At 74.6% G+C, this 111,377-nt stretch carries 109 protein-coding genes (2 of these 109 running past the window's edge); 39 read left to right on the forward strand and 70 right to left on the reverse strand.

Annotated features, from left to right (window positions below):
• The 4 genes from IEW90_RS10625 to IEW90_RS10640 form a co-directional block, all read right to left on the reverse strand.
• Positions 1-195: the beginning of a VOC family protein gene (locus tag IEW90_RS10625; protein WP_188718267.1), read on the reverse strand. The gene continues 213 nt to the left of window position 1, outside the view; the window shows 195 of its 408 coding nt (coding positions 1-195); its start codon is at positions 193-195; the stop codon falls past the left edge of the window.
• A 62-nt stretch (positions 196-257) separates the two neighbouring features.
• On the reverse strand, positions 258-659 hold the full coding sequence (locus IEW90_RS10630; protein ID WP_188718268.1) for a helix-turn-helix transcriptional regulator: 402 nt from the start codon (positions 657-659) through the stop codon (positions 258-260).
• Between the two features lie 9 nt (positions 660-668).
• On the reverse strand, positions 669-1,295 hold the full coding sequence (locus tag IEW90_RS10635; protein WP_188718269.1) for an arsenate reductase/protein-tyrosine-phosphatase family protein: 627 nt from the start codon (positions 1,293-1,295) through the stop codon (positions 669-671).
• Between the two features lie 177 nt (positions 1,296-1,472).
• Positions 1,473-2,903 (reverse strand): helix-turn-helix domain-containing protein, encoded by a 1,431-nt coding sequence (locus IEW90_RS10640; protein ID WP_188718270.1) that lies wholly within the window; start codon positions 2,901-2,903, stop codon positions 1,473-1,475.
• Between the two features lie 258 nt (positions 2,904-3,161).
• On the opposite strand from IEW90_RS10640, the gene IEW90_RS10645 reads away from it, so the two are divergent.
• From IEW90_RS10645 to IEW90_RS10675, 7 genes are all read left to right on the forward strand, one after another.
• A complete protein-coding gene (locus IEW90_RS10645; protein WP_188718271.1) occupies positions 3,162-5,036 on the forward strand; it encodes a phosphoenolpyruvate carboxykinase (GTP) in 1,875 nt (624 codons plus the stop codon).
• Positions 5,037-5,180: 144 nt separating this feature from the next.
• Positions 5,181-5,801 (forward strand): FMN-binding negative transcriptional regulator, encoded by a 621-nt coding sequence (locus IEW90_RS10650; RefSeq protein WP_229679635.1) that lies wholly within the window; start codon positions 5,181-5,183, stop codon positions 5,799-5,801.
• A gap of 51 nt (positions 5,802-5,852) precedes the next feature.
• Positions 5,853-6,401: a sigma-70 family RNA polymerase sigma factor gene (locus tag IEW90_RS10655; RefSeq protein ID WP_188718273.1), complete on the forward strand. Its 549-nt coding sequence runs from the start codon at positions 5,853-5,855 to the stop codon at positions 6,399-6,401.
• The gene (locus tag IEW90_RS10660; RefSeq protein ID WP_188718274.1) at positions 6,398-7,132 is read left to right on the forward strand and encodes a hypothetical protein; all 735 of its coding nucleotides are present in this window, start codon (positions 6,398-6,400) and stop codon (positions 7,130-7,132) included. Before IEW90_RS10655 ends, IEW90_RS10660 begins: the two co-directional genes overlap by 4 nt.
• Before the next feature lie 136 nt (positions 7,133-7,268).
• Complete coding sequence (locus IEW90_RS13920; RefSeq protein ID WP_188718275.1) at positions 7,269-9,428, forward strand: TPM domain-containing protein; 2,160 nt, start codon at positions 7,269-7,271, stop codon at positions 9,426-9,428.
• A 101-nt stretch (positions 9,429-9,529) separates the two neighbouring features.
• Positions 9,530-10,348, forward strand: a complete 819-nt coding sequence (locus IEW90_RS10670) for a PspA/IM30 family protein (RefSeq protein ID WP_188718276.1) — start codon at positions 9,530-9,532, stop codon at positions 10,346-10,348.
• Positions 10,349-10,445: 97 nt separating this feature from the next.
• A complete protein-coding gene (locus tag IEW90_RS10675; RefSeq protein WP_188718277.1) occupies positions 10,446-11,234 on the forward strand; it encodes a crotonase/enoyl-CoA hydratase family protein in 789 nt (262 codons plus the stop codon).
• 106 nt (positions 11,235-11,340) lie between these two features.
• Here the strand turns inward: IEW90_RS10675 and IEW90_RS10680 are convergent, their stop codons facing one another.
• A complete protein-coding gene (locus IEW90_RS10680) occupies positions 11,341-12,594 on the reverse strand; it encodes a glycosyltransferase (protein WP_188718278.1) in 1,254 nt (417 codons plus the stop codon).
• A 34-nt stretch (positions 12,595-12,628) separates the two neighbouring features.
• Here IEW90_RS10680 and IEW90_RS10685 point away from each other — a divergent pair, with 34 nt between their 5' ends.
• The gene (locus tag IEW90_RS10685) at positions 12,629-13,084 is read left to right on the forward strand and encodes a hypothetical protein (RefSeq protein ID WP_229679636.1); all 456 of its coding nucleotides are present in this window, start codon (positions 12,629-12,631) and stop codon (positions 13,082-13,084) included.
• 31 nt (positions 13,085-13,115) lie between these two features.
• Here IEW90_RS10685 and IEW90_RS10690 read toward each other — a convergent pair whose 3' ends face one another.
• The 7 genes from IEW90_RS10690 to IEW90_RS10720 form a co-directional block, all read right to left on the reverse strand.
• Positions 13,116-13,991, reverse strand: coding sequence for a GNAT family N-acetyltransferase (locus tag IEW90_RS10690; RefSeq protein WP_188718279.1), 876 nt, complete (start codon positions 13,989-13,991; stop codon positions 13,116-13,118).
• A 189-nt stretch (positions 13,992-14,180) separates the two neighbouring features.
• Entirely contained in the window at positions 14,181-15,614 is a 1,434-nt protein-coding gene (locus IEW90_RS10695; RefSeq protein ID WP_188718280.1) for an amidase, read from the reverse strand.
• 25 nt (positions 15,615-15,639) lie between these two features.
• Entirely contained in the window at positions 15,640-16,041 is a 402-nt protein-coding gene (locus IEW90_RS10700; protein WP_188718281.1) for a hypothetical protein, read from the reverse strand.
• 68 nt (positions 16,042-16,109) lie between these two features.
• Positions 16,110-16,709: a hypothetical protein gene (locus IEW90_RS10705; protein WP_188718282.1), complete on the reverse strand. Its 600-nt coding sequence runs from the start codon at positions 16,707-16,709 to the stop codon at positions 16,110-16,112.
• Between the two features lie 146 nt (positions 16,710-16,855).
• Entirely contained in the window at positions 16,856-17,443 is a 588-nt protein-coding gene (locus IEW90_RS10710; protein WP_188718283.1) for a GNAT family N-acetyltransferase, read from the reverse strand.
• Between the two features lie 4 nt (positions 17,444-17,447).
• A complete protein-coding gene (locus IEW90_RS10715) occupies positions 17,448-18,200 on the reverse strand; it encodes a uracil-DNA glycosylase (RefSeq protein ID WP_188718284.1) in 753 nt (250 codons plus the stop codon).
• Between the two features lie 16 nt (positions 18,201-18,216).
• Positions 18,217-18,960 (reverse strand): Type 1 glutamine amidotransferase-like domain-containing protein, encoded by a 744-nt coding sequence (locus IEW90_RS10720; RefSeq protein WP_188718285.1) that lies wholly within the window; start codon positions 18,958-18,960, stop codon positions 18,217-18,219.
• Between the two features lie 81 nt (positions 18,961-19,041).
• Here IEW90_RS10720 and denD point away from each other — a divergent pair, with 81 nt between their 5' ends.
• The 6 genes from denD to IEW90_RS10750 all read left to right on the forward strand — a co-directional run bounded on the left by denD (position 19,042) and on the right by IEW90_RS10750 (position 24,969).
• On the forward strand, positions 19,042-20,022 hold the full coding sequence (denD, locus tag IEW90_RS10725) for a D-erythronate dehydrogenase (protein ID WP_188718286.1): 981 nt from the start codon (positions 19,042-19,044) through the stop codon (positions 20,020-20,022).
• Positions 20,023-20,264: 242 nt separating this feature from the next.
• Positions 20,265-21,230: an ABC transporter substrate-binding protein gene (locus IEW90_RS10730; protein ID WP_188718287.1), complete on the forward strand. Its 966-nt coding sequence runs from the start codon at positions 20,265-20,267 to the stop codon at positions 21,228-21,230.
• 16 nt (positions 21,231-21,246) lie between these two features.
• Complete coding sequence (locus IEW90_RS10735; RefSeq protein ID WP_188718288.1) at positions 21,247-22,299, forward strand: iron chelate uptake ABC transporter family permease subunit; 1,053 nt, start codon at positions 21,247-21,249, stop codon at positions 22,297-22,299.
• Complete coding sequence (locus IEW90_RS10740) at positions 22,296-23,102, forward strand: ABC transporter ATP-binding protein (protein ID WP_229679637.1); 807 nt, start codon at positions 22,296-22,298, stop codon at positions 23,100-23,102. Before IEW90_RS10735 ends, IEW90_RS10740 begins: the two co-directional genes overlap by 4 nt.
• A complete protein-coding gene (gene cofD / locus IEW90_RS10745) occupies positions 23,099-24,118 on the forward strand; it encodes a 2-phospho-L-lactate transferase (protein WP_188718290.1) in 1,020 nt (339 codons plus the stop codon). Before IEW90_RS10740 ends, cofD begins: the two co-directional genes overlap by 4 nt.
• Positions 24,119-24,261: 143 nt before the next feature.
• Positions 24,262-24,969, forward strand: a complete 708-nt coding sequence (locus IEW90_RS10750; RefSeq protein WP_188718291.1) for a hypothetical protein — start codon at positions 24,262-24,264, stop codon at positions 24,967-24,969.
• Positions 24,970-25,017: 48 nt separating this feature from the next.
• Here the strand turns inward: IEW90_RS10750 and cofC are convergent, their stop codons facing one another.
• The 7 genes from cofC to IEW90_RS10785 form a co-directional block, all read right to left on the reverse strand.
• Complete coding sequence (gene cofC, locus IEW90_RS10755) at positions 25,018-25,626, reverse strand: 2-phospho-L-lactate guanylyltransferase (RefSeq protein ID WP_188718292.1); 609 nt, start codon at positions 25,624-25,626, stop codon at positions 25,018-25,020.
• Positions 25,627-25,786: 160 nt separating this feature from the next.
• Complete coding sequence (locus IEW90_RS10760; RefSeq protein WP_188718293.1) at positions 25,787-28,081, reverse strand: transglutaminase-like domain-containing protein; 2,295 nt, start codon at positions 28,079-28,081, stop codon at positions 25,787-25,789.
• On the reverse strand, positions 28,078-29,196 hold the full coding sequence (locus IEW90_RS10765; RefSeq protein WP_188718294.1) for a DUF58 domain-containing protein: 1,119 nt from the start codon (positions 29,194-29,196) through the stop codon (positions 28,078-28,080). The genes IEW90_RS10760 and IEW90_RS10765 overlap by 4 nt, the downstream gene beginning before the upstream one ends.
• Complete coding sequence (locus IEW90_RS10770; RefSeq protein ID WP_188718295.1) at positions 29,196-30,170, reverse strand: AAA family ATPase; 975 nt, start codon at positions 30,168-30,170, stop codon at positions 29,196-29,198. Before IEW90_RS10770 ends, IEW90_RS10765 begins: the two co-directional genes overlap by 1 nt.
• Complete coding sequence (cofE, locus tag IEW90_RS10775; RefSeq protein ID WP_188718296.1) at positions 30,160-30,951, reverse strand: coenzyme F420-0:L-glutamate ligase; 792 nt, start codon at positions 30,949-30,951, stop codon at positions 30,160-30,162. The genes IEW90_RS10770 and cofE overlap by 11 nt, the downstream gene beginning before the upstream one ends.
• Positions 30,948-31,433, reverse strand: a complete 486-nt coding sequence (coaD, locus tag IEW90_RS10780) for a pantetheine-phosphate adenylyltransferase (RefSeq protein WP_188718297.1) — start codon at positions 31,431-31,433, stop codon at positions 30,948-30,950. Before coaD ends, cofE begins: the two co-directional genes overlap by 4 nt.
• Before the next feature lie 54 nt (positions 31,434-31,487).
• Entirely contained in the window at positions 31,488-33,674 is a 2,187-nt protein-coding gene (locus tag IEW90_RS10785) for an ATP-dependent DNA helicase RecG (RefSeq protein ID WP_308421878.1), read from the reverse strand.
• A gap of 81 nt (positions 33,675-33,755) precedes the next feature.
• Here IEW90_RS10785 and rsmD point away from each other — a divergent pair, with 81 nt between their 5' ends.
• Together rsmD and IEW90_RS10795 are read left to right on the forward strand one after the other, a co-directional pair.
• Positions 33,756-34,379, forward strand: coding sequence for a 16S rRNA (guanine(966)-N(2))-methyltransferase RsmD (gene rsmD / locus IEW90_RS10790; protein WP_188718298.1), 624 nt, complete (start codon positions 33,756-33,758; stop codon positions 34,377-34,379).
• The gene (locus IEW90_RS10795; RefSeq protein ID WP_229679638.1) at positions 34,376-34,876 is read left to right on the forward strand and encodes a GNAT family N-acetyltransferase; all 501 of its coding nucleotides are present in this window, start codon (positions 34,376-34,378) and stop codon (positions 34,874-34,876) included. Before rsmD ends, IEW90_RS10795 begins: the two co-directional genes overlap by 4 nt.
• Here IEW90_RS10795 and thiL read toward each other — a convergent pair.
• Positions 34,873-35,868, reverse strand: a complete 996-nt coding sequence (gene thiL, locus IEW90_RS10800; RefSeq protein WP_188718299.1) for a thiamine-phosphate kinase — start codon at positions 35,866-35,868, stop codon at positions 34,873-34,875. The two genes, IEW90_RS10795 and thiL, sit on opposite strands and share 4 nt — an antisense overlap.
• 44 nt (positions 35,869-35,912) lie before the next feature.
• Complete coding sequence (locus tag IEW90_RS10805; RefSeq protein ID WP_188718300.1) at positions 35,913-36,242, reverse strand: hypothetical protein; 330 nt, start codon at positions 36,240-36,242, stop codon at positions 35,913-35,915.
• A gap of 84 nt (positions 36,243-36,326) precedes the next feature.
• Between IEW90_RS10805 and IEW90_RS10810 the strand changes: the two genes are divergently transcribed.
• A complete protein-coding gene (locus IEW90_RS10810) occupies positions 36,327-36,785 on the forward strand; it encodes a DUF3515 family protein (RefSeq protein WP_188718301.1) in 459 nt (152 codons plus the stop codon).
• A gap of 18 nt (positions 36,786-36,803) precedes the next feature.
• On the opposite strand, the gene IEW90_RS10815 is transcribed toward IEW90_RS10810, so the two are convergent.
• Positions 36,804-37,145 carry an SseB family protein gene (locus IEW90_RS10815; protein ID WP_188718302.1) on the reverse strand — a complete coding sequence of 114 codons (342 nt, stop codon included), beginning with the start codon at positions 37,143-37,145 and terminating at the stop codon, positions 36,804-36,806.
• A gap of 99 nt (positions 37,146-37,244) precedes the next feature.
• Between IEW90_RS10815 and IEW90_RS10820 the strand changes: the two genes are divergently transcribed.
• Positions 37,245-37,883: an exonuclease domain-containing protein gene (locus tag IEW90_RS10820; protein ID WP_188718303.1), complete on the forward strand. Its 639-nt coding sequence runs from the start codon at positions 37,245-37,247 to the stop codon at positions 37,881-37,883.
• A gap of 178 nt (positions 37,884-38,061) precedes the next feature.
• On the opposite strand, the gene IEW90_RS10825 is transcribed toward IEW90_RS10820, so the two are convergent.
• The 3 genes from IEW90_RS10825 to IEW90_RS10835 are packed head-to-tail and all read right to left on the reverse strand — an operon-like array spanning position 38,062 to position 41,126.
• On the reverse strand, positions 38,062-38,928 hold the full coding sequence (locus tag IEW90_RS10825; protein ID WP_188718304.1) for a phosphogluconate dehydrogenase C-terminal domain-containing protein: 867 nt from the start codon (positions 38,926-38,928) through the stop codon (positions 38,062-38,064).
• A gap of 30 nt (positions 38,929-38,958) precedes the next feature.
• Positions 38,959-39,741 carry a sugar phosphate isomerase/epimerase family protein gene (locus IEW90_RS10830; protein ID WP_188718305.1) on the reverse strand — a complete coding sequence of 261 codons (783 nt, stop codon included), beginning with the start codon at positions 39,739-39,741 and terminating at the stop codon, positions 38,959-38,961.
• Positions 39,738-41,126, reverse strand: a complete 1,389-nt coding sequence (locus IEW90_RS10835; RefSeq protein WP_229679639.1) for an MFS transporter — start codon at positions 41,124-41,126, stop codon at positions 39,738-39,740. Before IEW90_RS10835 ends, IEW90_RS10830 begins: the two co-directional genes overlap by 4 nt.
• Positions 41,127-41,257: 131 nt before the next feature.
• On the opposite strand from IEW90_RS10835, the gene IEW90_RS10840 reads away from it, so the two are divergent.
• From IEW90_RS10840 to IEW90_RS10860, 5 genes are all read left to right on the forward strand, one after another.
• Positions 41,258-42,001, forward strand: a complete 744-nt coding sequence (locus IEW90_RS10840) for a FadR/GntR family transcriptional regulator (protein WP_229679640.1) — start codon at positions 41,258-41,260, stop codon at positions 41,999-42,001.
• Between the two features lie 361 nt (positions 42,002-42,362).
• The gene (locus tag IEW90_RS10845; RefSeq protein WP_188718307.1) at positions 42,363-43,685 is read left to right on the forward strand and encodes a quaternary amine ABC transporter ATP-binding protein; all 1,323 of its coding nucleotides are present in this window, start codon (positions 42,363-42,365) and stop codon (positions 43,683-43,685) included.
• The gene (locus IEW90_RS10850; RefSeq protein ID WP_188718308.1) at positions 43,675-44,655 is read left to right on the forward strand and encodes an ABC transporter permease; all 981 of its coding nucleotides are present in this window, start codon (positions 43,675-43,677) and stop codon (positions 44,653-44,655) included. Before IEW90_RS10845 ends, IEW90_RS10850 begins: the two co-directional genes overlap by 11 nt.
• On the forward strand, positions 44,652-45,566 hold the full coding sequence (locus IEW90_RS10855; RefSeq protein WP_188718309.1) for a glycine betaine ABC transporter substrate-binding protein: 915 nt from the start codon (positions 44,652-44,654) through the stop codon (positions 45,564-45,566). The genes IEW90_RS10850 and IEW90_RS10855 overlap by 4 nt, the downstream gene beginning before the upstream one ends.
• Before the next feature lie 298 nt (positions 45,567-45,864).
• On the forward strand, positions 45,865-46,188 hold the full coding sequence (locus tag IEW90_RS10860; protein ID WP_188718310.1) for a GIY-YIG nuclease family protein: 324 nt from the start codon (positions 45,865-45,867) through the stop codon (positions 46,186-46,188).
• A 215-nt stretch (positions 46,189-46,403) separates the two neighbouring features.
• On the opposite strand, the gene IEW90_RS10865 is transcribed toward IEW90_RS10860, so the two are convergent.
• The 12 genes from IEW90_RS10865 to IEW90_RS10920 are packed head-to-tail and all read right to left on the reverse strand — an operon-like array spanning position 46,404 to position 57,377.
• Positions 46,404-47,462 carry an alpha/beta fold hydrolase gene (locus IEW90_RS10865; protein WP_188718311.1) on the reverse strand — a complete coding sequence of 353 codons (1,059 nt, stop codon included), beginning with the start codon at positions 47,460-47,462 and terminating at the stop codon, positions 46,404-46,406.
• The gene (locus IEW90_RS10870; protein ID WP_188718312.1) at positions 47,459-48,088 is read right to left on the reverse strand and encodes a CoA transferase subunit B; all 630 of its coding nucleotides are present in this window, start codon (positions 48,086-48,088) and stop codon (positions 47,459-47,461) included. The genes IEW90_RS10865 and IEW90_RS10870 overlap by 4 nt, the downstream gene beginning before the upstream one ends.
• A gap of 2 nt (positions 48,089-48,090) precedes the next feature.
• The gene (locus IEW90_RS10875) at positions 48,091-48,864 is read right to left on the reverse strand and encodes a CoA transferase subunit A (protein ID WP_188718313.1); all 774 of its coding nucleotides are present in this window, start codon (positions 48,862-48,864) and stop codon (positions 48,091-48,093) included.
• On the reverse strand, positions 48,864-49,778 hold the full coding sequence (locus IEW90_RS10880; protein ID WP_229679641.1) for an alpha/beta fold hydrolase: 915 nt from the start codon (positions 49,776-49,778) through the stop codon (positions 48,864-48,866). Before IEW90_RS10880 ends, IEW90_RS10875 begins: the two co-directional genes overlap by 1 nt.
• Complete coding sequence (locus tag IEW90_RS10885) at positions 49,775-50,521, reverse strand: 3-hydroxybutyrate dehydrogenase (RefSeq protein WP_188718315.1); 747 nt, start codon at positions 50,519-50,521, stop codon at positions 49,775-49,777. The genes IEW90_RS10880 and IEW90_RS10885 overlap by 4 nt, the downstream gene beginning before the upstream one ends.
• Positions 50,518-51,213, reverse strand: a complete 696-nt coding sequence (locus IEW90_RS10890) for a TetR/AcrR family transcriptional regulator (protein ID WP_188718316.1) — start codon at positions 51,211-51,213, stop codon at positions 50,518-50,520. Before IEW90_RS10890 ends, IEW90_RS10885 begins: the two co-directional genes overlap by 4 nt.
• On the reverse strand, positions 51,210-52,718 hold the full coding sequence (locus IEW90_RS10895) for a class I adenylate-forming enzyme family protein (RefSeq protein WP_188718317.1): 1,509 nt from the start codon (positions 52,716-52,718) through the stop codon (positions 51,210-51,212). The genes IEW90_RS10890 and IEW90_RS10895 overlap by 4 nt, the downstream gene beginning before the upstream one ends.
• A complete protein-coding gene (locus tag IEW90_RS10900; RefSeq protein ID WP_188718318.1) occupies positions 52,708-53,853 on the reverse strand; it encodes a branched-chain amino acid ABC transporter permease in 1,146 nt (381 codons plus the stop codon). Before IEW90_RS10900 ends, IEW90_RS10895 begins: the two co-directional genes overlap by 11 nt.
• Positions 53,850-54,731, reverse strand: coding sequence for a branched-chain amino acid ABC transporter permease (locus IEW90_RS10905; protein WP_188718319.1), 882 nt, complete (start codon positions 54,729-54,731; stop codon positions 53,850-53,852). The genes IEW90_RS10900 and IEW90_RS10905 overlap by 4 nt, the downstream gene beginning before the upstream one ends.
• Positions 54,728-55,432, reverse strand: a complete 705-nt coding sequence (locus IEW90_RS10910) for an ABC transporter ATP-binding protein (RefSeq protein WP_188718320.1) — start codon at positions 55,430-55,432, stop codon at positions 54,728-54,730. The genes IEW90_RS10905 and IEW90_RS10910 overlap by 4 nt, the downstream gene beginning before the upstream one ends.
• Complete coding sequence (locus IEW90_RS10915) at positions 55,429-56,187, reverse strand: ABC transporter ATP-binding protein (RefSeq protein WP_188718321.1); 759 nt, start codon at positions 56,185-56,187, stop codon at positions 55,429-55,431. The genes IEW90_RS10910 and IEW90_RS10915 overlap by 4 nt, the downstream gene beginning before the upstream one ends.
• Entirely contained in the window at positions 56,184-57,377 is a 1,194-nt protein-coding gene (locus IEW90_RS10920; protein WP_188718322.1) for a substrate-binding domain-containing protein, read from the reverse strand. Before IEW90_RS10920 ends, IEW90_RS10915 begins: the two co-directional genes overlap by 4 nt.
• Before the next feature lie 285 nt (positions 57,378-57,662).
• Between IEW90_RS10920 and IEW90_RS10925 the strand changes: the two genes are divergently transcribed.
• Both IEW90_RS10925 and IEW90_RS10930 read left to right on the forward strand, forming a co-directional pair.
• Positions 57,663-58,787 (forward strand): DUF1611 domain-containing protein, encoded by a 1,125-nt coding sequence (locus IEW90_RS10925; protein WP_229679642.1) that lies wholly within the window; start codon positions 57,663-57,665, stop codon positions 58,785-58,787.
• Positions 58,784-60,484, forward strand: coding sequence for an ABC transporter ATP-binding protein (locus tag IEW90_RS10930; protein ID WP_188718323.1), 1,701 nt, complete (start codon positions 58,784-58,786; stop codon positions 60,482-60,484). The genes IEW90_RS10925 and IEW90_RS10930 overlap by 4 nt, the downstream gene beginning before the upstream one ends.
• Positions 60,485-60,488: 4 nt before the next feature.
• On the opposite strand, the gene IEW90_RS10935 is transcribed toward IEW90_RS10930, so the two are convergent.
• From IEW90_RS10935 to IEW90_RS10980, 10 genes are all read right to left on the reverse strand, one after another.
• On the reverse strand, positions 60,489-62,129 hold the full coding sequence (locus IEW90_RS10935) for an SRPBCC family protein (RefSeq protein ID WP_188718324.1): 1,641 nt from the start codon (positions 62,127-62,129) through the stop codon (positions 60,489-60,491).
• Positions 62,130-62,213: 84 nt separating this feature from the next.
• Entirely contained in the window at positions 62,214-63,167 is a 954-nt protein-coding gene (gene glpX, locus IEW90_RS10940) for a class II fructose-bisphosphatase (RefSeq protein WP_188718835.1), read from the reverse strand.
• A 244-nt stretch (positions 63,168-63,411) separates the two neighbouring features.
• Entirely contained in the window at positions 63,412-64,782 is a 1,371-nt protein-coding gene (locus IEW90_RS10945) for an MFS transporter (protein WP_188718325.1), read from the reverse strand.
• A gap of 139 nt (positions 64,783-64,921) precedes the next feature.
• Complete coding sequence (locus tag IEW90_RS10950) at positions 64,922-65,692, reverse strand: SDR family NAD(P)-dependent oxidoreductase (protein WP_188718326.1); 771 nt, start codon at positions 65,690-65,692, stop codon at positions 64,922-64,924.
• Between the two features lie 29 nt (positions 65,693-65,721).
• Positions 65,722-66,705 (reverse strand): 3-hydroxyacyl-CoA dehydrogenase family protein, encoded by a 984-nt coding sequence (locus tag IEW90_RS10955; RefSeq protein ID WP_188718327.1) that lies wholly within the window; start codon positions 66,703-66,705, stop codon positions 65,722-65,724.
• Positions 66,706-66,708: 3 nt separating this feature from the next.
• Positions 66,709-67,644 (reverse strand): sugar phosphate isomerase/epimerase family protein, encoded by a 936-nt coding sequence (locus IEW90_RS10960; RefSeq protein ID WP_229679643.1) that lies wholly within the window; start codon positions 67,642-67,644, stop codon positions 66,709-66,711.
• 109 nt (positions 67,645-67,753) lie between these two features.
• Positions 67,754-68,473 (reverse strand): GntR family transcriptional regulator, encoded by a 720-nt coding sequence (locus IEW90_RS10965; RefSeq protein ID WP_188718329.1) that lies wholly within the window; start codon positions 68,471-68,473, stop codon positions 67,754-67,756.
• Positions 68,470-69,243 carry a triose-phosphate isomerase family protein gene (locus IEW90_RS10970; RefSeq protein ID WP_188718330.1) on the reverse strand — a complete coding sequence of 258 codons (774 nt, stop codon included), beginning with the start codon at positions 69,241-69,243 and terminating at the stop codon, positions 68,470-68,472. Before IEW90_RS10970 ends, IEW90_RS10965 begins: the two co-directional genes overlap by 4 nt.
• 1 nt (position 69,244) lies before the next feature.
• A complete protein-coding gene (locus IEW90_RS10975; RefSeq protein WP_188718331.1) occupies positions 69,245-69,700 on the reverse strand; it encodes a ribose-5-phosphate isomerase in 456 nt (151 codons plus the stop codon).
• 2 nt (positions 69,701-69,702) lie between these two features.
• On the reverse strand, positions 69,703-71,430 hold the full coding sequence (locus IEW90_RS10980; RefSeq protein WP_188718332.1) for a dihydroxyacetone kinase family protein: 1,728 nt from the start codon (positions 71,428-71,430) through the stop codon (positions 69,703-69,705).
• Positions 71,431-71,614: 184 nt separating this feature from the next.
• On the opposite strand from IEW90_RS10980, the gene fbaA reads away from it, so the two are divergent.
• The gene (gene fbaA / locus IEW90_RS10985; RefSeq protein WP_188718333.1) at positions 71,615-72,643 is read left to right on the forward strand and encodes a class II fructose-bisphosphate aldolase; all 1,029 of its coding nucleotides are present in this window, start codon (positions 71,615-71,617) and stop codon (positions 72,641-72,643) included.
• Between the two features lie 82 nt (positions 72,644-72,725).
• Here the strand turns inward: fbaA and IEW90_RS10990 are convergent, their stop codons facing one another.
• Positions 72,726-73,169, reverse strand: coding sequence for a hypothetical protein (locus IEW90_RS10990; protein ID WP_188718334.1), 444 nt, complete (start codon positions 73,167-73,169; stop codon positions 72,726-72,728).
• A gap of 50 nt (positions 73,170-73,219) precedes the next feature.
• Positions 73,220-74,248 (reverse strand): 4-hydroxy-3-methylbut-2-enyl diphosphate reductase, encoded by a 1,029-nt coding sequence (locus IEW90_RS10995; protein ID WP_373284761.1) that lies wholly within the window; start codon positions 74,246-74,248, stop codon positions 73,220-73,222.
• Positions 74,249-74,356: 108 nt separating this feature from the next.
• Between IEW90_RS10995 and xseA the strand changes: the two genes are divergently transcribed.
• Positions 74,357-75,580, forward strand: coding sequence for an exodeoxyribonuclease VII large subunit (gene xseA, locus IEW90_RS11000; protein WP_188718335.1), 1,224 nt, complete (start codon positions 74,357-74,359; stop codon positions 75,578-75,580).
• A 30-nt stretch (positions 75,581-75,610) separates the two neighbouring features.
• On the opposite strand, the gene IEW90_RS11005 is transcribed toward xseA, so the two are convergent.
• Together IEW90_RS11005 and argE are read right to left on the reverse strand one after the other, a co-directional pair.
• Positions 75,611-76,900, reverse strand: coding sequence for an MFS transporter (locus tag IEW90_RS11005; protein ID WP_188718336.1), 1,290 nt, complete (start codon positions 76,898-76,900; stop codon positions 75,611-75,613).
• Entirely contained in the window at positions 76,897-78,084 is a 1,188-nt protein-coding gene (gene argE / locus IEW90_RS11010) for an acetylornithine deacetylase (RefSeq protein ID WP_229679644.1), read from the reverse strand. The genes IEW90_RS11005 and argE overlap by 4 nt, the downstream gene beginning before the upstream one ends.
• A 165-nt stretch (positions 78,085-78,249) precedes the next feature.
• On the opposite strand from argE, the gene IEW90_RS11015 reads away from it, so the two are divergent.
• The 3 genes from IEW90_RS11015 to IEW90_RS11025 are packed head-to-tail and all read left to right on the forward strand — an operon-like array spanning position 78,250 to position 80,610.
• Complete coding sequence (locus IEW90_RS11015; protein ID WP_188718337.1) at positions 78,250-78,489, forward strand: exodeoxyribonuclease VII small subunit; 240 nt, start codon at positions 78,250-78,252, stop codon at positions 78,487-78,489.
• Positions 78,486-79,145: a DUF4245 family protein gene (locus IEW90_RS11020; RefSeq protein WP_188718338.1), complete on the forward strand. Its 660-nt coding sequence runs from the start codon at positions 78,486-78,488 to the stop codon at positions 79,143-79,145. The genes IEW90_RS11015 and IEW90_RS11020 overlap by 4 nt, the downstream gene beginning before the upstream one ends.
• Before the next feature lie 58 nt (positions 79,146-79,203).
• Positions 79,204-80,610, forward strand: a complete 1,407-nt coding sequence (locus tag IEW90_RS11025; RefSeq protein WP_188718339.1) for a class II fumarate hydratase — start codon at positions 79,204-79,206, stop codon at positions 80,608-80,610.
• 124 nt (positions 80,611-80,734) lie between these two features.
• Here the strand turns inward: IEW90_RS11025 and IEW90_RS11030 are convergent, their stop codons facing one another.
• The gene (locus tag IEW90_RS11030) at positions 80,735-81,658 is read right to left on the reverse strand and encodes an endonuclease domain-containing protein (RefSeq protein ID WP_188718340.1); all 924 of its coding nucleotides are present in this window, start codon (positions 81,656-81,658) and stop codon (positions 80,735-80,737) included.
• A gap of 235 nt (positions 81,659-81,893) precedes the next feature.
• Between IEW90_RS11030 and IEW90_RS11035 the strand changes: the two genes are divergently transcribed.
• On the forward strand, positions 81,894-83,960 hold the full coding sequence (locus tag IEW90_RS11035) for a prolyl oligopeptidase family serine peptidase (RefSeq protein WP_188718341.1): 2,067 nt from the start codon (positions 81,894-81,896) through the stop codon (positions 83,958-83,960).
• Positions 83,957-84,463 carry a tetratricopeptide repeat protein gene (locus IEW90_RS11040; RefSeq protein WP_188718342.1) on the forward strand — a complete coding sequence of 169 codons (507 nt, stop codon included), beginning with the start codon at positions 83,957-83,959 and terminating at the stop codon, positions 84,461-84,463. The genes IEW90_RS11035 and IEW90_RS11040 overlap by 4 nt, the downstream gene beginning before the upstream one ends.
• A gap of 95 nt (positions 84,464-84,558) precedes the next feature.
• Here IEW90_RS11040 and IEW90_RS11045 read toward each other — a convergent pair whose 3' ends face one another.
• From IEW90_RS11045 to IEW90_RS11075, 7 genes are all read right to left on the reverse strand, one after another.
• On the reverse strand, positions 84,559-84,786 hold the full coding sequence (locus IEW90_RS11045; RefSeq protein WP_188718343.1) for a YbdD/YjiX family protein: 228 nt from the start codon (positions 84,784-84,786) through the stop codon (positions 84,559-84,561).
• Positions 84,787-84,794: 8 nt separating this feature from the next.
• Positions 84,795-87,029 (reverse strand): carbon starvation CstA family protein, encoded by a 2,235-nt coding sequence (locus tag IEW90_RS11050; RefSeq protein WP_188718344.1) that lies wholly within the window; start codon positions 87,027-87,029, stop codon positions 84,795-84,797.
• A 115-nt stretch (positions 87,030-87,144) separates the two neighbouring features.
• On the reverse strand, positions 87,145-87,486 hold the full coding sequence (locus IEW90_RS11055; RefSeq protein WP_188718345.1) for a DUF3140 domain-containing protein: 342 nt from the start codon (positions 87,484-87,486) through the stop codon (positions 87,145-87,147).
• Between the two features lie 96 nt (positions 87,487-87,582).
• On the reverse strand, positions 87,583-88,242 hold the full coding sequence (locus IEW90_RS11060) for a methionine ABC transporter permease (protein ID WP_188718346.1): 660 nt from the start codon (positions 88,240-88,242) through the stop codon (positions 87,583-87,585).
• Complete coding sequence (locus IEW90_RS11065; RefSeq protein ID WP_188718347.1) at positions 88,239-89,270, reverse strand: methionine ABC transporter ATP-binding protein; 1,032 nt, start codon at positions 89,268-89,270, stop codon at positions 88,239-88,241. The genes IEW90_RS11060 and IEW90_RS11065 overlap by 4 nt, the downstream gene beginning before the upstream one ends.
• 82 nt (positions 89,271-89,352) lie before the next feature.
• Positions 89,353-90,270, reverse strand: coding sequence for a MetQ/NlpA family ABC transporter substrate-binding protein (locus IEW90_RS11070; RefSeq protein ID WP_188718348.1), 918 nt, complete (start codon positions 90,268-90,270; stop codon positions 89,353-89,355).
• 112 nt (positions 90,271-90,382) lie between these two features.
• Positions 90,383-90,940, reverse strand: coding sequence for a prepilin peptidase (locus IEW90_RS11075; protein WP_188718349.1), 558 nt, complete (start codon positions 90,938-90,940; stop codon positions 90,383-90,385).
• A gap of 205 nt (positions 90,941-91,145) precedes the next feature.
• On the opposite strand from IEW90_RS11075, the gene IEW90_RS11080 reads away from it, so the two are divergent.
• From IEW90_RS11080 to IEW90_RS11095, 4 genes are all read left to right on the forward strand, one after another.
• Positions 91,146-91,970, forward strand: coding sequence for a DUF4397 domain-containing protein (locus IEW90_RS11080; protein ID WP_188718350.1), 825 nt, complete (start codon positions 91,146-91,148; stop codon positions 91,968-91,970).
• Positions 91,971-92,053: 83 nt separating this feature from the next.
• Positions 92,054-92,728, forward strand: a complete 675-nt coding sequence (locus IEW90_RS11085) for a class F sortase (RefSeq protein ID WP_188718351.1) — start codon at positions 92,054-92,056, stop codon at positions 92,726-92,728.
• Positions 92,728-93,315 (forward strand): RNA polymerase sigma factor, encoded by a 588-nt coding sequence (locus IEW90_RS11090; RefSeq protein WP_188718352.1) that lies wholly within the window; start codon positions 92,728-92,730, stop codon positions 93,313-93,315. Before IEW90_RS11085 ends, IEW90_RS11090 begins: the two co-directional genes overlap by 1 nt.
• The gene (locus tag IEW90_RS11095; RefSeq protein WP_188718353.1) at positions 93,296-94,075 is read left to right on the forward strand and encodes an anti-sigma factor; all 780 of its coding nucleotides are present in this window, start codon (positions 93,296-93,298) and stop codon (positions 94,073-94,075) included. Before IEW90_RS11090 ends, IEW90_RS11095 begins: the two co-directional genes overlap by 20 nt.
• Positions 94,076-94,079: 4 nt before the next feature.
• Here the strand turns inward: IEW90_RS11095 and IEW90_RS11100 are convergent, their stop codons facing one another.
• The 3 genes from IEW90_RS11100 to uppS form a co-directional block, all read right to left on the reverse strand.
• Complete coding sequence (locus IEW90_RS11100) at positions 94,080-95,126, reverse strand: DNA glycosylase AlkZ-like family protein (protein ID WP_188718354.1); 1,047 nt, start codon at positions 95,124-95,126, stop codon at positions 94,080-94,082.
• A gap of 102 nt (positions 95,127-95,228) precedes the next feature.
• A complete protein-coding gene (gene phoH2, locus IEW90_RS11105; protein WP_188718355.1) occupies positions 95,229-96,560 on the reverse strand; it encodes an RNA 5'-3' helicase PhoH2 in 1,332 nt (443 codons plus the stop codon).
• Between the two features lie 199 nt (positions 96,561-96,759).
• Positions 96,760-97,536 carry a polyprenyl diphosphate synthase gene (gene uppS, locus IEW90_RS11110; protein WP_188718356.1) on the reverse strand — a complete coding sequence of 259 codons (777 nt, stop codon included), beginning with the start codon at positions 97,534-97,536 and terminating at the stop codon, positions 96,760-96,762.
• A gap of 85 nt (positions 97,537-97,621) precedes the next feature.
• On the opposite strand from uppS, the gene trhA reads away from it, so the two are divergent.
• A complete protein-coding gene (trhA, locus tag IEW90_RS11115; RefSeq protein WP_188718357.1) occupies positions 97,622-98,416 on the forward strand; it encodes a PAQR family membrane homeostasis protein TrhA in 795 nt (264 codons plus the stop codon).
• 92 nt (positions 98,417-98,508) lie between these two features.
• Entirely contained in the window at positions 98,509-99,597 is a 1,089-nt protein-coding gene (locus IEW90_RS11120) for a trypsin-like serine peptidase (RefSeq protein ID WP_229679645.1), read from the forward strand.
• Positions 99,598-99,673: 76 nt separating this feature from the next.
• Here IEW90_RS11120 and secA read toward each other — a convergent pair whose 3' ends face one another.
• The 7 genes from secA to IEW90_RS11155 all read right to left on the reverse strand — a co-directional run bounded on the left by secA (position 99,674) and on the right by IEW90_RS11155 (position 109,604).
• Complete coding sequence (gene secA, locus IEW90_RS11125) at positions 99,674-102,481, reverse strand: preprotein translocase subunit SecA (RefSeq protein ID WP_188718359.1); 2,808 nt, start codon at positions 102,479-102,481, stop codon at positions 99,674-99,676.
• A 124-nt stretch (positions 102,482-102,605) separates the two neighbouring features.
• Positions 102,606-103,292, reverse strand: a complete 687-nt coding sequence (hpf, locus tag IEW90_RS11130; RefSeq protein ID WP_188718360.1) for a ribosome hibernation-promoting factor, HPF/YfiA family — start codon at positions 103,290-103,292, stop codon at positions 102,606-102,608.
• A gap of 60 nt (positions 103,293-103,352) precedes the next feature.
• Positions 103,353-104,057 carry a phosphoribosyltransferase family protein gene (locus tag IEW90_RS11135; protein WP_188718361.1) on the reverse strand — a complete coding sequence of 235 codons (705 nt, stop codon included), beginning with the start codon at positions 104,055-104,057 and terminating at the stop codon, positions 103,353-103,355.
• Between the two features lie 61 nt (positions 104,058-104,118).
• Entirely contained in the window at positions 104,119-105,768 is a 1,650-nt protein-coding gene (locus tag IEW90_RS11140; RefSeq protein ID WP_188718362.1) for an LpqB family beta-propeller domain-containing protein, read from the reverse strand.
• Positions 105,765-107,417 (reverse strand): MtrAB system histidine kinase MtrB, encoded by a 1,653-nt coding sequence (gene mtrB, locus IEW90_RS11145; protein ID WP_188718363.1) that lies wholly within the window; start codon positions 107,415-107,417, stop codon positions 105,765-105,767. The genes IEW90_RS11140 and mtrB overlap by 4 nt, the downstream gene beginning before the upstream one ends.
• Positions 107,418-107,459: 42 nt before the next feature.
• A complete protein-coding gene (gene mtrA, locus IEW90_RS11150; protein ID WP_188718364.1) occupies positions 107,460-108,146 on the reverse strand; it encodes an MtrAB system response regulator MtrA in 687 nt (228 codons plus the stop codon).
• 153 nt (positions 108,147-108,299) lie between these two features.
• Positions 108,300-109,604, reverse strand: a complete 1,305-nt coding sequence (locus tag IEW90_RS11155) for an MFS transporter (protein ID WP_188718365.1) — start codon at positions 109,602-109,604, stop codon at positions 108,300-108,302.
• 79 nt (positions 109,605-109,683) lie between these two features.
• On the opposite strand from IEW90_RS11155, the gene IEW90_RS11160 reads away from it, so the two are divergent.
• Positions 109,684-110,211: an ArsR/SmtB family transcription factor gene (locus IEW90_RS11160; protein ID WP_188718366.1), complete on the forward strand. Its 528-nt coding sequence runs from the start codon at positions 109,684-109,686 to the stop codon at positions 110,209-110,211.
• Between the two features lie 3 nt (positions 110,212-110,214).
• Here the strand turns inward: IEW90_RS11160 and IEW90_RS11165 are convergent, their stop codons facing one another.
• Positions 110,215-111,377, reverse strand: the 3' portion of a protein-coding gene (locus IEW90_RS11165; protein ID WP_188718367.1) for an ABC-F family ATP-binding cassette domain-containing protein. 631 nt of this gene lie beyond the right edge of the window; the window shows 1,163 of its 1,794 coding nt (coding positions 632-1,794); the start codon falls outside the window, past its right edge; its stop codon occupies positions 110,215-110,217.

The raw sequence follows: 111,377 nt of genomic DNA on the forward strand, positions 1-111,377 counted from the left end.
CTCCGACCGGCCGGCGCGCGGGTGCGAGAGCACGAGCTGGATGCCCGGCTGCCCGGGCGGCGAGAGGGTGACCCAGCGGAAGCCGCCCTGGTCGACCTGGTTCTCGACGGCCATGCCGAGGACGTCGCGGTAGAAGGCGACGGCGGCATCCGGGTCGTCGACGACGACGTGGACCGCGCTGATGGAGACGCTCATGCGACGAGGCTACGTCGCGGCGTCGCGCGACGCTGCTCCGATCCTGCTCGGATCCGCGCCGCTCAGCGCGCGGCGGCGCGCGGCCGCGTGAGCACCATGGCCTGGCAGCCCGGCACGCCCTCGAGCTCGCCGTGGTCGCGGGCGCGGTACGCGCTCGGCGTCTCGCCCAGGAGCTCGGTGAAGCTCGACGAGAACGAGCCGAGGCTCGTGCAGCCGACGGCGACGCACGCGTCGGTGACGCTCACGTCGCCGCGCCGCAGCATCGCCGCCGCGCGCTCGACGCGGCGCGTCATCAGGTACCGGTAGGGCGTCTCGCCGTACGCCTCGCGGAAGCGGCGCGAGAAGTGCGCGCTCGACATGAGCGCCGTGCGGGCGAGCGCGGCGACGTCGAGCGGCTCGGCGAACTCGCGGTCCATCCGCGAGCGCGCCACGCGCAGCCGCCGCAGCTCGTCGAGGTCGGCCATCCGCCCGCCTCAGGCCGGCAGCGTCTCGAGGAACTCGACGACGCGGCGCCGCACGCGGTCGCGGATGCGCCGCACCTCGTCGGTGCCGAGGCCGGCCGGGTCGTCGAAGTCCCAGGTCTCGAGCCGCTGCCCGCGCACGAGGTCGAGGGGATGCTCCACGAGCATCGCGACCACGACGTCGGCGTCGTGCGCGATCTCCTCCGCGACGGGCTTCGGGTAGGCGCCGTCGATCGGGACGCCGTCCTCCGCCATCACGTCGACCACGGTGCGGAGCGCCTCCGCGGCCGGGTTGAGCCCCGCGGAGCGCGCCGCGACCCGACCGCCGCCGAGCGCATCGAGGTAGGCCGCGGCCATGAGCGAGATGCCGTCGTTGCGGATCGACTCGACGAGCACGCGCAGCGGCTCGCCGGGCACCCGGTCGCGGCCGGCCCGCGCGACGGCGTCGAGCCGGTCGGCCGCGAAGGCGAGCGCCTGCTCGACCCTGCGCTCCTCGGCCGCGCGCGGGAGCCGCTCGTGCGACTCGAAGGCGATCCGCTCGACGACCTGCGGGTCGAGGTCCGGGTGGCGCGCCGCGAGCGCCTGCGCGCCGCGGCGCAGCTCGTCGAGCGCGTCGGCGACGGGATCGGTGCTGGCCATGCCGTCTCCTCCGCTCCCGCCGGACGGCTCCGGCGTCGACGGCACCAGGCTACGGAGGCCGCGGCGGCCGGCGCCAGAGCCTCTGCGGCCGAGCCAGGGCCAGCGCCGCATCACGACCCTGCCGTCACGGGCCGGCTCGCCGCGGCGACCGCGCGGCGCGGGCCCGCCGCCGGGCCGTCACAGCGCCGGCGCATGGCGCTCGAGGAAGGCGTAGAGCTCGCTGTCGTCGACGCCCGGGTAGGTGCCCGACGGCAGCGGGGCGAGCGTGTGCTGGTGCATGCGCGCCGAGGCCCAGGAGTGCTGCCGCCAGCGGTCGACGAGCGCGGAGTCGGGGCTCGCGCAGCAGCGGACGTCGGGGCAGGTCGAGTGCTCGCGGAACGCGGTCTGCGCGCCGCGGAACCACTTCGCGTCGTCGAAGCGCACGCCGAACGAGATCGAGAACTCGCCGTCGGTGCCCGAGCCCGTCTGCGTCGAGCACCAGAAGGTGCCCTCGGGCGTGTCGGTGTACTGGTAGAACTCCGTCGTCCGCGAGGTCCGCTCGAACGCGGTGCGGGCGGCGAAGCGCCGGCACACGAGCTGGCCCTCCGCGTGGCCGGAGGCGTCGACCGGCACGGGCAGGCCGTCGTTCTCGTAGACGCGCGAGAGCGCGCCGTCCTCGCCCACGCGCAGGAAGTGCACCTGCAGGTCGAGGTCGGTGGCGAGGTTCGTGAACCGCATCGCCGCCGTCTCGTGCGTCACGCCGAACGCGTCGCGGAAGTCCTCGACGGCGAGGTTCCGCTCCCGCTTCGCGCGGCGCAGGTGCTCCACCGCGCGCGAGCGGGGCATGAGCGCCGCGGCCGCGAAGTAGTTGATCTCGAGCCGCTGCTGCAGGAACTCGCGGTAGTCGGCGGGCTCGCGGTGCTGGAGCAGGCGGTGCGCGATCGCCTGGAGCGCCATGGAGCGGAGGCCGTGGCCGCCGGGGATCGACGCGGGCGGCAGGTAGATGCGGCCGTTCTCGAGGTCGGTGACCGAGCGCGCGGAGTGCGGCATGTCGGTGACGTAGACGAGCTCGAAGCCCAGCCGCGCCGCCATCTCGCTCACCGTGCGGTGCGTGACGCTGCCGCCCTCGTAGCCGACGGCGTCGAGCTGCCGCTCGGCGAGCTCGTCGAGCTCGGGCAGCGCGTTCGCGCGCTCGCGCATCTCGTGCCGGAGCGTGGTCGCGTCGCGGCGGGCCTGCTCGGGCGTCGCGATCGCCTCGCGGCTGCGGCGGTCGAGCTCGCGGTGGAGGCCGACGAGGGCCCCGAGCACGTCGTCGCCCATCGCGCGGCTCGGTCGCACGGCCGGCAGGCCCAGGCGCCGGTAGCTCGCGCCCTCCTGCAGCCGCTGCAGGTCGAGCTCGAGGCGGGAGCGCGGGCTGGGCGGCTCCGGGTCGAGCAGCTCCGCCGTGCTCACGCCGAGCACCTCGGCGATCGCCTGCAGGTGGCTCAGCTTGGGCTCGCGGCGGCCGTTCTCGATGAGCGAGAGCTGGCTGCCGGCGAGGCCGATGCGCTCGCCGAGCGCGTCGAGCGTCAGCTCCGACTGCGTCCGGAAGTGGCGGATTCGGTGCCCGAGGACTGCGGCGTCGACCATGGAGCCATCATACGAAAGATCGCATGTTCCTCGCACCCACCGCTCGTCGGCAGCGCCGTCGACCCGGCGCGCGCAGGGCCGCCGCGCACGCCCGCCAGGACTCCGTCTTCGCATGCACCCGCGCCACGACAGGGCGCACCCGACGTCGCCGAGGCCGGGCGGCCGTCCGGGCGCGCGACTTTCCGCAGATGAAGGAACGCGCCATCCTTCTGGCGACGGAGCCTCCTGCGGCGTGTCGCGCGCGAGCAGACTCGATGCATGACGATCCTCCCCGCCGCCCCCAGCCGCGCCGCGAAGGCAGCCCCCTCCCCCGCGGCCCGCCGTTCGGTCAGCGCGCCCGAGGGCGCCGACCCGGCGATCGTCGCCTGGGTGCAGTCGGTCGCCGACCTCACCGAGCCGGCCCGCGTGCAGTGGTGCGACGGCACCGACGCCGAGTGGGCCTCGCTCGTGCAGACGATGCTCGACGCCGGCACGATCGTCCCGGTCCCGAAGCGCCCCGGCAGCTACCTGGCCCGCTCGAACCCCGACGACGTCGCCCGCATGGAGGACCGCACCTTCATCTGCGCGGAGGACGCCGACGACGCCGGCCCCACGAACAACTGGCGCGACCCGCAGTCGATGCGCCAGGTGCTCGGCGGGCTCTTCGACGGCGCGATGCGCGGCCGTACGATGTACGTCATCCCGTTCTCGATGGGCCCCGTCGGCGGCCCCATCTCGAAGCTCGGCGTCGAGATCACCGACTCCCCCTACGTCGTCGCCTCGATGCACGTCATGACGCGCGTCGGCACGCCGGCGCTCGAGGCGATGCGGGGCACGAGCGACTGGGTGCCCGCCGTGCACTCGGTGGGCGCGCCGCTCGCCGAGGGCGAGGCCGACGTCGCCTGGCCCTGCAACCCCACGCGCTACATCTCGCACTTCCCGGAGACGCGCGAGATCTGGTCGTTCGGCTCTGCCTACGGCGGCAACGCGCTGCTCGCGAAGAAGTGCTTCGCGCTCCGCATCGCCTCGGTGCAGGCGCGCGACGAGGGCTGGCTCGCCGAGCACATGCTGCTGCTCCGCATGACGCACGACGACGGCCGCACGCTGCACCTCGCGGGCGCCTTCCCGAGCGCGTGCGGCAAGACGAACCTCGCGATGCTGCAGCCGACGATCCCGGGCTGGACGGTCGAGACGCTCGGCGACGACATCGTCTGGATGCGCCCCGGCCCCGACGGCCGCCTGTGGGCCATCAACCCCGAGAACGGCTTCTTCGGCGTCGCGCCCGGCACGAGCGAGTCGTCGAACCCGACCGCGATGGCCATGCTCGACAAGGACACGATCTTCACGAACGTCGCGATGACCGCCGACGGCGACGTCTGGTGGGAGGGCATGTCGAAGGAAGCCCCGGAGGGCCTCATCGACTGGCAGGGCCGCCCGCACGACCCCGCCCGCGGCCCGGCCGCGCACCCCAACGCCCGCTTCACGGTGCGCGCCGACCAGTGCCCGTCGATCGCACCGGACTGGGAGGCGCCGGAGGGCGTGCCGATCGACGCGATCGTGTTCGGCGGCCGCCGCCCCACGCAGGTGCCGCTCGTGCTGCAGGCGCGCGACTGGGAGCACGGCGTCTACGTCGGCGCGACCATCTCGAGCCAGCAGACGGCCGCCGCGGAGGGCCCGGTGGGCGAGATCCGTCGCGACCCGTTCGCGATGCTGCCCTTCTGCGGCTACAACATGGGCGACTACTTCGCGCACTGGGTCGACATGGGCCACCGCCTCGGCCGCGGCGCGCCGAAGATCTTCTCGGTGAACTGGTTCCGCCGCGACGACGAGGGCGGCTTCCTGTGGCCCGGGTTCGGCGAGAACGCCCGCGTGCTCGAGTGGATCGCCGGCCGCGTCGCCGGCACCGCGGCGGGCATCGACACCGCGATCGGCGTGCTGCCGGCCGAGGGCGCCCTCGACCTCGCCGGCCTCGACCTGGACCCCGCCGTCGTCGACGAGCTGTTCGAGGTCGACGCGAAGGCGTGGCTCGCCGAGCTCGTCGACGTCGAAGCCTTCTTCGGCCAGTTCGGCCGCTCCCTGCCCACCGGCCTCGTGCGCCAGCTGAACCACGTGCGCTGGCGCCTCGAGCAGGTGCACTCGGCCGTCGCCGCCTGAGCGGCCCGAGCGGCGCCCTTGCCGCGCATCCGTCGAACTTCCCCGAATCCCCGCTGTTCAGGCCGAAAGCGGGGACTCGGGGAAGTTCGGCGTTTCCGGATGGCGGGAGTGGGTGGCGGGGCCGGGCGGTGGGATGCTCGGAGGGTGCAGCCCAACCCGCTCTACCGCATCGACGAGCACGAGGTGCGCGCGCTCATCCGCCGCGCGCCGTGGATGACGCTCGTCTCGCACCCGGCCGGCGGCCCCGTGGCATCCCCCTCCCCCGTGCTGCTCGACGTCGAGGCCGCGCCCGACGACGGCATCGTGCTCGTCACGCACCTCGGCCGCGCCGACGCCCGCCTCCACGGCCTGCTCGCCGAGGCGCCCGAGGGCGGGCACCGGATGCTCGTGGTCGTCCAGGGCGAGCACGGCTACGTCTCGCCCTCCTGGTACCTCGGCGCTGACGCCGGCCAGGTGCCCACCTGGAACTTCGAGATGGCGACGCTGCAGTGCGCGGTCGAGGTGGTCGACGCCGACGAGAACCTGCGCGTGCTGCGCCGCCTCGTCGCGCACTTCGAGGGACCGGACGGCGTCGCGCTCGACATCTCCGACGACGACAACCGCGGCCTCGCGATGGGCACGATCGGCCTCCGCCTGCGCGTCACGGCCTTCGACGCGAAGTCGAAGATGAGCCAGAACAAGAGCGCCGAGACGCGCGCCTCCGTCATCGCCCACCTCGAGCCCACGCATCCGCGACTCGCCGCGCGCATGCGCGACGCGATCTGACCCCAACCCTCCGATGCGCTCGTTCGTCCTAGGGAGCAGAGGAGGCATCGCGTGAGCGCCCGGTGGGAGCTGGTCGTCGCCGAGCTGGTCGCCGAGCGCGGCGAGGCGCTCGTGCGGTACGCGACCCTCCTCACCGGAGACGAGGAGGAGGCCCGCGACATGGTGCAGGACGCCCTGGCCGCGACGTTCGGCCGACTGCGGAACGGCTTCGCGGTGGAGCAGGCGGAGGCGTACGTGCGGCGCGCGATCGCGAACCGCTTCCTCGACGGCGCGCGCCGGCGGCAGCGCTGGCGCCGCATCTCGCCGCTCGTCGTCGACCGCGAGCGCCTCGACTCCGGCTCGACCCTCACGGGCGAGCGGCTCGACATGGCGGCGCGGCTCCAGCGGCTCACGCCGCGCGAACGGGCGTGCATCGTGCTCCGCTACGACGAGGACCGCACCGTCGACCAGGTGGCTGCCGAGCTCGGCATCTCGGCCGGCGCCGTGAAGCGCTACCTGTCGGATGCGCTGGCGAAGCTGCGCGGGATGCTGGAGCGCGAGCGGGAGCGCGGCGAGCGCCTCGACGGCCGCCCGCGCGACGGACGGGAGGAGGTGCGATGACCGACGAGCAGGAGCTGCGGCGGCGGCTGCGGGAGATCCCCGGGCCCCCTGCCGGCGGGCTCGACGTGGACGCCGCGGTCGCGGATGCGCGGCGCAGGCGCCGCCCGAAGACGGCCGCCCTCGCGGGCGCGACGGGCCTCGCCGCGGTGCTCGCGATCGCGCCGTTCGCGGCGCCGGCGCTGCTGCCGAGCAGCACGTCGACGATGGCGGAGCGGCCGGAGAGCGACGCGGGCGCCCCGGCGCCGGAGGTGGCCGGGCAGGAGTCGGCTGGCCAGCCCGAGGAGGGCTCGGGCGCCGGTGACGCCGGCACCGGCGCCGACGGCGGCTCCGTCGCGGGAGCGTGCGCGTACCGCGCGCTCCGCGCGGACACCGGCATCGGGCTGCGCTTCCTCGACGATCCCGCCGACGGCCTCGCCTCGATCGAGATCGACTTCCCTGCGGCGGGCGGCGACCTGGTCGTCGAGGCGCTCGGCATCGCGCAGGTGGAGGCCGGCGGGGGCCCGCTCCGCATCGTGTCGGCCCCCGACGCGTCGCAGCTCGCGCCGGCGGTGTCGGTGCGAGAGGCGAGCACGGGCGCGGGCGGTGGCACGGTCGTGCTCGACGACGTGCCCGTCGCGACCGACCCCGGCGTCGGCTGCGGGATCGAGGCCGCCGCCGTCCCGGCGCCGCTCGTGCTCGGTACCTCCGACGGCAGGCCCGTGACCGCGGTCGGCGATCCCTGGGCGCCGTGATCGGCGCTGCCCCACCGCCGCCGACCGTTCGCCGAGAGCGTCCGAGCGATGCTCGATTCCCAGGCGAGGGGCGAGGTTCGCTGGCTAGGCTCGGCCGCGAGCCGACAGCCTGATCCGTCGGCCGAGGGAGTGGAAGATGCAGGTCCGGATCCGCGCGCTCGCGGTGCTCGCCATCGGCTCGGCGGGGCTGCTCGGCCTCAGCGCCGGAGCGCTCGCGACGGAGGACCCGGTCGACCTGGGCGGCGACGCCTTCGTCGACACCACGGGCGACTACGCCGACGACGCCGCCGAGATCGCGACGACCCTCGAGGAGCGGAACGCCGACTCCGACGCCGACGTCTACGCGGTCGTGGTCGACTCCTTCGACGGGCTCGACCGCGGCGACTGGGCCGTGCAGACCGCCGAGGCCTCGGGCCTGCCGAGCACCGCGCTGCTCGTCGCGGTCGCGATGGGCGACCAGCAGTGGGGCTACGCGCGCGGCGGCGGCTTCCCGCTCAGCGACGCCGAGGTGAACCAGCTCGGCCAGTCGTCGCTCGTGCCGGGGCTCGACAACGGCGACGTCCCCGGCGCCATCACCGGCTTCAGCGCCGCGGTCGTCGAGGCCGCCGCGGGCGGCGGCGGCTCGGGCGGCACCGGCTCCGGGGGCTCGGGCGGCACCGAGGTGAACGTCGACGGCTCGGCCGTCTGGCCGATCGTCGCGCTCGTCGGCGGCGGCGCCGTCGTCGGCGTCGGCGCGTGGGGCATCGCCCGCGGCGTGCGCGCGAACCGCCGCCGCAAGGGCGAGCGCGAGGCCGCCCAGCAGCAGCAGCTGAGCCTCGACGAGCTGAAGCAGCGCGCCGACATCGCGCTCGTGCAGCTCGACGACACGGTCCAGCAGAGCGAGCAGGAGCTCGCCTTCGCCGGCGCCCAGTTCGGCGACGACGCCGTGCGGCCCTACCAGGAGGCGCTGCAGAAGGCCCGCGACGGCCTGCGCGAGGCCTTCCAGCTGCAGCAGCAGCTCGACGACGCCTTCCCCGACACCGACCAGGAGCGGCACGACTGGTCGAGCCGCATCCTGCAGATCGCCGACGGCGCCGGGCGCGAGCTCGCCGGCCACGCCGCCTCGTTCGACCAGCTCCGCGACCTCGAGCACACCGCGCCGCAGGCGATCGAGCACGCCGCGCAGCTGCGCACGCAGCTCGGCGAGCGCATCGGCGGCTCGCGGCGCACGCTCGAGCAGCTCGCGCGCCAGCACACGGGCTCGTCGATCGCGCCCATCCAGCAGAACATCGCGGGCGCCGAGCGGCTGCTCCCCGCCGTCGACGAAGCCATCGCGGTCGGCCGCCAGGCGGTCGCGGCGGGCGACGGCTCGAAGGCCGCGGTCGCCGTGCGCACCGCCGAGGCCGAGCTCGCGCAGGCCTCCGGGCTGCTCGCGGGCGTCGAGCGCGCCGAGGACGACCTCGCCACCGCGTCCCAGCAGCTCGCGGCGCTCGTCGAGGACTCCGTCGGCGACATCGCCACCGCGCGCTCGCTGCCGCGCGGCCCCGTCGACCTGCGCCCCCTCATCGACCTCGTCGAGCAGGGCGTCGCGCAGGCGCGCGCCGTGCCCGTCGACACGCTGCAGGTGCTCTCGACCCTCCAGCGCGCCAACCAGCGCCTCGACGAGGCCACCGGCCAGGTGCGCGCCGAGGGCGAGCGCCAGCAGCGCGCGGCGGGCGACCTGCAGCGCTGGATCGCCTCAGCGCGCTCGAACATCGACATGGCCGACCAGTACATCCGCTCGCGCCGCATCGGCATCGGCTCGCGCGCCCGGCAGCACCTCGCCGGCGCGCAGGACGCCCTCGCCCAAGCGATCCGCTTCGAGCGGCAGGACCCGGCGCAGGCGATCGCGCTCGCGCAGCAGGCCTCGCAGCTCGCCGAGCAGGCTCAGCGCGAGGCGAACGACGACGTCGACCACTGGAGCGGGCCCGGTGGGGTCCGCAACCCCTACTACCGGCGCGGCGGCTACGGCGGTGGCCGAGGGGACGGCTGGGGCGGCGGAGGCGGCGGCCGCGGGCAGGACATGCTCACCGGCGGCCTGCTCGGCTACGTCCTCGGCGACATGCTGAGCGGCGGCCACCACGGCGGCTACGGCGGCGGCCAGGTGAGCGACCCCTTCGCCTCCGGCGGCGGCGGGGGCGGCGGCCTCGGCGACCTCTTCTCAGGCGGCGGCGGCTCGTTCGGCGGCGGCGGGGGCGGCTTCTTCGGCGGCGGCTTCGGAGGCTTCTCCGGCGGCGGCGGCGACTTCGGCGGCGGAGGCGGCGGCTTCGGCGACTGAGCCGGCCCGCGGCATCCCCGACCGCCCCACAGCGGGCGTCCACATCCGACAGGCACCATGACACCGGCCGGCACCCGGCCATCGACCAGGAAGGCATCCCGATGTCCAAGCAGTCCATCCTCGGCCGCATCGCGCAGCTCGCGAAGGCCAACATCAACGCGCTCCTCGACCAGGCCGAGGACCCGCAGAAGATGCTCGACCAGATGGTGCGCGACTACACGAACTCGATCGCCGAGGCCGAGGCCGCCATCGCCCAGACCATCGGCAACCTGCGCCTCCAGGAGCAGGACTACCAGGAGGACGTGCGGGCCGCCGAGGACTGGGGCCGCAAGGCCCTCGCCGCGAGCCAGCGCGCCGACGAGCTGCGCAGCGCGGGCTCTCCCGACGCCGCGAAGTTCGACAACCTCGCCAAGGTCGCCATCGGCAAGCAGATGCAGTCGGAGCAGGAGGCGCGCTCGGCCGAGCCGTCCATCCAGTCGCAGAACGAGGTCGTCGACAAGCTCAAGCAGGGCCTCGAGACGATGAAGGGCAAGCTCGACCAGCTGAAGTCGAAGCGCTCCGAGCTCATCGCCCGCGCGAAGGTCGCCGAGGCGCAGTCGCAGGTGCACGACGCGGTGAAGTCGATCGACATCATGGACCCGACGAGCGAGATCGGCCGCTTCGAGGACAAGATCCGCCGCGAGGAGGCGCGGGTCATGGGCCAGCAGGAGCTCGCCGCCTCGTCGCTCGACGCGCAGTTCGAGGCGCTCGAGGACGTCGGCCGCGAGACCGAGATCGAGGCGCGCCTCGCCGCGCTCAAGCACGGCGGCGGCCAGCTGGGCGCCGGTCAGCAGCAGGGCGCGCTCGGCGCGGGCCAGGGGCAGCAGGGCCAGGGCCAGGGCCAGGGCGACGCCGTGGATGCGGAGGTCGTCGACCGCTGAGGTCGTCGACGAGCCGCGCGGCGCTGCCGGCGGCTCGCGTTGGAGGGGGCGGACGAAGGTCCGCCCCCTCTCGGCGTGCCGGGGCTAGCGTGCAGGCATGACCGACCAGCCCACGCCCCGCGTCGCCCTCGAGCGCCGCGGCCCCGTCCTCGTCATCGCCCTCGACCGCGTCGACAAGCGCAACGCCGCCGACGAGCGGATGCTGCAGGAGCTCGCGCTCGCCTACGGCGAGCTCGACCGCGATCGGGACCTGCGGGTCGGCCTCGTGCACGCGCGCGGCGACCACTTCACCGGAGGCCTCGACCTGGGCGACGTCGCGCCGAAGCTCGCCGCGGGCACGCTGCAGGTGGTGCCGGAGGGCGGCCTCGACCCGTGGGGCGTGCAGACGCCGCCCGTGTCGAAGCCCGTGGTGCTCGCCGTGCAGGGCACGTGCCTCACGCTCGGCGTCGAGCTCGCGCTCGCGAGCGACGTCGTCGTCGCGGCCGAGTCGACGGCCTTCGCACAGCTCGAGGTGGCGCGCGGCATCCTGCCCTTCGGCGGCGCGACCATCCGCCTCCCCCGGCTCGGCTGGGGCGACGCGATGCGCTGGATGCTCACGGGCGACCGCTTCGACGCCGCGGAGGCGCTGCGCATCGGGCTCGTGCAGGAGGTCGTGCCGACGGGCACCGAGCTCGCGCGGGCGACCGAGCTCGCCGAGCGGATCGCGGCGCAGGCGCCGCTCGCGGTGCAGGCGACGCTCGCCGCCGCCCGCGCCGCGCTGCCGGACGTCTCCGACGCGGCCGCCGCGCTCGTGCCCGAGACCCGCCGCCTCGCCTCCACGGCCGACGCGCGCCGCGCCGCCGAGTCGTACCTCACGGGCACGCCCGTCGCCTTCCGCGGCGACTGACCGCCTCCGCCCGGCGGCACCTGGTCTCAACCGGCTCCTTGATAGGGCATCGCCGTCAGCTCGATGCCCTACCAGCTGGCCGGTCGAGACCAGGACGCGGACGGAGTCAGCGGGCGGGGTGCGCCGCGAGCACCGAGCGGTAGACGCCCTCGAGCTCGAGCGCGACGTCCTGCCAGTCGCGACGCGCGGCCGTGCGGCGGCCGGCGAGGCCCAGCTCGAGCCGCCGGTCCTCGTCGTCGAGGATGCCGCCCACCGCCTCCGCCCACTCGAACGGGTCGCGCCCGTCGACGAGCACGCCCGTCTCGCCGTCGACCACCGACTCCATGAGCCCGCCGACGCGCGACGCGACCACCGGCGTGCCCGTCGCCGCGGCCTCGAGCGGCACGAGCCCGAACGACTCGGTGCGGCTCGGCACGACGACGACATCGGCGGCGTCGAGCAGCTGCGCGAGGGCGGGCCGGTCGAGACTGCCGATGTGGCGCACGCGCCCGGCGACGCCGGTGTCGCGCGCGATGTCGTGGAGGGAGTCGAGGTAGCGCTCGGCGCCGGGCGTCGCGTCGCCCGCGAGCACGAGCACCGCGCCCGGCAGGTGCTGCAGCATCCGCACCGCGAGGTCCTGGCCCTTGAGCGGCTGCACGCGGCCGACGCAGACGACGAGCCGGTCCTCGGGGTGCACGCCGAGGCGGGCGCGCACCTCGTGCCGCGCGTCGACCGGGGCGGGCTGGAACAGCGCGGTGTCGACCGCCGGCGGCACGAGCCACACGCGCTCGGCCGCGGCGCCGACCCCGTCGCAGAGCACGTCGACCTCGGCGCGCGAGACGGCCGCGATCGCGTCGACCTCGTGCGCGAGGTAGCGCTCGGTGAAGATGCGCCGCTCGGGCTCGGGCCGGTCGCCGTCGGCGAGGGTGCGGTTCTTCTCCTCGGCGAGCGTGTGGAAGGTCTGCACGATCGGCACGCCGAGCGCGAGCGACACCGGCAGCGCGGCGAGGCCCGAGAGCCAGTAGTGCGCGTGGAGCACGTCGTAGGGGGCGGAGGCGGCCTCCGCGGCCCGGCGCAGCTCCTCGCCGAAGGCGTCGGCGTGGTTGGGCAGGTCGTGCTTGCGCACGACGCCGCCACCCGTCTCGAGCGCGTAGAGCGCGACGCCGGGCGCCACCGACTCGGCGTGCGGGGCGCCGGCGGATCGGGTGAAGAGGTCGACCTGGTGGCCGCGCGCGGCGAGCGCCCGCGCGCTCTCGAGCACGAGCACGTTGAGGCCGCCGGCGTCGCCCTTGCCGGGTCGCTCGGCGGGCGAGGTGTGCATCGACACCATCGCGATCCGCAGCGGCGCCTCGTGGGGCAGGCCGATCGGCTCGGGGCGCATGGCACCAGCGTATCCGGCGGGTATCGTCGGCGGCATGACCGGATCGTCGCCGCTCGCCGCCGCGGGGCGGCTGCTCGGCGCGCTGGGCCGCGACCTGCAGGCGCCCGCCCTCGCCGCCCTCACCGCCCCTCCGGTCGCCCGAGCAGGGCACCGGTTCGCGACCGTCGCGGCGCGCGCGTGGGGGCGGATGCTCGGCGGCCAGGAGCGGCGCGAGGGCGAGCTCTGGGTCGTCACCGGCCTGCCGTCGTGGGCGTTCGGTCGCGGCGGCACGACGATCGGCGCGACCTTCCTCACGCACGACATGACGAGCCCCGCGGTGCTCGGGCACGAGGACGTCCACCGGCGCCAGTGGGAGCGCTACGGGCTGTGGTTCATCCCGATGTACCTCGCGGCCGGGCAGGACGCGCTGCGCAACCGCTTCGAGATCGAGGCGGGGCTCGTCGAGGGCGGCTACCTGCCGCGGCCCGCGACGCGGCCGCCGCGGCCGTAGCCGCAGTCGCAGTCGCAGTCGCCGGAGGCGGTCAGGGGCGGAGCAGGTCGCGCGACGCCGGACCGGCGACGAAGCCCGCGGAGCGGTAGGCCGCGACCGCCCCCTCGTTGTCGCTCGGGGTGGCGACCGCTGCGGCGGATGCGCCGAGCTCCTGCAGCGCGGCGGCGGCCGCGAGGCAGATGGCGCGCCCGTGGCCGCGGCCGCGGTGGGCGGGGTCGACGCCCATGGGCTCGAGGATGCCGAGGCGGCCGTGGCCCGCGCTCCACACGGTGACCGCGGCGACCGGCTCCCCCGCGTCGTCGTACCCGAGCAGGCTGTGGGCGCGCGCGGCGACGGGGCTCGACTCGAGGGCGACCCATCGCTCGGCGCGGCCGCTCGGCGCGCCGAACGACGCGGCGACAACCGCGTCGCGCGCATCGCGCACGGCCGCATCGGCCTCCGGCCCGACGACCTCGATGCGGAGGCCGTGCGGCTCGACCTCGGCGTCGAGGTCACGCACCAGCGGCACCCACGGCTCGTCCTCGGTCCAGCCGCGCTCGACGAGGGCGGCGAGGAGCGCGTGGGCGCCGCGCGCCTCGACGGCCGCCGGCCCCTCGGGGAGGACGCCCGCGCCCGGGTCGTGGACGTCGTCGGCGATGCGGGCGGCGAGCTCGGCGTCGTCGTGCGCCTCGGGCGCGATGCCGAGCCGGACGAGGCCAGGGCCGTCCAGGAGGCCGACGGCGATGGGGCGCTCGTCGCGCCGCCAGACGCGCAGGGCCGCGGCGGTCGTCTCGGCGCCGAGGCGGGCGTGCCAGCCGAGGTCGCCCGCGTGGAGCTGCAGGGGCGCGTCGTCGCGCTGCCAGGCGTCGAGCGCGATCGCGAGCGCGTGGAGGTCGGCGACGGCCGGGGTGAAGCGGTCGATCGGCATGCGTCGAGCCAAGCACACGGGCCTCCGAGACGTCCCCTCCCCCGCTGGTCCTCCCGCTGGTCGAGGAGCTGCCGTGCGCAGCACGGCCGCGTCTCGAGACCACCCCGGACGGCCAGCCACACTGTGGTCTCGACTCGCTGAGCGGCCTGCGGGCGCGCAGCGGCTCGACCGGCGGAGAGGCGGGCGCGGCTACGCCCGCATGCGGTCGACGACGCGGCGCTCCCACGGGATGCGGCGCTCGAGCTGGCGGCCGATCGACAGGAGCGTCGCCTCCTCGCCGGGGCGCCCGATGAGCTGCACGCCCATCGGCAGGCCATCGGCGGTCCGGTGGACGGGCAATGCGATCGCCGGGAGGCCCGTCAGGTTGACGAACGAGGTGTGCGGCGTGTGCAGCACCTGCGCGTGGAAGTCGGCCGCGCCGTCCTCGATCGGATACCACTCGAGCGGCCGGGGCGTGAGCGCCGTCGCGGGCGTGAGCACCGCATCCCACGGGGCGAACGCGGCGAGCACCCGCCGCTCGAAGTCGGTCGCCCACAGCTGGGCGCGGGCGAGCCCGCCGGCGCCGAGGCCGTCGCTCGCGTCGACGATCCAGCGCGCGAGCGGCTCGAGCAGGTGCCGCTCCTCGCGCTCGAGCGGCACGGTGGCCGCCCCGCCCTGCCACAGCGCCGTGAACGCGGCCGCGTAGCCCGTCGCGTCCGGCAGCGCCACCTCGCCCACCTCGTGGCCCGCGGCCTCGAGCTCGGCGATCGTGCGCGCCACCGCATCCGTCGCCTCGGGCGCGATGCGGATGTCGGCGACCTCGTCCCAGGGGGTGCCGCCGGTGAGCACCGCGACGCGGAAGCGGCCCTCGCCGCGCACCGCGGCGGCGAGCAGCGAGCCGTCGTCGTGCTCGGGCGAGCGCAGCACGGTGCCGTGCGGCACGCGGCCGTTGACGCGGCCGATGAGCGCGTCGGCGAGGAGCCCGGCGTCGATCACCGAACGGGCGATCGGACCCGCCGTGACGAGCCCGCCCACCTGGCCGACGCCGCCCTGGGCGGGGATGCGGCCGCGCGTGGGCTTCAGGCCCACGAGGCCGCACGTGGCGGCGGGGATGCGGATGGAGCCGCCGCCGTCGGAGCCGGGCGCGAACGGCACGAGCCCCTGCGCGACCGCGGCGGCCGCGCCGCCGGACGAGCCGCCCGCATGGAGGTGCGGGAAGCCGGGCAGCGTCGTGGTGCCGTGGAGCGCGGAGCGCGTGTAGCCGGCGAAGCCGAGCTCCGGCGCGGCCGTGCGCCCGAGCGTGACGCCGCCCGCGGCGTCGAGCACGGCGGCGACCGGGTCGGTGGCCTCGGCGATGCGACCCGCGAAGGCGCGCGAGGCGCCGTCGGCGGGCTGCCCGGCGCGGGCGACGAGGTGCTTGTCGGCGAAGGGCACGCCGTGCAGGAGGCCCGTGCGGTCGACGGCGGCGTCGGCGGCGCGGGCGCGCTCGAGCGCGAGCTCGGCGTCGACGTGCACGAACGCGTTCGCCTCGTCGAGGCGGCCGATGCGGTCGAGCTGGTGCTCGGCGACCTCGACGGCGCTCAGCTGGCGCGCGTGCAGGAGGCGCCAGAGCTCGAGCGCGCCGAGCGCGTGGATGGCGGTCATGCCTCCAGCCTGGCAGGCGCGGCTGTCAGCCGAGGTAGCGGCCGGCGCGGCGCTGCAGCCGCTTGCGCTCGGTGCGCTCGCGCATCTGGTCGCGCGAGGCGTAGTTCGTGAGCTCGCGGAACGGGTCGCGCCCGACGAAGGGCGGCGGCTCGGCGACGATCGCCGCGATCGCGCGCTCGAACTCCCAGTACTCGCCGATGCGCGTGCCCTGGCCGGGGTTCATGTGCCGCAGCCGCGCCTCGAAGCGCAGCTCGCCCCGCACCTCCACCTGCGTGATGAAGCCGCGCGTGGCGCCCGCGATCGACACCATCCAGAAGCCCGGCCCGAGGTCGGTGACCGTCGCGCGCACGTCGTCGCCCGCGGCCATCGCCGCGGCCTGCGCATCGGCGGCCTCGCGGGATGCGCGCCACGCCTCGTAGTCGGTCACGAGGCCATGGTGCCACCGCGCACCGACACGCGCCGGCGCCGAGCCCGCCGGTCGCGGTCGACGCGCCCTCAGGCGTGTCCCATCGGCCGCGGCCGGTTCGACCGCCGCACGTGCTCGGCCGCGTGGCGCGCATGCGGCACGGCCCGGCGCGGCACGAGCGCGACGACCACCGCGACGACGCCCACGAGCATCCCGAGCGCCGCCCCGACGGCCGCCATCTCGAGCGAGAGCTGCGTGAGGCCGAACACGACCGCCGCCGCGACCGTGGCCGCGATCGTCGCGGCCGCCCCGGCGGTCGTCGGGCCGAGCTCGTGCCGGGTCGCGACTCGCGCGGCGATCGCCGCGGCTGCCGCCACCATCCCGAGCGCGAGGCCGTAGCCGGCGCCGATCGCGAGGCCCCTCGCATCCGGCGAGAACGCGAGCCCGAGCGACAGGCCCAGGACGACGCCGATGGCGAGGCCGATGCCGGCGGCCGCGGCATCCGGGAGCCGCAGCGTCGACGGGCCGCCGACGGGGCTGACGAGCGCGCCGCGCAGGCGTGCGGCGGGGCTCGGCCGTGCGAGGCCGTCGGGTCCCGCCTCGACGGTGTCGTCGAGGGCAGCCGCGCGACGCGCGGTGTCGTCGGCGGGCCGGTCGGACCCGGCGCGCTTCCTCTGCTCGGTGCTCATGGCGCCACCTCCTGCGGGGCGGCGCGGCGCCGCTGCCGCGGGATCCACGATCCTCCCGCGGTGCGGACGGATGACGGAGGCGCGCTGTGGAGCGCCTCAGCGGTCGCTGAGCGATCCGACGGGGCCCTTCGGCGGGGTGCCGTCGGTCATCGCCGCTTGCGCAGCGAGGCCTGCATGAGCACGATGCCGAGCTCGCGGCCGAACTTCACGCCGACGCGGCCCATCCGGCCGATCTCCTCGAAGCCGAGCCGGCGATGGAGGGCGATCGACGGATCCGCCCCCTGGTCGGCGATGACCGCGATCATCTCGCGCACCTTCCGCTCGCGCGTGGCGTCCATGAGCGCGACCATGAGTGCCTTGCCGAGGCCGCGGCCCGCGGCCGCCGGCGCGAGGTAGACCGACGACTCGACCGTGTGGCGGTAGGCGGCGCGCTGCTTCCACGGCTGCGCGATCGCGTAGCCGACGACCGTGCCCGTCGCGCTCTCGGCGACGAGGAACGGCAGCTGCAGCTCGCCGGCCTCGCGCAGCGTGCGGCGCCACTGGCCGAGGGTCTTCGGCCGCTCGTCGAACGTGACGGTGGAGTTCAGCACGTAGTGCTTGTAGATGTCGCGGACCGCCGGGAGGTCGCCCGCGACGGCCGGCCGGATCGACCAGGCGAAGTCGGGCTCGCGGTGCGCGGGCGCCCGGAGGTGCTGGGGCAGGACCCGCCTGCGCTCGTACTCCTCGGGCAGCATGCGGTCATGCTCCCACGTCGAGCAGCGCGCGGGCCTCCGGATCGTCGCGGATGGCCCAGTCGACCGGCCGCGCACCCATGGCCTCGAGCGCGGCGTTGGCGCGCGAGAACGGCCGGGAGCCGAAGAACCCGCGACGCGCCGAGAGCGGCGAGGGATGCGCGGAGGCGAGCACGGCGACGCCCGGCGCGCCCTCGAGCAGCGGCGCGAGAGACTGCGCCTGCGCGCCCCACAGGATCGCGACGAGCGGCACGGGCGCGCCGTCGGCGTCGCGGCGCGCGACGAGGGCGCGGATCGCGGCCTCGGTCACGGCCTCCCATCCCCATCCCCGGTGCGAGCCGGCCTCGCCCGCGCGCACCGTGAGCACGCGGTTGAGCAGCAGCACGCCCTGGTCGGTCCACGCGCTCAGGTCGCCGTGCCCCGCGGGGCGCAGCCCCAGGTCGTCCTGGAGCTCGCGGTAGAGGTTCTGGAGCGAGCGCGGCACGGGCCGGACGCGCCGGTCGACGGCGAAGGCGAGGCCGATCGGATGCCCCGGCGTCGGGTACGGATCCTGGCCGACGACGAGCACCCGGACCGCGTCGAGCGGCTGCTCGAGCGCGCGCAGCACGTGCTCGGGCGCCGGCAGCCAGGCGCGCCCGGCCGTGGCCTCCTCGGCGAGCCGCGCCCGGAGCGCCTCGAGCTCGGGGGCGACGGCCTCGAGCGCCTCCGCCCAGCCGGCGCCCAGGCCGTCGAGCGGCGAGGGCGCGGAGGAAGGAGGCACGGGTCGAAGGTCGGTGTCAGGAGCCGGCGGCCTCAGCGGCGTCGCCGCCGCTCGCCGCGAGCACGCCGACCGAGACGCGGTCGCCGTCGAGCGCCGCCGTCCAGACGTTGCCGTCGCCCGCGACCTCGAGCCCGCCGGGACCGACGATGAGCGAGGTGTTCTCGTCGATGCCGACGAGCCGGTCGGCGAGGCCCGCCGACGCGATCGCGACGACGCGGCCGAGGTTGCCGTACTGCGCCACGTGGACGTCGACGACGAGGTCGACGAGGCCGAGGCCGGCGTCGAGGGTCACCTCGTCGAGGCCCTCGCCGCTCGCCTGCTGCGTCACCGGCACGCCGCCGATCCGCCAGCCGCCGAGCAGCGCCACGTCACCGGCGATCATGGCGCCGGCCGAGAAGCCCGCGTAGGGCACGCCGGTCGAGACGAGCCCTCGGATGGTGTCGGCCGCTGGCATGACGGCCGCGTGGTAGCCGGGGGTGAGGCCGCCGCCGACGAAGATGCCGTCGGCGCCGCCGAGGTCGGTGGGCAGCAGGGTGCGCTCGGTCGTGAGCTGCACGATGCGCACCTCGCCCGCGCCGAGCTTGCCGAGGTCGTCGCGGTAGTCGTCGTGCCAGCTCGCGCCCGCGGCCTCGGTCTCGGCCCAGAGGACGACGGCGATCGTGGGCGGCCCGCCGGCGCGCTCGCGCGCCTCGTCGACGAAGCGGCCGGTCCAGCGCGACTCGTCGTCGGCCCAGCCGCCGCCCAGGAGGTGGATGCTCATGCCTCGATCCAAGCACGGCACGGCGATGAGGCACCCGCACCCGCGAGCCACGACGGATGTCTGACAGGGCAGGATGGGGGCATGCGCGTCCTCATCACCGGCGGAGCCGGCTTCGTCGGCACCCAGCTCGCCCACCGCATCCTCGCCGACGGCTCGCCCGTCGCCGTCGACGCCCTCACGCTGCTCGACATCGCCGAGCCCCGGCCGGAGCTGCTCGCCGACGAGCGCGTCCGCGCCCTCGTGGGCCCGATCGGCGACCGCCTCGACGAGATCGGCGAGGTCGACCTCGTGCTGCACCTCGCGGGCGTCGTCAGCGGCGCCGCCGAGGCCGACCTCGACCTCGGCATGCGCACGAACCTCGACGACACCCGCGCGCTGCTCGACCTGCTCCGCGCGCAGCGCGACGGCCGCGCCGAGCCGGCGACGCTCGTCTTCACGAGCACCCTCGCCGTGTTCGGGCGCGACCCGGAGCTCGGCATGGCCGACGTCATCGCCGACGACACGATCGCCCGCCCGCAGTCCAGCTACGGCACGCAGAAGCTCATGGCCGAGCTGCTCGTCGCCGACTACGCCCGCCGCGGCCTGCTGCGCGCGCGGCAGGTGCGCCTGCAGACCGTCGCCGTGCGACCCGGCGCACCGAACGCCGCCGCGTCGAGCTTCGTCTCGGGGATCGTGCGGGAGCCCGTGGCGGGCGTGCGGGCCGTGTGCCCGGTCGAGCTCGACACGCCGATCTCGCTCTCCTCGCCCGGCGCGACCGTCGACGCGCTCGTGCGCGCCGCGACGGCCGACGACGCGACCTGGGGCTCGCCGACCGCCGTCGTGCTGCCTGGGCTGACGACCACGCCCCGCGCGATGCTCGAGACGCTCGACCGCCTGGCCGGCGAGCCGCTGTCGGACCTCGTCGACGTGGAGGTCGATCCGGCGATCGCGGCGATCGTCTCGACCTGGCCGGCGACGTTCGACGCGCGGCGGGCCGCGGGGCTCGGCATCGAGGCGCCCGCGTCGATCGAGGCCGTGATCGCGGAGTACCTGGCGCTCGTCGGGCGGCCCGCCGCGGGCTGAGCGGCGCCGGCCGCCGCGCGGTGGTCTCGAGACGCGTGCGGCCTGCGGCCGCGCGCTCCTCGACCAGCGGGAGGGGCGACCGGCGGGGAGTGGCGCGGCCCCCTCGACCAGCGAGCGTGCATCCACCGGGAGGGCGGGAGCGAGCGGGCACGGAGGCGCGCGGGCGTAGGATCGGAGCGCGCCGGGCATCACTCCGCGCGCGGACCCGCTCACCGTTCGCGCCAGCATGCCCAGGAGGCCCCGTGCTCCGCACCCCGATCGCGCTCGCCGCATCCGCCCTCGTCGTCGCCCTCGCCGGCTGCTCGGCCGTCGCGCCCACCGCGACGCCCGCCGCCCGCGACGGCGCAGCGCCCGGCACCGCGCCGATCGTCGACTGCGGCATCGAGGTCGCCCCGCGCGCCGAGCCGGCCGAGCGGATCGTGGCCGTGAAGTCGACCGCCGCCGAGCTCGTCGCGGCCCTCGGCCTCGGCGACGCGCTCGTCTCGACCGCCTTCCTCGACGCCGAGCCCGAGGACGCCGCCGTCGCCGCCGCCCCCACGATCGAGGGCATGCCGGGCCGCGAGGCGCTCCTCGCGCTCGAGCCGGACGCGGTCGTCGCGGGCTGGGAGTCGGCGTTCGCGCCCGAGGCGGCGGGCGATCGCGCGAGCCTCCACGCGCTCGGCATCACCACCTGGGTCTCCCCCGCGGCGTGCCGCTCGACCGACGTCGCGCCGCTCACGTGGGACGCCCTGCTCGGCGAGCTCGAGCAGGCGGGCGCCGCGCTCGGCGTGCCCGAGGCGGGCGCCGCGCTCGCCGCCGAGCAGCGCGCCGCGCTTGACGGCATCGAGCCGGTCGAGGGTGCGCCGACCGCGCTCTGGTACTCCTCCGGCGAGGACGCGCCGTACGTGGGCGGCGGCTCCGGCGCCCCCGCGCTCGTGCTCGGGACCGCCGGGCTCTCGAACGTCGCCGCCGACGTCGACGAGGCCTGGACGACGATGTCCTGGGAGGCCGTCGCGGCCGCCGATCCCGACGTCATCGTGCTCGTCGACGCCGCGTGGCACTCCGCCGAGTCGAAGCTCGAGCGGCTCCGCGCCAACCCCGCGACCGCGCAGCTGCGGGCCGTGCGGGAGGAGCGCGTGATCGTCGTGCCGTTCCCGATGGCGGAGGCCGGGGTCGGCTCGGTCGAGGCGGCCCAGCTCGTCGCGGATGCGGTGCGGGACCTCGGGTGAGCCGGTGGGTCGACCGATGACGAGGCTCGCTCCCCCGCCCGCGACAGCCGCCCCGCCGCGGCCGGCACGGCGCCGCGCCCGCTGGCCGCTCGCGGCGCTCGCCGCGCTGCTCCTCGCCGCCGCGCTCATCGCGGCCTGCGTCGGCGCCGCGGGGGTAGCCCCGGCCGACGCGCTCGGCGCGATCGCGGCGCGCACCGTCGGCGGCACGAGCCCGCTCGATCCGATCGGCGACGCGATCGTCGTCGACCTGCGGCTGCCCCGCATCCTCGCCGCCTGCGCGGTCGGCGCCGGCCTCGCGGTCGTCGGCGTGGTCATGCAGGCGCTCGTGCGCAACCCCCTCGCCGACCCGTACCTGCTCGGCGTCTCGTCGGGCGCCTCCGTCGGCGCGGTGCTCGTGCTCGTCTCGGGGCTCGCGCTCGTGCTGCCGCTCGCCGCGTTCGCGGGCGGGCTGCTGGCACTGCTCGCCACCCTGGGCCTCGCCGCCGCGGCGGGCGGCGCCACGCCCACGCGCACCGTGCTCTCGGGCGTCGTCGTCGCGGCCGCCGCCTCGGCGGTCGTCAGCCTCGTGCTGTTCTGGCGCGCGGACGGCGACGCCTACCGCGAGATCCTCGCCTGGCTGCTGGGCTCGCTCGCGGGCGCCTCGTGGCAGACCGCGCCGATCGCGCTCGCGGGGCTCGCGCTGGCGCTGCCGCTGCTCGCGAGCGGCCGCGCGCTCGACGCGCTCGCCCTCGGCGACTCGGCGGCAGGCGCGCTCGGCGTCGACGTGCGGCGCACCCGGTGGATGCTCCTCGTCGCGTGCGCGCTCGTGACGGGTGCGCTCGTGTCGGTCTCCGGCGCGATCGGCTTCGTCGGCCTCGTCGTGCCGCACGCCGCCCGCCTGCTCGTCGGCGCCGGCCACGCGCGGCTCCTGCCGGTCGCCGCGCTCGCCGGCGCGCTCGTGCTGCTCGTCGCCGACACCGTCGCGCGCGCCGCCTTCGACCCGCGCGAGCTGCCCGTCGGCATCGTCACGGCGCTGCTCGGCGCGCCCGCGTTCGCGGCGCTCATGCTCACCGGGCGGGTGCGCGCGTGAGGGGGGCGGAGGCCGAGATGCACGGGCTCGCGGTCGACGCGCTCTCGGTCGTCGCCGGCAGCCGCGCGCTCGTCGACGCGGCCTCCTGGTCGGCGCCGTCGGGCGCGATCACGGCGCTCGTGGGCCCGAACGGCGCCGGCAAGTCGACGACCCTGCGCGCCGTCGCCGGCCTCGTCCCCGATCGCGCCCGCGCCTCCGGCGCCGTGCTGCTCGACGGCGAGCGGCTCGACGCGCTGCCCGCCCGCGAGCGGGCGCGCCGCGTCGCGCTCGTGGAGCAGTCGACCGAGGTCCCGCCGCAGCTCACCGCGCGCGAGGCGGTGCGGCTCGGCCGCACCCCGCACCACCGCCTGCTGGGCTTCTCGATCGGCGACGACGCGATCGTCGACGCCGCGCTCGGCGACGCGGGCGCCGCAACGCTCGCCGACCGCCGGCTCGGCGAGCTCTCGGGCGGCGAGCTGCAGCGCGTGCACCTCGCCCGCGCGCTCGCGCAGCAGCCGCGGCTGCTGCTGCTCGACGAGCCCACGAACCACCTCGACGTCGCCTGGCAGCTCGAGCTGCTCGCGCTCGTGCGCCGGCTCGCGGCCGACATCCCGGTCGTCATGACGCTCCACGACCTCGCGCTCGCTGCGACGCACGCCGACCGCGTCGTGCTGCTCGACGGCGGCCGCGTCGCGGCGGAGGGGGCGCCGGATGCGGTGCTGAGCCCCGCGCGCATCCGCGCCGCGTACGGCGTCGAGGCCGAGATCGACGCGGCGCCGGGCGGCGTCGCCATCCGCTACCGCCGCCTGGAGGACCCCGCATGACCGACGTAGCCGCATCCGCCGCCTCGCCCGCGGCCGCACCCGTCGGAGCCGACGCCGCCCCGCGGCGCATCGCCGTGCTCGCCGGAGGCGTCGGCGGCGCACGCTTCGCGCTGGGCCTGCGCGAGGCGGCGCCGGACGCCGACGTCGCGATCGTCGCGAACGTCGGCGACGACGTGTGGCTCGCGGGCGTGAAGGTGTGCCCGGACCTCGACTCGCTGCTCTACGCGCTCGCCGGCGTCGGCGACACCGAGCGCGGCTGGGGCCGGGCGGGCGAGAGCGAGCGCGTCGCTGCCGAGCTGACCGCCTACGGCGTCGGCTGGCCGTGGTTCACCCTCGGCGACCTCGACCTCGGCACCCACCTCGCCCGCACCGCGATGCTGCGCGACGGCGCGACGCTCACCGAGGCGACCGCGCGCCTCTCGGCGCGGTGGCCGCTCGGCGCGCGCCTGCTGCCCGTGACCGACGACGAGGTGCCCACGCACGTCGTCACCGACGAGGGCGTGCTGCACTTCGAGGAGTGGTGGGTGCGCACGCGCGCGCAGCTGCCCGCGCACCGCTTCGTGCAGCACGGCGTCGAGCGGGCCCGCATCACGGCCGAGGCGCGCGCGGCGATCGCCGACGCCGACGTCGTGCTCGTCGCGCCCTCGAACCCGGTCGTCTCGATCGGCACGATCCTCGGCGTGCCCGGCGTGCGCGACGCGCTCGCCACGACGGCGGCGCCCGTGGTCGGCGTCTCCCCCATCATCGGCGGGCGCGCGGTGCGCGGCATGGCGGCTGCGTGCCTCGCCGCGATCGACGTGGCGCCCGACGCGCTGGCGGTCGGTCTGCACCACGGCGCGCGCTCGGCGGGCGGCGTGCTCGACGGCTGGCTCGTCGCCGACGAGGATGCGGATGCGGTGCCCGCCCTCGAGGCGGCCGGCATCCGGGCGGCGGCGGCGCCGCTGTGGCTCACCCCCGGCGGGCCGGCCGCGCAGGTGGCGCGCGACGCGCTCGCACTGGCGGCGCGCATCCGCTGACGTCTGGCGTCGCGCGCCCTCAGGCGCGTACCGACACTCCGGATGATGAGGACGACTCGCGTTCCGTGGCGGCGGGATGCCAGCATGGACACATGTTCCGCTTCCGCGCCGTCGCAACCACAGCCGCCGCAGTCTCCGTAGCCGTGGCGCTCGCGGGGTGCACGCCCGCCGAGCACTTCGCCGACGCCACCGACCCCGCGGCAGGGCCCGTCTCCGGCACCGAGGACCCGCGGCCGATGGGCGCCGACGGCCTCGACGAAGCGGAGGGCACGGCCGAGCCCCACGCGGACGAGGAGCCGGGCGCAGCCCGTGAGCCCGGCTTCACTGTCGCGCAGGACGACCTCTACGGCCCCGGCACCTGGTACCGCGTGCCCGGCGGCGCGGTCAAGGAGAACACGGTCGACGGCTGCGAGGGGCTGCCGACGCTCGCGCCCGCGAGCGGCAGCAATGGCCTGGGCGGGTACCTCTACGTCGCGCTCCGCGATCGCGGACGCATGACCTTCGCGACCGGCGACGTGGCCGTCGACGACGACGGCCGGCCAATCGCCTACCGAGCCGCGGCGGGCGACACCATGCACGCCGTCTCGCAGCGCTTCTGCATCGACTACCCGGGCTACCTCGGGCTGCTCAACGCCGTGCGCCGCGGCGACGGCGACGCCGACCTGTTCCGACTGCAGCAGGAGGTGTGGGCGGGCGACATCATCAACCTCGACGTGGCCACCGTCACGACCGTCGGCTCGCAGGACGGCCAGGTGCTGAGCAACGCCGCGCCCTACTCGATGCCGACGCAGCGAGAGGCGCCGGCCCTGGAGTTCCAGCCCCAGGCCGTGCAGCACGACCGCCAGCCCTGACCTGCCCGCCCGCGACCGCACGGATGGTCGCGGGCGGGAACGCCGCGGTCAGGCCGCGTCGGTCGCGCGGGCGCCGTCGAGCACGGCGCGCGTGTGGACGCCGACGCCGAGGTCGAGCGCGAGGTGCAGGTCGGCGAGCTCGTCGACGTCGACCCGGAGGCCCGAGCTCACAGGCACCGGCAGCTCGACGTGGCCCTCCGCGCGGTGCCGCTCGGCCGAGCCCTCGCCGAACCGCGGCCGCAGCGCATCCGCCCGCCGCGCCGCGAGCAGCGTCGTGCCGGTCGAGATCGCGTCGGCCACGTAGGAGCGCGGCTGCTCGGCCGCGAGCGCCAGCGCATCGTCGAGCGCCTCCGGCGTGAGCGCCGGGAGGTCGGCGAGCACGACCGCGGCGGGCGCGCCCGGCGCGACGACGGCGATGCCGGCCTGGATCGCCGCATGCAGGCCCGCGCCCGGGTCGGCGACGACCTCCACGCCCTCGGTGGCGGCGACGGTCTCGTCGCCGGTGACGACCACGACGCGCTCGACCGCGGGGCAGGCGACGGATGCGGCGATGGCGTCGCGCGCGAAGGCGACGGCGAGCGCGGCGCGCGCGTCGCCCGCGTCGAGGCGCGACTTGCCGGACTGACCCTTGACGGGGAGCACGACGGTCCAGCGCATGCGCACCAGCCTACGACGGCGCGGGTGCCCTCCCGACCGCGCTGCACTCCCCCGCCTCGGCGGAGGGGTGCGGTCACGAACGGCCCTCCGAGCGGCCGGATGAGGGCGCTTCGTGACCACAGCACGCTCGGCGCCGAGGCGGCGGCGCGCCCGCCCCCGCTCAGCCCTCGTCGTCGCGGTCGCGCGCGACGACGCCGAGCAGCGACGGCGGGAGCAGCAGCACGAGCGCCCGCCGCCAGGGCGGCGCGGTGTCGAGCAGCGCCTCGCGCACGCCCTGCACGTCGCCGTCGTGCGCGCGCTCGCGCGGCCCGTCGTCGAAGGCCGCGCGCTCGGCGGCGAGCTTGACCCGCTCGGCGGCGGGCGTGAGCGGCTCTCCCGTGCGGCGCTCGATGGCCTCGGCCACGTCGCCGGCGGTGGCGGATGCGGGCAGCCGCACGCCGAGGTCGGCGAGCGTCGCGCGCAGCTCGTCCCAGGCGCCGGGCGGCCCGCGCCGCAGCCGCAGCGCCCGCAGCGCCGTGCGCAGCCCCCACGGCAGGAGCAGCAGCGCGATGACGCCGAGCCCCGCGAGCAGCGACAGCACCGCCTCGGGGTCGATCCGCACCCCCGGCCCGACACCCGGGCCGCCGCTCGCATCCGGGCTCGGGCCGACGGATGCGCTCGGCGTCGGCTCGGCGGGGTCGGATGCGTCGGGCGTCGGCGTGGGCGTCGGCGCCTCGCTCTCGTCGGGCGTCGGCGTCGGGGTGGCGCTCGGCGTCACCTCGGCGCCGTCGGGGCTGACGCTGCCCGTGCCCGCGCCGGGCGTCGTCTCGACGCGCACCCATCCGGCGCCGTCGACCCACGCCTCCGCCCACGCGTGCATCTCGTTGGTCGACACGGCCCAGCCGCCGGAGATCTCGTCGCCGGGCAGGAACCCCACGACGACGCGGGATGCGACGCCCGCGCCGCGCAGGAGCGCGGTCGTCGCGCTCGCGTAGTGCACGCAGTAGCCGCTGCGCGTCTCGAGGAATCCCTCGAGCGCGCCCCAGCCGTCGCCGCCCGCGCCCGCGAAGCCGGGCAGGTCGAGCTGCTCGGAGTAGTTCCACAGCCCGTCGGTCATGAACCCGCGCACGGCGAGCACCCGGTCGCGCGCATCCATGCCCTCGTCGACGAGCGCCGCGCCCCGCGCCGCGATGTCGCCGGCGGCGTCGGGCAGGCGCAGCTCGGCGCCGTGGTCCGTCGACCCCGTCCCCACCGGCAGCGCCTCGAGGTCGTCGAAGCGCGAGCCGCTCGCCTCGTACTCCAGCCCGGCGGTCTCGGTGCCGTCCTCGAGCCGGAGCGCGTCGTTCGCGGTGTCCCACGTAGCGCCCTCGGGCACCTGCGCGCCGGTCGCGCGGTCCGGCACCGGCAGGCTCTCGGCCCGCACGTCCGACATCCGGATCGTCATCTGCATGGGGGCGCCGGTCTCGGCGCCCTCGACGAGGATGTCGGGCAGCGCCGCCTCCGGCGGCACCGACACGAACCCCTCGTCGCCCGCGAGCGGCAGCGTCATGAGCCGCGTGGCGATCGGCTGGCCGTCGGTCGTCGAGTAGGTGAAGACCGGGCGGGCCTCGGGGCGCCGCAGCTCGTCGCCGAGGTCGATGTCGGTGCGCAGCACGGGCGTGACGGGGCGGAAGAGGTCGTCGACCGTGGGCAGGTCGAGCGCGATCTCGCGCGGGCTCGGCGCCACGAGCGGCAGGACGGATGCGGCGGCCGCCGCGGCGACGACGAGGGCGACGGCGCGGAGCGCGCCACGGCCGAGGTCGAGCCGCTCGTCGATGGCGGGCGCGGCGAGCACGAGCGCCGAGGCGATCGCGCCGGGCACGAGGTCCCACGTGGGCGCGTCGATGCGGAAGGCGAGCGGCAGCGCGGCCGGCGCGGCGGCGAAGAGGATCGCGACCGCCGGCACACGCAGCGCGTGGCCGAGCAGGTCGACGTGCAGCGCGAGCACGACCGCCGCGGCCACGACCGCGGCGAGCACCGGTCCCTCGGCCGGGATGGGCGTCTGCAGCGCCCAGGCGATGTCCTCGACGCCGTCGGCGAGGGTCGCCATGGCGAGCTCGAACGACGCAGGGGTCGGCACGACGCCGAGGACGGCCTCCTCGGCCCCAGCGGTCGCCAGCACGATCACGAGGCCCACGACGGCGGCTGCCACCGTGGCCGCGAAGGTCGGCAGCACCTGGCGGGCGAGCCAGGCGGCGAGGGCGACGCCGAGCGCCGCGAAGCCCGCCTGCGCGAGCCAGTCGGGCTCGATCACCGACCGCGTCGCCCACAGCCACGCGAGCGGCAGGAGCGCGAGCGCGATCGTCTCGACGGCGCCGGCGCGGTCGAGCCGGCGGCGGCGCTCGCGGCCCGCGGCGCGGCGGCCGGCGCGCTGCTCCGCGCGGGATGCGTCGGAGGCCGCGGGTGGGGCCGGTCGGGTCGGCGCGGGGGCGCTCACGCGAGCTCCAGCGAGGGTCCGGCGCGGTCGATCCAGCGGCGCACGCGCACGCGGGAGCCCGCGGCCACCGCGCGCCCGGTGCCGGGGCGCTCGGCCACGAGCCACAGGGTCGAGCCGGGCGGCAGCGTCCAGTGCTCGGGCGCCGACTCCTGCAGCGCCACGACGTGCGCGGGGAGCGCCCGGTCGCGGTCGCGCTCGTCCGGGGCGCGCGCCGGCAGCGCGGCGAGCGAGGCGAACGCGGCGAGCGCCTGCTCGCGGCGGCGCCAGTCGATCGGCCCGGGCGCGTGCACGCCGATGCTCTGCTCGCCCGTCTCGCGCACGAGGACGCCGTGGTCGCCGCCCGCGAGCGCCATCGCGATCGAGCACGCGGCCCGCGCGAGCCGGTCCTCCGCCTCCTTGCCGAGGCCGCGCGCGGCCGCGGTGGCGACGAGCACGACGTGGTCGTCCACGGCCGGGTTCGACTCCTGGCGCACCATGAGCCGGCCGCGCTTCGCGCTCTGCCGCCAGTGCACGCGACGCTGCGGGTCGCCCGGCTGCCACTCCCGCACCATCGCGTCGACGCTGTCGGCGGTGCGCGAGCGCGCCTCGCGGCCCGAGTCGCGGTCCGAGCGCAGCGCGCTCGGCTGCATCGGCACCGTCTCCGGGCCGACGACGAGCGCCGCGCCCGGCTCGACGCGGCGGACGGTGCGCACGACGCGGAAGGGGTCGAGCGCGATCACCTCGACGGGCGCGAGCGGCCAGCGGCCGCGGTCGTGCGGGCCGAGCCGCACCTCCGCGCGCCCGTCGTCGTCGAGCTCGCCCTCGAGCAGCACGGAGCGGCCGCTGCCGGGTGCGTAGGTGGTCCAGCGGGCGCGCGCGTGGCGGCGGTCGCCGGCGATCGCGATCGCCGGGTCGTCGCCCTCCTCCACGACGCCGGGGAGCCGCAGCCGCACGCGGCCAGCCGGCTCGAGCGCCCACCAGGCGCCGAGCGCCACGACGCCCAGGCAGAGCGCCGCGGGCACGAGCAGCATCGCCTGCCGCTCCCAGTAGGCGGCGAGCACGAGCGCGAGGCCGGCGATGACGAGCGCCACCCCGCGGCCCGTGGGTCGCGCGCGCGGTCGCTCCCGGAGGGCCATCAGCGCATGACGGGGGCGACGGTCTGCGCGAGGGCGTGCGCGACGATGCGCTGCGCGTCCTCGATCCGGGCCTGCGGGTCGTGGAGCACGAGGTGGTGCGGCAGGACGGCGGATGCGAGCGCCTTGACGTCGTCGGGCGAGAGCCAGTCGCGGCCCTCGAGGTGGGCGCGCGCCTTCGCGGCGCGCACGAGCTGGAGGGTCGCGCGCGGGCTCGCGCCAAGCCGCACCTCGGGGTGCTCGCGGGTGGCGCGCGAGATGCGCACCGCGTAGCGCTCGACGAGCTCGTGGGCCCGCACCGCGTGGGCGGCCTCGATCTCGGCGCGGAACGCGGCCTCGTCGGCGACGGGCCGCACCGCGTCGAGCGGCTGCGCGGTCTCGCGCGCCTGCACCATCGCGAGCTCGGCGTCGAGGTCGGGATAGCCGAGCTCGAGCCGCGCCATGAAGCGGTCGCGCTGCGCCTCGGGCAGCGCGAACGTGCCCTCCATGTCGACCGGGTTCTGGGTGGCGACGACGAGGAACGGCGACGGGAGGCGGTGGGTGATGCCGTCGACCGTCACCTGGCCCTCGGCCATGCACTCGAGCAGCGCCGCCTGCGTCTTGGGACTGGCGCGGTTGATCTCGTCGGCGATGACGATGTTGGCGAAGACGGGGCCGGGCTGGAACCGCAGCTCGCCGGTGGCCTGGTCGAGCATCGACAGGCCGGTGATGTCGCTCGGCAGCAGGTCGGGCGTGCACTGGATGCGGCGCACCGTGCCGCCGATCGCGGCGGCGAAGGCGCGCGCGAGCTGCGTCTTGCCGACGCCGGGGACGTCCTCGAGCAGCACGTGGCCCTCGGCGAGCAGGACGGTGAGCACGGTGCGGATCTCGGTGCGCTTGCCCGCGATGACGCTCGCGACGGCCTCCTCGATCCGGTCGCCGACGGCCGTCGCGCCGGGCGCGGCGGTCACGAGCCCCGTCTGTCCCTCAAGCGCCATCGCGTCCTCCTGCCTCGGCGAGCCCCTCGATCCTGCCCGCGATGCGGCCGGCCTGGTAGGCCTCGTCGCTGCCGAGCCGGAACATGTCGTCCCCCGAGCGTCGCACGAGCCGGCTGGCACCCGGCTCCGTGAGATCCCCGACGTGGCGGCCGAGGCCGCGCACGAGCACCGCGGGCACGCCGTCGGCCTTGCCCGCGACGAGGTCGGCGGCGCCGGCGATCTCGTCGGCGACCGCGGGCGCGGTGACGAGCAGCGGGCGGCCGCCCGCGTCGAGCGTGCCGCCGAGCGGCTCGAGCACCCGGATGCCCGCGGCGCCGATCGCGACGTCGGTCTGGCCGTTGCGCCAGGCGCGGCCGAGCGTGTCGGAGACGACCACGCCGATCCGCGCGCCGAAGCGCTCCCGCAGGTGCGTCGCGATCGCGAGCGCCGAGGCGTCGGAGTCGAGCGGCAGGAGCAGGATCGTGCCCTCGTCGGTGTTCGAGGCGTCGACCCCCGCGGCCGCGAGCACGAGGCCCGTGCGGTGCTCGACGATGCGGGTGATGCCGCCCGGGTGCGCCCGGCTCGCGACGAGCCGCACCGACTCGTCGGTGATCGCCTGCTCGCGCTCCTCGGCGGGTCGCACGCGTCCCTCCGCCTTCGACACGACCTTGCTCGTGACGACGACGATGTCGCCGTCGGCGGGCTCGTGCGGCGCGAGCGCGTCGGCGAGGATGCTCGCGAGGTCGTCGCCGGGGCGGATCTCGCCGATCCCCCGCACGGCGACGAGCGCGAGGTCGGTCATCGCTGCTGCAGGAAGGTGGCGACCGCGCGCGGCACGTAGGGGCTGATGTCGCCGCCGAGCTCGGACACCTGGCGCACGAGGCTCGACGAGACGTGCGCGTTCTCGGGGTCAGGGAGCATGAAGATGGTCTCGACGCCCGCGAGGTTGCGGTTCACGATCGACATGGGCGTCTCGTACTGCAGGTCGGTGCTGGAGCGGATGCCCTTCACGAGCACCTCGGCGCCCACCTGCTGGCAGTAGTCGACGAGCAGGCCCATCGACCAGTTGGCGATGCGGATGGTCGCGCCGTCGATGCGCGCCTCCTCGATCGAGCGCTCGATGAGCGCCTCGCGCTCGGGCACCGGCAGGAACGCGTGCTTGTCGGGGTTGTGCGTGACCACGACGTGCACCTCGTCGAAGATGCGGGCCGCCCGCTGGATGACGTCCAGGTGCCCCAGGGTGACGGGGTCGAACGAACCGGGCACGACGGCGATGCGGGGCATGGAGCCAGCCTATCGGCCCGCACCAGGGGGCAGCCTCGCGGCGCCCGCTGGCGGTCAGGCGGTGACGAGCGCGGCGCGGGCGTCCGGGTCGAGCCGGTCGTGCACCGCGAGCCGGAGGACCGGGTGGCGCTCGAGGGTCGGGTCGTCGTCGAGCAGCGCGCGGGCCGCGACGCGCGCCGCCTCGATCGCCGTGCCGTCGCGCGCGACGCGCAGCACCCGCAGGCCGCTCCGCCCGCCCGACTGCGCCGAGCCGAGCACGTCGCCCTCGCCGCGCTGCTCGAGGTCGACCTCCGCGAGCGCGAAGCCGTCGAGCGTCGAGGCCACCGCATCGAGCCGCTCGCGGGCGGGCGAGTGGGGATCGGCGTCGGTGACGAGCATGCAGAGGCCCGGATGCTCGCCCCGGCCCACGCGGCCGCGCAGCTGGTGCAGCTGGGAGACGCCGAAGCGGTCGGCCGACAGGACGACCATCATCGTCGCGTTCGGCACGTCGACGCCCACCTCGATGACGGTCGTGGCGACCACGACGTCGACCTCGCGGGCGGCGACGGCGCGCATCACCGCGTCCTTCTCGTCGGTCGGCATCGCGCCGGTGAGGGCGGCGATGCGGCGGCCCGCGAGCGCCGGCACGTGCGCGAGCCGGCGCACGGTGGTCTCGACGTCGTCGACCGGCGGGCGGGGCGAGCCGTCGTCGTCCTCCGTCTCGACGCCCTCGAGCTCGCCGGGCGAGATCGCGGGGCACACGACGAACGCCTGGCGGCCCGCCTCGAGCTCTTCACCCATCCGCTCCCACACGCGCAGGAACAGCTGGCGGTCCTGCTGCCGGTCGACGACGAACGAGCGGATGGGGCTGCGGCCGGCGGGGAGGGTGCGGATCGTGGAGACGTCGAGGTCGCCGAAGGCCGTCATGGCGATGGTGCGCGGGATGGGCGTGGCGGTGAGCACGAGCGTGTGCGGGTGGACGCCCTTCGCGCGGAGCGCCTCGCGCTGCGCGACGCCGAAGCGGTGCTGCTCGTCGACGACGACGAGCGCGAGCTCGGCGAAGGTCGTGCGCTCCGACAGCAGGGCGTGCGTGCCCACGACGATGCGCGCCTCGCCCGCGGCGATGCGCAGCAGCGCCCGCTTGCGCTCGGCGGCCGGCATCTGGCCGGTGAGCAGCGTCGGCCGCAGCTCGGCGGCGAGCTCGGGCCCGAGCGCTCGGGTGATGGAGCGCAGGTGCTGCACCGCGAGCACCTCGGTGGGCGCGAGCAGCGCCGACTGCCCGCCGGTCTCGGCGACCGCGAGCATCGCGCGCGTCGCGACGACCGTCTTGCCGGATCCCACCTCGCCCTGCACGAGCCGGTGCATGGCGGTGCCGGAGGCGAGGTCGGCGAGGATCTCGTCGCCCGTGGCGCGCTGGTCGTCGGTGAGCGGCCACGGCAGCGCGGCGTCGAAGCGCTCGAGCAGCGCGCCGGGCTCGCGCGGCTGCGTGGGCAGGGTGTCGAACCAGTCGCGGGTGGCGAGCAGGTACGTCTGCAGCAGGAACGCCTCGTGCCAGGCGAGCGCGTGCCGCGCCCGGTACGCCTCCTGCTCCTCAGTGGGGCGGTGCGCGGCGCGCAGCGCGTCGGCGAGCGGCAGCACGCCGTGCTCGCGCCGCACCGCCTCGGGCACGGCGTCGGCGACCTCGCCGAGCGCGTCGAGCGCGAGCCCGATGGCGGCCTGCAGCTGCTTCGTCGAGACGGCGGAGGTGGCGGGGTAGATGGGGATGGGCGTCGCGGCCCACTGCTCGGCGTCGACGCCGCCCTCGGCCTCGTCGAAGGGCTCGTAGAGCGGATGCGCGAGCTGCCGGCGGTCGCGGTAGACGCCGACCGTGCCCGAGAACAGCGCCGTCACGCCCTTGTGGAGGGTGTCGGTGACCCACGCCTGGCTGAAGAAGGCGAGGTCGATCGTGTCGTCGCCGTCGGTGATCGTGACGGTCGTGAGCGTCTTCGGGCGGCCGCGGCCGTCGCGGCCGGCGAGCTGGCGCGTCTCGACCCGCTGCACCTCCGCGACCACCGTCACGTGCTCGCCCGGCACGAGGCTCGCGAGCGGCGTGAGCTCGCCGCGCTTCGCGTAGCGGCGGGGCAGGTGCCAGAGGAGGTCGCCGACGGTCCGCATGCCGAAGGCCTTCTCGAGCTTCGTCGCCTGCGCCTTCTTCAGGATGCGCTCGAGCGGCCGCGCGAGGCCGTCGGGCAGCGCGGCGCCGCTCGTCGCTCCTGTCGCCACGCCCCCAGGCTAGGCGAGGCGGCTGACGCGCGCCGCCGCCGCCGCGGCGGGCGGGGACGGCGCGGATGCCAGGATGAGGGCATGACGCGCATCATCGGCGGCCTCGCCGGCGGCCTCCGCCTGCACGTGCCGCTCCGCGGCACCCGCCCGACCTCCGAGCGCGTGCGCGAGGCGCTCTTCGGCGCGCTCGACGCCCGCAGCCTCTGCGACGGGGCGCGCGTGCTCGACCTGTACGCCGGATCCGGGGCCCTCGGCCTCGAGGCGGCGAGCCGCGGCGCCGAGACCGTCGTGCTCGTCGAGCGCGACCGGGCGGCCGCGAAGGTCGCCGAGCGGAACGCCGAGGCGGTCGCGAAGGCGGGCGCCGCGCGGGCGCTCGTCGAGCAGGTCGGCGTCGCCCAGTACCTGCAGCGCACGGGCCGCCGCTTCGACCTCGTCTTCCTCGACCCGCCCTACGACCTGCCCGACGCCGAGCTCGAGGCCGCGCTCGCCGAGCTCGCGCCCGCGCTCGAGCATCCCGCGACCGTCGTGCTCGAGCGGTCCCGCCGCTCCGCGCCCGTCGCGCTGCCGGGCGACCTCGAGCTCGAGCGCTCGCGCGACTACGGCGACACGACGCTGCTCTACCTCGGCACGCGCGGCACGCTCGCCGACGCCTCGGCGCCGGAGCCCGACGCGGAGGCGGCGCCCGAGGCGGAGGCGGCGCCGTGACCGACGTGCGCGCGGCCCGCCCGGCGCCCGACGTGCGCATCGGGCACGCCGACTTCGCCGATCCCGCCCTCCTCGCCTTCCTGCAGGCGCACCTCGACGACATGGCGCCCACCGCGCCGCCCGAGAGCCAGCACGCGCTCGACGCGACCGAGCTGCAGCGCCCGGGCGTGCGGCTGTGGGTCGCGCGCGCCGAGGGAGCGATCGTCGGCACGGTCGCGCTCGCGGCGCTGGCGCCCGGCCACGAGGAGCTGAAGAGCATGCGCACCGACCCTGCGCTGCGCGGCGCGGGCGTCGGCGGCCGGATGCTGCGGCACGCGCTCGACGACGCGGCGGCGCGCGGCGTCGGCCGCGTCTCGCTCGAGACCGGCGCGCAGGACTTCTTCGCACCGGCGCGGGCGCTCTACGCGAAGCACGGCTTCGTCGCGTGCCCGCCGTTCGGCGACTACTGGGACGACCCGAGCAGCGCCTTCATGACGCTCGACCTCGCGGCCCGCTAGCGGTCGCGGCGGTACGGGTCCCACCCGCGCGGCGGGAGCGGCGATCCGGAGAGCTGCACCGACGGGTCCCCCGCCTCGACGGCGCCGATGCGCCGCACCGCGTGGCCGCCCAGCTCGGCAGGCATCGCGGTGCCGCGCGGCACAGCGAGCAGCAGCGCGTGGTCCTCGCCGGCATGGAGGGCCGCCTCGAGCGGCGCGCCCTCGGCGGCAGACGCGACAGCGGCGGCGTCGAGCGTGATGCGCACCCCGGAGGCGCGGGCGATGCGGGCGGCGTCGAGCGCGAGGCCGTCGGACACGTCGAGCATCGCCGTCGCGCCCAGCCGCGCGAGGCGCGCGCCCGCCGCGACGGGCGAGACCGGTGCGAGCTGCGCGTCGATGCGCGGGTCGGCCTCCCGCAGCCGCGCGGCGGCGTCGGCGTCCGCCTCGCCGTCCTCATCGACGGCGTCGGCGAAGAGCCGGGCGAGGCCCGCGCCTGCGTGGCCGAGGCGGCCCACCACCCACACCTCGTCACCCGGGCGCGCGCCGGAGCGGAGCACCGCATCGCGGCCCTCGAGGTCGCCGAAGGCGGTGACGGCGATGACCGCGTGCGGCGCGGTGCCGAGGTCGCCGCCGACGACGCCGCAGCCGGGCGCCATCGCGGCGACGCCGTCCGCGAGGCCCTGCGCGAGTGCCTCGAGGTCGGCGACCCGGGTGCTGGGCGGCACGGCGAGCGCGACCACGAGGGAGGTGGGGCGGGCGCCCATCGCGGCGACGTCGATGAGGTTGGTGGCGACGGCCTTCCAGCCGAGGTCGTGCCACGTCGACCAGCCGAGCCGGAAGTCGGCGCCCTCGAGCATCGTGTCGGTGGTGACGACGAAGCGGCCGTCCGGCGCGGGCACGACGGCGGCGTCGTCGCCGGGGCCGACGATCGCTTCGCCGGAGGGCAGCAGCGGGAGGATGCGCGCGAGCGCCTCCAGCTCGCCCGCCTCGCCCAGCGTCCGCTCGTCTGCCATGCGGCAACGGTATCCGGCGCCCCGGGCGCGCATCGCGAGTGGGCTCAGATCGACCAGCGCACGAGCGCGCGCAGGTGCGCGGGCACCGCGCGCTCCACGTGCTCGGGCACGGTGCGGGCGCGCGCGCCCGGCTCCTCGATCTCCACGGCGAGGATGCTCGCCATGCTGTCGGAGTCGATGGGAGCGAAGAGGGTGGCGTACTCCTCGACGTCGCGCTCGAACCCGAGCAGCTGCGGCTCGCGCAACCATCGGTAGACGACGATCGCGCTGGAGCCCGATGCTCCGCCCCACACCCAGGCGATGTGCGAGCGGCGCTCGGGGTCCGTGAGGAGCATCCGCATCGACGCCACGACCTCGTCCGCGCGCACGACCATGGGGCCACCGTAACCGGCCGCTCCGGCCGTCGGCTCCTCGATCTGCGGAAGGGACCGGCGGGAAGGGCCTCGTAGGATCGAGGGGTGCCCCGCCTCCGCCTCGCCCTGCTCGTCGCGGGCGCGCTCGCCCTCGCCGGCTGCGCGCCGGTCGTGACCCTGCCGGCCGCCGAGGAGGCCGCCGATCCGGGCTGCGCCGACGTCGTCGTGTCGCTCCCCGCCGAGATCGGCGCCGACTCGCTGCCGGAGCCGCTCGAGCGCCGCGACGTCTCGTCGCAGGGCTCCGCCGCGTACGGCGAGCCGAGCGCGGTCACGCTGCGCTGCGGCATGCCGGAGCCGGCGCCCTCCACCGAGCGCTGCATCACCGTCGGCGACGTCGACTGGCTGCTGCTCGGCCAGGAGGACGACGTGTGGACGCTCGTGAGCTACGGCCGCTCCCCCGCCACCGAGGTCGTCATCGACACGAAGGTGACGAGCTCGTCGTCGGCGCTCGAGGCGCTCTCGCCGGCCGTCGCCCGCACGGAGCTCGTCCGCACCTGCAGCTGACGGCCGGCGGCCGACGGCCTACGCCTTGTAGACCTCCGGCAGGAACACCCGGCCGTCCTTGTGGCCGGGATCGAGCACGATGCCGTAGCCCTCGGGCGCCGCGGCCGCGAGCTCGGCGCCCGTGAGCCGCAGGTGCGCCTTCGTGCGCGTCACGAAGCCGCCGACGCGGTCGAGCGCGGTGAAGGCCACGATGAACTGCTGCTTGCCGTTCGGGATGGTGAGGAAGTTGCCGGAGGCCGGGTCCTTCGGGTCGTCGACGACGGCGGGCAGCACGAGCTCCGCCTCGCGCACCACCGCCCAGGCGGCGTCGTGGTCGGTGGCGCCGATGGCGCCCAGGGCGTCGAGGGTGGGGTTCGTCACGCCCCCATCGTGGCATCCGGCCCCGTGCGCGGCATCCGAGCGACGCCGCCGGGCGCGCCGCGGCCGGGTGGTGTGGGTGCCGGCTGGGAGACTGGCCGCATGGCCCTCGACTTCACCGCGATCGACTTCGAGACCGCCAACGGCAACGCCGCGAGCGCCTGCGCCGTGGGCCTCGTGAAGGTCGCCGACGGCCGCGTCGTCGACCGCTGGTCCACGCTCATCCGGCCGCCCGCGCCGTACGACGAGTTCTGGGAGTGGAACGTCCGCATCCACGGCATCGAGGCGGCGCACGTGCTCGGCGCGCCAGAGTGGCCCGAGGTGCAGGAGGCGATCCTCGCGTTCGGCGGCGGCGACGTCTACGTCGCGCACAACGCCGGCTTCGACAAGGGCGTCATGCGCGCCGCGGCGAAGGCGTCGCGGCTGCCGGTGCCCGACATGCGCTGGACCGACTCGCTCCGCATCGCCCGCAAGACCTACGCCCTCGAGTCGTACCGCCTGCCGGTCGCGGCGATGGCGGCAGGCTTCGAGGACTTCCAGCACCACGACGCCGCCGGCGACGCCGCCGCGTGCGCGGCGATCGTCGTCCATGCGGCGCAGCGCCACGGGTGCGACGACATCGAGGCGCTCGTGGGCCGCTGCACCTCGGCCATCCACGAGATCGGCGAGCGGCACGAGGCGGTGGCCGAGCTCGCCGCGGCCCGGCGCGCGGCTGAGCGCGAGCGCCCCTGGTGGCAGTAGCCGCCTGACGCTCGCACCGCGAACCGCGCGCATCCGCGCCCCGGCATGCGTCGAGGCCCGGCACCGCGGGGGCGGCACCGGGCCTCGACCGGTCACCGGCGGGCCCGGGGCGCCCCGTCCGGTGTCGCGGAGGACGGGGCGCCTCGCCGAGACCGCCGGGGTCTCGAGAGAGCGCGGCTCAGCGCTGGATCTGCTCCAGGTGGAGCATCCGAGCGAGCACGCGGTCGAGCTCGTCGTCCTGGAAGATCTTCTTCCAGTCGTCCTTGAGGATCGACTCGCGCCCGTAGTCCATGGCGATGAGGCACGCGTCCGAGAACGGGTTGTCGCCGCGCAGGCCGTTCGCGAGCGCCACCTGCGTATGGCCGAGCAGCATCGCGCGGGCGGCCGGCTCAGGCACGCCCATGGTGTTGACGGCCTCGTCGAGCGCCTCCTTGAGGAGGTCGCCGATCATGCAGGCGATCGTCTCGACGAGCGTCGGCTCGAGCTGCGCGAGCTGCTTGATGGTGACGAAGTGCACGTCGACGACGGGCGAGTAGACGGTGCGCACGACGGCCTCGAGCGCGGCGCGCTTGTCGTCGTCGTCCGACTCGATCGCGGCGACGACGTCCTGCGGCGCGGCGATGCCGCCGAAGGTGTCGGCGTACTCCTCGTCGGTGCGGCGCTTGAGGAAGATCGACGGGTGGCACGGGTGCGCGACGCCCTGGATGACGTCGTCGCGCGTCGTGAGCAGGCCCGCGTAGGCGGCGGCCGGATCGAGCGTGAGGAGGATCGCGCCCGCCTTCATGCGCGGGACGACCTGGGCCGAGACGGCGCCGAGGGCGAGGTCGGGCACGGCGAGGATGACGACGTCGGCGTCGACGACGGCCTCCTCGGTGGGCGTGATCTCGCGGCCGGCGGCGCGCACGCGCTCCTGCCCGGCGGGCGAGACCTCGCTGTAGGCCACGCGGTGCGCCGAGCCGGTGAGGTTCTCGGACACGCGCATGCCCATCTTGCCGCCGGCGCCGATGACGGCGATGGCGATCGACTGCTGCTGGGTGTCGGTCATCGTTCTCTCCTGTGTGGGGCGGGCGCCCCGTCAGGCGGCCCAGCGGGCCGCGGACTGTGCGGTCCAGGCGCGCTCGGCGCGCATGGTGGTCTGCTCGTCGCCCTGCCATGGGAGCCAGTGCTCGACGATGGCGTGGACGCGGGTGAGGTCGAGGGAGGCGCGGAGCAGCTCGAGGTCGAGCAGCCCCTCGCCGAGCGGCGCGCCGGCGAGCACGAAGCCCACCCAGCCGGGGTTGCGGTCGAAGGCGAAGTCCTTCACGTGGAGGTTCACCGTGTACCGAGCGCAGCGGCGGATGACGTCGGCCGGGTCCTCGAGGGCGGCGACGGTGTTCGCCGGGTCGAGGCAGATGCCGATGCGCTCGTCGCCGAGCTCCTCGACGAGCGCGATGAGCGTCGCCGTGGGCACCTGCTCGTAGGTCTCGAGCGCGAGGGTGACGCCGGCGTCGGCGAGCCGGGGCGCGACGCGCCGCAGCCGCATCTCCGCCTCGACCGCCGACGGCCGGTCGTCGCCGCTCGTGAGCATCGAGCGCAGCGTCGTGGCGCCGAGCGCGTCGGCGGCCGCGATCTGCTGCTCGAGGTGGTCGACCGCGACGCCCCGGGTGCCGAGCTCGAGCGCGATGCCGAGCTCGTCGGCCGCCGAGCGGAGCTCGGCCAGGCCGGCGGCGGTCGCCGGCAACCGGGGGTCGTCGCAGATCTGGAACCGGTCGAGCCCGAGCTCGCGCGTCGCCCGCAGCTCGTCGACGATCGTCGTCGGGGTGCTCGCGCGCTCCGAGTGCTGCCAGAAGAACGCGTACGAGCCGAGGCCGAGGCTCACGGGTGGATCGCCTCCTCCGGCTGCACGGCCGCCGCGGCCGGCTGCGCCCTGCGGCCCATGCGCGAGAGCACGAGCATGAGGACGCCCGAGAGGGCCATGAAGCCGCCGACGATGACCATCGGCACGACGTAGCTCGCCTCGCCGTCGACCGCGGTCGCCTCGGCCACGGCGCCCGTGATGTACGGGGCCGAGAAGCCGGCGAGGTTGCCGACGGTGTTGATGAGCGCGACGCCCGCGGCGGCCGCCGCTCCGGTGAGGAACTGCGTGGGCAGCGTCCAGAAGTTCGGCAGCGCGGCGAAGATCGCCGAGGCGGTCACCGCGATGATCGCGACCGTGAGCGCCGGGGCGCCGGCGAGCAGGGCGAGCGGGATCGAGACGGCGCCGACGAACGCGGGGATCGCGATGTGCCAGGTCTTGAGCCCGCGCTTCTGCGCATCCCGCGACCAGAGGATGAGGACGATCGCGGCCGGGATGTACGGGATGGCCGTGATGAGGCCCTTCTCGACGAGCCCGAACTCGGTGCCGAACTGCTCCTGGAAGCCGCCGATGATCGTGGGCAGGAAGAAGCCGAGGGCGTAGAGGCCGTAGATGAAGCCGAAGTAGATGACGGCGAGGATCCAGACGCGGCCGGACGTGAAGGCGTCCTTGAACGAGTGGCGGCCGTGCGAGGCGTTCGTCTCGGTCGACTCCTTCTGCAGCGCCTTCGTGAGCCACTCCTGCTCCTCGAGCGTCAGCCACTTCGCGTCGGCCGGGCGGTCCTTGAGGTAGAACCAGGCGATGATGCCGACGAGGATCGCGGGCACGCCCACGATGAAGAACATGAAGCGCCAGCCCTCGAGGCCGAAGAAGATGCCGTCGTGCGTCATGAGCCAGCCGGCGAGCGGGGCGCCGATGACGGTCGTGAGCGGCTGCGCGACGTAGAAGAGCGCGAGGATCTTCGAGCGGTGGCGCGCGGGCACCCACAGGCTGAGGAACAGGATCGCGCCGGGGAAGAAGCCGGCCTCGGCGACGCCGAGGAGGAAGCGCAGGATCCAGAGCTGCTCGAAGTTCTGCACCCAGGTGAAGAGCACCGCGACGACGCCCCACGTGACCATGATGCGGGCGAGCCACTTGCGGGCGCCGAACCGGTGCAGCGCCATGTTCGAGGGCACCTCGAGCAGGATGTAGCCGATGAAGAAGATGCCGGAGGCGAAGCCGAACCTGGCGGCGTCGAGGGCCAGGTCGTCGTTCATGCCGTTCGGGCCGGCGAACCCGATCGCGGTGCGATCGAGGTAGTTGATGAAGAACATCAGGGCCACGAACGGCACGAGGCGGATCGCGACCTTGCGGATGGCGGAGCGCTCGATCTGCGACTCGCGTGCACCTGCGGTTGCTGTGGTGTCCACATTGACTCCTTGAGGGGGAACCCACGCGGCTGTGCGTCGGGCGGGATCAGTGTGCACCCGCATCCGCCAACCTGTCAACCGGTTGACCAATTTGCGGATCCCTCATCGCTCGCCGCCGATACGCTGGGCACGTGACCGACAGGAACGGGGCCGCCGCCGAGATCGCCGCGCACCTCGGTGCGCTGCCCGTCGGCGCCTCCCCCGTGGCCGGCGTCGCCGACCGCCTGCTCACGCTCTTCACGAGCGGCGACCTCGCGCCCGGCACGCGCCTGCCCTCCGAGCGGCAGCTCGCCGAGTCGCTCGGCGTGGGCCGCAGCGCCATCCGCGAGGCGCTCGCGGCGCTCGAGATCCTCGGCGTCGTCTCCACCCGGCCGGGCTCGGGCACCTACCTGCGCGACGGCGTGAGCGAGCTCCTCCCCCAGACCCTGCGCTGGGGCATGCTCGTCGGCGGCGAGCACACCGAGGAGCTCATCGAGGTGCGCGCGGGCCTCGAGATCCTCGCGGCGCGCACCGCGGCCACCCGGGCCTCCGACGACGCGATCGCCGAGATGCGCGCGGCGATCCAGCGGATGCGCGACGCGGGCGACGACCTGCACGCGTTCGTCGAGGCCGACGTCTCGTTCCACATCGCCGTCGCCGCCGCCTCCGGCAACCGCATCCTGCTCGACCTGCTGCAGATCGTGCGCTCGCTGCTGCGCGTGTGGGTCGACCGATCGGTGAACGACCCCGCGCAGGCGGCGATCGCGATGCGCGAGCACGAGCACGCCTGCGAGGCGATCGCGAGCCGCGACCCGGAGGCCGCCGCGGCCTCGATGGCGGCCCACATGGAGACGGCCTCGGCCCGCCTCACGGCGCTCGCCGCCGCCGGCCGCTGACGCGGCACCGGCTTTCGACCGGCCGCCGGATCTGTCCCCCGAACAGGGCCGACGCACAGCGGAGGCATAACGAAAGCGTCACGATCGGGTTGCTGTCCGATAACGCCGACCCCGTGATCCCGGGGAATCCTCGATCCGGAACCCGGTTCTGCGAGATCCCACCCATAGCGTGATGGGCGCGGACTGCCGCCTCCGGCAGAGCCCGCTCCCCAAGGACGCGACCGCCCACGACCCACGTCGTGGGCGAGCGTATGGTGCCGCAGCACGACCGTGAGGTCGCGCCCTCCGGCAGACGAATCACCGCTCGCGCGGCTGCACCCGTCCACGACTGCGCTCGGATCCCCGAGCCACCAGGAGTGCCATGACTGCATCGCGCCCGAACCAGGCCGCGCCCGATCCCCACGACGACGTCGCCCTGCGCGTCGAGCACCTCAGCAAGGTGTTCGGCCGCCGCCCCAAGGAGGCCCTCGCGCGCATCGCCGCCGGCGCCTCCCGCGACGAGGCCGCCAAGCTCGGCACCGCCGCCGTCGTCGACGCGTCCTTCGACGTCCGCCGCGGCGAGATCTTCGTCGTCATGGGCCTGTCGGGCTCCGGCAAGTCGACCCTCATCCGCATGCTCAACGGGCTGCTCGAGCCCACCGAGGGCACGGTCGATGTCGGCGGCGAGCGCGTGACCGGCGTCGACGCCAAGCGGCTGCGGGGCGTGCGCCGTTCGCAGGTGTCGATGGTGTTCCAGCACTTCGCGCTGCTCCCCCACCGCACCGTGCTCGAGAACGTCGCGTACGGCCTCGAGATCCAGGGCGTCGGCCGCGAGCGCCGCCAGCAGCTCGCGCGCGACGTGATCCGCCGCGTCGGGCTCGAGGCGTGGGAGACCCGCATGCCGAGCGAGCTCTCGGGCGGCATGCAGCAGCGCGTCGGCATCGCCCGCGCCCTCTGCGCCGACACGCCCGTGCTGCTCATGGACGAGGCCTTCAGCGCGCTCGACCCGCTCATCCGCCGCGAGATGCAGGAGCAGCTCGTCGAGCTGCAGGCCGAGCTCGGCAAGACGATCGTCTTCATCACGCACGACCTCAACGAGGCGATGTTCCTCGGCGACCGGATCGCCGTCATGCGCGACGGCCGCATCGTGCAGATCGGCAGCCCGGAGGAGATCCTCACCGATCCCGCGAACGACTACGTCGCGCAGTTCGTGCAGGACGTCGACCGCGCCCGCGTGCTCACCGCCGCCTCCGTCATGGAGCCGCCGGCCGCCGCCGTGCCGATCACCGTCGGCCCGCGCGGCGCCCTCAAGGCGCTCCGCGACGCCCAGACCTCGACGCTGCTCGTCACCGGCCCCGGCCGCACGGTGCTCGGCGCCGTCCGCGACCGCGACGTCATGCGCGCCGTGCAGGCGGGCGAGCGCGAGCTGCGCCCCCTCGTCGACGCCGGCGTGCAGCAGGTCGACCCCGACACCTCGCTCGCCGAGCTGCCCGAGCTCGCGATCACGAGCGGCCTCCCGCTCGCGGTGGTCGGCGACGGCGGACGCCTCCTCGGCGTCATCCCGCGCGTGATGCTGCTCGCCGCGCTCGGCAACGTGCCCACCGACACCTCGGAGCTGCAGGTCGTCGACCTGCCGCCGGCGCTCGACGCGCGGCTCCTGACCCAGACCCTCGACGCCACCCCGGAGGTGCACGATGCTCGATGACCTCCGACTCCCCCTCGGCACCTGGGTGGAGGCCGGCGTCGACTGGGTGACGGTCAACCTCGCCGTCGTGTTCGACGCGATCCGCGCCGTCGTGCTCGCCCTCTTCGGCGTCGCCGAGACCGCCTTCACGCAGCCGCCCGAGCCCGTGATGATCGCGATCCTCACCCTGCTCGCGTTCGCGGTGCGCGGCTGGCGGATGGCGCTCGGCACCGTGCTCGGCCTCGCCGTCATCGTGCTCGTCGGCCAGTGGGACAACGCGATGCTCACGCTCTCGCTCACCGTCGTCGCCGCGCTCTTCGCGCTGCTCATCGCCATCCCGCTCGGCATCTGGGCCGCCCGCTCCGACACCGTCTCGGCGATCGTCCGGCCCGTGCTCGACTTCCTGCAGACGATGCCCGCGTTCGTCTACCTGATCCCCGCGATCATCCTGTTCCGCATCGGCGTCGTGCCCGGCATCATCGCCACGATCGCCTTCGCGCTCGCTCCCGGCGTCCGGCTCACCGAGCTCGGCATCCGCGGCGTGAACAAGGAGATCGTCGAGGCCGGGCACGCGTTCGGCGCCTCGCCCGGCCGCATCCTGCGCCAGATCCAGCTGCCGCTCGCGCTGCCGACGATCATGACGGGCGTCAACCAGATCATCATGCTGTCGCTCTCGATGGTCGTGATCGCCGCGATGGTCGGCGCCCGCGGCCTCGGGCAGGACATCGTGCAGTCCCTGCAGCGGATCGACATCGCCCTCGGGTTCGAGGCCGGCATCTCGGTCGTGATCCTCGCGATCATCCTCGACCGCTGCACCAACGCGCTGGGGTCCCTCCAGCAGCACAGCCCCATCGCGCGCCTCCGCGCGCGATCCGTCGCGGCGCGCCGGGCACCCAGCCCTGCGCCGGCGACGACCGGAGCGGCCGCATCCGCGGTCGCCCAGACCGACACGGGCCGCGTGGGGAGCGCGGTCGGAGAGGAACGAGCATGACCAAGCGCTTCATCCGAGGAGCCGCGATCGCGGCGGTCGGCGCGCTGGCCCTCGCGGGCTGCTCCGCCGCGGACGGCGGGACCGACGCGGAAGGCGCGGCAGGCGGCGACCAGACCGACCTGACGATCGGCGTCTTCAACGGCTGGCCCGAGGGCGAGGCCGTCTCGTACCTGTGGCAGGCGATCCTCGAGGAGGAGGGCTACGACGTCTCCCTCGAGTACGCCGACGCGGGCCCCGTGTTCGCCGGCGTCGCCGCGGGCGACTTCGACGTGCACCTCGACGGCTGGCTGCCGCTGACGCACGCCGACTACATGGACGAGTTCGGCGCCGAGCTCATCGACCTCGGCTCGTGGAACGACGACGCGGTGCTCACCATCGCGGTGAACGAGGACGCCCCGATCACGTCGCTCGAGGAGCTCGCGGACAACGCGGACACCTTCGGCAACCGGATCGTGGGCATCGAGCCCGGCGCCGGTCTGACGGCGGCGACGCAGAACGAGGTCATGCCGACCTACGGGCTCGAGGGCATGGAGCTCTCGACGTCATCGACGCCCGCGATGCTCGCCGAGCTGAGCGCCGCGATCGACAGCGGCGAGAACATCGCCGTGACGCTGTGGCGCCCGCACTGGGCGTACGACGAGTTCGCGATCCGCGACCTCGAGGACCCCGAGGGCACGCTCGGCGGCGCGGAGGGCATCCACTCGCTCGCGCGCGCGGGCTTCGACGAGGACTTCCCGCAGCTCACCGCGTGGCTGCAGGCGTTCGAGATGGACTCGGAGCTGCTGTTCTCGCTCGAGAACGCGATGTTCAACAGCGGCGCGTCGCAGGGCGACTACCCCGAGATCGTCGCCGACTGGATCGCCGAGAACCAGGAGTGGGTGGACGGCCTGACCGCCGGCGCCGACGCCTGATCCGCATCCTCACGCGCGAGGGCCGCACCCACCCGGGTGCGGCCCTCGTCGCATTCGCCACCGCTCGCCGCTGGTCGAGGAGCGCGCCGCCGCAGGCGGCACGCGTCACGAGACCCCACCGGCCCACCGGCTCTCGTGACGGCAGCGCCCTCCGGACGTGGCCTCCTCGACCGACGCGCGCAGGCCACCCCGCTGGTCGAGGAGCGCGCCGCCGCAGGAGGCACGCGTCACGAGACCCGTCCACAGCCTGGCCGGGTGCGGCCGCCGGGCATCTGCAGCCCACGGCACGATGCCCGCCATGCCGCACATGTACATCCTCGAATGCGCCGACGGCTCCTACTACGTGGGCTCGTCCTGGGACGCCGAGGCTCGGCTGTGGGAGCACAACGCGGGCCGCGTCGACGGGTACACGAAGCGTCGCCGTCCGGTGCGCCTCGTGTACGCGGCCTGGTTCGACCGCATCGAGGACGCCTACGCCGCGGAGAAGCGCGTGCAGGGCTGGGGACGACGGAAGCGGGAGCTGCTCATCCACGGACGGGAGGACGAGCTGCCCGGCTCCGGCTCTCGGTCGTGGGCGGCACGACGCGCGTGGCCCGCGAAGCCGCCTGACGGGGTCTCGTGACGGCAGCGCCCTCCGGCGCGGCCTCCTCGACCAGCGAGAACGTCAGCACCGCTGGTCGAGGAGCGCGCGGCGCAGCCTCACGCGTCACGAGACCCACGACGCGAACCGGTCTCGTGACGGCAGCGCCCTCCGGGCGCGGCCTCCTCGACCAGCGAGAGCGTCAGCACCGCTGGTCGAGGAGCGCGCGGCGCAGCCGCACGCGTCACGAGACCCGGTCAGTCGGCGGTGGCGACATGCGCGAGGAGCTCGCGCGCGAACCGCTCCGGGTCCTCGAGGTGGGGCGAGTGACCCGCGCCCTCGAAGATGACCTCGCGGTACGCGCCGCTCGCGGCGGCGTACGCGTCGAGCACCGCCCGGGTCTGCGCGACCATCGGCTGCGGCGGCGCCGCCTCCTCCCCCGGCCACCCGGGCACGATGCCGTGCTTGCCGAGCGTGTGGAGGTCGAAGAACGACTCGTCGGCGACGATCGCGTCGTGCGCGCCGCGGATCCACAGCACCGGCGGCTTCGCCGCGATCCCGACGATCCCCGTGAGGTCGAGGTGCTTGCCCGACATCGCGTTGAGGATGCCGCGGTCGCCCGCCGCGAACCCCGGCCAGGCGTCGGAGGCGACGCCGTCGCCGGGCTGATTGCCCTCCCCCGTGCGCGTCGAGAGCATCGACTCCACCCAGAGGTCCTCGCGGCCGTCGTCGAAGTCCGCGGCGACGTAGCTCGAGCGGAAGACGCTCCGCGGGCTCGTCGGCGCATCCGCCGTCGTGTCGCCCGCCGCGAGCCGCGCGATGAAGTCGGGGTTCGCGCCGAGCCCGCCCGTGCCCGCCGCGTCGGGCGTGCACAGGGTGCCGTCGAGCCGCGTGCCGAAGCCCTGCGGCGGCACGGGCGCCTGCAGCGTCACCGAGCGCACGAGCTCCGGCCGGTCGAGCAGCAGCTGCAGCACCACGCCGCCGCCCATCGACCAGCCGACGAGGTGGGCGCCGGAGACGCCGAGCGCGTCGAGCACGCCGGCCACGTCGTCCGAGAGGTCGCGCAGCCCGCGGGTCGCGTCGACCGGCAGCGTCTCGGAGTCGCCGAACCCGCGCAGGTCGATCGCGATCGACGGGCGCGGCAGCGCCTGCATGAGCGGCTGGAAGAACAGCGACGACGACACGTTGCCGTGGATCAGCACGATCGGCGCGGCGTCCGCCGAGGCGGCGTCGGTGCCCGGCGCGCGCAGCACCGACGCCTCGAGCCGGTCGGTGCGCACCGAACGCTGCTCGATGCCCTCCAGCAGGGTCGTCATGCGAGGATCTCGGGCTCGGTCTTCTCGCGCAGCTCCTCGAGCGTCACGTCGGGGGCGAGCTCGACGAGCCGGAGGCCTTCGTCGGTGACATCGAGCACCGCGAGGTCGGAGATGATGCGGTCGACGACGCGCTTGCCGGTGAGCGGCAGCGAGCACTCGTGCACGATCTTCGCCGAGCCGTCCTTCGCGACGTGCTCCATGAGCACGATCACGCGCGCGGCGCCGTGCACGAGGTCCATCGCGCCGCCCGGGCCCTTCACCATCTTGCCGGGGATCATCCAGTTGGCGATGTCGCCCGCGGCCGAGACCTGCATGGCGCCGAGGATGGCGGCGTCGATCTTGCCCCCGCGGATCATCGCGAACGACGTGGCGGAGTCGAAGAACGACGTGCCGGGGAGCGTCGTCACGGTCTCCTTGCCGGCGTTGATGAGGTCGGGGTCGACGGCGTCCTCGGTCGGGTACGGCCCGACGCCGAGGATGCCGTTCTCGCTCTGCAGGACGACGGTGACGTCGTCGGGCACGAAGTTCGGCACGAGCGTCGGCAGGCCGATGCCGAGGTTGACGTACATGCCGTCCTCGAGCTCCTGCGCGGCGCGGGCCGCCATCTGGTTGCGGGTCAGTGCCATGCTCAGCTGTCCTCTCGAACGGTGCGGCGCTCGATGCGCTTCTCGATGTCGGTGCCCACCTCGACGATGCGGTGCACGAACACGCCCGGCAGGTGCACGTCGTCGGGGTCGATCTCGCCGGGCTCGACGAGCTCCTCGACCTGCGCGATGCAGATCCGGCCCGCCATCGCGGCCGGCGGCGAGAACTGGCGCGCCGCCTTGTTGAAGACGAGGTTGCCGTGGCGGTCGCCGCGGAGCGCGTGCACGAGCGCGAAGTCGGTCGTGATCGCCTCCTCGAGCACGAACTCCTGCGGCACGCCGTCGACGTCGAACACCGCGGTGGGCTTCGGGTCGGATGCCTTCGCGACGGTGCCGTCGGCGTTGTAGCGCTGGGGCAGGCCGCCCTCCTGCACCTGCGTGCCGACGCCCGTGCGGGTGTAGAAGGCGGCGATGCCGGAGCCGCCGGCGCGCAGCTTCTCGGCCAGCGTGCCCTGCGGCGTGAGGATCAGCTCGAGCTCGCCCGTGAGGTAGCGGCGCTCGAACTCCTTGTTCTCGCCCACGTACGACGAGGTCATCCGGTCGATCTGCCCGTTGCGGAGCAGGAGGCCGAGGCCCCAGTCGTCGACGCCGCAGTTGTTCGAGACCACCTTCAGCCCGGTCACGCCGCGCTCCTCGAGGGCCCGGATGAGCGCCATCGGGTTGCCGGAGAGGCCGAAGCCGCCGACCGCGAGGGTCGCGCCCTCCGGGATGTCGGCCACGGCCTCCGCCGCGGATCCCCAGGTCTTGTCGATCGCCATCAGCGTCCCTCCTCCCGCACGGAGGAGGAGGCTGCACCGCGGACCGCGTCGGCCACGGCGCCCACCCCCTCGCCGAGCAGGATCGTGTAGTGGTTCGTGCCCTCGACGTCGGTCACGTCGAGGCGGGGCAGGCGGGCCGTCCACGTCGCCAGCCACTCGTCATCGTAGAGGCCCGGGCTGGCGTCGAGCAGGTCGCGGGGGCTGCGGAGGAACCGGATCGGCGCCTCGATGCCCGGGAGCGCCTCGGCGTAGCCGTCGCGGCCGTCGAGCTCGACGAGGTTCGCGACGACCGCGTCGGGCAGCGCGGAGGGCCGGAGCGCCCCGTCGATCTCGCGGAGGTCGTAGTCGACGTACTCCTCGACCTGCGCGCTCCAGTAGGGCCCGAACGCGGGGTGGCCGCGCCAGAAGTCGCGGTAGGCGTCGTGGCTCGGGAACGTGCGCGCGAGCCGATCGAGCGCGGGGCCCAGGATGTCGGCGGGGCTCGCGTCGGGCGCCGCGGGCCGCAGCGGGAGCCCGCCGTCGACGAGCACGAGCGCGGCGACGAGGTCGGGCCGTGCCTCGGCGAGCCGGCCGGCGACGAAGCCTCCCATCGAGTGGCCGACGACGATCGCGCGCGGGATGCCGAGCGCGTCGAGCGCGTCGGCGAGGTCGCGCGCGTGCTGCACGAGCCCGTAGGGGCCGGGCAGGTCACGGGAGGCGCCGCGGCCGCGCAGGTCGAGCGCGAGCACGGGCGCGTCGAGGCGAGCGGCGAGGCCCGAGAACGAGCGGTGGTTGGCGGTGATGCCGTGGATGGCGACGACGGGCGTGCCGGGCGCGCCCTCGTGCCAGAGCGTGCCGACGAGCTCGCCGCCGGCGACGGCGACGCGCACCGGCGCCTCGGTCGTGGCGGCCGCGCCCACTTCCTGCGCGGTCACCGGGCGCTCCATCCGCCGTCCATGACGTACGAGGAGCCGGTGACCATGCCGGCGTGCGGCCCGGCGAGCCAGGTGGCGAGCGAGGCGACCTCCTCGGGCTCCACGAGCCGCTTTATCGCCGCCTCCGTGAGCATCACCTTCTGCAGCACCTCGTCCTCCGGGATGCCGTGCGTGCGCGCCTGGTCGGCGATCTGCGACTCGACGAGCGCGGTGCGCACGTAGCCCGGGTCGATGCAGTTCGAGGTGATGCCGTGCGGGGCGCCCTCGAGCGCCGTCACCTTCGAGAGCCCCTCGAGGCCGTGCTTGGCCGCGACGTACGCCGACTTGAAGGCGGAGGCCCGGATGCCGTGCACGCTCGAGAGGTTGAGCACGCGGCCGAAGCCGCGCTCGATCATGCCGGGCATGGCCGCGCGGATGAGCAGGAACGGCGCCTCGAGCATGAGCGCGTGGATGCGGCGCCACGCCTCCGGCTCGAAGTCGACGATGGGCGCGACGCGCTGGATGCCGGCGTTGTTGACGAGGATGTCGGCCTCGAGCGAGAGGTCCTCGAGCGCGCGGGTGTCGAGCAGGTCGACCTCCCACGCCTCGCCGCCGAGCTCGTCGGCGAGCGCCTGGGCGGCAGTGCCGTCGCGGTCGGCGACCACGACGTGCGCGCCCTCCGCGGCGAACGAGCGGGCGACGGCGGCGCCGATGCCGGCGGCGCCGCCGGTGATGACGGCCCTGCGGCCGGAGAGCGTGCTCATGGGTCCTCCTTCGGGTGCGCCGCCGAGGCGGCGGGCGGTGCGGCGGCCGGGGTCTGCCCGGCCGTCGGGTCTGCGGGTCGTCCCGTGCCGAGCGCGCGCTGCACGAGCGCGACCATCTCGTCGAAGACGTGGTCGGGCACCGAGGTGGCGCCGGTGCCGTAGCGGCCCTCGTCGGCGGTCGGCCACAGCACGTAGCGCATGCCGATCATCTCGCCGATGCCCATGAGCGCCCAGGCGGCGACCTCGGGGTCGACGTCGGCGATCTCGCCCGCGTCGCGGGCGGCGGCGAGGCCGGCGATGTAGCCCTCGACGATGCGCTCGTAGTGGCGGCGCATCGCGCCGGGCGAGACCTGCTCGGCCTCGCGCACGACGCGGTAGAGCGCGGGGTGCTCGGCGGTGAAGCGGAAGAACTCGCGGAATCCCTCGCGCTCAGCGCCGGCGCGGTCCTCGCCGCGCTCGGCACCGGACCGCATGGCGGCGCGCACGCGCCGGTTGAGGTCGTCGACGAGCTGCTCGAAGATGTCGAGCTTCGAGGCGAAGTACAGGTAGAAGGTGCCCTGCGCGACCTGCGCCCGCTCGGTGATGCGCGAGATCGACGCGGCCTGGTAGCCCTGCTCGGCGAACACCTGCTCGGCGGCTTCGAGCAGCTTCGCCATGGTCGCCTCGCCGCGCTTCGTCCTCGGCTGCGTCATCGCGGCTCCTCCCCTGCCGTCGCGCCCAGCACCAGCGCGCGCCGCAGCGGCTTGCCGCTCGGCGTGCGCGGGATCTCGTCGACGACGAGGTAGCGCTTCGGGTGCTTGTAGGCCGCGATGCGCTCCTCGAGGTGCGCGCGCAGCGCGGCCTCGTCGAGCGGCTCGGCGAGCACGAGCCACGCGGCGACCTCCTCGCCCCAGCGCTCGCTCGGCAGCCCGGCCACGGCGGCGTCGACGACGGCGGGGTGCTCGAGCAGCGCGAGCTCGACCTCGATGGGGGCGATCGACTCGGCGCCGGAGCGCACGATGTCCTTCACCCGGTCGACGATGCGGATGCGGCCGCCCGCGTCGCGCTCGACGAGGTCGCCGGTGCGCAGCCACGGCCCGACCATCGCCTGCGCCGTCGCCTCCGGGTCGCCGAGGTAGCCGGAGAAGAGCGCCGGTCCGCGCACGAGCAGCTCGCCCGTGCCGGCGCCGTGCACGACCCGGTCGCCGTCGAGGAGCGCGAGGTCGACGTGCGGGTAGGGGCGGCCCGCGGTGCCGGCGTCGCTCGCGTCGCGCGTGATCGCGACGTTGGGGCCGGCCTCGGTGAGCCCGTAGCCCTGCCGGAGCACGACGCCGCGCTCGGCGAGCCGCGCGGCCGTGCGCTCGTCGAGCATCCCGCCGCCGACGACGGCGGTGCGCACGCTCGAGAGGTCGCGCGCGGCGAGGTCGGGGTGCTGCACGAGCGCGCGGTAGGTCGTGGGCACGCCCATGGTCGCGGTGACGCGGTGCCGCTCGATGAGCGCGAGCGCGCGGCCGGCGTCGAAGGTGCGCTCGAGCACGACCGTCGCGCCCACCCACCAGGCGAGCAGCGGCTGGATGTTCCAGCCGGCGACGTGGTGCTGCGGCAGCACCTGCAGCACGACGTCGTCGGGCACGAGCGGGGTCGCGCGCGAGAGCGAGAGGTTGGCCCAGCTGCAGGCGGCGTGCGAGAGCACGACGACCTTCGGCGCGCTCGTGGTGCCGGAGGTCGACAGCAGCAGCAGCGCGTCGTCGTCCTGCGGCGCCCCGGCCGGCAGCGGCTCGGCGGCGGCGGGGACGGCCTCCTCGACGCCCGAGGCGCCGAGCGCCGCGATGGGCAGCGCGACGCCGAGCCGCTCGAGCGCGAGCTCGGCGATGCGCCGGTGGTCGTCCTCGACGAGCAGCAGCGAGGGCCGGATGCGCGCGAGCTGCTCGGCGAGCTCGCGCGGCGTGAGCCGCCACGAGAGCGGCGCGAGCGCGGCGCCGGCCTTCGCGCACGCGAACAGCAGCACGACCTGGTCGGCGGTCGAGCCGGTGATGGTGGCGATGCGCGCGCCGCGGCCGTGGCCGGCGGCGGCGAGCGCGTGCGCGAGCGCGACGCTGCGCCCCTCGAGCTCGCCGTAGTCGACGATGACGCCGCGGTCGACGATCGCGGGCCGCCCCGCGTCGGTCGCGGCGCGGTCGGCGATCCACCGCCCGAGCGTCAGCGCGTCAGGAGCCATGCGTCGATGCTTCCATGTCCGACATCACGGCCGGCCGACCGTCCTCGCGCTCGTCCTCCCGGCGGCGCCGGCGCGGTCGGGTCGCCCGGTGCGCGATGCCGACGATGCCGCCGGGGGCGAACATCACGACGAGCACGAACAGCATCCCGAGCAGGAACAGCGGCTCCGAGAGCGGGATGCGCAGCACGTCGGGCAGGCCGGCGATCGCGGGGCTCGAGGCGAGCGCCGACAGGCGCTGGTCGAGCAGCGTGTAGACGACGCCGCCGACGATCGCGCCCCAGCGGTACCCGACGCCGCCGAGCACGACGATGACGAGCAGCGTGAGCGTGAAGTCGGAGGCCGAGATGCGAGGCGTCGCGCTCGACTGCAGGAGCATGAACCCGAGGCCGGCGACGGCGGCGAGCACCGCGGCGAGCGCGAACACGACGAGCCGGGCGCGGTAGGGGCGGATGCCGAGCACGGTCACGCGCAGCTCGTTCTCGCGCGCGGCGGCGACGACGTGGCCGAGCCGCGAGCGCTCCACCCAGACGCACACGAGGTAGGCGATGACGAGGATGGCGAGCGCCAGCCAGTAGAGCGAGCGGGTGTTGACGACGCCCACGAGGCCCGGCGGGACGACGTCGACGAGCAGGGTCACGCCCTCCTCGCCGCCGGTCAGCCCGCCGACGTTGCGGCGGATGAGCACGTTGGCGGCCTGCGCGAAGGCGAGCGTGACCATCGCGAACGAGATGCCGGTGACGCGCAGCGCCAGCGAGCCGGCGAGCGTGCCGACGACGAGCGCGAGCACGAGCGTGAGCACGATCGCGAGCAGGAACACCGCCTCGCTCGGGATGCCGGTGGGCGCGAGCAGCCGCAGCAGCACGCCGAGGCCGTAGGCGCCGGCGGCGAAGAACATCGCGTGGCCGAACGAGAGGAGGCCCGCGACGCCGAACACCAGGTGGTAGCTGAGCGCGAGCGCCGCGATGATGAGCGCGTACGCGAGCACCGCGAGGGTGCCGGGCGTGTACGTCGGGCCGGGCAGCACGCCCGGGATGTCGAGCGCGAGCAGCGGCAGGCACGCGGCGAGCGCCACGAGCACCGCGCCGAGCGCCACGCGCCCCCAGGTGCTGCCCGCGAGGGCACGGATCCGGCTCATCGCGCCGCCGCCTTCCCGAGGAGGCCGCGGGGCCGCACGAGCAGCACCGCCGCGAGCGCCAGCACGACCGCGAGGTCGCCCGTGCCGCCGAGGTAGAAGTTCGCGAGCTGCTGGATGACCGCGACGAGCACCGAGGCGACGGCGGCGCCCGCGAGCGAGCCCAGGCCGCCGATGACGGTGACGATGAACGCGTAGATGAGCAGCGACGTGCCCTGGTGCGCCGAGACCTGCCCGTAGTAGACCGAGGCGAGCACGCCGCCGAGGCCCGCGGCCGCGCCGCCGATCGCGAAGACGACCGTGAACGCGCGCCGCACGTCGATGCCGAGCGCCGTCACCATCGTGCGGTTCTCGACGCCGGCGCGGATGACGAGGCCGTACGGCGTCGCCCGCAGGAAGAGCACGATGAGGCCGAGCACGACCGCGGCGGCGCCGATGAGCAGCCACCTGTCGTTGGGCACGGAGGCGCCGAGCACGTCGGTCGTGCCGCCGAGCCAGGCGGGCTTCGCGATGCGGATGGGGTCGGTGCCCCAGATGCCCTCGAACAGGGCGACGGTCGCGAGGCCGAGGCCGACGGTGACGAGCACCTGCTCGATGTGGCGCTGGTAGAGGCGCCGGATGAAGACGAGCTCGGTGACGGCCGCGACGAGCGCGCCCACGACGAGGCCGACGAGCATCCCGGCGAGCAGCCCGCCCCAGGTGCCGTCGCCGACGCGGCGCCCGACCTCCCAGCCGAGGAAGCCGGCGAGGGTCAGGAAGGAGCCGTGGGCGAAGTTGAGGACGCCCATGAGGCCGTAGATGAGCGAGAGCCCTGAAGCGACGAGGAAGTACAGGGCGCCGAGGCCGACGCCGGTGATGAGGAGCAGCAGCAGGGTGCTCATGCGGCCTCCTCCGCTCCGGCGACGCCGAGGTGGCGGTGCACGAGGGGCGAGTCGAGGAACTCCGCGGCCGGCCCGGTGTGCACGACGCGTCCGCCCGAGAGGACGACGACGGTGTGCGCGAGGTCGCGCACCACCTGCAGGTTCTGCTCGACGAGCAGCATGGGCGTGCGCTCTGCGGCGTCGCGCAGCGCGCGCGTCACGTCGCCGACGATGCGGGGCGCGAGGCCCTTCGTGGGCTCGTCGACGAGCAGCAGCCGGTTGTCGTTCATGAGCGCGCGGGCGAGCGAGACCATCTGCTGCTGGCCGCCCGAGAGCGTGCCCGCCTGCTGGGCGGCGCGCTCGTCGAGCTCGGGGAAGAGCCGCGCGACGGCGTCGCGGTGCGTGCCGTCGCGCTCGGCGAGGCGCAGGTTCTCGGCGACGGTGAGCGAGCCGAACACCTCGCGATCCTCGGGCACGTACGCGATGCCGCGCTGCACGATCCGGTGCGTGAGCATCCGGTCGATGCGGGTGCCGTCGAAGACGACCTCGCCGGTGCGCTCGAGGATGCCGAGGAGGGCCTTGATGGTCGACGACTTGCCGACGCCGTTGCGGCCGAGCAGCGCCGTGACGCCCTGCGCCGCGACGTCGAACGCGACGTCCTCGACGACCTGCTGGCCGGCGATCCGCGCGGAGAGGCCGCGCACCTCCAGCACGGCGCTCACACCGGCTCCCCGAGGTAGGCCGACTGCACGGCCGGGTCGGCCATGACCGCGTCGGGCGTGCCGACGGCGAGCAGCTCGCCGTGGTGCATGACGGCGACGCGGTCGACGAGGCCGAGCAGCACCTCCATGTGGTGCTCGACCATGAGCACGGTGCGGCCGGAGCCGTGGAGGCGGCGGATGACCTCGACGAGGCCGGCGACGTCGCCGGAGCCGACGCCCGCCATGGGCTCGTCGAGCAGCACGAGCTCGGGCTCGGTCGCCAGCAGCATCGCGATCTCGAGCTTGCGCTTGTCGCCGTGCGAGAGCACGCCCGCGGCGGTGCCGGCGTGGTGGTCGAGGCCGACCTCCGCGATGCAGCGGTCGGCGACGCCGGTCGCGTCGTCGCCGCGGCGCGGGAAGCGCCACAGGCTCGTCGCGGCGCCCAGCTTCGCCTGGGCCGCGAGGCGCACGTTCTCGCGCGCGTCGAGGCCGGGGAAGACGCTGGAGGTCTGGAAGGTGCGGCCGAGACCGGTCCGCGCCCGCTGGTGCACCCTGCGGCTCGTCACGTCCTCACCCGCGAGCAGCACGCGGCCGCTCGTAGGCGTCGTGACGCCGGAGATCACGTCGAAGAGCGTGGTCTTGCCCGCGCCGTTCGGTCCGATCACGCCGACCATCTCGCCGCGCGCGACCTCGAGGGTCACGCCCTGCAGGATCCGCGCGCCGCCGATCTGCAGGCCGATGCCGTCCAGGTGGAGCGCGGGCCGGTCCTGGCTCACTGCTCCGCCATCGGCGGCGCCACGGCCTCCGCGTCGACGACCTCGACGAGCTCCGGCACCCACGTGCCGCCCTCGTCGACGAGGCGCACCTGGAACAGCGGCTGGATGAGCGCGTGGTCCTCGGCGCGGATCGTCAGCTCGCCCTTGACCGACTCGAACGTCCAGCCCTCGAGCGCGGCGATCATCGCGTCGACGTCCCCCTTGCCCTCGGTGACGGCCTGCACGAGCATCTGCGCGCCGACGAAGCCGTCGACGGTGAAGAGGTCTGCCTCGTGCCCGGCGGCCTCGAGGTGCGCGTCCATGGCCTGCGCGGCCTCGGTGTCGGTCGCGCCAGGGAAGTAGTGGTTGAGGAACTGGATGTCGCCGGAGCCGGGGCCGTAGGCCTGGTACGAGGCGCGGTCGGCCAGGCCGGTGACGACGGTCGTGCCCTCGAGCACGCCCTGCTGCGCGAGCGCCTCCCACATGGCGCCGGTCGTGGCGCCCGCCCACGCGACGAACACGAGGTCGGGCGAGGCCGCCTGGATCTGCTGCGCGAAGGGCGTGAACTCGGTGGCGTCCTCGGCCACGAGGATCGGCGTCACGGACGCGCCCTCGCCGCCGAGCACCGCCTCGACCGAGGCGACGTTGCCCTGGCCGAACGCGTTGTCCTGCGCGAACACCACGATCGACGAGCCGTCGACGGAGTCGAGGAAGGTCGCGGCGGTCGCGACGTCCTGGAGCGTCTGGCGGCCGGAGCGGAAGGTCTGGTCGTTGATGCCGGTGATGGCGTCGGCAGCGGCGGGGCCGGAGAGGAAGAGCGTGTCGTTCTGCGCCGCCTGCTCTGCGACGGCGAGCGCGACGCCGGAGGCCGCCGAGCCGCCGATCACCTGGAAGCCGCGGCCGATGAGGTCCTTCGCCTGCGTGACGGCGGTGTCGGGGTTGCCCTGGTCGTCGACCCACTCGATCGTCAGCTCGACGCCGTCGATCTCGCCCGTGCCGTCGGTGGCGTAGTCGAGGCCGGCCTCGAAGCCCTGCTGGTAGGCCTCGCCGTACGCGGCGAGCGGGCCGGTGATGGAGGTGAGCATGCCGACGTCCACGGCCACGGCGCCGTCCTCGGATGCCTGCGGTGCGGTGGTGGTCGGGGCGCACGCGGTGAGCGCGAGCGCTGCGGCGACGACGCCTGCTCCGACGAGCTTCGGGGTCCTGCGCATGGGATGCCTCTCGACTGCACGAGCGCGCGGCGGCATCGCCCATCGGGGCCGAGCGCACGCCGTCGTGTGCTTCGCGTTCCAGAACCTGACGAACGATTCAGGTTTCAGGTCCCAGCATGCGCCGGGAGGGCGCCCGTGTCAAACGCGACCGCGGACCGTGACCGTTCCGTGACCTCGGCGCCCGCATGAGGGCCGTCTCATCGGGCGGCAACGCGCGGCTCATCCGCGCCCCGTGGACTGGGTCCGGCCCGGGACGACGGGCACCGCACGAGCGAGGAGCACGCCATGACCACGATCAGCACCGGCCTCGGGACCGGCACCGGGGACCCTGCCGTCGACGCCCCGCGCGACGCGCGCGCCGAGTCGCTGCAGCGCACGCTGCGCCTCACGAAGCGCGCCTACACGACGCGCCGCGTCGACCTCGGCCGGGCCGCGCGGCTGCGCACCGACCTCGCCCCGCGATCCGGCGACCTCGTGCTCGCCCGGGTGGGCGAGATCGGCCAGCACCAGCGCATCGAGCTGCCGGAGGGCCGGCGGGCGCCGCTGCGCGAGGGCGAGGAGGTGGTGGTCGCCTACGGCGCCCGCTACGCGCCCGACCAGTTCGCCGCGGTGGTGCCGGCCGACCTCGGGCCGTGCTCGCTCGTCGCCGGCGGCGGCGTCGCCGGCGAGGTCGTCGCCGCCCACGCCGTCATGCGGCCCGCGACCGCCCTCGAGCCGCTCGGCATCCTCGCCGACGCCGACGGGCGCCCGCTGACGGTCGCCGAGGGCGGCCTCGCCGAGGTCGCGCCGCACGAGCTGCGCGCACCCCGGCCGCCGGTGGTCGCGGTCGTGGGGGCCGCGATGAACTCGGGCAAGACCACGACCGTCGCGAAGCTCGTGCGCGGGCTCGCAGCCGGCGGCGTGCGGGTCGGTGCGGTGAAGGTGACGGGCACGGGCGCCGGCGGCGACGTGCACTCGTTCCGCGACCACGGCGCCGAGGTCGCGTACGACTTCAGCGACTTCGGGCACGCGACGACCGCGGGCGTCGATCCCGAGCGGCTCGCAGAGGTGCTCCGCCGCGGCGTGGAGCGGCTGACCGCCGACGGCTGCGAGGCGATCGTGGTCGAGGTCGCCGACGGCGTGCTGCAGGCCGACACGGCGGCGCTCGTCGCGCATCCCGCGTTCGCCGCGCACGTCGACGGCGTGCTCTTCGCCGCGACCGATGCGCTGTGCGGCGTCGCCGGCCTCGCGTGGCTCGAGGCGCGCGGCATCCGGCCGCTCGCGATCTCGGGCGTCGTGACGGCCTCGCCGCTGGCGACCCAGGAGCTCCGCGCGCAGGTCGCGTGCCCCGTCTGGGACGCCGCGACGCTCGCCGACGCGGCGCACGCGAAGGGCGTGCTCGCCGCGCTGCGCGAGGCCGCCGGACGATGACGGAGCACGCCCGCCGGCTCCCCAGGCCCGTCGAGCGCGGCCGCCTCGGCGGCTTCGCCCTGCTCGTCGCCGTCGGCGTCGGGCAGGCGCTCGGTGCCGTCGGGGTGGCGCTGCTCGTGCAGCGCGCCTTCGACGGCCTCGTCGCGGCTTGGGCGACGCCGGAGGCGCGCGACGACCCTGCGGGGGCCGCTGTGGCGTGGATGCTCGGGGCGCTCGGCGCGGCGGTGCTCGTCGCGGCGGTGTGCCGCGCGGCCGAGCGGGCGCTCGCCGAGCGGGTGGGCCAGCACTACGTGCAGCAGGTGCGCGATCGGCTGTTCGAGCACCTCACGCGCGTGCCCGCCCGCGCGCTCGGCCGCCGCTCGAGCGGCGCCATGCTGCAGCGCTTCGCGGGCGACCTGTCGGCGCTGCGCACGTGGGTGAGCCTCGGCCTCGCGCGGCTGCTCGTGAGCGGCGTGGCGGTCGCGCTCGTGCTCGGCGCGCTCGTGCTCCTCGCGCCGCGCGTCGCCGTCGCCGTCGCGCTCGCGCTCGGGGTCGGCGGGCTCGCCACCTGGGCGGTGGGCATCGGCCTCGCCCGCGCCGCGCGCCGGGCACGCAGGCGCCGCGCGCGGCTCTCCGGCGAGGTCGCGGAGCGGCTCGCGAACGTCGCGGTGGTGCAGGCCTCCGGCCAGGAGCGCCGCGAGCGCCGCCGCATCGACCGCAAGGGCGCTGCGGTCGCGGCGGCGATGGTGCGCCAGGCCCGCGCCTCGGGCGCCGCGCGCGGCGTCGCGGAGGCGACGGCGGGCGCCGCGACGATCGGCGTGCTCGTGGGCGGCGCGCTCGACGTGCGGCTCGACGGCGCCTCCCCCGGCGCCGTCGTCGGCGCGCTCGCCGTGGTCGGGATGCTCGCGCAGCACGTGCGCGACCTCGGCCGCGTCGCGGAGCACGCCGCAGGCGCCGCGGTGGCGCGCGAGGCGGCGCAGCGCTTCCTCGACCTGACCCCGCTGCCCGACCGCGCGGGCGCTCCGCCGCTGCCGGACGGCCCGGGCGAGCTCGTGCTCCGCGGCCTCGGCGTCGAGCCCGGGCTGCGCGGCGTCTCGGTGCGCCTGCCCGCCGGCGCGACCGCCGCGGTGGTCGGCGGCAACGGCGCGGGCAAGTCGACGCTCGCGAGCGCCGTCGCCCGGCTCGTCGACCCGGATGCGGGCGCGGTCGAGCTCGACGGCGCCGACCTCCGCTCGGTCGACCTGCGCTCGGTGCGCCGCGCGATCGGCGTCGTGGGGCCAGACCTGCCGCTGCTGCGCGGCAGCGTGGACCGCAACGTGCGCTACCGCCTGCCGCGCGCCTCCGACGAGGCCGTCGCGGCCGTCGCGGAGCGCTGCGGCGTCGCCGCGCTCGTCGAGGGGCTCGAGGACGGCTGGGCGAGCGACGTGGGCGAGGGCGGCCGCCTGCTCTCGGCGGGACAGCGCACGCGCGTCGCGCTCGCCCGGGCGCTGCTCGGCGAGCCGCGGCTGCTCGTGCTCGACGAGGCGGAGGCCCACCTCGACGGCCCGACGCGAGCGCTGCTGCGCCGCGCGGTCGCGGAGCGCGAAGGCACGACGGTCGTCATCACCCACGACCCCGAGACCATCGCGGCCGCGGACGTGGTGTGGCGCCTCGAGGGCGGCAGGCTCGTCGACGCGCGCCCGCCGTCGGAGGCGGCGGACCGCCCGGCGGCCGCCTAGCGGCTCAGGCGCCGCGCTCGCCCTCCAGCAGCGCGTCGAGCCGCTCGTACGAGGCGGCCGCGACCCCAGCGCCTCGGCGCGCCGCCCTGTCGCGCAGCCCGCTCGACGAGAAGGCCTCGTGCACGGTCACGACGGTGCCGCCCGCGGACTCCTCGAGCCGGACGGTGACCACCGTGCCCGGCCCGCGCCGGCCCTCCACGGCCATCGTCTGCTGGAGCGTCCGCTCGGGCTCGATCCGCAGGTACTCCCCCGCCACCACGAGCTCGCCGAGCGCGGTGCGGTGCACCCAGCGGTACCGTCCCCCGGGCCGCACGTCCATCTCGCAGCGCACGATGGGCAGCGTCGGGTCGGGCACCCAGCGCGGCAGCTGCTCGGGGTCGGTGAGCGCCCGCCAGACCGCCGCGCGGGACGCCCCCATCGGCACCTCGAACGTCAGGCTCGTCGGGTCCGGGCGCTGCACCTCGAGCGGCCGAGCGCCGACCGCGAGCCCCGCGGCGCGATCGGCCGTCCACGTCACCAGGCGCTCGAGCGGTCCCTTCGAGCCCGTCGCGGCGAGCAGCGCGCCGATCGCGAGCGCGATCCCTAGCTGCACGAGCCACGCGCCCCAGCCGAGGGCGAGGTCGGGCGCGATGGGGAGCAGCAGCTGCAGCCCGAGCGTCACCAGCACGACGTGCACGGCGTAGACGGTGAGCGGCGCCCCGCCCGCCGCGCGCAGCGGCTCCAGCAGCCGGACAGCATGCGGCGGCAGCGTCGAGACCGCGAGCGAGACGAGCGCGATGACGAGCAGCGCGAGCCCCGCGGTGCGCGCGATATCGGCGGGCGTGCCGGTGTGCGGCGCGGCGATGAGCTGCCACATCGGTTCGGGGCCGGCTGCCGCGCCGTAGCCGTTGGCGAGCGCGATGCCGCGCACCGAGGCCTGGTCGACACCGCCCATCCGCTCCGCGAGCAGCCGGATGCCCGCCTCGCTCACCACGGAGCCCGCCACGAGGAGCGCGGCGCCCACGAGCGCGACGAGGCCGAGCACGCGACGCTCGGCGACCTTGTCCGCCGCCGTCGCCCGCAGCAGCGCCCTGGCGACGAGCATGCCGACGAGCAGGTAGCACCACCACGTGACCACCGGGTAGACGCCCGTGAGCAGCACGCCGAGGGCGGCGCCGAGCGGGCCGTCGTCCGGGGCCGGCAGGGCCTCGCGGGCGCGGACGGCGATCGATCCGCCCGCGGCGGCGAGCGGCACGGCGATCGCGAGCAGCACCCACCACCGCGCCGCGACCACGAGCGCGGAGAGCGCGATCGCCACGCCGAACGGCACGAGCACGACGTAGACGGCCGAGGCGAAGGGCTCGACGAGGAGGCCGATGAGCGCCACGACGAGCCCGCGGGCGACGAGCGCCCGCCGGGCGGCCCACGGCTGGCCCGCCGCGAGCCGCGCACGGGAGGCGAGCACGACGCTCGTGCCGCCGAGCACGGCGAACAGCGTCGACGGCGGACCGTCGACGGCCCACACCACCGCGGCCGGGATCGTGCCCGGCTCGAGCACGACGTGCGCCGCCATCATCCCCGCGATCGCGACGAGCCGCGCGAGGTCGGTGCCGACGAGGCGGCGCGCGCCGCGTGGCGCGGCACCGGGGTCCGTCGGCGCGCTCATGCGCCCATCATCGCGTGCTCCGGCATCGACGACGACGCCCGCGCCGATGATGCGGCACGGGCGTCGAGGATGCCGGTGGGCGGCTCAGCCGCGGGTCGACTCCTTCTCGAGCCACTTCTCGGCGCGGTGCTCGGCGATGACGCGGCGGGCGGTGCCCGTCTTCGAGCGCAGCACGAGCGACTCGGTGCGGATGAGCGGGCCCTTGCGGCGCACGCCGTCGAGCAGCTGGCCGTCGGTGACGCCGGTGGCGACGAAGTACGTGTTGTCGCTCGAGACGAGGTCGTCGAGGCCGAGGACGCGCGTGAGGTCGTGGCCGGCGGCGAGCACCTTGCGGTGCTCCTCGTCGGACTGCGGCGAGAGCCGGCCCTCCATGAAGCCGCCGAGCGCCTTGATCGCGCACGCGGTGATGACGCCCTCGGGCGTGCCGCCAGCGCCGGCGCACATGTCGATGCGGCTCTCCCAGCGCGAGGCGTTGATGCCGCCAGCGACGTCGCCGTCGCGCATGAGGCGCGTGCCGGCGCCCGCGGCGCGGATCTCCTCGATGAGCTCCGCGTGGCGGGGCCGGTCGAGCACGGCGACGACGATGTCCTCGACGTCGCGCTTCTTGGCCTTCGCGAGCTCGCGGATGTTGTCGCCGATCGACTGCTCGAGCGAGATGACGCCCACCGCCTCCGGGCCGCCGACGAGCTTGTCCATGTAGAACGCGTCGACCGGGTCGTACATGGAGCCGCGGTCGGCGACGGCGATGACGCTCAGCGCGTTCTGCCTGCCGGCTGCCGTGAGCGAGGTGCCGTCGATCGGGTCGACCGCGATGTCGCAGGCGGGCCCGCGGCCGTTGCCGACGTGCTCGCCGTTGAAGAGCATGGGCGCCTCGTCCTTCTCGCCCTCGCCGATGACGATGACGCCGTCGAAGGCGACGGTCGCGAGGAAGGTGCGCATGGCGTCGACGGCGGCGCCGTCGGCGGCGTTCTTGTCGCCGCGGCCGATGAACGGCACCGCGCGGATGGCCGCCGCCTCGGTCGCCCGGACGAGCTCCATGGCGAGGTTGCGGTCGGGGTTGTCGAAGACCGGGGCGCTGTGGCCCTCGGTCCCATCGAAGCGCTGCGCCACGGGTCATCCTCCATCGGTCGGCTCACCCGAGCCTATCCAGCGGCCGTGCGCCAGCCCGGCCAGGTGGGATGAAGGATCCCGGGATCCTTCGCGTGCGACGACCGAGGGCCGGACCGGGGTGTCGCGATCCCCTGTCCGGCCCTCGTGCATCCGTCGGATGCGGCGCGTCGGCCTAGTGGCCGGGCGCGGTCTCCTCCTCGAGCAGCGAATCCGCCTTCGCCGTGAAGAACTTCGTCGAGAAGAGCATGATCGCCGCGAGGAACGCGAACACGCCCAGCGAGACGACGCCCCACGTGCCGGCGTCGGTCGGGACCGCCTCGTTGACCGCGGTGCGCATGATGGGCGCGACGAAGCCGCCGAGGTTGCCGAGCGAGTTGATGAGGCCGATGCCGGCCGCCGCCGCGGTGCCCGTGAGGAACGCCGTCGGGTACGACCACGTGATCGGGCCCACCGAGAGGAAGCTCGCGACCGCGAGGGTGATGAAGAGGATGCCGAGGAACGGCTGCCCCGTCGCACCGGCCCACGCGGAGCCCAGGATGAACACGCCGGTGAAGACGTAGAACATCGTGCCCCAGTGGCGGCGCCGCCGAACCGTGTTGGCAGCGCGGCCGAAGAAGTAGCACGCGAAGAGGCCGACGAGCCACGGGATGGCCGCCACGAGGCCGACCTGCCAGCCGACGTTCTGGCCGAGCAGGTTCGCGACCTGCTGCGGCAGGTAGAACGTGGTGCCGTAGACCGCGATCTGGAGGCAGAAGTAGATGATGGTGAAGTACCACACCTTCCAGTTGCCCATCGCGCGCCAGATGCCGGTCGGGCCGTCGGACTCGCGGACGGAGTCCTCCTTCGCCATCACGTCCGTGAGGGCGCGCTTCTCGTCGTCGTTCAGCCACTTCGCGTCCTGCGGGCTGTTGATGAGGAACTTCAGCGCGAGGATGCCGGCGACGATCGCCATGACGCCTTCGACGAAGAACATGACCTGCCAGCCGTGCCACGGCGTGAACTGGTCGCCGAAGCTGATGAGGCCGCCCGAGAGGGGCGCGCCGAGCATCTGCGAGAAGGGCTGCGCCAGGTAGAAGATGGCGAACATCTTCACGCGGTGCTTGTTCGGGAACCACTCCGAGAGGAACAGGATCACGCCCGGGAAGAGGCCGGCCTCGGTGACGCCGAGCAGGAAGCGCAGGACGATGAACATCGTGTCGTTCGTCGTCCACGCGAACGCCGTGGCGACGATGCCCCACGTGACCGCGATGCGCGCGAGCCAGAACCGTGCTCCGAACCTCTTCAGCAGCAGGTTCGACGGGATCTCGAAGATCGCGTAGCCGATGAAGAAGATGCCGGCGCCGAGCGCGAACGCGCCGGCCGAGATGCCGCGGTCGACCGCGAGCGCGTCCTCGGCGAACCCGACGTTCGTGCGGTCGAGGAACGCGACGAAGTAGAGGATGACGAGCATCGGCATGAGGTGCCGAGCCGCCTTGGAGATGGCCGACTTCAGGGCTGGGCTCTCGCCCGCCTGGGTCGTGGTGCCGGAGGGCACGTTGGACATGTTCGCTCCTTCGCGAATCGTGGTGTGGTGGCCTAGAGGCCGGAGGCGATGAACCAGATGCCGATGCCGACGCACACGACGCCGAGCAGCAGGAAGAGGATGCGGGACTTGGACCAGGTGCCCATGGGGTGCTCCTGTCTCAGTGCATGTAGAGGCCGCCGTCGACGTTCAGGGTCTGGCCCGTCACGAATCCGGCGTCCTCGCTGATGAGGTAGGCGATTGCGGCGGCGATGTCGCGCGGCGTGCCGATGCGCGGCAGCACGCCGTCGGCGGCCATCGCGGTCTTGCGCTCGTCGGTGAGCGTGCCGCCCATGATGTCGGTGTCGATCGGGCCGGGCGAGACCACGTTGAGGGTGATGCCCTGGTGGCCCAGCTCGCGTGCGACCGAGCGGGTGAAGCCGATCACTCCGGCCTTCGCGGCCGAGTACACGGTCTTCGAGAACGTGCCGCCGCCGCGCTGCGCGGAGACCGACGAGAGGCTGACCACGCGGCCGACGCCGTGCTGCACCATCGACTCGACCGCCCGTCGGGTCGCGTAGTGGACGCCGTTCATGTTGATGTCCATGACGCGGTTCCACTCGTCGGCGGTCACCTCGAGGTACGGCACAGGGCTCGAGACGCCGGCGAGGTTCACGAGCGCGACGACCTGGGGCAGCGCGGCCTCGAGCTCGTCGAACGCGCGGCGCACCGCGGCCTCGTCGGCGACGTTCGCGCCGGCGCCCGCCGCCTGCACGCCGTGCTGCTCGGCGATCTCGGCGGCGACGGCCTTCGCGGCCGCGTCGTCGAGGTCGATGATGCCCACGTGCCAGCCGCGCTCGGCCAGGAAGTGGGCGGTGGCGCGGCCGATGCCACGCGGGGACGCTGCGCCGGTGAGGACGACGGTCCGGGACTCGGGGAAGGCGGTAGCCATGACGCTCCTTCGCGTGCTCGTGCCGCGCGTCAGCGCGCGGGGGCCTCGTCGGCCGTGGCGGGGTGGATCGGGGCGGGGCCGAGCTCGTCCTTGAGGCGCTGCATGGCCACGTAGGCGCGGTTGCGGTAGGCCACGAGCTCGGGGGTCCGCGCGGCGGGCACGTCGAGGTAGCCTGCGCCGGACTTCGTGCCGAACTTCCCGGCGTCGACGAGCTCCTGGAGGCTGTCGGGCGTCGCGAAGCGCTCTGGCCAGCGCGTCTGCAGCGAGGCGTAGCAGAACGAGTAGACGTCGAGGCCGGCCATGTCGGCGATCGCGAAGGGGCCGAAGAACGGCAGGCGGAAGCCGAACGTGGTGCGGACGATCGTGTCGATGTCCTCGGGCGTCGCGACGCCCTCCTCGACGAGCTGCGTCGCCTCGTGGAAGAGCGCGTACTGCAGGCGGTTGAGCACGAACCCGGTCGCGTCCTTGACGCGCGCGGTCTCCTTGCCCGTCTCGGCGACGACCGCCTCGGCGAGGGCGATGGCCGCCTCCTCGGTGCCGGCGTGCGGGATGATCTCGACGCCCGGGATGAAGGGCGCCGGGTTCGAGAAGTGGACGCCGAGGAAGCGCTCGGGGCGCTCGACGGCCTCGGCGAGGCGCTCGATGAGGATGGTGGACGTGTTCGAGCCGATCACGGCGTCGGGCCGCGCGGCGGCCGAGATGCGGCGCAGGGTCTCGTGCTTGATCTCGATCTTCTCGGGCACGGCCTCCTCGATGAGGTCGGCGTCCGCGACGGCCTCCTCGATCGAGGGCGCCGCCGTGAGGTGCTCGCGGATCCGCTCGACCGCGTCCGCGGGGAAGAGCCCGTCGGCGACGAAGGCGGCGGCCTCGTCGAGCAGGCGCTGGAGGTTCTGCTCGGCGATCTCCTGCGAGATGTCGGCGATGCGCACGGTGTGGCCGGCGAGCGCGAGCACCTGCGCGATGCCGCCGCCCATGTAGCCGGAGCCGACGACGGCGATGGTCCTGGTGGTCATGGTTCAGCCCTTCGGGAGGAGCGAGCGGAGGTAGCGCTCGTTGGTGGAGCAGTTGCCGAGGCTGTCGCCGCCGTAGTGCTCCATGAGGAAGATGCCGTCGAAGCCGAGCTCGAGCGCGTCGCGCACGACCTGGCGGTAGTTGATGAGGCCGGCCTCCATCGAGCTCGGCACGCTCGTCGCCCACGAGCCATCCGCGGCCTCGTCGCGCGTGTAGTTCTTCACGTGCCAGTAGTTCGCGTACGGCAGCGTCTTCGCGTGCATCTCGCGCCAGTCCTCGATGGGGCGGTGGAGGCGGATGAGGTTCGCGATGTCGGGGTTGAGGCCGACGTTGTCGAGCCCGATCTCCTCGACGAGCCGCACCGCCGAGTCGGCGGTGCCGAGGTAGGTGTCCTCGTACATCTCGAGCGACATCTTGAGGCCGACCTCGGCGGCGTGCTGGCCGAGCTCGCGCAGGCGCGAGACCGCGGCGGCCCACACCTCGGGGTCGTCAGGGTCCTTGGGTCCCTGCGCGGTCCAGAACCACAGAGCGGCGCGCTGCGCCTCGCTGAAGGGCTGGTGCAGGCCGGTGGAGAAGACCTCCATGCCCCACTCGGCGGCGGCGTCGATCGTGCGGTGCGCATAGGCGAGGTTGCGCTCCTCGTGGCCCGGCATGATGACGCTCTGGCGCTGCAGGTGCACCGACGGCAGCGTGATGCCGTGCTTCGCGAGGATGTCGAACAGCTCGTCCTTGCGGCTCGCGTCGAGGTCGGCGGGGCGGATGTGGCTGTCGGCGAGCTCGGCCATGGTGAAGCCGACGTCGGCCACCTGGGCGAACGCCGCGTCCCACACCTCGGCGGGCGCGTCGTGCAGGGCGACGCCGTCCCGGCCGATCGGGGGGATGCCGTGGAGGCACGTGGCGATCGGCCACTCCTCGGCGGTGAACGCGGGCTGCTGTGCCATCCGTCTGCTCCGTTGCATCTGCGGCGCGAATCCGCCGCCCTCGAAAAGATCCTATAGGAAAGATAGTCGCGGGATCGGGCGACTGCAAACCGTCGCGTCCGCCGAGCGGTCAGCGCGCCGCTCGCTCCTCGCCGATCGAGCGCGCGCGCACTCCGTCGATGTGCGCTCGCATCGCCTCCACCGCACCGGCCGCATCGCTGCGCTCGAAGGCGTGCAGGATCGCCTCGTGCTCGGCGTGCGCCTCCTCCACGTCGCTCGTGCCGCGCAGCACCGCCTGGCGGAGCCGGTGCGTGAGCGCCCCGAGGTCGCTGTGCATCGCGAGCAGGTAGCGGTTGCCCGCCGCGGCGAAGATGCGGCGATGGAAGGCGTTGTCGGCCTCGAAGTAGTCGCGCGTGACGGAGACGGGCACGTCGCCGCGCTCCATGGCTGCGACGATGCGGTCGGCGCACGCCTCGTGGGTCGCGTGCGCGCGCCGCAGATCGGGCACGAGCGCCTCGGCGCGCGGCCCCGCGAGCCTCGCGGCCTCGAGCTCGAGCATCATCCGGGCCTCGAACAGCTCCGCGAGCTGGTCGGGCCCGAGCGGCGGCGCCACCCGGTAGCCCTTGAGCGCCTCGCGCGTGACGAGCCCGGTGCGCTCGAGCTGCACCATCGCCTCGCGCACGGGCGTGGGCGAGACGTCGAGCTGCTTCGCGAGCGTGTCGATCGACAGCCGCGAGCCGGGCTCGACGTCGCCCTCGAGCAGCATCGCGAGGATGAGGTCGTAGACGCGATCGCGCAGCCCTCGGCGCTCGAGCTCGCTCACCCCGCGCAGGGGCAGCGGCGTCGTCATCGCGACGCCTCGGCGAGCTCGTGCGCCTCGTCGAGGATGCGGCCGAAGGCTGCCGGGTCGTGCGCGAAGCGGCCGAGGAACATGCCGTCGACGCCGTCGGCGATGCGCGGCAGCAGGCCGGGGCCGGCGCTGCCGCCGTAGATGACCTGCGCGTCGAGCGCCGGGTCGTCGGCGAGGTGCGCGCGCAGCGCGCCGCCGACGGCCCGGATGTGGTCGTCGCCCGCGGGCGCCGGCGCGCCGATCGCCCAGACGGGCTCGTACGCGACGACGAGCCGGCCGGTCGAGCCGGCCTCCCGCGCGAGCGCGAGCGATGCCTCCAGCTGGCGGATGCAGGCCGCCGCCGCCGCGTCGGGCGCTCCCTCGTCGACCTCGCCGATGCAGAGCACCGGCGCGATCCCGTGGCGCATGGCGGCCGCGACCTTGCGCGCGACGGTCTCGTCGGTCTCGCCGAACATCGCCCGGCGCTCCGCGTGGCCGATCTCGGCCAGCCGCACGCCGTGCTCGACGAGCTCGGGGGCCGAGACCTCGCCGGTGAACGCGCCCGCGTCCTCCCAGTGGAGGTCCTGGGCGCCCACGAGCATCCGGCCCTCGGCCGCGATCGGGGCGACGTCGGGGATCGACGGGAACGTCGGGATGACGAAGGGCTCGACGAGCCCCTCCTGCACCGCGGGGTGCGCGGCGCAGATGCGGGCCACCTCTCGCGTCCACTCGATCTGGCGCGCGCGCCCGAAGTACATCTTCAGGCTCGAGCCGATGAGCAGGCGGCGCATCTCAGCCCTCGTAGGCGCAGATGTCGTCGACGTTCGCCTGCGAGTGGCTCGACGGGTCGAACGTGTACGTCAGCCACTCCTTGGCGAGGCGCTTCGCGAGCTCGATGCCCACGACCCGCTGGCCCATGCAGAGCACCTGCGCGTCGTTCGAGAGGATCGAGCGCTCGACCGAGAACGAGTCGTGCGCGGTGACGGCGCGGATGCCGGAGACCTTGTTCGCCGCGATCGCGACGCCGAGGCCCGTGCCGCAGAAGAGGATCGCGCGGTCGGCCTCGCCGCGCGCGATGCGCTCGGCGGCCTCGATCGCGACCTTCGGGTACGAGGTGGCGCCGTCGGCGGAGTCGACGCCGACGTCGACGAGCGACTCCAGCAGCTCGTGGCCCTCGAGGTCGGCCTTCAGGATCTCCTTGTAGTCGTAGCCGGCCTTGTCGCTGCCGATGATGAGGCGGATCGCCATGGTCACTGCTCCTTGCCTGCGGTGAGGACGTCGTAGATGGTCGTGCAGATGAGCGCGAACGAGACCGCGCCCGGGTCGGGGGTGCCGATCGACCTGTCGCCGTGCGAGCGGGCGCGGCCGAGGGTCGCCGCCATCGAGGCGGTCTCCTGCGCCGCCTCCTCGGCGACGCCGGCCGAGTGGCCCCAGGCGTCGCGGAGGCGCTGGCCGCCGGCGACTCGCTGCGCGAGGTCGTCTGCGAAGGGCACGATCGCGTCGATCATCGTCTTGTCGCCGACCTCGGCCTTGCCGAACGACATGACCGCGTCCTTGGCGGCGAGGACGCCGTCGGACACGAGCGACGCCGTGACCTCGCGGTCGTCGCCGAGCTGCTCGCCCAGGGCGCGCAGCATCTCGCCCCAGATGGCGCCGGACGTGCCGCCCGCGCGGTCGCTCCAGGCGTCGGCTGCGCGCACCAGCGTCGTGCGGGCGCCAGCCCCTGCCCTGGCCGCGGCAGCCGCGGCATCGGAGCCCGCGCGGGAGCCGCGCTGCATGCCGATGCCGTGGTCGCCGTCGCCGGCGATCGCGTCCATGCGGCCGAGCTCGTCGGCGGCCTCGTCGATCGCGGCGGCGGCCGCGTGCAGGGAGGCCGCGACGAGGGCGGCGGCGTCGCGCGACTCGGCGCTCGACTCGGGCACCTCCTCCTCGAGCTCCTCGACCACGACGGCGTCCGCGCGCCGCTGCGGCGTCACCGAGCCCTTCGAGAACCCAGGGGCGTCGGCAGGGGCGGCCCACAGCGCCTCGAGCTCGTCGTCGAGCCACAGCAGGGTGAGCGAGGCGCCGGCCATGTCGAAGCTCGTGCAGAGCTCGCCGACCTCGGGCTCGACGACCGCGATGCCGCGCTCCTCGAGCAGCTGGGCGACGCGGCGGTAGACGACGAAGAGCTCCTCGTACTTCACCGAGCCGAGGCCGTTCACGAGCGGCACGACGCGCGCGCCCTCGAGCTCGACACCCGCGGGCACCTCGTCGAGGAGGCGGGAGACCCACAGCTCGGCGAGCTCGTCGGCCGTCGGCACGTCGACCTCGTCGATGCCCGGCTCCCCGTGGATGCCGAGGCCGATGGCCATCTTGCCCTCGGGCACGGTGAACAGGGGCGCGTCTGCGCCCGGCAGCGTGCAGCCGGAGAAGGCGACGCCGAACGAGCGGGTGCGGTCGTTCGCCAGGCGCGCGACGCGCTCGACGCCGTCGAGGTCGTAGCCCGCCTCGGCCGCTGCGCCCGCGACCTTGAAGACCGCGAGGTCGCCGGCGATGCCGCGGCGCTTGTGCTCCTCGCCCTTGGGGGCGCTGAAGATGTCGTCCGTCACGGTCACGGTGCGGACGTCGACGCCCTCGGCGCGGAGCTTCTCCTGCGCCTGGTCGAAGTGCAGCACGTCGCCGGCGTAGTTGCCGTAGCTCAGCAGCACGCCGCGGCCCTGGTGCGAGACCTGGGCGATCTGCTGCACCTGGTGCGCGGACGGCGAGGCGAAGAGGTTGCCCATCACGGCGCCGTGCGCGAGGCCCGCGCCGACGAGGCCGCCGAAGGCGGGGTAGTGACCGCTGCCGCCGCCGATCACCACGGCCACCTGGTCGTCGTCGCCGCGCGTCGACCGCACGACGCCTCCGGGGGCCGCCTGCACCCAGCGGGCCGCTGCTGCGGCGAAGCCCTCGATCATCTCGTCGGCGAACCGGGACGGATCGTTGAACAGTCGCGTCATTGCGCTCTCCTCGGTCGGCACCCAGGCGGGCGCGGGATGTGCTCTGTCGACCCTATAGGAAGTTCGGTTCCTCCGGAACGAAGCGGTGCCCGCTCCCCCGCCGTCCATGCCCGATCGCTAGGCTGATCTGCGACATGCGCGGCTGCGTCCACGGCGGCCGCCGAGACGAGTCAAGGAGCTGTGCATGCCCGTCGCCACCCCAGAGCAGTACGCCGAGATGCTCGACAAGGCGAAGGCCAACGCCTTCGCCTACCCCGCCATCAACGTCTCGTCGTCGTCGACGATCAACGCGGTCCTCCAGGGCCTTGCGGAGGCCGGCTCCGACGGCATCATCCAGGTCACCACGGGCGGCGCCGACTTCTTCGCCGGCCAGAGCGTCAAGAACCGCGCGGGCGGCGCGATCGCCTTCGCGAAGTACGTCACCGAGGTGGCCAAGGCCTACCCGATCACGGTCGCGCTCCACACCGACCACTGCCCGAAGGACGCGCTCGACTCCTTCCTCTACCCGCTCCTCGACGCGAGCGAGGAGGAGGTGCGCGCCGGCCGCGCTCCCCTGTTCCAGTCGCACATGTGGGACGGCTCCGCCGTGCCGCTCGAGGAGAACCTCGAGATCGCGAAGACGATCCTGCCCCGCACCGCGGCGCTCCAGCAGATCCTCGAGGTCGAGATCGGCGTCGTCGGCGGCGAGGAGGACGGCGTGCAGCACGAGGGCTCGAACGACGCCCTCTACACGACGCTCGGCGACGTCGAGCAGGCCGTCGAGGCCCTCGGCCTCGGCGAGCAGGGCCGCTACATCGCGGCGCTCACCTTCGGCAACGTGCACGGCGTCTACAAGCCCGGCAACGTGAAGCTGCGCCCCGAGCTGCTCGGCGAGATCCAGGAGGGCATCGCCGCGAAGCACGGCACCGGCCCGAAGCCGCTCGACCTCGTCTTCCACGGCGGCTCCGGCTCGACCGACGAGGAGATCGCCGAGGCGGTGCGCAACGGCGTCATCAAGATGAACATCGACACCGACACGCAGTACGCGTACACGCGCTCGGTGGCGCACAGCATGATCTCGGGCTACGAGGGCGTGCTGAAGGTCGACGGCGAGGTCGGCAACAAGAAGCAGTACGACCCGCGCGCGTGGGGCAAGGCGGCCGAGACCGCGATGGCCGCGCGCGTCGTGTCGGCGACGCAGCAGCTCGGCTCGGCCGGCTGGTCGTCGAAGTAGCCCGCGGCAGCGCGAAGGGCCCCCGCCTCGGCGGGGGCCCTTCGTCGTGCATGCTGCTCCACTGCCGGAGCGGCGCGGCGCGCTACTCCCAGTCGTCGTCGTTCTCGTCGATGATGCGGTCGGTGCCCTCGGGCATCGTCGTGTCGTCGACCCCGTTGTCGTCCGTGTCCACCGAGGCGGCCGAGCCGCCGTGCTCGTCGGGGATGTCGGCCGGGTCGTCGCCCTCGAACTCCTCGTCGCGCGACTCCGAGCCCTCCGGGGCGTCGTCGTCGTCGATCTCGTCGAGCTCGTCGGTCGCGAGCACGCGGTCGTCGTCGCTCGACTCCCCGATCGACTCGTCGTAGTCCTCGCCGTCGGCCATCTGGTCGGCCCATCCGTCGGGCTGGCCGTCGTCGGCGGACCCTCGGTCCACCTCGGCGGTCGAGATGCCGCCGCTCGCCTCGGGGGCGTCGTCCACCTGGTCGGCATCGATCTCGCCCGCCTGGCGGATCGATCCGAGGTCCTCGTCTCGCAGATCGCTGGTCATGCCGCCACGCTAGCCAGCCGCTCTGGGAGCGGGCATGGAGCGCGATGCGCTCAGCGGTTGCGGCTGGGGCGCAGCTCCTTGGGCAGCGAGAAGATGAGGTCCTCCTCGGCCGTGCGCACCTCGGTCACGTCGGCGTAGCCCGCATCCTCGAGCTCGGCGAGCACCTCCCGCACGAGCCCCTCGGGGACGCTCGCGCCGCTCGTCACGCCCACGGTGCGCACCCCGTCGAGCCAGGCCTGCTGGATCTCGGTCGAGTAGTCGACCCGATGCGCAGCCTTCGCGCCGTGCTCGAGCGCCACCTCGACGAGGCGCACCGAGTTCGACGAGTTCGCGCTGCCGACCACGATGACGAGGTCGGCGTCGGCGGCGACCTTCTTGATCGCGACCTGGCGGTTCTGCGTCGCGTAGCAGATGTCGTCGCTCGGCGGATCCTGGAGGTGCGGGAACCGCAGGCGCAGGCGCCGCACGGTCTCCATCGTCTCGTCGACCGAGAGCGTCGTCTGGCTGAGCCAGACCAGCTTCTCGGGATCGGCGACCTGCACGGTGTCGGCCTCGTCGGGGTCGTTGACGATCGTGACGCGGTCGGGCGCGTGGCCCGCGGTGCCCTCGACCTCCTCGTGCCCGTCGTGGCCGATGAGCAGGATGTGGAAGTCGTCGCGCGCGAAGCGGATCGCCTCGCGGTGCACCTTGGTGACGAGCGGGCAGGTCGCGTCGATCGCGTCGAGGCCGCGGTCGGCCGCCGCCTGCACGACCATCGGGCTCACGCCATGGGCGCTGAAGATGACGCGCGCGCCCTCCGGGATGGCGTCGACCTCGTCGACGAAGATCGCGCCCTCCGCCTCGAGCGACGACACGACGTGCTTGTTGTGGACGATCTCCTTGCGCACGTAGATCGGCGCGCCGTACTGCTGGAGCGCCTTCTCGACCGCGAGCACCGCGCGGTCGACGCCGGCGCAGTAGCCGCGGGGCGTCGCGAGCAGGATGCGCTTGCCGCCCTCGACGGCGCGGTCCTCGAGCCGGCCGCGGCGGAGCGCCGGGCGCGGGGCGTCGAGGGGGACCCTGCCGTTCGTGATCGTCACCCGCCCAGTCTACGTTGGGAGGCGACGCGCCGCCTGGGCGGCGGGGCCTCCCCGCTGCGCCGGCGGCGGACGCCTACGCCGCTCGCGCGGCACGACGACGGGAGCTGCATGGCCGAGCGGATCACGGGCACGCCCGACGAGCCGTGGAGCGTCGAGCGCCTCGGCGCCGAGCTGAAGTCGTACATCGGCCGCCTCGGCCACCTGTGGGTCGAGGGAGAGATCACGCAGTGGTCGAACTCGCGCGGCAACGTCTTCGGCAAGCTCAAGGACGTCGAGGGCGGCGCGACGGTCTCGTTCAACGTGTGGCGCTCGACGCTGCAGGCGATCGACGGCGAGTTCTCGCAGGGCGACCGCGCCGTGCTGCTCGTGAAGCCCGACTACTGGCCGCGCGGCGGCACGCTCTCGATGGTGGCGGCGCAGATCCGCCACGTCGGCCTGGGCGACCTGCTCGCGCGCCTCGAGGCGCTGCGCCGCCAGCTGGCGGCCGAGGGCCTGTTCGAGGCGTCGCGCAAGCGCCCGCTGCCGTTCCTGCCCGGCACGATCGGGCTCATCACCGGCCGCGACTCCGACGCCGAGAAGGACGTGCTGCGGAACGCGCAGCTGCGCTGGCCCGACGTGCGCTTCCGGGTCGAGCACGCCGCCGTGCAGGGCGACCAGACGGTGCCGACGGTGCTCGCGGCGCTCGCGCGGCTCGAGGCCGACCCCGAGGTCGACGTGATCGTCATCGCGCGCGGCGGCGGCGACTTCCAGAACCTGCTGGGCTTCTCGGACGAGCGGCTCGTGCGCGCCGTCGCCGCCGCGACCACGCCGGTCGTCTCCGCCATCGGGCACGAGGCCGACCGGCCGCTGCTCGACGACGTCGCCGACCTCCGCGCATCCACCCCCACCGACGCGGCGAAGCGCGTCGTGCCCGACGTGGCCGAGGAGCGGGCGCGCATCGCGCAGGCCCGCGCGCAGCTGGGCATGCGGCTCACGCAGCTCGTGGCGCGCGAGGCCGAGCGGCTCGAGGCGTTCCGCTCGCGGCCCGCGCTCGCCCGTCCCGAGACGATGATCGACCAGCGCGCCGAGGAGCTCGCCCGGCTCGCGGCGCGCGCCGACGAGCTCGCGGGCCGCGCCGTCGACCTCGGCGCGCAGCGGCTCGAGCACCTGCGCGGCACGCTGCGGGCGCTGAGCCCGCAGTCGACGCTCGACCGCGGCTACGCCGTCGTGCAGACCGCCGAGGGCCACGTGCTCCGCGACGCGGCCGACGCCTCCCCCGGCGACCGCGTGCTCGTCACGCTCGCGGCCGGCTCCATCGCCGCCGACGTGCAGGAGGCGCACCCGGTCGAGTGACCGGATGCGCCTCCTGGCGGGGCCGACGGTTCAGCGCTGACCGAACGTGCGTCGCACGAAGAACAGGCCCACGAGCGAGAGCGCCGCGATCGCCATGTAGTACAGGCTCGGCGCGTTGAGCGAGCCGGTCGTCGTGATGAGCCACGTGAGCACGAGCGGCGCGATGCCGCCGAGCAGCGTGACGCCCACGTTGTACGTGATCGACAGGCCCGTGCCGCGGATCTCGGCCGGGAACATCGATGAGAGCAGGCCCGGCAGCGGCGCGAAGTAGAACGCCATGATGAGGCCGAGCAGCGCGATCGAGACGATGAGCGCGGGCACGCTGCGGAGCGTCACGATCACCTGGAAGATCGGCCAGGCGAGCACGAGCGCCGCGATGGCCGCCCACGTCATCACCCGCGCGGGGCCGACCCGGTCGGCGAGGTGGCCGACGTACGGCGAGCCGAACAGCGCGATCGCGCCCGCCACGACGCCGCCGAGGTAGGCGGCCGTGGGCGGCACGTCGAGGTTCGCGACCGCGAACGTCGGCATGTACAGGATCATGTAGACCGAGATCGTGGCGACGCCGATGACGGCCGAGCCCGCGAGCATCCGGCCCAGGTGCTGCGTGAGCAGCGTGCCCATGGGCGAGCGCGCGCGGTCCTTCGCGCCGAGCTCGTCGGGCTCGGCGAGGCGGGCGCGGATGTAGAGGCCGACCGGGCCGATGAGCAGCCCCACGAAGAACGGCACGCGCCAGCCCCACGAGTCGAGCTGCTCGGCCGTCAGGTACGTGTTGAGCGCGAAGCCGAAGGCCGACGCGAGCAGCATCGAGGCGCCCTGCGCGGCGATCTGCCACGACGCGTAGAACATCTTCTTGTGCGGCGCCGTCTCGATGAGGAACGTCGTCGCGGTGCCGAACTCGCCGCCCGCCGAGAAGCCCTGGATGAGGCGCGAGAGCAGGATGATCACGCCGCCCCAGACGCCGACCATCGCGTACGTGGGCGCGACGGCCATGAGCAGCGTGCCGACCATCATGAGCAGGAGCGTCAGCGTGAGCGCGTTCTTGCGGCCCTTGCGGTCGGCGTACGAGCCGAGCAGCCAGCCGCCGAGCGGTCGGATGAGGTAGGTCGTCGCGAACGTCGCGAACGTGTAGATGAGGCCGTACTCGCCCGCGTCGGGGAAGAAGATGCGGGTGATGACGACGGCGAACGACGCGTACACGATGATGTCGAACCACTCGAGGGCGGCGCCGATCGAGCTGGAGATCACGGCCTTCCGCGCGGCGCGCAGCCGCTCGGGCGTGACCTCGGGGGCGGGTGCCCCGGGGGCGGTGGCGGTCATGCGGTCTCCTCTGCTGCGGGCGCGATGCTGAGCGCGTCGACCAGGCGGTCGACGAACGCCTCGCAGGCGTCGATCTGGTCGAGCTCGATGAACTCGTCGGGGGCGTGGGCCTGGGCGATGTCGCCCGGGCCGCACACGACGGTGGGGATGCCCGCGTTCGCGAACAGGCCCGCTTCGGTGCCGTAGGTCACCTTGTCGTCGCTGGGCTCGGCGCCCCACGCGGCGGCGAGGGCGACGATGTCCGCGTCGGCCGGGGTGTCGACGCCGGGCGCCGCGGCCGTGGTCGTGAGGGTCACGCTCGCGCCCGGGTGGCGTTCCTGCATGCCCGCCTCGATGCGGCGGCACTCGGCGCGGAAGCGCTCGACGAGCGCGTCGTGGTCGACGGTCGTGAGCGCGCGGAACTCGAAGTGCACCGTGCACTCGGCGGGGATCGTGTTGATGGCGATGCCGCCGTCGATGCGGTTGACGCTCACGCTCGTGTAGGGCACGACGTAGCCTTCGTCGAAGGGGCCCTCGGCGCGCATCTCGTCGGCGACGCCCTGCACGAAGCGCACGAGCTCGGCCGCCGCGACGATCGCGTTCTCGCCCTGGGGGGTGAGCGAGGAGTGGGCGGCCAGGCCGCGCACGTCGACGCGGAAGACGTTCATCGACTTGTGGCCGCGCACGATCCGCATGCTCGTCGGCTCTCCCACGACGCAGCCGCGCGGGGCGATGCCGCGGCGCGCGATCTCGTCGACGAGGCCGATCGCGCCGACGCAGCCGACCTCCTCGTCGTACGAGAGGGCGAGGTGGATGGGCTCGGCGAGCCGGGCCGCGACCATCGCGGGCGCCTTCGCGAGCACGACGCCGATGAACGACTTCATGTCGGCGCTGCCGCGCGCGTAGAGGCGGCCGTCGCGGACCTCCGGGGCGAAGGGCTCGCTGCTCCACGCCTGCCCGTCGACGGGGACGACGTCGGTGTGGCCGGAGAGCACGATGCCGCCGGTGGTCGTGCCGTCGGCGGCGGGGATCGTGGCGAGCAGGTTGGCCTTCCGGCCGTCCTCGCTGGGCACCCGCACGGGCTCGAGCCCGAGCGCGCGGAGGTCGGCCTCGACCTGGTCGACGAGCGGGAGGTTCGTCTCGCGGCTCGTGGTGTCGACGCGGATGAGCCGCTCGATCTGCTCCATGGTGGCGTCTGCGGGCACGGCGGCCTCCTCGCGGTTCGCGGATGGGACGGAGTCGATCCTGGCACGTCGTGAGCGACGCGGCCCGCACACATCTGATATCCCGTCGCCGCTCCGACCTCCCCTGCCGCCCGGCCGCCCGCCCGGCGCCCGCGCCGCGTCGGCCCCCGGGGGTAGGCTTGCGAGGTGACCACCACGCCCAGCACGCCCGTCGACGAGCTGTCGTACGAGGCCGCGCGCGACGAGCTCGTGCGCGTCGTGCAGGAGCTCGAGTCGGGCGGCGCATCGCTCGAGCAGTCGCTCGCCCTCTGGGAGCGCGGCAACGCGCTCGCCGACCGCTGCGAGCAGTGGCTGCAGGGCGCGAAGGCGCGGCTCGACGCGGCGCGCGCCGCCGGCTCCGCGAGCACGGACGCCGCCGAGGCATGAGCCCCGATCGCACCCCGCGGGCGCCGAGGCAGCGTCCGCAGCGCATCGTCGCGGAGCTCGGCCGGCCCGAGACGCCGCAGGAGACGTTCGAGCGCAAGGCCGCCGCCTCGAAGCGGCACCGCGACAACCAGACGTTCACGAACCTCGCCGCGGCGGTCATCGTCTGCCTCGCGGTCGTGCTCGTCATGGTGCTCGTCGTGCTCCGGCCCGACCCTGCCCCGCAGGATCCGATCGACGTGGCCGCCGCCGCCGGCTCCGCCGAGGCGACGGTCGACGTCGAGCTCGTCGCGCCCGGGCTGCCCGAGGGCTGGGCGGCCAACGCCGCGGAGCTGCGCACCGGCAGCGGCCAGGTGCTCACCTGGTACGCCGGCTACGTGACGCCCGAGCAGCAGTTCCTCTCGGTCACGCAGGCGATCGACGCCAACCCCACCTGGCTCGCGCAGGCGATCCGCGACGCCCCCGAGACGGGCGAGCGCACCGTCGACGGCATCGCGTGGACCGAGCACGACCAGCGCGGCGTCGACGGCGCCGGCAACCTCGCCTACGTGCTCACAGCTGAGGTCGGCGCATCGACCGTCATCGTCGCCGGCACCGCGGGCGACGTCGAGCTCGACGCGTTCGTCGAGGCCGTGAGCGAGCAGCTCGCCGCCGGCTGACGCCGGCCCCCGAAGCACCCAGACGCATCCGAACCCCCACGCAGGAAGGCACGACGACGTGAACGCTGAGACCGAGTACCGCATCGAGCACGACACCATGGGCGAGGTGCGCGTGCCGAAGGACGCGCTCTACGCCGCGCAGACGCAGCGCGCGGTCGAGAACTTCCCGATCTCGGGCAAGGGCCTCGAGCCGGCCCAGATCGTGGCGCTCGCGCGCATCAAGCGCGCCGCCGCCATCGCCAACCGCGAGCTCGGCATCCTCGAGGCCGACGTCGCCGACGCCATCGTCGCCGCGGCCGACGAGATCATCGCCGGCGACCACCACGACCAGTTCCCGGTCGACACGTACCAGACCGGCTCCGGCACCTCCTCGAACATGAACATGAACGAGGTGCTCGCGACGCTCGCCAGCCGCCACCGCGGCCAGGCGGTGCACCCGAACGACCACGTGAACGCCTCGCAGTCGTCGAACGACGTCTTCCCCACCTCGGTGCACATCGCCGTCACGGGCGCGCTCATCGACGAGGCCATCCCCGCCCTCGACCACCTCGCCTCCGCCCTCGAGGACAAGGCGGCGCTGTGGAAGGAGGCCGTCAAGCCCGGCCGCACCCACCTCATGGACGCGACGCCCGTCACGCTCGGCCAGGAGTTCGGCGGCTACGCGGCGCAGGTCCGCTACGGCATCGAGCGCATCCAGGCCGCCCTCCCCCGCGTCGCCGAGGTGCCGCAGGGCGGCACGGCCGTCGGCACCGGCATCAACACGCCCCTCGGCTTCCCCGAGCGGGTCATCGCCGAGATCGCCGCCTCGTCGGGGCTCCCCATCACCGAGGCGCGCGACCACTTCGAAGCGCAGGCCAACCGCGACGGCCTCGTCGAGGCGTCTGGCGCGCTGCGCACGATCGCGGTCTCGCTCACGAAGATCAACAACGACCTGCGCTGGATGGGCTCGGGCCCCAACACGGGCCTCGGCGAGCTGCGCATCCCCGACCTGCAGCCGGGCTCGTCGATCATGCCGGGCAAGGTCAACCCGGTCGTGCCGGAGGCCGTGCTCATGGTGTGCGCGCGCATCATCGGCAACGACGCCACCGTCGCGTGGGCCGGCGCCTCGGGCTCGTTCGAGCTCAACGTGCAGATCCCCGTCATGGGCACGGCGCTGCTCGAGTCGATCCGCCTGCTCTCGAACGCCTCGCGCGTGCTCGCCGACAAGACTGTCGCGGGCCTCGAGGCCGACACGGAGCGCGCCGCGGCGCTCGCCGGCATGAGCCCCTCGATCGTCACGCCGCTCAACCGCCTCATCGGCTACGAGGCCGCCGCGAAGATCGCGAAGCACTCGGTCGCGAAGGGCATCACGGTGCGCGAGGCCGTCGTCGACCTCGGCTACGTCGAGCGCGGCGAGCTCACCGAGGCCGACCTCGACAAGGCGCTCGACCTGCTCTCGATGACGCACCCCGGCGTCGCGAAGTAGCGAACCTGCACCGAACGGCCCCCTGGACCTCCTCCAGGGGGCCGTGTCGTGCGACTGCGCGGCGGCACGTGCACCGAAGCGCCCCGCTCGTGCATCGCGCTGGGCCGTTCCGTGCACGTGCGGTTCAGGCGCCGCGGCGCACCAGCGCTGCGGCGACGCGCGAGACGAGGCGCACGCCGCCGCGAGCGAGGTCGAGTCGCGTCACGCGGACGACGATCCAGCCGGCCCGCTCGAGCATCTCGTAGCGGAGGATGTCCTCCGCGGCGCGTCGCGGATCCAGGTGGCCCTCACCCTCGTACTCCACGGCCACCCGAAGCCGCGGGTACCCGAGGTCGGGATGGAGCGCGATGCCGTCGATGACGACCTCGGGATGGATGGTCGGCTCGGGCAGGCCCGCGAGCACCAGGATCCGACGCGTCACGGACTCGAAGCGCGAGTCGACACCGACCCGCGCGTCTGCGAGCGCCGCTGCGAGCGCGACCGCACCGCGCAGCCCTCGACAGCGCTCGACGAAGGCGACGGTCTCCTCCGGTCTCGTCCAGGGCCGCACGGGCAGCAGCAGGTCCGGGTAGCGATGCGACGGCGTGAGGAGCGCGTCGACGACGTGCACGAGCGGCTCGTGGTCGAGCTCGCGCGCGAGCGTGAGCGCTGTGCCGAGCGGGTCGAGCAGCCGGAGGCCGTCGAGGGTCACGAGCCGAAGGCGGCTGGCATCGACCGCGATGTGCCGAGTGCCGCGGCCGCGTCCACGGGTCGTGCCGCTCGGCCGTGCGATCACGAGCGGCTCGGTCGGCACCCACCCGTTCGGCAGCGGCAGGCCCCAGAGCCGCGCCGCGGTCGTGCCTCCGAAGGCGTGGTGCGGCGGCATCCAGGCCGCGTACGCACCGGCGTGCTCGCGCGGCGACGCCACCGGGCCGCTGCGCACGCCGTGGAAGGGCCGTTCGAGGTCGCGACCACGCAGCCGCTTGGCACCGACGCCATGCGCGAGGGCTTCGGCGACGCGGAACGGGCCGCTCTCGAACGGACGGGGCAGCGGAGTGGGAGCGCGCATGGCCGCACCGTGCCGCATCCCGGCCCCGACGCGCGGCCGCCGTCGCACCGACTGTGGAACGACGTAGTCGGACGCGCGCGCAGCACGTGCACCGAAGCGCCCCGACGCGAGCCGCACATGGGCCGATCGGCGCACGCGGGCCCGCCGAGGTGCACCGGACGGCCCCAAGCCGCCCGCCCGAGGGACCGTTCGGTGCACATCCGCGACCGAAGGGCGGAAACGTAGGGTGGGGAGCATGCGATACCCCGAGGTGCGACGAGACGAGACGGTCGAGACGATCCACGGGGAGGCGATCGCGGATCCGTACCGCTGGCTCGAGGACGGCGACAGCGACGAGACGGCGGCCTTCGTTGCCGCGCAGAACGCGTTCGCGCAGCCGGTGCTCGCCGACCTGCCCGCGCGCGAGGCCTTTCGCGGCCGCACGACCGCGCTGCTGCAGGCGCCCACGCGCGGCTGCCCCTGGATCCGCGGCGGCCGCGCCTTCGCCTGGCACTCCGACGGCCAGAACCAGCCGGTGCTCGTCACCGCGGACTCCGTCGACGGCCTCGAGGAGGGCCGCGTGCTGCTCGACCCGAACGCGCTCTCGGCGGACGGCACGGTCGCCGTCACCGCCGCCTCGGTCTCGCCCGACGGCGCGATCCTCGTCTACGGCGTCGCCGACGGCGGCTCCGACTGGCGCACGCTCAAGGTGCGCGACGTCGTCACGGGCGCCGACCTCGCCGACGAGATCCCGTGGACGAAGTGGAACGCCCCCGTCTGGCTGCCGGGCGACCGCAGCTTCACCTACTGGCGCTACGACGCCCCGACGGGCGCCGCGCTCACCGACGAGATGGGCGCCGGCCGGCTCATGGCGCACACGATCGGCGAGGCTGTCGAGGACGACGCCGTGCTCTTCTCGCGCCCCGAGGAGCCGCGGCTCTTCGCACGCCACTGGCCGCGCGACGACGAGTGGTTCGTGCTCTCGACCGACACCGGCGCGTCGAGCGGCAACGACCTCGCCGCGCGTCGCCACGGCGAGCCGGAGTCCGCGCTGCGACAGCTCGCCGAAGGCCACGACGTCGAGCGGAACGCGATCGGCGTGCACGACGGCGCGCTCTACGTCGTCACCGACGAGGGCGCCCCGCGCTACCGCCTCGACGCCTTCGACCTCGCCACCGGCGCGCGGGCGACGGTCGTCTCCGAGCACCACGAGGACGTGCTGCTCGACGCCTCGATCACGGCCTCCGGCCTCGTGCTCGAGTACTCGCACGACGCGAGCCACCGCGCGCAGCTCGCGACCTTCGACGGGACGCTCGGCGACGCCCTGCCGCTCGGCGAGGGCGTGAGCATCACGGGCCTCGAGACGAGCGCCCGCAGCGACGTGGTGCTCGCGAGCACCACGAGCTTCGTCGACCGCGGCACCCGCCACGTGCTCGAGGTCGACGGGGCGCGACTCGTCGCGCACCGGACGCTGCCGACGCCCGGTCCGGCCGCGCCCGCCGCGACGACCACCCGCATCCGCGCCACCTCGAGCGACGGCGCGGAGGTGCCCGCGTTCCTGGTGCAGCCCGAGGGCGTCGACCACGGCGCGCCGCGCCCCACGCTCATCTGGGCGTACGGCGGCTTCAACATCCCCATGAACCCCGAGTTCCGGGCCGTCACGGCGGCGTGGGTCGGCGCGGGCGGCACGCTCGTGGTGCCGAACCTCCGCGGCGGCGGCGAGTTCGGCTCCGACTGGCACAAGGGCGGCACGAAGGAGCGCAAGCAGCAGGTCTTCGACGACCTCTACGCGATCGCGGAGCACCTCGTGGCGACAGGAGTGACGACGCACGAGCAGCTCGCGCTCCACGGCCGCTCGAACGGCGGCCTGCTGGCGGGCGCCGCGCTCACGCAGCGGCCCGAGCTGTGGGCGGCCGTGCTGCCCGGCGTGGGCGTCCTCGACATGCTGCGGTTCCACCGCTTCACGATCGGCTGGGCCTGGACGAGCGACTACGGCGACCCCGACGACGCCGACGCGCACGCGTACCTGCGCGCCTACTCGCCGCTGCACAACGTCGCGGAGCGCCCCTACCCGCCGACGCTCATCACCACCGGCGACCACGACGACCGCGTCGTGCCGGCGCACTCGTTCAAGTTCGCGGCCGAGCTGCAGCGCGCGCAGGCGGCCGCGGGCGGCGAGGCACCGATCCTGCTCTCGATCGACACGCGCGCCGGCCACGGCATGGGCAAGCCCAAGGATGCGGCCGCGCTCGAGTTCGCCGACCAGCTCGCCTTCGCGGCCGCCCACACGGGCCTTGAGGTCGAGCGCGTCCCCGAGGCATGAGCGAGGGCTGGGAGGCGGAGGTCGCCGCGCTCTGGGAAGCCGACGTCGCCGCGCTGTGGGAGGACGAGGGGCTCGAGGACGACGCGCGCGTGGCACCGATGCGCGCGCTCGCCGAGCGCGCGCCGCACCTGGCGACCGGGCTGTTCGAGCTCGCGGGCGCGCACGACGCAGCGGGCCGCGAGGCGGAGGCCGACGGCTTCTACCGCGCAGCGGCCGAGGCCGGCCTCGCCGAAGCCGATCCGGCGCGCGAGGCGCAGCGGGTGATCCAGCACGCGTCCACCCTGCGCAACCTCGGCCGCCTCGACGAGGCGATCGGGATGCTCCAGGCCGCGACGCCGCATCCGTCGACGCGCGCGGCGCGCGAGGCGTTCCTCGCCCTCGCGCTGCACAGCGCCGGGCGGCACGACGAGGCGCTGCGCGTCGCCCTCGAGGCGCTCGCGCCCACGCTGCCGCTGTACCGCCGCTCCGTCCTCGCCTACGCGGAGGACCTCACAGGCCGATGAGCCACGGCCGTCGCCCTGCGGCGATCCGGCACTCGTCGTTGCCCCGGCAGTGCCGGAGGCAACCACGAGTGCCGGATCGAGGGGGAAGGGGCTGCTCAGCAGCAGCGGCCCTGCGGGTTCGCGTCCTGCCACTTCGCGTAGTCGCGCCAGTACGCGTCGCGGCCCATGGGCTCCCGGTCGGGATGCGCGGCGCGCGCGTGGACGACGTAGGCGTCGTACCGCGACTCGCCCGTGAGGCCCTTGCCGTACCAGACGACCGCGCGCCAGGCGCGCGCGAGGAGCGCGCCGGCCGCAGCCGGTCGTCGCTCCCCGCGCGTCGCCATCGCGTGCCTCAGTGGCCCGTGCGGGTCGGCTTGTGCTCGTCCGGCACCTCGGCCCAGCGCTTCTCGAGCTCGCGCTCCTCCGGCGTCGGCAGGAAGCCGGCGGGCGCGAAGATGCGCGACTCGTGCCGCTCGTCCTCGTGGTCGACGACGTCCTTCCCGCGGAACGCGCGGGCCGCGGCGACGATCGCGTAGCCGATGACGACGAGCGCCAGCGTGACGAAGATGATCGACAGCGTGCCCTGCACGAACGTGTTGCGGACCACCGCCTCCATCGCCTGCACCGACGTCGCCGTGCCGAAGCTCTCCTCGCCCGCGGCCAGCGCGTCGCGGAAGGCGACGTGGTTGGCCCAGTAGCCCACCTGGGGCACCGGCGAGAAGATCTTGAACAGCGACGCCGTGACGGTGACGACCGTCACGAACGCGAGCGGCAGCGCCACGATCCACAGCTGCCCGAAGGTGCGGCGACGGGCCACGATCGTCATGACGACCGCGAGCGCGATGGCCGCGAGCAGCTGGTTCGCGATGCCGAACAGCGGGAACAGGGTGTTGATGCCGCCGAGCGGGTCGGTGACGCCCATGAGCAGCACCGCGCCCCACGCCGCGACCATGATGGCCGTGCAGATCCAGGCGCCGAGCGTCCAGCCCGTGTCCTTGAACTTGGGCCAGATGTTGCCGAGCGAGTCCTGCAGCATGAAGCGGGCCACGCGCGTGCCGGCGTCGACGGCGGTGAGGATGAACAGCGCCTCGAACATGATCGCGAAGTGGTACCAGAAGGCCATCATCGCGCTGCCGCCGATCCACTGCTGGAGGATGTCGGCGAGGCCGAAGGCGAGCGTCGGCGCGCCGCCGGTGCGGGAGATGATCGACTCCTCGCCGACCATCGCGGCCGCCTGCGCGAGCTGTTCGGGCGTGACGTTGACGCCGGCGAGGCCGAGCGACATGACGAACTGCGCGGCGCCCTCCGGGGTGCCCTGCGTCGCCGCGGCGGACGAGTTCATCGCGTAGTAGATGCCCTGGTCGATCGAGATCGCGGCGACGAGCGCCATGATCGCGACGAACGACTCCATGAGCATGCCGCCGTAGCCGATGAGGCGCGTCTGCTTCTCCTTCTCGACCATCTTCGGCGTCGTGCCCGAGGAGATGAGCGCGTGGAAGCCCGAGAGGGCGCCGCAGGCGATCGTGACGAAGAGGAACGGGAAGAGCGAGCCGGCCCAGACGGGGCCCGTGTCGCCGAACGCGAAGTCGCTGAACGCGGGCACCGCGATCTGCGGCTGCACGAAGACGATCGCGACGGCGAGCGCCACGATGACGCCGATCTTCATGAACGTCGACAGGTAGTCGCGCGGCGTCAGCAGGATCCAGACGGGCAGCACCGCGGCGACGAAGCCGTAGATGACGATGCCCCAGGCGATCGTGACGCGGTCGAGCGAGAACAGCTCGGCGCCCCACGCGGTCTCGGCGACCATGCCGCCGCCGACGATCGCCGCCATGAGCAGGATGAAGCCGATGACCGACACCTCGAGGATGCGGCCGGGGCGGATCCAGCGCAGGTACACGCCCATGAACAGGGCGATCGGGATGGTCATCGCCACCGAGAAGACGCCCCACGGGCTCTCGCCGAGGGCGTTGACGACGACGAGCGCGAGGATCGCCGTGATGATGATCATGATGAGCAGCGTCGCGAGGATCGCTGCGGCGCCGCCGACCTTGCCGAACTCGTCGCGCGCCATCTGGCCGAGCGAGCGGCCGCCGCGGCGCATCGAGAAGAAGAGGACGAGGTAGTCCTGCACGGCGCCCGCGAGGACGACGCCGACGATGATCCAGATCGTGCCGGGCAGGTAGCCCATCTGCGCGGCGAGCACGGGGCCGACGAGCGGGCCGGCGCCGGCGATGGCGGCGAAGTGGTGGCCGAAGAGCACGCGGCGGTCGGTGGCGACGTAGTCGCGGCCGTTGGCGAGGTACTCGGCGGGCGTCGCGCGGGTGTCGTCGGGGCGGGTGATCTTGTCCTGGATGTACTTCGAGTAGAAGCGGTAGAAGATCAGGTAGGTCGCGACGGCCGCGAACACGAACCAGATCGCGTTGACGGTCTCGCCGCGGACGATGGCGAGCATCGTCCAGCCGACGCCGCCGATGACGGCGATGGCGGCCCAGAGGATGATCTTCAGCGGCGTCCATCGCTTCGAGGAGCGCTCGGTCGCGGCGGTCGGTGGGAGCTGCGGGTCGGTGGTCGTCGTGTCGGCCATCTGCGGTCCTTGTCTCTGCATCGTTGCATGCGGGTGTCGCCCAGCCTGAGCCTAGCGGGCGCACAGGCCGTGCACACGGGCTCGCATCCGGGGACCTCCGGATGCGGCCGCGACGCTACCCGAGCGGGTCGTGCCCCCAGTTCATGAGCGAGTACCGCCACCGGGAGTGCTCGACGTCGCCGCTCGGGCGCTGTGCCCGGTGCCGCGCCACGTACCCGGCCACCTTCTCCATGTGGTCGTGGTCGGCCTCCGAGAGGTCGGCGACCTTCGTGCGCAGGAGCTCGACGATGCGGCGGCCCGAGGCGTGCCCGGTGGACTCGCCGCCGCCGTCCTTCTGGCCCACCTCGCGCGACTCGTCGGTCTCGAGCCATCGCTCGAGCTCGGCCGGCGCCATCGTCACCGCCTCGTGGAACTCGTCCCTGATCCGCTTCCGGTCGTCGTCGCTGCGCTCCGCCATGCCTGCAGTGTGGGGCAGGGCGCTCCCCGGAGGCGGGGAGCGCCCTGGGAGCGCGGCGGGCGCCGGCTCAGCGGCCCAGCGATCGGCGGCGCAGGATCAGCGGCGCAGGATCCGCCGCGCCAGCAGGTTGCCGAGCGCCTGGATGAGCTGCACCACGATCACGATGACGACGAGCGCCGACCAGGTCACGACGGGGTCGAACTGGCGGTAGCCGTAGGTGATCGCGTAGTTGCCGAGGCCCTGGCCGCCGACGAGGCCGGCGACGGCCGACATGTCGACGATCGCGATGATCGCGAAGGTGAAGCCGAGCACGAGCGGGCCGAGGGCCTCCGGGATGATCACCGTGCGGATGATCCGCCACGGGCTCGCGCCCGTCGAGCGCGCCGCCTCGATGACGCCCGAGGGGATCGAGACGAGGTTCTGCTCGACGATGCGCGCGATGCCGAAGGTCGCCGCCAGCGCGATGGCGAAGATCGCGTACTCCGTGCCGATGCCCTTGCCCACCACGAGCCTGCCGAGCGGCTGCATCGCGGCGAGGAAGATGATGAACGGGATGGGCCGGAACGTGTTGACGAGCACGTTGAGCACCCACCACACCACCGGCTGCTGCAGCACGCCGCCCGTGCGGGTGACGAACAGGCCGGTGCCGACCACGAGGCCGCCGATGCCGCCGAACAGCAGCGAGGCGGCCACGATCCAGAGCATGATGCCCGTCTGCTCCAGCAGGTCGGGCAGGATCTGCACGAGCTCGTTCATCGCTGCTCCTCCACGGTCACGCCGGGGCCGATCTGCGCGAGCGCCGCGTCGATCGCGGCCGCATCGCCGCGCACGGCGATGGTGAGGAGGCCGTACACGCGGCCCTGGATGTCGTCGACGCCGCCGTGCACGAGGTTGAAGTCGACGCCCGCACGGGCGAGCGCGCCGAAGACGCGCGCCTCGCTCGCGCCCTCGTCGGTGAACGAGATCGTGAAGAGCCGCCCCTCGTGCTGCGCGCGGAGCGCGACGAGCTCGTCGCCCTCCGGCAGCGCGCGCACGACGGTGGCGACGAAGCGCTTCGCGACGTCGGTCGTCGGGCGGGTGAAGACGTCATAGGTCGAGCCGGTCTCGACGACCCGGCCCGCCTCCATGACCGCCACGCGGTCGGCGATGCGCGTGATGACCTCCATCTCGTGCGTGATGACGACGATCGTCACGCCGAGCTCGCGGTTGACGCGCGCCAGGAGGTCGAGCACCTCGGCGGTCGTCTCGGGGTCGAGCGCGCTCGTCGCCTCGTCGGCGAGCAGCACCTGCGGGTTCGCGGCGAGCGCGCGGGCGATGCCGACGCGCTGCTGCTGGCCGCCCGAGAGCTGCTCGGGGTAGGCGTCGGCGCGGCCGGCGAGGCCGACGAACTCGAGCAGCTCCTCGACGCGGCGGCGGCGCTCGGCGCGGGGCACCCCGACGACCTCGAGCGGGTACGCGACGTTGCCGGCGACGGTGCGGGAGTGCAGCAGGTTGAAGCGCTGGAAGATCATGCCGATGCGCGTCTGCTGCTCGCGCAGCGCCTTGCCGCGGAGGCCGCTGATCTCGACGTCGCCGACCCGGATCGCGCCCTCGGTGACGGGCTCGAGCTGGTTGATGAGCCGCACGAGCGTCGACTTGCCGGCGCCCGAGTAGCCGATGATGCCGAAGACCTCGCCCTGCTCGATCGACAGCGAGACGTCGTCGACGGCGACGATGGGGTCGCCGCCGCGCTTGGCGGGCGGGAACCGCTTCGACACGCGGTCGAGCACGATGTGCTGCGTCACTGCTCTCCTCCTCCTTCTTCTGCCCTGCGGGAACGACGATGGGCACGGTCCGCGATGTGCGCGACCGTGCCCATCGACCAGGCTATCCCTGCAGCTCGGCCTCGACGGCCTCGAGCGCCGACTGGAGCTCGGCCTTCGGGGTCTGGACGAAGACGCCGGTGCCGCCGGAGGCCTCGAGGGCGCCTGCCTGCACCTCCTCGTTCGTCTGGTACAGCTCGACGAGGCGGTTCAGGACCTCGTCGTCGACGTTCTCGGCCGTCGTCGCGAAGATGTTGATGTACGGCTGCGCGGCGGGGTCGGTCGGGTCGTCCTGCGCGATGGCGTCCTCGGGGTCGATGCCCGCGTCGGTGATGAAGTCGTTGTTGATGATCGCGGCGGCGACGTCCGGCAGCGAGGTGGCGGTGAGGGCCGCGTCGACCGCCTGCACCTCGACGCGCGACTCCTCGGCGATGACGTCGGCGACGGTCGAGTAGGGGCTGCCGCCGTCCTGCAGGGCGATGAGGCCCGCCGACTGCAGCACGAGCAGGCCGCGCGCCTGGTTCGTGTCGTCGTTCGGCACGATGACCGTCTCGCCGTCCTGGATCTCGTCGACCGACTCGTACTTGTCGGAGTAGAGGCCGATCGGGTAGATCGCCGTCGAGCCGATGGGCTGCAGGTCGTCGCCGGCGTTCGTGTTGTAGTCGGCGAGGTAGATGATGTGCTGGAACTGGTTGATGTCCAGCTCGCCCTCGCTGAGCGCCGGGTTGGGCTGGTTGTAGTCGGTGAAGTCGACGACGTCGAGGAAGATGCCCTCGGCCTCGGCGGCCTCCTCGTAGACGGACCAGTAGGGGTCGCTCGCGCCGACGACGCCGAGCTGCACGGGGTTCTCCTCGGAGCCGAGCGCGGCCTCCTCGGCGCCCGCGCCGCCACCGGCGCTGCAGCCGACGAGCGCGACGGCGACGCCGACGGCGCCCGCGAGGGCGAGGGGACGGAGGGCGCGGCGGGTGGCGCGGAAGGACATGGGAGCTCCTGGATGGCTTGGGGCTGATCGGAGTCCGCAGGCTGTGGCGTGCTGGACATCACCACGGTAGGAAGCGGCTCCCGGTGCGCGCGAACCGAGCCGTCACGCCGCGTCACACAGCGGCGACGAGGGCGACCCCGACGGCTGCGCCGGTGAGCAGCCACGGCCCGAAGGCGAGCGAGCGCCGGCCGAGCGCGAGGAGCACGCCCCCGGCGACGCCGCCGAGCATGATGGCGGCGACGAGCCCCGCGACGGGCGCGAGCCAGCCGAGCGTCGACGCCGCGAGCGCCAGGGCGGCGCCCAGCTTCACGTCGCCCATGCCCATGCCGCCGACCGCCGCCATCCCGAGCAGCGCCGCGCCGCACGCGAGTCCCACGAGCGGCGAGAGGTCACCCGTCGCGAGGCGCACGGCGGCCGCCGCGGTGGCGAGCGCGAGCAGCGGGAGGGTGAGGGCGTTCGGGAGGCGCCGCTCGGCCTGGTCGATGCGGGCGAGCGCGGGGGCGGCGGCCGCGGCGGCGACCAGCGGCAGCAGCGCGACCGCGTCGGCGCCGGCGCCGAGCAGCGCCCAGACCGCGACGGCGGCGAGCGGGAGGCCGAGGGCGTCGATCGGGCGGAGCTCGAGCGGCGGCGCCGTGCGCCCGCCGATGCTCGCCTCCGCCGTCGCCGTCACGCGCGCCACGATAGCCGCGGCCGCCGCGGCCCCGCGCCGCCTCTCCACAGCCGCCTCGCGTCCGCTCCCCCGCTGGCTACCGCTCGACGGCCCCGCGACACGCCCGGGATGCACGATCTCGACGCCGCTGCAACCGATGCGGGCTCGCCGCGCGATATGGGGGCAGGAGCGGCACGACCGGTGCCGACGACCGAAGGAGAAGACCATGAAGCGCACGCTCACGCTCGGCACCGCCGCCGTCGTGGCCCTGACGGCGCTGGGCGCATCCCCGGCGCTCGCCGCCGAGGACGACGCCACCGTGTCCGTCCTGCACGCCGTGCCCGACCTCACCGTCGACGTCTACGTGAACGGCGAGGAGGCCATCCCCGGCTTCGAGCCCGGCACCCTCACCGACCCGATGCCGATGGCCGCGGGCACGATCGACGTCCAGGTGTTCGCCGCCGGCGACGACCCCGAGTCGGCCGAGCCCGCCATCGAGGCGAGCGGCATCGAGGTGCCCGCGATGGCCAACCTGACGCTCGTCGCGCACCTCGCCGAGGACGGCACGCCGACGCTCGCGGCGTTCGCGAACGACACGTCCGAGATCCCTGCCGGCCAGGCCCGCCTCACGGTCCGCCACGTCGCCGCGGCTCCAGCCGTGGACGTCCGCGCCGGCGGCAGCCCCGTCGTGGAGGGCCTGACGAACCCGGACGAGGCGTCGCTCGAGACGGCGGCCGGCACCGTCGCCGCGGACGTCGTGCTCGCGGGCACGGAGGACGTCGTGATCGGCCCGGCCGACCTCGACCTCGCCGAGGGCGTCGACACGATCGTGTACGCGTGGGGCAGCGCCGAGGACGCGAACCTCGCCCTCGCGATCCAGACGGTCGACGCCCACAGCGCTCCGAGCGGCGTGCCCTCGGGCCTCGGCGGTGCCGCCGGCGACGACTCGGCCGCCGGGATCGCGCTCGCGATCGCCGGCCTGCTCGGCCTCGCGATGGTGGCTGCCGTCGCGATGCGCCGCCGCGAGGCCGTCGCCGCCCAGCGCCGCTGACCGGAGGGGATCCCCGCGGCGCCCATCCCGCCGCGGGGATCCCTGCACGCCCGCCCGCACCACCACCGCCACGAGGAGGCATCGTGTTCCGCTCCCGCATCGCAGCGCTCGTCGTCGCGGCGCTCGCCGCCGTCGCGGCGATCGTCGTGGGCGTCTCGCTCGTGCTGCCCCGGCCCGCGCCCGCCCCCGCCCCGGAGGCCGCGCCGCCGGCGTCGGCTCCCCCGGCCTCCGCCACGACCGACCCGCCGGCCCCGGTCTCCACCCCGGTCGGCCGCCAGGACGCCGCCCTCGGCGCGCAGGAGCGGGCCGCCGTCGACGAGCCGGTCGCCGTGCGGCTGCCGAGCCTCGGCGTCGACCTCGACGTCGTGCCGGTGGGGGTGCGCGACGACGGGCAGATGGACGTGCCGCTGCTCGTCTCGGAGGCCGGCTGGTATCGCTACGGCCCGGCTCCCGGCGCGGAGGCGGGGAACGCCGTGCTCGCCGCCCACGTCGACTCCGACCGCGGCCCCGCTCCCATGGCCGTGCTGCTCGACGTCGAGGTCGGCACGGAGGTCGAGGTCGAGACCGCCTCGGGCGCCACGCTGCGCTACCGGATCGACGAGGTCGAGCAGCTCGGCAAGGAGACGCTGCCGCTCGACGAGATCTTCGCGCGCGACGGCGACCACCGCCTCCGCCTCGTGACCTGCGCGGGCGACTGGGACCCCGTCGCGCAGGCGTACGAGGACAACGTCATCGCCACGGCGAGCCTGATCGGCTGATGTACCGTGACGACGTGCAGCGCGGCGACGGCGACGAGGCGATGATCGCCCGCGCCTTCGTCGACGGCCCCGCCGAGGAGGGCCTCCGCCTCGCCTACGAGCGCTGGGGCGGCCTCGTGCTCGCGCTCGCCCTGCGGGCCATGGATCGATCGGATGCGGAGGACGTCGTGCAGCGCACGTTCGTCTCCGCCTGGCGGTCGCGCGCCTCCTACGACCCCGAGGCGGGCCCGCTCGGCGCCTGGATCGTGCGGATCGCGCGGCGCCGCATCGCCGACCACTGGCGCTCGGCGGCCGTGCAGCACGAGCGGGCCGTCGCGCCCGAGGTGCTGCAGGGCACGCTCGAGCGGCCGAGCACGGCGGACGTGCCGGACGAGGTGGCGAGCGCCATCGCCGTCGAGGAGGCGCTCGCCTCGATCGGCGAGCCGCAGGGCACGATCGTGCGGATGGCCGTGCTCGAGGACCGCTCGGCGGCCTCGATCGCCGAGGCGCTCGACATGCCGATCGGGACGGTGAAGAGCCACCTGTCCCGTTCGCTCCGAAGACTGAGGGACCGATGGGAGGGAGCCCATGCAGCACATCTCGCCTGAGCGGCTCGCCGAGCTCGCCCTCGAGCGCGAGGGCCGCGACGAGCACCTGGAGGCCTGCTCGGCCTGCCGCGAGGAGCTCGCGTCGCTGCGCGCGGAGGTCGCGCGGCTGCGCGCCGACGCCGTCGCGCCCGAGCCGTTGCCCGCTGGCCTGTGGGACCGGATCGCGGCCGAGGTCGCCGACGACGAGCAGCGCGACGACCCGCGGCGCGCGCCCGCGGCAGAGCCCGTGGACGAGCGCGTGCACGACCGACCGGCCGTCGCCGACCGCGATCGGGCGCACGTGCCGCACCGCGGTCGCCGGCGCTCGCGCGCGGGCGGCGTGCGCCGGTTCACGGCCGGCGCCCTCGTGCTCGCGTGCGCCGCCACCGCGATCGTCGTCGGCGGCATCGCCGCGGGGATCGCGGCGCTCGCGCCGGGCTCCGACCGCGGCACGATCCTCGCCGCCGCCTCGCTCGACGCCCTCACGGGCGACGTGCAGCCCGCGGCGGCGGAGGTCGTCGAGCGCGACGGCCGCCGGGTGCTCGTGCTCGACACCCGGGCGCTGCCCGAGGCCGACGGCTACCTCGACGTGTGGCTGATCGACCGCGACGTCAGCGCGATGATCAACGTCGGCATCCTCGACGCCGACACCCAGGAGTACGTGCTGCCCGACGGCATCGACCTCGATCGCTTCCCGGTCGTCGACGTGTCGGTCGAGCCGTTCGACGGCGATCCGACGCACAGCGGCGAGAGCATCTGGCGGGGCGTGCTCGGCTCCTGAGCGCTCAGCGGTGCGGCCAGGCCGCGAGTGCCCGCTCCAGCGCGCACGAGGCGGAGGCCGGCACCGGCTCGACGAGCACCGCCTCAGGGTGGCCGCCTGCCCTGGCGCGCGCCGCGGGCAGGCTCCACGTGCCGGCGACCCTGCCGTCGACGAGCACGGTCGGCCGGAACACGCCGTTGCCGCCGGGCACGACCGCGGCGAGCGCTGCCGGGCTCGCGACGAGCGAGCGGTCGGCTGCGCCGAGCAGCCACTCGTCGAAGGCGGGCACGAGCCGCACGCCGTCGCGCGGGAGCGGCTCGAGCCCCGCCCGCATCCGCATCGGCACGCCCTCGACCAGCACCGGCTCGAGCCCGGAGGCCGCCGCGAGCGCCGCGCGGATCGGCACCTTCGGCAGGCCCGTCCACCAGGCGACGTCGTCGTCGCGGATCGGGCCGCGGGAGGCGACCATGCGCGCGAGGAGGTCGAGATGCGCTGCCGCCGGGTCGGCGACGGCCGCGGGCGGCCCGCCGACGAGCAGCTGCTCCGCGCCGTCGAAGGGCCCGAAGCGCACGCGCTGCTCGATCGCGAGCAGCGCCAGCAGGTGGTAGCCGCGCCCGCCCGACGTGGCGATCCCCGCCGCCTCCCACGCCGCGAGCAGCGCCGGCCGCGCGAGGGGACCGGCGGCGAGCGCCTCGGCCGCGACGGCGGCCGCCTCGGCGCCCACCGGCTCCGGCACCTCGCGGTCGCGCAGCATCCGCAGCTCCTGCCGCCGCATCCGCTCGCCCGTGGCCGCGTGCAGGATCGCGAGGTCGCGGGGCGTCGTCGCGAAGAGCGTGCCGCGCATCGCCCAGGAGCGCACGAGCTCGCCGCGGTCGAAGGCGTCGCGGACGTCGGCGAGCGTGGTGCCCGCCGCCGAGCGGATCGCGATCGCCCGCAGCACCGCCGGAAGGTCCTGCCCCTGCATCGCGACGAGCGCGCGCATCGCCTCGGCGGGGCTGCGGTCGGCCCCGAAGCCGTGCGCGGCGAGGCGTGCGCGCCGGGCCTGCGCGGCGGTGAGCGAGCGGGGCTCCATGCGCCCACGCTAGCCGCGGCCGGGGACGCGGCGGCATCCGCGCCGCCGGCGCCCGGACGCGGAGGGGGCCCGGACGCCGCTGCGCCCGGGCCCCCGATACGACTAGCCCTCGAGCAGGCTCGTGACGAGCGCCGCGATGCGGCTGCGCTCCGAGCGGGTGAGGGTCACGTGGCCGAAGAGCTCGTTGCCCTTGAGCGTCTCGATGACGCTCGCGACGCCGTCGTGGCGCCCGACCCGCAGGTTGTCGCGCTGCGCGACGTCGTGCGTGAGCACCACGCGCGAGTTCTGGCCGATGCGGCTGAGCACCGTGAGCAGTACGTTGCGCTCGAGCGACTGCGCCTCGTCGACGATGACGAACGCGTCGTGGAGCGAGCGGCCGCGGATGTGCGTGAGCGGCAGCACCTCGAGCATCCCCCGGTCGGCGACCTCGTCGAGCACGTTGTCGCTGACGAGCGCCCCGAGCGTGTCGTAGATCGCCTGCCCCCAGGGGTTCATCTTCTCGTCCTTGTCGCCGGGCAGGTAGCCGAGCTCCTGGCCGCCGACCGCGTAGAGCGGGCGGAAGACGATGATCTTCTTGTGCAGGCGGCGCTCGAGCACCGCCTCGAGGCCCGCCGCGAGCGCGAGCGCCGACTTGCCCGTGCCGGCCGAGCCGCCGAGCGAGACGATGCCCACCTGATCGTCGAGCAGCAGGTCGATCGCGAGGCGCTGCTCGGCCGAGCGGCCGTGGACGCCGAAGACGTCGCGGTCGCCGCGCACGAGCGAGATCTCGCCCTTCCGCGTCACGCGGCCGAGCGCCGAGCCGCGCTCGGACGAGATGACGAGGCCCGTGTTGAGCGGGAGGTCGGCGACGGCCGACGTCTCGAGCCGCTCGTGCTCGTAGAGCGCCGCCATCTGCTCGCCGGAGAGCGCGAGCTCGGCCGTTCCCATCCACCCGGAGTCGACGGCCTGCTCGGCGAGGTACTCCTCGGCGGCGAGGCCGATCGACGCGGCCTTCACGCGCATCGGCATGTCCTTCGACACGACGCAGACGTCGAGCCCGTCGCCCTGCAGGTTGGCGGCGACGGCGAGGATGCGGGAGTCGTTGTCGCCCAGCTGCAGGCCGCTCGGCAGCACCTGCAGGTTCGAGTGGTTCAGCTCGACGCGCAGGCTGCCGCCGCCCTCGGTGGGCACCGGGAAGTCGAGGCGCTCGTGCGCGACGCGGAGCTCGTCGAGGTTCCGGAGGGCCTTGCGGGCGAAGTAGCCGATCTCGGGATCGTGCCGCTTCTTCTCGAGCTCGGCGATCACGATCACGGGGATCACGACGGAGTGCTCGGCGAAGCGGTGGATCGCGCCCGGATCGGACAGCAGCACGCTCGTGTCGAGGACGTAGGTGCGCTGCCGGGTGTCCGAGTCGTCGATCGACTGGACTGCGGGCGGGGTGACGAGTGCAGGCACGTGGCGCTCCCTTCCGACCGAGGTCGGATCTCACGCGGCCGTCGCCTTCCCGTGGTGCTCGCGACGGCTCAGGCCGCTTGCATGCCGGGCGGGTGCCCGACACGGCTGACGCTACGCCCGGCCGCCGACGTCGCCGCGCCTCGACACGCCGCGCCGCGCCGCGAGTTCACGCGCCCGTAACGCGATCCGCAGGCGATGCTCAGCGGCCGTAGCGCCGCTCGCGCAGCCCGTAGGCCCGGACGGCGCGCAGGAAGTCGACCTCGCGCAGGTCCGGCCCCAGCGCCTCCACGAAGTAGAACTCGCTGTGGGCGCTCTGCCAGAGCATGAAGTCGGAGAGGCGCTGCTCGCCGGAGGTGCGGATCACGAGGTCGGGATCCGGGAGGCCCGCGGTCGTCAGGTGCGCGGCGATGAGGTCGGGCGTGAGCCGCTCGGCGAGCTCGGCGGGGCTCGCGGTGCCCGCGCCCTCGAGGATGCGCCGCACGGCCTCGACGAGCTCGTGCCGCCCGCCGTAGCCGACGGCGAGGTTGACGGTGATGCCCTCGGCGCGCTCGGTGCGCGCGACGGCGCCCTGGATCGCCGAGACGAGCGGCTCGGGCAGGCCGCGGACGTCGCCGGCGTGGCGGATGCGGCGGCCGGGCTGGCGCGAGAGGTCGTCGGCGAGGTCGGCGATGATCTCGCACAGCTCACCGAGCTCCTCGGCGGCGCGGCCCGTGAGGTTGTCGCGCGAGAGCAGGTAGAGGGTGACCACCTCGACGCCCACCTCGGCGCACCAGTCGACGAACTCGCGCAGCCGCTCGGCGCCCGCGCGATGGCCGTGCCCCACGGAGGCGAGGTTCTGCTCGCGGGCCCAGCGGCGGTTGCCGTCGATGATCATGGCGATGTGGCGCGGCACCTGCACGCGCTGGAGGTCGCGTCGGAGCCGCCGCTCGTAGTAGCGGTAGACGAGCCGGGAGCCCGGGGCGCTGCGCAGTCCCACAGAGCGAATCTACACAGCCGCGTCCATAGGAGCCGCACTGCGCCGCCCCTCGACGCCGGGACTGCGTACGCCGTACACTGTCGGCATGGCAGCCCAGTCCGACCCCGAGCTCCGACCCGCCGGCCTCCCCGAGGCCGCGCGGATCGCCGCCCACGACGCCCGCGCCGGCGAGCCCGCGCCGGGCACCCCGCACCTCCCCCTCATCGAGGCCGCGGGCGAGGCGATCGTCGAGTCGGTCGTCGAGCGCAAGCCCTCCTGGCGCGGCTGGATCCACGCGGGCACGGCGCCGCTCGCCCTCGCGGCCGGCATCGTGCTCATCGCGCTCGCCGACGGCGCGACCGCCAGGATCGCCTCCGCCGTCTTCATGACCACGAGCCTGCTGCTGTTCGGCGTCTCCGCCGTCTACCACCGCTTCCACTGGTCGGAGCGCGTGCGCGTCGTGCTCAAGCGCCTCGACCACGCGAACATCTTCCTGCTCATCGCCGGCACCTACACCCCCATCGCGCTGCTGACGCTGCCCGACGACAAGGCGCTCCTGCTGCTCTCGTGCGTGTGGGGCGGCGCGCTGCTGGGCATCGCCTTCCGGGTGTTCTGGATCAACGCCCCGCGCTGGCTCTACGTGCCGCTGTACCTCGCGCTCGGCTGGGCGGCGGTCGCCTTCCTCGGCGACATCTGGGCGGCGAACCCGGCGACCACGATCCTGGTCGCCGCGGGCGGCCTCGCCTACACGGCGGGCGCGATCTTCTACGGCCTGAAGAAGCCGAACCCCTTCCCCGCCCACTTCGGCTTCCACGAGATCTTCCACGTCTGCACCGTCGTGGCGTTCCTCTGCCACTGGACCGCCGTGCTGCTCGTCGCGGTCCGGCCGCCGCTCGGCTGAGCGCCGCGCCGGCGAGCCGGCGTCCGCGCCTGCCTCCCAGCGATCGCGCGGCGTCGCGGCCTAGCGTGGAGCGCAGCCCGCGAGGAGGTCCCATGCGCATGCCACGCTCCGCCGTCGCGGCCCTCGCAGCCGCCGCCGTCGTCGCGCTCGGTGGCTGCGTGCTGCTGCCGCCGCCCGCGCTGCCGACGGCCGCTCCCGATCCGGCCCCCACGGGCGCGACGCCCGTCCCGCAGCCCACGCGCGGCACCGATCCGGGCGCCGACGACGACGTGGTGCCGGTGGAGCCGGACGCGCCCGTGAGCGACGTCGACACCACCGACCTCGACACGGGCCTCCTCTACGCCGGCTACCCGCCCGTCACCGACGACGGCTTCCTCCCCGACGCCGCCGTCGACGTCGTGCTCGAGCCGACCGCCGGCACGCCCGTCGTCGCCGAGGGGATCGCGCTGCCGACGTCCGACGCGGGCGACGAGCTGCTGCCCGGCGCCCCGCACGTCGGCTCCGGCAACCTGCTGCTCACGACGACGGGGCGCCTCGAGCTCGAGAGCGGCAGCGAGGCCTACACGTGCAGCGGCACGGTCATCAACAGCACGACGGGCCTCGTGGTCATCACCGCGGCCCACTGCATCTTCGACGACGACACCCGCGACTACTACGACCGCATCCGCTTCTCCCCCGCCTACGAGCGCGGGGCGTCGCCGCTCGGGGTGTGGGAGGCCGACGAGTGGTGGGTGCCGCAGCAGTACCTCGAGGCCAACGAGCGCTGGCTCGACGGCGCCGACGACGACGGGTGGATGGGCTTCGACGTCGGCTTCGTCCGCTTCGCGCCGCAGGACGGCCGCACGCTCGAGGACATCGCCGGCGGGCAGGGCGTGAGCTTCACGGCCGAGACGAACGGGGTCGTGATCGCCGGCTACCCCGGCAACGACGACTTCGACGCCGAGGTGCTGCGGCACTGCGCCGACGACGAGCTCGACTACGGCGCGGGCGGCGACGCCAACTACGGCGCGGCGTGCGACATGGGCGACGGCGCCTCGGGGTCGGGCTTCGTCTCCAACCTCGATCCGGCCACCGGCGCGGGCCACATCACGGCGGTGTACTCGAACGGCGGCGGATCGGGTGCGTACGGCCCGCCGCTGGGCGTGACGGCCTGGAACGGCCTGCAGCGGGTCGACCGCTAGCGGCCGTCTGCTCCGCTGGTCGCCGGCACGACGATGCCGGGCCCCGCGGGACCCGGCATCGTCGATCGGCGGGAGGTCAGCGGTCGGCGTCGTCCTGCGCCTGGCCGAACGCGCCCACCTTCGGCGCCTGCTTCGCCGCGGCGCGGCGCTGCTGGCGGTTGCCCTGCGGCTCCTGCGGGGTGGGACGGCCGGACTGCGCCGCGACCGCCGGGTTGCCGCTGCGGCCGCGCGCCTTCTCGGCCTGCGCGCCGCTCAGCTCGCGCCCGCGGGCGTCGTGCACCGAGGCCTCGCCGTCCTCGGACGGCGCGGTGTAGGTGAGCTTCGAGGTGTCCTCCTCGGCCTCGTCGAGCCCGCCGCCCTCGATCTCGGGCGCCTGCGTCGCGGTGCCCTGCTGCACGGTGACGTCGAGGTTGAACAGGAACGACACCGACTCCTCGCGGATCGCCGTCATCATCTGCTGGTAGAGCGCGAAGCCCTCGTTCTGGTACTCGACCACCGGGTCGCGCTGCGCCATGGTGCGCAGGCCGATGCCCTCGCGGAGGTAGTCCATCTCGTACAGGTGGTCGCGCCACTTGCGGTCGATCACCGACAGCACGACGCGGCGCTCGAGCAGGCGCATCGCGCCCGACCCGAGGGCCTCCTCGCGCTTCGCGTAGGCGATGCGCGCATCCGAGAGCAGCTGCTCCTGGATGAAGTCGGCCGTGAGCCGCGGCCGCGCCTCTGCGACGACCTCGTCGATCGTGATGCCGACGGGGTAGATCGTCTTCGCCTCGGTCCAGAGCGCCTCGAGGTCCCAGTCGTCGCTGTCGCCACCGGCGGTGTGCTCTGCGACGAGCGCCTCGATCGTCTGGGTGAGGAAGCCCTGCACCTTGCCCTCGAGGTCGTCGCCGTCGAGGATGTGGCGGCGGTCGGAGTAGATCGCCTCGCGCTGGCGGTTCATGACGTCGTCGTACTTGAGGACGTTCTTCCGCATCTCGGCGTTGCGCGCCTCGATCTGCCCCTGCGCGGAGCGGATCGTGCGGCTGAAGATCTTCGACTCGAGCGGGATCTCGTCCTCGCCCGGGTCGACGGCGAGGAAGCGCTGCGCGACCGCGCCGCCGAAGAGGCGGAGCAGGTCGTCCTGCATCGACAGGTAGAAGCGGCTCTCTCCCGGGTCGCCCTGGCGGCCGGAGCGGCCGCGGAGCTGGTTGTCGATGCGGCGCGACTCGTGGCGCTCGGTGCCGAGCACGTAGAGGCCGCCGGCCTCGACGACCTTCGCGGCCTCGGCCGCCACGTCGGCCTTGACTGCCTCGAAGACCTCGTCCCAGCGCTCCTCGTACTCCTCCGGCGTCTCGGTCGGATTGAGGCCGAGCTCCTGCATGCGCGTGACGGCGAGGTGCTCGGCGTTGCCGCCGAGCATGATGTCGGTGCCTCGACCGGCCATGTTCGTCGCCACCGTGACGGCGCCGAGGCGGCCGGCCTGCGCCACGATCGCGGCCTCGCGCGCGTGGTTCTTGGCGTTGAGCACCTCGTGCTTCACGCCGCGGCTCGCGAGCTGCGCCGCCAGGTACTCGCTCTTCTCGACGCTCGTCGTGCCGACGAGCACCGGCTGGCCGGCCTCGTGGCGCTCGACGATGTCGTCGACGACGTGCTGGAACTTGCCCTCCACCGTCGCGTACACGAGGTCGGGCTGGTCGATGCGCTGCACCGGCTTGTTCGTCGGGATCGGCACGACGCCGAGCTTGTAGGTCGCCATGAACTCGGCGGCCTCGGTCTCGGCGGTGCCGGTCATGCCGGCGAGCTTGTCGTAGAGCCGGAAGTAGTTCTGGAGGGTGACCGTCGCGACCGTCTGGTTCTCGGCCTTGATCTGCACCCCCTCCTTCGCCTCGATCGCCTGGTGGATGCCCTCGTTGAAGCGGCGGCCCTGCATGATGCGGCCGGTGTGCTCGTCGACGATGAGCACCTCGCCGTTCATCACGACGTAGTCGGAGTCGCGCTTGAAGAGCGCCTTCGCCTTGAGCGCAGTGTTGAGGAACGAGATGAGCGGCGTGTTCGCCGACTCGTAGAGGCTGTCGATGCCGAGCAGGTCCTCGACCCGCTCGATGCCGGGCTCGAGCACGCCGACGGTGCGCTTCTTCTCGTCGACCTCGTAGTCGGTGCCCGGGCGCAGGCGCTTGGCGATGCGCGCGAACTCCGCGAACCAGCGGTTCGCCTCGCCGGCGGCGGGGCCGGAGATGATGAGCGGTGTGCGCGCCTCGTCGATGAGGATCGAGTCGACCTCGTCGACGATCGCGAAGCCGTGGCCGCGCTGCACCATCGACTCCTTCGAGTGCGCCATGTTGTCGCGCAGGTAGTCGAAGCCGAACTCGTTGTTCGTGCCGTAGGTGATGTCGGCGGCGTACTGCTCGCGGCGCACCTCGGGCGTCTGGCCGGCGACGATGCAGCCGGTGGTCATGCCGAGCGCGCGGAAGACGCGGCCCATGAGCTCCGACTGGTAGCTCGCGAGGTAGTCGTTCACGGTGACCACGTGGACACCGTCGCCCTTGATCGCGTTGAGGTAGGCCGCGATCGGCGCGACGAGCGTCTTGCCCTCGCCGGTCTTCATCTCGGCGATGTTGCCGAGGTGGAGCGCCGCGGCGCCCATGACCTGCACGTCGTACGGCCGCATGCCGAGCGTGCGCTTCGCGGCCTCGCGCACGGCGGCGAAGGCCTCCGGCAGCAGGGCGTCGAGCGGCTCGCCGTCGGCGTGGCGCTGGCGGAACTCGTCGGTCTCGGCCGCGAGCTCCTCATCGGTCAGGTCCTCGAACGCGTCCTCGAGCGCCGCCACGTCTGCAGCGATGCGCTCGAGCCTGCGGCGGAGCCGGCCCTCGCCGGCGCGCAGCATGTTCTCGAAGAAGTTGGCCACGAGGGATGCCTCCCGGAGTCGGGTGAAAGGTGCACGGTGCGCTGACCGACTGCCCATCGTAGCAACGAGCGCCTGGCGGCGTCCCTGCCGAGGCTGGGACGCCGCCAGGCGTGGTGCTGAGGGCTCAGGAGGCGCGGCGCTCCTGCTCGACGTGGTGGCCGGCCTGCTCGCCCTCGTCGTCGAGGGTGATCACGCCGTACGACCAGCCCTTGCGGCGGTAGACGACGGCGCAGGTGCCGGTCTCCTCCTCGACGAAGAGGTAGAACGGGTGGCCGACGAGCTCCATCTGGTCGACGGCGTCGCGCACGCTCATCCGCTTCGCCGGGAACCGCTTCTCGCGGATGACGACGGGCGACCAGCTGGTCTCGGCATCGGCGCCCTCGCCCTGCACGACGGGGATGGCGCCGGTGGCGACCGCCTCGACGACGGCGGGGTCGGCCGGGGTGAGGGCGACGTCCTGGAAGCCGTTCGCGGCGGCGTCGCGCAGCGGCATGGCGCGCTTGCCGCGGTGGTCGGTGCGCTTGTCGTGGACACGGCGGGCCCGCTCCATGACGCGGTGGTAGGCGGAGTCGAAGGCCATGAACTTGTCGGGGCCGTCGGACTCCGCGCGGATGATCGAGCCCGGCCCGTGCACGGTGATCTCGACCCTGCCGGCGACGGCATCGACATGGGGATCGGCATGACGGGTGAGCTTCACGTCGAGTGCCGTCGCACGCGGCAGCAGCTGCGTGACCTTGGCGAGCTTCTCCTCCGCGTACGCGCGGAATCGGTCCGTGATCTCAGCGCCCTTCGCACCGAACGTGATCTCCATCGTGGCCTCCCATCGGGATCGGCGTCGGCGCCAGTGGCTGCTGGGCCGACTTGCGTGCCGTCACGCTACCCCCCGCGCCTGGGCGGACGCCAGGGGTACGGAACCGCGGCGCGGCGCCCTCGCGACGGCCGCGATCGCGACCGGCTCGGCGCCCGCCGCGCGGAGCGCCCGGACCGCCTCGAGCGCTGTCGCACCGGTCGTCACGACGTCGTCGACGACGACCACCGGTCGGCCCGCGAGGCGCCGCGCGAGCGCGGTCGGCACGACGAGGGAGCCTGCGGCGGCGAGCCGGCGGTCGTCGGCGGAGCGGGTCTTCTGCGCGCCGTCCCGCAGTGCGGCTCCGGCCCTCGGGGTGCCCGCCGGCGCACGGCGGAGCGCGAGCCCCTGCGCGCCCGCCCGGCGCAGCAGCAGCGCGACCGGGTCGAAGCCTCGCCGTCGGCGCCCCTCGCGGCTCGACGGCACGCGCACCGGCACGCCCGCCGGCGCCGCGGCGAGCGCCCGGGCGAGCCCGGAGGCCAGCACGCGCACCTCCGCCCGACCCGCGTGCTCCTTGGCCCGCGCGACGATCCCGCGCAGCGGCCCCTCGTACGCCGCGGCCGCGACGAGCGGCAGGCCGCCGAGGCGCTCTCGCACGAGCGGCCCGGCGAGCGCCGCGGCGCAGGCGGCGCACACCGCCTCGTCGCGAGCGCCGCAGCCCGCGCAGTCGACCGGCCAGAGGACGCCCGCCGCCTCGCGCAGCGCCGCGCGCATCCCCTCCCCGTCCATCCCGCGAGCATGCGACGCTCGCGGGCTGTCCTGCCTCGAAGCCTGCGACGCCTGTGGAGGGCTACTGCTGCGTCGCGATGAGGCTCACCGCTCCCACGTCGACCGCCGTCAGCCAGACACGTCCGCGCAGCGAGAGCAGCGAGCCATCCTCGCCGAGGGCGCGCAGCGTCGACGTCCCCTCGCTGCCGCCGACGATCGCACGCACCGGCATCCCGGGCGGCGGCAGCTGATCGGCGTCGCCGCCGATCGTCAGCAGCACCACCTGGGCCGCGTCGCCGCTCGCGGCGAGCACGGCGACCTGTGTCGAGCTCGCCCACGTGACGTCGGTGGCCGTGCCGTCGATCTGCGGCAACGGGTACGGCTCCGAGAGCGACGTCGGCCGGCCGTCCTCGTCCCGTACCACCGTCGCGATCCAGATCCGGCTCTCGGCGCCGTCGGTCGACGCGACGGCGAGCCGGGTGCCGTCGCGCGAGAGCTCCATCGCCGCGACGCGCCCGGTCCCGGTCGGCAGCTCGAGCACCGCACGCTCGCCGTCGCGCCACGCGAGCAGGCGCTGGGGCGCCGACCGCTCCTGCAGGAGCACCCACCCGCTGTCGTCGACCGTGGGCACGACGCCCGCGTCGGCCGAGACGACGACCGGGTCGGCGCCCGGCACGATCCAGGCAGCCGTCGTGCCGGTGTGCGCCACGCCCCCGACCTCCCCCACGGTGAAGCTCGTCGCGCCGATCGAGGCGAGCACCGGGCCGACGTCGTCGATCGCCGAGGCGCCGGCACCCACGGGACGCAGGGTCGCCCCCTCGAGGATGAGGGGCCGCTGATCGACCTCGCCCTCGTCGATCGGCGCGGCATCGGCGCTCGTCGCCTCGAAGCCCTCGAGCCCCTCCACGCCGACGCGCACCTCGCGCACCCCGACGCTGCGCAGCGACAGCGCGAGCTGCTGGGCGAGCGGCTCGAGGCCGCCGGGCCGCTGCTCGATCTGCGCGATGCTCACCGTCACGCTCGCCACCGAGCCGTCGACCTCCGGTGCGCCGACGAGCGTCGCGTCCGGCGCCGCCGCCGTCGCGACGCCGGCCGCGAGCCAGGCGGAGGGGCCCGCGAGCACCGCCTCGACGATGCGGCCGGGCAGCGTCTGCACCGTGCGCTCGAACCAGTGCACGTCGGCGACCGCGCGCGTGCCGTCGGGCGTCAGCCAGTGCAGCACGTGCGAGCGGAAGAGCTGCCCGAAGTGGTAGTTCGAGAGCACGATGCCGTCGGGCGCCTGCGAGATGCGCCACTCGCCGCCGACCCGCAGCAGCCGGAACTCGAGGATCCGCTCCTCGTCGGCGATGCGGGCGGCGCCGTGCTCGTCGACGGCACGGACGGTCGTGACCACCGCGGTCGCGGCCGTCTCTCCGGTGAGCGACACCTCCGGGTCGCCCGAGCGCACGAGCACCCCGGCACCCGGGTCCCACCCCTCGCCCGCGTCGGCCGTCAGGTACTCGCGAGCGATCGAGAAGTCGTCGACGGGGCTCACCGCTGCTTCGAGGAACCCAAGGATGATGTCCTCCTGCGTGGCGCCGGCAGCGGGCTCCTCGGCGAGGAAGACGAGGTCGCTCGACTGGACGCTCGTGTCGACCTGGCCCTCCGTCACCGGCCCTGCGTCGGGGATGGCGACGCAGCCGACGAGCGCGAGCGCCGCGATCGCGGCGGGGACGGCGAGGGCGCGCCTCATCGCTCGACCTCCTCGGTGCGGGTCGCGACCGTGGGGTCGACGAGCGCGATCGCCTCGGTCTCGGTGCCGGGCGCGGACGCGAGCGCGTCGGCCTCGGGCAGCACGATCGCCTGCGTGTCGGCGGGCGGCAGCTCGATCGGCGACGGCGCGCTCGCGCGGTCGCCGGCGCGCGGCAGCGTGAGCCGGAACGCGGTGCCCTCCCCCGGTCTCGACCAGACGTCGATGCGCCCGCGGTGCAGCGCCGCGTCGTCGCGGCTGATCGAGAGGCCGAGGCCCGTGCCGCCCGTGCGGCGCTGCCGCGACGGGTCGGCGCGCCAGAAGCGGTCGAACACGCGGGAGGCCTCCTCCTCGGTCATGCCCACGCCGTGGTCGCGCACGGCGATCGCCGCGGCCTCGGAGGTGGAGTCGACGGTCACGACGATCGGCCGGCCCTCGCCGTGGTCGATCGCGTTGCCGAGCAGGTTCTGCAGGATCCGGCGGATGCGGCGCGGGTCGACCTCGGCCTCGAAGTGGCCGCCCGGGGCGACGAGCCGCAGCTCGCTGCCGCGCTCGGCGGCGAGCGGCTCGAGCGCCGCGATCTCGCCCTCGGCGAGCCGCACGAGGTTCGTGGGCTCGATCTCGAGCTGCGCGGCGCCGGCGTCGAAGCGGCTGAGCTCGAGCAGGTCGGCGAGCAGCTGCTCGAACCGCTCGATCTGCGTGCGCAGCAGCTCCACGGTGCGCGCCGCGACGGGGTCGAAGTCGCCGCGGCGGTCATGGAGCACGTCGCCCGCGAGCCGGATCGTCGTCAGCGGCGTGCGCAGCTCGTGCGAGACGTCGGAGACGAAGCGCTGCTGCACCGTCGAGAGCGTGCCGAGCTCGGTGATCTGCCGGGTGATGGAGTCGGCCATGTCGTTGAAGGAGCGGCCGAGCTTCGCGAGCTCGTCGCTGCCGTGCACGGGGATGCGCACGGTGAGCTCCCCCGCGGCGATGCGCGCGCTCGTGTCGGCGACCGTCTGCACGGGCCCCACGACCATCCGGGCGACGAACCAGGTGATGGCGCCGATGAGGCCGATGAGGGCGACGCCGCCGAGCAGCATCGTGAGCTGCATGAACGCGAGGGTGTCCTGGGTCGACCGGAGGCTCGTGAGCAGGTAGAGCTCGTAGCGGCCGGCGAGCGGCACGTCGACCGTCGTGCCGACGACGATGGCGGGCTGCGCGCCGGCCTCCGCGTCGAGCCGCACCGACTGGTAGTAGGGCGTGTCGGAGGAGGCGGCGACGGCCGTGCGCAGCTCGTCGTTGAGCAGGTCGGTGTCGAACGCCTGCGACTGCACGTCGTTCATGGCGAGCACCGTCTCGCTCTGCCCCTCGGCGCGCAGCATCGCGTACTCGGTCGACGACCGGCTCGCGATGAGGCCCGTGACGGCGTCGAGCGCGCGGTCCTGCAGCGCGTCGAGCTCGCCGCTCGTGAGGTTCTGCGTGACGGCCTCGGCGAACACCCGCTGCATCTCCGCCGAGGCGCGCGCGGCCTCCACGAGCGCCTCGTCGCGCCGCGTCTCGAACAGGTTCGAGCCGACCGACACCGACATGTAGCCGAACACGCCCACGAGCGCGAGCGTCGAGAGCACCATGCTCGCGGCGACGACGCGCGCCTGCAGCGAGCGGCGCAGCATGCGCGTCGCACGCTGCCACCAGCGGCGCGGCGCGGCCACGGCTCAGCCCAGGGGCGCGCCGGCGCGATAGCCGACGCCGCGGACCGTCGTGACCACGACGGGGTTGTCGACGTCCTGCTCGACCTTCGAGCGCAGGCGCTGCACGTGCACGTTCACGAGCCGCGTGTCGGCCTTGTAGTGGTAGCCCCACACCTGCTCGAGCAGCATCTCGCGCGAGAAGACCTGCTTCGGCTTCGTCGCGAGCGTGACGAGCAGCTCGAACTCGAGCGGGGTGAGCGCGATCTGCGCGCCGTCGCGGCGCACCTGGTGGCCCTCGACGTCGATCTCGAGGTCGGCGACGCGCAGGGTGGTCGCCTCGGCCTCCCGCCGCGGGCGCAGGCGCGTGCGGATGCGCGCCACGAGCTCCTTCGGGTTGAAGGGCTTCACGATGTAGTCGTCGGCGCCGGACTCGAGGCCGACCACGACGTCGGTCGGGTCGCCCTTGGCGGTGAGCATGATGATGGGCACGCCCGACTCGGCGCGCAGCTCGGTGCAGATCTCGATGCCGTCCTTGCCGGGCAGCATGAGGTCGAGCAGCACGAGGTCGGGGCGCACCTCGTGGAAGCGGTCGATGGCGTCGCGGCCGTCGGCGCAGAACTCGAGCGCGTAGCCCTCGCCGCTCAGCACGATGCCGATCATCTCGGCGAGCGCCGGATCGTCGTCGACGACGAGGATCGTCTGCTCGGTCATCGGCGCCCCCTCCGCTCGCGCTGCGCCGCGCCGCCGTGCGCGGCCGTCGCCGGTCCCGCCACTGTATCCGCTCGCCCTGTGCCTGCCGCGCAGGGCGGCTCCGGGATGTCCCGCAGCCGCCCCGGTGCCGGGGGCGGCGGGACGGAGCGCACCTCAGGGAGCGGCGACGGGCTCCTCGGCTGGCCGGGTGGGCAGCTGCCGCATCCACGCGTAGGGGCTCAGCAGCAGCGGCAGCCCGCCGAGGATCGCGACGGCGGTGCCGACCCAGATGGCGGCGATCGTGCCGAACGCGGTGCCGAGCCAGCCGGCGAGCAGCGCGCCGATGGGCATGACGCCCCAGACGACGAAGCGGATGGAGGCGTTCATGCGGCCGAGGAGCGGCTTCGGGCAGATGCGCTGGCGGGCGGTGACCTGGATGACGTTGTAGACGAGGATGCCGAAGCCGAGCAGCACCTCGAAGACCACGAGCATCGGCACGGCGGCCGCCGGCCACAGCACCGAGAGCGGCAGCAGCGCGGCCGAGCCGCAGAACAGCAGCGTCGACAGGCTGAGGGCCGTGCCCTCGCCGATCCGGCGCGCGATGCGCATCGCGAGCACGCTGCCCGCGAGGCCGCCGATGGCGCCGAGCGTCATGAGGAGGCCGTAGACCGACGGGTCGAGGCCGAGGATGCGCAGGATGAGGATGGGCGAGAGCGTCATCGCGATGCTCGCGCCGAGGTTCGTGAGCGCGGTCGTGCCGACGATCCGCACGAGGAAGTCGGTGCGGGCGACGAAGCGGAGCCCTTCCGCGATCTCGCGCACGAGGTGCTGGCGCTCGTGCTTCGGCTTCACCTGCTCGTCGTCGCGCACGAGCAGCAGGCTGATGGCGCTGAGCAGGAAGCCGACGGCGTTCGCCGCCAGCAGCAGCGGCGCCGAGACGACTCGCAGCAGGATGCCGGCGACGGCCGGCCCGCCGAGCCGCATCGTCTGCGCGGTCGCCTCGAGCGCGCCGTTGGCGGGGCCGACGTGCTCGTCGCGCACCAGCACCGGCACGAACGACTGGTAGCCGACGTCGAAGAACACCGTGGCGACGCCGACGACCGCGCCGATGACGAACAGGTGCCAGATCTCGAGCATGCCGGCGAGGAACAGCAGCGGCACGAGCGCGACCGCGACCACGCGCACGAGGTCGGCCACGATCATCACGTGGCGCTTGCGCATCCGGTCGAGCCACGCGCCGGCGGGCAGGCCGACGAGCAGGAACGCGGCCGTTTCGGCCGCGTGGAGGAAGCCCATCTGCGCGTCGGTCGCGTCGAGGACGGTGACCGCGACGATGGGCATGGCGATCGCCGCGAACTGCGCGCCGAGCTGGCTGAGGCCCTGCCCGAGCCAGAAGGCGGGGAAGCCGCGCTCGCGCCAGAGCCCGCGGTGGTCGAGGCGCGGATCCGCGGTGCCGACGGGCTCGTGCTGGACGGTCATGCGGCAGAGCGTAGCACTGCGATTGGTTTCTCCCAATCACTCAGTTCCCGCGTCCCCTCCCGGCCGGTAGCGTGGGGCCATGACGGATGCGGCGCAGCCTGGCGCGACGGAGCTCACCGCCAAGGCGCGGGCGCTCGCCTCGCCGCTGCGCTGGCGCATCCTGCGCCTGTGCCTGCACGAGCCGCGCACGAACAAGGAGCTCGCCGAGGCGCTCGGCATGAACCCCGGCTCGATGCACCACCACGTGCAGTCGCTCGTCGACGTCGGCTTCCTCGTCGCCGAGGAGCCGCGCACCGGCGCGCGCGGCGCGAAGGAGATCCCCTACCGGGCGCCGGGCCTCACGTGGCACGGCTCGGAGGCGCCGCTCGTCGGGCCCGTGCTCGTCGAGACGTTCCTGCAGGAGATCCAGGGCGTGCATCCCGCCGACCTCGAGGTGAGCCGGCTCGGCGTGCGTCTCGCCCCGGAGGACCACGAGGAGTACGAGCGCCGCGTGGGCGAGCTGCTCGAGTGGCTGCGCTCGCGCGACACCCCGGGCGGCGACGCGTGGTCGGTCATGCTCGCGATGCACCCCGACGTGCAGCAGCCGCGCCGCGACGCGGAGGGCTGAGCCTCAGCCCTCGAGCGCCTCGTGCGCGGCGAGCCACTGCTCCTCGAGCTCGGCCAACCGCTCGTCGGCCGCCGCCAGCTCGCCCTGCAGCGCCGAGAGCGCCGCGAAGTCGCCGTGGTCGGCGGTCTCGAATCGTGCGACGACCTTCGCGCGCTCGTCGGTCGCCCTCGCGAGCCGGCGGTCGAGGCTCGCGGCCTCCTTCTCGAGCGCGCGGCGCTCGGCGCCGCTGAGGCCCGGCGCGGCCTGCGCGGCGGGCGCCGCATCCTGCGGCTGCGTCGCGCGGGCACCGACCGACGCCTCCCCCGACATCGCGAGGTACGCGTCCACGCCGCCGGGCACGTGCCGCAGCCCGCCGTCGACCACCGCGTACTGCACGTCGGTGACGCGCTCGATGAGGTAGCGGTCGTGGCTGACGACGATGAGGCAGCCCGCCCACGAGTCGAGCACGTCCTCCATCGCGGCGAGCATGTCGGTGTCGAGGTCGTTCGTCGGCTCGTCGAGGATGAGCACGTTGGGCTCGTCGAGCAGGATGAGCAGCAGCTGCAGGCGCCGGCGCTGGCCGCCCGAGAGGTCCTTCACGAGCGTCGACAGCTCGCCCGAGCGGAAGCCGAGCCGCTCGAGCAGCTGGCCGGGGCTCAGCTCCTTGCCGCCCGCCTGGTAGCTCGTGCGCAGCCGGCCGACGACGGTGCGGACCGGGTCGTCCTCGTGCTCGGCGAGCTCGGCGAGCTCCTGCGTGAGCTCGGCAATCCGCACGGTCGTGCCGGTCTTCACGCGGCCCGACGTGGGCTGCAGGCGACCCGCGACGAGCGCGAGCAGCGTCGACTTGCCTGCGCCGTTGCGGCCGAGGATGCCGGCGCGCTCGCCCGGCGCGATGCGCCAGGTGACGTCGTCGAGGATCCGGTGGCCGCCCAGCTCGACGCCCGCGTCGAGGAGGTCGACGACGTCCTTGCCGAGGCGGGTCGCGGCGAGCTGCGCGAGCTGGATGGGGTCGCGCACGGGCGGCTCGTCCTCGATGAGCTGCGTGGCCGCCTCGATGCGGAACTTCGGCTTCGAGGTGCGCGCGGGCGCGCCGCGGCGGAGCCACGCGAGCTCCTTCTTCATGAGGTTCTGGCGCTTCGCCTCGCTCGCCGCGGCCATCCGGTCGCGCTCGACGCGCTGCAGGATGT

Origin of the sequence: Agrococcus terreus, from assembly GCF_014645235.1 — a bacterium.
Classification (GTDB): Bacteria; Actinomycetota; Actinomycetes; order Actinomycetales; family Microbacteriaceae; genus Agrococcus; species Agrococcus terreus.

Coding starts and splice junctions, on each gene's coding strand:
- IEW90_RS10630 (WP_188718268.1), bottom strand. CDS start 659: ATGGCCGACCTCGACGAGCTGCGGCGGCTGCGCGTGGCGCGCTCGCGG.
- IEW90_RS10635 (WP_188718269.1), bottom strand. CDS start 1,295: ATGGCCAGCACCGATCCCGTCGCCGACGCGCTCGACGAGCTGCGCCGC.
- IEW90_RS10640 (WP_188718270.1), bottom strand. CDS start 2,903: ATGGTCGACGCCGCAGTCCTCGGGCACCGAATCCGCCACTTCCGGACG.
- IEW90_RS10645 (WP_188718271.1), top strand. CDS start 3,162: ATGACGATCCTCCCCGCCGCCCCCAGCCGCGCCGCGAAGGCAGCCCCC.
- IEW90_RS10660 (WP_188718274.1), top strand. CDS start 6,398: ATGACCGACGAGCAGGAGCTGCGGCGGCGGCTGCGGGAGATCCCCGGG.
- IEW90_RS13920 (WP_188718275.1), top strand. CDS start 7,269: ATGCAGGTCCGGATCCGCGCGCTCGCGGTGCTCGCCATCGGCTCGGCG.
- IEW90_RS10670 (WP_188718276.1), top strand. CDS start 9,530: ATGTCCAAGCAGTCCATCCTCGGCCGCATCGCGCAGCTCGCGAAGGCC.
- IEW90_RS10675 (WP_188718277.1), top strand. CDS start 10,446: ATGACCGACCAGCCCACGCCCCGCGTCGCCCTCGAGCGCCGCGGCCCC.
- IEW90_RS10680 (WP_188718278.1), bottom strand. CDS start 12,594: ATGCGCCCCGAGCCGATCGGCCTGCCCCACGAGGCGCCGCTGCGGATC.
- IEW90_RS10685 (WP_229679636.1), top strand. CDS start 12,629: ATGACCGGATCGTCGCCGCTCGCCGCCGCGGGGCGGCTGCTCGGCGCG.
- IEW90_RS10690 (WP_188718279.1), bottom strand. CDS start 13,991: ATGCCGATCGACCGCTTCACCCCGGCCGTCGCCGACCTCCACGCGCTC.
- IEW90_RS10695 (WP_188718280.1), bottom strand. CDS start 15,614: ATGACCGCCATCCACGCGCTCGGCGCGCTCGAGCTCTGGCGCCTCCTG.
- IEW90_RS10705 (WP_188718282.1), bottom strand. CDS start 16,709: ATGAGCACCGAGCAGAGGAAGCGCGCCGGGTCCGACCGGCCCGCCGAC.
- IEW90_RS10710 (WP_188718283.1), bottom strand. CDS start 17,443: ATGCTGCCCGAGGAGTACGAGCGCAGGCGGGTCCTGCCCCAGCACCTC.
- IEW90_RS10720 (WP_188718285.1), bottom strand. CDS start 18,960: ATGAGCATCCACCTCCTGGGCGGCGGCTGGGCCGACGACGAGTCGCGC.
- denD (WP_188718286.1), top strand. CDS start 19,042: ATGCGCGTCCTCATCACCGGCGGAGCCGGCTTCGTCGGCACCCAGCTC.
- IEW90_RS10735 (WP_188718288.1), top strand. CDS start 21,247: ATGACGAGGCTCGCTCCCCCGCCCGCGACAGCCGCCCCGCCGCGGCCG.
- cofD (WP_188718290.1), top strand. CDS start 23,099: ATGACCGACGTAGCCGCATCCGCCGCCTCGCCCGCGGCCGCACCCGTC.
- cofC (WP_188718292.1), bottom strand. CDS start 25,626: ATGCGCTGGACCGTCGTGCTCCCCGTCAAGGGTCAGTCCGGCAAGTCG.
- IEW90_RS10765 (WP_188718294.1), bottom strand. CDS start 29,196: ATGGCCCTCCGGGAGCGACCGCGCGCGCGACCCACGGGCCGCGGGGTG.
- IEW90_RS10770 (WP_188718295.1), bottom strand. CDS start 30,170: ATGGCGCTTGAGGGACAGACGGGGCTCGTGACCGCCGCGCCCGGCGCG.
- cofE (WP_188718296.1), bottom strand. CDS start 30,951: ATGACCGACCTCGCGCTCGTCGCCGTGCGGGGGATCGGCGAGATCCGC.
- coaD (WP_188718297.1), bottom strand. CDS start 31,433: ATGCCCCGCATCGCCGTCGTGCCCGGTTCGTTCGACCCCGTCACCCTG.
- rsmD (WP_188718298.1), top strand. CDS start 33,756: ATGACGCGCATCATCGGCGGCCTCGCCGGCGGCCTCCGCCTGCACGTG.
- thiL (WP_188718299.1), bottom strand. CDS start 35,868: ATGGCAGACGAGCGGACGCTGGGCGAGGCGGGCGAGCTGGAGGCGCTC.
- IEW90_RS10805 (WP_188718300.1), bottom strand. CDS start 36,242: ATGGTCGTGCGCGCGGACGAGGTCGTGGCGTCGATGCGGATGCTCCTC.
- IEW90_RS10820 (WP_188718303.1), top strand. CDS start 37,245: ATGGCCCTCGACTTCACCGCGATCGACTTCGAGACCGCCAACGGCAAC.
- IEW90_RS10825 (WP_188718304.1), bottom strand. CDS start 38,928: ATGACCGACACCCAGCAGCAGTCGATCGCCATCGCCGTCATCGGCGCC.
- IEW90_RS10845 (WP_188718307.1), top strand. CDS start 42,363: ATGACTGCATCGCGCCCGAACCAGGCCGCGCCCGATCCCCACGACGAC.
- IEW90_RS10850 (WP_188718308.1), top strand. CDS start 43,675: ATGCTCGATGACCTCCGACTCCCCCTCGGCACCTGGGTGGAGGCCGGC.
- IEW90_RS10855 (WP_188718309.1), top strand. CDS start 44,652: ATGACCAAGCGCTTCATCCGAGGAGCCGCGATCGCGGCGGTCGGCGCG.
- IEW90_RS10860 (WP_188718310.1), top strand. CDS start 45,865: ATGCCGCACATGTACATCCTCGAATGCGCCGACGGCTCCTACTACGTG.
- IEW90_RS10865 (WP_188718311.1), bottom strand. CDS start 47,462: ATGACGACCCTGCTGGAGGGCATCGAGCAGCGTTCGGTGCGCACCGAC.
- IEW90_RS10870 (WP_188718312.1), bottom strand. CDS start 48,088: ATGGCACTGACCCGCAACCAGATGGCGGCCCGCGCCGCGCAGGAGCTC.
- IEW90_RS10875 (WP_188718313.1), bottom strand. CDS start 48,864: ATGGCGATCGACAAGACCTGGGGATCCGCGGCGGAGGCCGTGGCCGAC.
- IEW90_RS10885 (WP_188718315.1), bottom strand. CDS start 50,521: ATGAGCACGCTCTCCGGCCGCAGGGCCGTCATCACCGGCGGCGCCGCC.
- IEW90_RS10890 (WP_188718316.1), bottom strand. CDS start 51,213: ATGACGCAGCCGAGGACGAAGCGCGGCGAGGCGACCATGGCGAAGCTG.
- IEW90_RS10895 (WP_188718317.1), bottom strand. CDS start 52,718: ATGGCTCCTGACGCGCTGACGCTCGGGCGGTGGATCGCCGACCGCGCC.
- IEW90_RS10900 (WP_188718318.1), bottom strand. CDS start 53,853: ATGAGCCGGATCCGTGCCCTCGCGGGCAGCACCTGGGGGCGCGTGGCG.
- IEW90_RS10905 (WP_188718319.1), bottom strand. CDS start 54,731: ATGAGCACCCTGCTGCTGCTCCTCATCACCGGCGTCGGCCTCGGCGCC.
- IEW90_RS10920 (WP_188718322.1), bottom strand. CDS start 57,377: ATGCGCAGGACCCCGAAGCTCGTCGGAGCAGGCGTCGTCGCCGCAGCG.
- IEW90_RS10925 (WP_229679642.1), top strand. CDS start 57,663: ATGACCACGATCAGCACCGGCCTCGGGACCGGCACCGGGGACCCTGCC.
- IEW90_RS10930 (WP_188718323.1), top strand. CDS start 58,784: ATGACGGAGCACGCCCGCCGGCTCCCCAGGCCCGTCGAGCGCGGCCGC.
- IEW90_RS10935 (WP_188718324.1), bottom strand. CDS start 62,129: ATGAGCGCGCCGACGGACCCCGGTGCCGCGCCACGCGGCGCGCGCCGC.
- glpX (WP_188718835.1), bottom strand. CDS start 63,167: ATGGAGCTCGTCCGGGCGACCGAGGCGGCGGCCATCCGCGCGGTGCCG.
- IEW90_RS10945 (WP_188718325.1), bottom strand. CDS start 64,782: ATGTCCAACGTGCCCTCCGGCACCACGACCCAGGCGGGCGAGAGCCCA.
- IEW90_RS10950 (WP_188718326.1), bottom strand. CDS start 65,692: ATGGCTACCGCCTTCCCCGAGTCCCGGACCGTCGTCCTCACCGGCGCA.
- IEW90_RS10955 (WP_188718327.1), bottom strand. CDS start 66,705: ATGACCACCAGGACCATCGCCGTCGTCGGCTCCGGCTACATGGGCGGC.
- IEW90_RS10960 (WP_229679643.1), bottom strand. CDS start 67,644: ATGGCACAGCAGCCCGCGTTCACCGCCGAGGAGTGGCCGATCGCCACG.
- IEW90_RS10965 (WP_188718329.1), bottom strand. CDS start 68,473: ATGACGACGCCGCTGCCCCTGCGCGGGGTGAGCGAGCTCGAGCGCCGA.
- IEW90_RS10970 (WP_188718330.1), bottom strand. CDS start 69,243: ATGCGCCGCCTGCTCATCGGCTCGAGCCTGAAGATGTACTTCGGGCGC.
- IEW90_RS10975 (WP_188718331.1), bottom strand. CDS start 69,700: ATGGCGATCCGCCTCATCATCGGCAGCGACAAGGCCGGCTACGACTAC.
- IEW90_RS10980 (WP_188718332.1), bottom strand. CDS start 71,430: ATGACGCGACTGTTCAACGATCCGTCCCGGTTCGCCGACGAGATGATC.
- fbaA (WP_188718333.1), top strand. CDS start 71,615: ATGCCCGTCGCCACCCCAGAGCAGTACGCCGAGATGCTCGACAAGGCG.
- IEW90_RS10990 (WP_188718334.1), bottom strand. CDS start 73,169: ATGACCAGCGATCTGCGAGACGAGGACCTCGGATCGATCCGCCAGGCG.
- xseA (WP_188718335.1), top strand. CDS start 74,357: ATGGCCGAGCGGATCACGGGCACGCCCGACGAGCCGTGGAGCGTCGAG.
- IEW90_RS11005 (WP_188718336.1), bottom strand. CDS start 76,900: ATGACCGCCACCGCCCCCGGGGCACCCGCCCCCGAGGTCACGCCCGAG.
- IEW90_RS11020 (WP_188718338.1), top strand. CDS start 78,486: ATGAGCCCCGATCGCACCCCGCGGGCGCCGAGGCAGCGTCCGCAGCGC.
- IEW90_RS11030 (WP_188718340.1), bottom strand. CDS start 81,658: ATGCGCGCTCCCACTCCGCTGCCCCGTCCGTTCGAGAGCGGCCCGTTC.
- IEW90_RS11035 (WP_188718341.1), top strand. CDS start 81,894: ATGCGATACCCCGAGGTGCGACGAGACGAGACGGTCGAGACGATCCAC.
- IEW90_RS11040 (WP_188718342.1), top strand. CDS start 83,957: ATGAGCGAGGGCTGGGAGGCGGAGGTCGCCGCGCTCTGGGAAGCCGAC.
- IEW90_RS11045 (WP_188718343.1), bottom strand. CDS start 84,786: ATGGCGACGCGCGGGGAGCGACGACCGGCTGCGGCCGGCGCGCTCCTC.
- IEW90_RS11050 (WP_188718344.1), bottom strand. CDS start 87,029: ATGGCCGACACGACGACCACCGACCCGCAGCTCCCACCGACCGCCGCG.
- IEW90_RS11055 (WP_188718345.1), bottom strand. CDS start 87,486: ATGGCGGAGCGCAGCGACGACGACCGGAAGCGGATCAGGGACGAGTTC.
- IEW90_RS11060 (WP_188718346.1), bottom strand. CDS start 88,242: ATGAACGAGCTCGTGCAGATCCTGCCCGACCTGCTGGAGCAGACGGGC.
- IEW90_RS11070 (WP_188718348.1), bottom strand. CDS start 90,270: ATGTCCTTCCGCGCCACCCGCCGCGCCCTCCGTCCCCTCGCCCTCGCG.
- IEW90_RS11080 (WP_188718350.1), top strand. CDS start 91,146: ATGAAGCGCACGCTCACGCTCGGCACCGCCGCCGTCGTGGCCCTGACG.
- IEW90_RS11090 (WP_188718352.1), top strand. CDS start 92,728: ATGTACCGTGACGACGTGCAGCGCGGCGACGGCGACGAGGCGATGATC.
- IEW90_RS11095 (WP_188718353.1), top strand. CDS start 93,296: ATGCAGCACATCTCGCCTGAGCGGCTCGCCGAGCTCGCCCTCGAGCGC.
- IEW90_RS11100 (WP_188718354.1), bottom strand. CDS start 95,126: ATGGAGCCCCGCTCGCTCACCGCCGCGCAGGCCCGGCGCGCACGCCTC.
- trhA (WP_188718357.1), top strand. CDS start 97,622: ATGGCAGCCCAGTCCGACCCCGAGCTCCGACCCGCCGGCCTCCCCGAG.
- IEW90_RS11120 (WP_229679645.1), top strand. CDS start 98,509: ATGCGCATGCCACGCTCCGCCGTCGCGGCCCTCGCAGCCGCCGCCGTC.
- hpf (WP_188718360.1), bottom strand. CDS start 103,292: ATGGAGATCACGTTCGGTGCGAAGGGCGCTGAGATCACGGACCGATTC.
- IEW90_RS11135 (WP_188718361.1), bottom strand. CDS start 104,057: ATGGACGGGGAGGGGATGCGCGCGGCGCTGCGCGAGGCGGCGGGCGTC.
- IEW90_RS11140 (WP_188718362.1), bottom strand. CDS start 105,768: ATGAGGCGCGCCCTCGCCGTCCCCGCCGCGATCGCGGCGCTCGCGCTC.
- mtrB (WP_188718363.1), bottom strand. CDS start 107,417: ATGCTGCGCCGCTCGCTGCAGGCGCGCGTCGTCGCCGCGAGCATGGTG.
- mtrA (WP_188718364.1), bottom strand. CDS start 108,146: ATGACCGAGCAGACGATCCTCGTCGTCGACGACGATCCGGCGCTCGCC.
- IEW90_RS11155 (WP_188718365.1), bottom strand. CDS start 109,604: ATGACCGTCCAGCACGAGCCCGTCGGCACCGCGGATCCGCGCCTCGAC.
- IEW90_RS11160 (WP_188718366.1), top strand. CDS start 109,684: ATGACGGATGCGGCGCAGCCTGGCGCGACGGAGCTCACCGCCAAGGCG.